The following is a 115,343-nucleotide window of genomic DNA, read 5'->3' on the forward strand; positions in this document are numbered from 1 at the left end:
TTATAGCTGTGCCCAAGGCGAGCGCCGAGTAACATGATGATGAACCAGCCAATATATAACGCGAGCTGAATGGGAAGATCGAGCTTGGCTGTGAATGAAAACGCCAATAATAGAAACAAGCCAAGCGAAACAATCACTTGCAGCAAGTTAGGTAAACGAGGAGTAATGTGCTTCATAAGAGCCTCATATCCGATTGAAATATTGTGAACACTACCGTGCTCATCAGGATGTGAGGTGTACTTTACAGTGCTTGGAATAATATATCGATAAATCCTCACTCTATTGTGATTGTCGTCTGTGTAAACGTTTGTATTTAGTTTATTGTTTTATTTTTGGTTAATATTAATAGTTTGAAATGTTTTGTAATGTAAAATTTATGTGTCACAGGTGGTTTTGAAGAGCTTAATGGTGAGTAAAAAGCGGATTCATCCTTGGAAATATCGACTTATTCGCCTTTCAAGCAAAATGGACAGGCAATAACTCGAAATTAGAAAGAAAAAGTTACGAGTTAGGGCATTTTTTGCTTGAGATTTTGTGTAGAAAATTGAAGTATGGAGGAAGTCGTTTTTTAAAGAATACACGGAGAGTAATGTGATGAGAGTAGGTTTAGTTGGTTGGCGCGGTATGGTTGGTTCCGTATTGATGCAACGTATGGTTGAAGAGAAAGACTTTGATCTTATCGAACCCGTATTTTACAGCACCTCTCAAGTAGGTATTCCTGCGCCTAGCCTTGGTAAAGATGCGGGTATGCTTCAAGATGCATTTGACATCGAAAGCTTAAAGCAGTTGGATGCTGTGATTACATGTCAGGGCGGTGGATACACTGAAAAAGTGTATCCAGCACTGCGCCAAGCTGGCTGGAAAGGTTACTGGATTGATGCAGCGTCAACACTTCGTATGGATAAAGACTCCATTATCACGCTTGACCCTGTTAACTTAGCGCAAATCCAACAAGGCATTCATTCCGGAACCAACACTTTCGTTGGTGGTAACTGTACAGTGAGCTTGATGCTGATGGCACTTGGCGGCCTATACGAAAAAGGTATGGTTGAGTGGATGAGTGCAATGACGTACCAAGCCGCATCGGGTGCAGGTGCGAAAAACATGCGTGAGCTTATCTCTCAGATGGGTGTTGTGAATGACTGTGTAAGCTCTGAGCTAGCTAATCCTGCAAGCTCTATCCTAGATATCGATAAAAAAGTTGCCGACACGATTCGTTCATCTTCTTTCCCAACCGATCAATTTGGTGCACCTCTAGCTGGTTCATTGATTCCTTGGATCGATGTGAAGCGTGAAAATGGCCAAAGCAAAGAAGAATGGAAAGCCGGCGTCGAAGCAAACAAAATTCTTGGTCTAGATGGTCAGCCTATTCCGATCGATGGTACATGTGTTCGAATTGGTGCAATGCGCTGTCACGCTCAAGCTCTCACCATTAAGCTGAAGCAGAATGTACCAATGGATGAGATCGAAGAGATCATCGCAACGCACAACGATTGGGTGAAAGTGATTCCGAACGATCGTGATATTACTGCTCAAGAGCTTACTCCAGCGAAAGTTACGGGCACTATGTCTGTACCAGTAGGGCGACTACGTAAGATGTCTATGGGTGATGACTTCCTCAATGCCTTTACTGTTGGTGACCAACTGCTATGGGGTGCTGCTGAACCACTGCGTCGTACGCTACGCATCATTTTGGCAGAAAAGCAGTAACTGCTAGTAAGAAAACTCTGAAAAGCGCCAAATAAGGCGCTTTTTTATATCCCGCCAATTTGTTGAACCGTATTCATATAACCTGTCGCTCTGTTATTAGGCGAGGTAGGTATGATGAAAGGTGAGTCGGGCTTTACTCTTATTGAATTGGTCGTTGTGATTGTGATTTTGGGTGTTTTGTCTGTGGTCGCGGCACCGAGGTTTCTTAACTTCAACCATGATGCAAAAGCCGCAGTCATAGAGGGTATGAAAGGGTCAGTTGATGCTGCCGCTCAACTTGCGTACTCACGTGCCGCGATAGACAACGAAGAAAATAATCCGAGTTATCACATTGAAGTGGGGGATAAAAGCGGCCACGTCGCCTTTGGTTACCCAACGGTAGAACGGGGTGGGATGGAAAACTTTCTCAATGCCGAAAGTGGTTACCATGACCTAGACGCAGAGTGGACTTGGGCGGCATACAATAGTGGTGGAAGCGTATCCGATCCAGACTATTGGCTGGTGACGCAATCGAAGTTTATTGCGAATTATACGGGCTCCGACTTTAACAGTGCGATTGAGGATAGTGGTTGCTATGTTAAGTACACCGCTTCGATGGAGCAAGGGGCGTCATTCGAAACTCAAGCATATACTGACGGTTGTTAGCCTTCATTAATTGACTATAAAGCGCTCCTTTAAGGAGCGTTTTGTGTTTCATCAACTGGGACGACTCTTTGATCGGGATCGGCCAGTTCACTACCGCAATGCTTACAAAAAGTGGCATCGGCTTCGTGCCCTGATTTCGAACAATTTGGGCATTTTACTAGCTGTCGATGAGAGTTCATCTCTTGGTTGAGTTCTGCGGTTATGATACCGGTGGGAACTGCAAGAATGGAGTAACCAAGAAGCATGGTCATAGAAGCGATTGCCTGACCAAATGGGGTCTTGGGTACCAAATCTCCGTAGCCTACAGTCGTAATTGTTACAATCGCCCAATAGATACTTTGAGGGATGCTAGTAAAGCCGTGCTCAGGCCCTTCAATCACATAAATAAGGGCGCCAAAAATGGTGACTAAAATCGCAACCGTGCTGAAGAAGATGAATATCTTGCGTCGCGCCATCAGTAATGAACGCAGTAAAATATTAGAGTCTTGTAGGTAACGCACCAACTTTAGGATTCGGAAGATACGCATTACACGTAGCAGACGGATCACACCCATAAACGAAGCGGATGGGAAGAAGAAGGCCAAATAAGTTGGCAAGATGGCCAACAGATCCACGACGCCATAAAAGCTTTTGGCGTAAGCCTTCGGTTTCGGTGAGCAATAAAGCCTCAGTATGTATTCGAGTGTGAAGAGTAACGTAAAAGAGTATTCGAAGTAGCGCAGTACCGATGCCCATTTCGGGCCAATGGATGGAATTGACTCAAGTACTAGCACCACCAGAGAGCTGATGATCGCGATGATCAAAGCGATGTCAAAAATCCGGCCCGCACGAGTGTGCGTTCCAAAAATAATGACGTATAAGTGATGCTTAAGGGAGTTTCTTGGCATGATAAAGCGACCTATTTGCTAAGTCGCCCTATCATACCAGAATGATTGATTACGCCAATCCTGGAAAGAGGTTGCGTAGGCCGTTAGCGATGAACTCAATCCCCAGGGCACCCAAAATTAGACCCATGATACGAGTAATCACGTTGATGCCTGTTTGTCCTAAGAAACGAACGATGAGTGGTGCCGAGCGAAATAGCAGCCAAGAGCACAAACAAAATAGGCTAACGGTCACGATAATTCCTACGGTATCCATCATGCTTGGGTAGCGCGCGCCATAGACTATTGTTGAACTTATCGCGCCTGGGCCGGCCATCAGGGGCATGGCTAGTGGCACCACACCGATTTGCTCTCGGCTGACGTATTCTGACTTTTCTTGCTTGTTCTGTTTATCCTCACCCAGCTTACCGCTCATCATTGAGAAAGCGATGCTAAGTAGCAATAAACCACCTGCGACTCGAAATGAGTCTAAGGAAATGCTGAACATATCGAGCAACATTTGCCCCGCAAGTAGAGAAATAATCAAAATGATGGCCACAGCGACATTCGCTGTAGTGGCTGTCTTTCGTTTCTCTTCTACGGTCATATGTCCAGTGAGTGATACGAATACTGGCATGATGCCAACTGGGTTTACCGCAGCGACTAAGCCAAGAAAGAACTGTAGAAAGATAGCTAACTCGAAGGTTTGCATAGCGTTGATCTCAAAAACATCACACAAGTGAAATTAATAAAAAGTAGCCTGATTGTTTCAAACTTCAAGTGGTTGAGAAAGAACCGCTGAGAGTGAAACATCGCTAATGTAAGCGAAAGGAATCAATAACTCGAATGAAAAAAACTAACTTGTTGAGTATTTCATTACTGAGAAAAACTAATCATTCACTCTCTTAGGAGCGATCCAGATACCAATTGTTACGTATTATGAGTAGAACAGATTCTAAGGATTGTATAACTGTTAACATTCGCACATTTCCCATAAAAACAATGAAGGGGTCTAGAGCAAAATGTCAGTTTGGATATACTCTCAGTAGCACAAGGATTGCGGACTACATGTAATTTTGTAGTCTAAAAATGAAACTTTTTTACAGATTATTGCTAATTCTAAAATTTAATAGTCTGACTGCGTCTTTTTTGTTCGAAGTGTAATTGTGACTTAAATTGTTATTTATCAGTGGTTTGTGGTGTATTTTGTGATTAACTTACCACTTATGGGGTAAATAATATTTGAGAACTGATCTGGGTCAATTTTTTTCACAGAATGAAATAATATACTCAGCCCTGAAAGCAATTTACTAAGACATCTGTTTTCAACGCACTAGAGCAACAGTGACCTTAATAAAAAGTTTTTAATATTTTATTATTTTTAGGAGATCCACTATGCCTGTAACTAATTTGGCTGAACTAGATGCACTAGTCGCACGCGTTCAAGCAGCTCAAGCTGAGTTTGCTACTTTTTCTCAAGAGAAAGTCGACGCAATCTTCCGCGCAGCTTCTCTAGCAGCTAACCAAGCTCGTATCCCGCTAGCTCAACAAGCGGTAGCAGAGTCTGGCATGGGTATTGTTGAAGATAAGGTAATCAAAAACCACTTCGCTTCAGAATTTATCTACAACAAGTACAAAGACGAAAAAACGTGTGGTGTTCTAGAAGAAGACGATAACCTAGGCACTATGACTATCGCAGAACCTGTAGGTATCATCTGTGGTATCGTACCAACGACTAACCCAACATCTACAGCAATCTTCAAATCTCTAATTTCTCTTAAAACTCGTAACGGCATCATCTTCTCGCCACACCCACGTGCGAAAAACTCTACTAACGATGCAGCGAAACTGGTTCTAGATGCAGCAGTAGCAGCGGGTGCACCAAAAGACATCATCGGTTGGATTGACCAACCATCTGTAGAGCTTTCTAATGCTCTTATGAAGCACGATGGCATTGCTCTTATCCTTGCAACTGGTGGTCCAGGCATGGTTAAAGCAGCATACTCTTCTGGTAAGCCAGCAATCGGTGTAGGTGCAGGTAACGTTCCTGTTGTTATCGATGAAACAGCTGACATCAAACGTGCAGTTGCTTCTATCCTAATGTCTAAGACTTTCGATAACGGTGTTGTATGTGCTTCTGAGCAAGCAGCAATCGTTGTTGATTCTGTGTACGATGAAGTGAAAGAGCGTTTTGCTTCTCACAAAGCTTACGTATTGAGCAAAGCTGAAGCAGAGAAAGTACGTAAAGTACTGCTAATCGACGGCAACCTAAACGCGAAAATCGTAGGTCAGCCAGCGCCAGCAATCGCTGAAATGGCAGGCGTTAAAGTTCCAGCTGATACTAAAGTTCTTGTTGGTGAAGGCATTGGTAAAGTGTCTTACGACGACGAATTTGCTCACGAGAAACTATCTCCAACTCTAGGTCTATTCCGCGCAGACGACTTCGAAGACGCAGTTGCTCAAGCGGTAACTATGGTTGAAATCGGTGGTATCGGTCACACATCTGGTCTTTACACTAACCAAGACGTAAACGCAGACCGTATCCGTTACTTCGGTGACAAGATGAAGACTGCACGTATTCTTGTAAACATCCCAACTACTCACGGTGGTATCGGTGACCTTTACAACTTCAACGTAGCTCCTTCTCTAACTCTAGGTTGTGGTTCATGGGGTGGTAACTCTATCTCTGAGAACGTAGGTCCTAAGCACCTTATCAACAAGAAAACTGTAGCTAAGCGAGCTGAAAACATGTTGTGGCACAAACTACCTAAGTCTATCTACTTCCGTCGTGGTAGCCTTCCAATCGCAATGAGCGACCTAGAAGGTAAGAAACGCGCATTCCTAGTAACTGACCGTTTCCTATTCAACAACGGTTACGCTGATGAAGTAGTTAAACTGCTGAAAGAGCAAGGCATCGAAGTTCAAACATTCTTCGACGTAGAAGCGGATCCAACACTGTCTGTTGTTGAGAAAGGTGCAGAAGCAATGAAGAGCTTCCAACCTGACGTAATCCTTGCTCTAGGTGGTGGTTCACCAATGGACGCTGCGAAGATCATGTGGGTAATGTACGAGCACCCAGACACTCACTTCGAAGAACTAGCAATGCGCTTTATGGACATCCGTAAACGTATCTACAAGTTCCCTAAAATGGGTAAGAAAGCTGAGCTTGTATGTATCACTACCACTTCAGGTACTGGTTCAGAAGTTACTCCATTCGCGGTTGTTACTGACGACAAGACTGGTGCTAAATACCCACTAGCTGACTACGAAATCACGCCAAACATGGCTATCGTCGATGCTAACCTAGTAATGAACATGCCTAAGTCTCTAACAGCATTCGGTGGTTACGATGCAGTAACTCACGCTCTAGAAGCATACGTGTCTGTTCTTGCTAACGAGTACTCTGACGGTCAAGCTCTACAAGCACTTAAGATGCTTAAAGAGTACCTACCTTCAAGCTACGCGAACGGTGCAAATGACCCAATCGCTCGTGAGAAAGTACACAACGCCGCAACTATCGCTGGTATCGCGTTTGCGAACGCATTCCTAGGTGTTTGTCACTCTATGGCGCACAAGATTGGTGCTGAGTTCCACTTACCACACGGTTTGGCGAACGCACTACTAATCTCTAACGTTGTACGTTACAACGCGAACGATAACCCAACTAAGCAGACTGCATTCTCTCAATACGACCGTCCACAAGCACGTCGTCGTTACGCTGAGGTTGCTGACCACCTAGGCCTAAGCCAAGAAGGTGACCGCACTGCTCAGAAGATTGAGCGTCTACTAGCATGGTTGGACGAGCTGAAAGGCGACCTAGACATTCCTAAGTCAATCAAAGAAGCAGGTGTTTCTGAAGCTGACTTTGTAGCGAAACTAGATGAGCTAGCGGTAGAAGCGTTTGATGACCAATGTACTGGTGCGAACCCTCGTTACCCTCTAATCACTGAGCTGAAAGAAGTACTACTAGCTTCTTACTACGGTAAAGCATTCGTTGAAGGTGAAACTTTCGAAGGCACGACTGTAATCAAGAAGAAAGCAGACCAAAAGCCAGCTGAAGCGCCTAAAAAGGCAAAAAAAGAGAAAGCTGAAGCGTAATAGTAAGGTTTAGTTTGAGATAGATTTTCGCTAGCACGAACAATCTACATCGGGAAATATGACAAGCCCCAGCCGAAAGGTTGGGGCTTTTTTTATTTGGAATAAGGGATATTCCACAAAACCCCGATATCATTGATAGTTTAGTCAGAACTTATTCTTTCTCTTACTTAGTTTGGTTCTGCGATATGAAAAAATACACTGCAATTGCACTGACACTTCTTTTGGCTACTCCAGCACATGCGAAGCTCATCATTGATAAGCAAGGTGTCGATGAAAAAGACTATATTTACGACATGCATCAATGCGAGGAGTTAGCGAACCAGGTTGAAAAAGATAGCCGCTCTCGAGGTGCAGTAGGCGGTGCGGTCAAAGGTGCTGCGATTGGTTCGGCTGGTAAAGCAATTGCAGGTGGTTCGGGCTCTGAAGGTGCAAAACAGGGCGCAGCAGTTGGCTTAGCCGCGGGAGTGGTAGGTGGCAGCAGAGACCGCAGAAAAAACACTGAAAATTATGAACAGGAAAGACAAACAGTGCTTAGAAACTGTATGACTAATCGAGGGTATCAAGTTCTTAACTAGAATCTATAAAGCAATAAAAAGGGGCGTGTATACGCCCCTTTTTTGTAGGCATCACAGGTTGCAGTGCTCAATTTACATCACTGAATAACCAGCAAACCATAATGTACGGGAGTCGATAAATAAATTAATTACGTCTATACCTATAGATGAACTGCATTGCATAAAAATAACAATGGTTGGCAAGGACATCGCGATGAAATTTAAAAACATCCCATTGAGATTCAAACTAGCGTTAGGGACAGGGACGCCGATGCTATTGCTAGTGTTTCTGGCGTTCATAGCCATCACAAGTTCGCGCTCGCAAGTGCAGACCAATGCTATGGTCGACCATACCCACAAAGTGATTCAACAGGCTAAACAAATCGAAGCGGCTGCAGTGGATATGGAAACCGGTATGCGTGGCTTTTTACTCGCGGGTAAAGAGGATTTCCTAGAGCCATATATTCAAGGGCAACAAAGATTCTCAGTATTAGTCTCTGAGCTAAAAACAACCGTCAGTGACAATCCGACGCAGGTTAAAAGGCTTGGTGAAATAGAGCAAACGATAAATGACTGGTTAGCTAACGTTACGGAGCCCGTTATCCAATTACGGAGAGAGATTGGCCATGCTAAGACGATGGATGATGTATCAGACTTAATTGCAGAGGCTCGTGGCAAAGTGTTTTTCGATAAATTCCGAAGCCAAATTACTTTGTTTACGGAGCGAGAAGAAAAATTACTCGCAGAGAGGCAGGCGGTCAATCGTAGTAAGTTTGACGACAGCGTACTGACGTTGGTCACTCTCAATGAGCAGGGGTATTTAGATAAGCCGGATAGCGAAGCACTTATGAACTCATTCTCTGAGCTCAGCAGCGCCACGGATTGGGTTAACCACACCTACAAGGTCATGGCATCGGCACAGGATGTGTTAGCTGCTGCAGTCGACATGGAAACTGGTATGAGAGGGTATCTACTGGCTGGTAGGGAAGAGTTTTTAGAGCCTTATCGTCATGGTAGCAGCCGATTCAAACAATTGGTGGCAGAGCTTAAGCAAACTGTGGGCGATAACCCGCAACAAGTCACACTACTAGAGGAAATGAATACCACCATCTCATCCTGGCAAGCGGATGTTGTGGATCCTATGCTCACGCTCCGCCGCGAAATCGGTGATTCTAAAACGATGAACGATATGGCGAAGCTTGTAGGTGAAGCTCGCGGTAAAGTTTACTTTGACAGGTTCCGAGGTCAAATATCTGAGTTTGTTGCAATGGAAGATGAGCTGATGGTCGAAAGGCAAGCTGCGGCGGTTGGAGCTGCGAAAACGGCTGAAACGACCATCATGTTGGGAACGTTGCTCGCCATTGCACTTGGAGTCGGCATATCTTGGGTAGTACTAAGAGCAATCACTGAACCTGTTAAACAGGTAGCTATCGGCTTGGAAAGCTTAGCTAAGGGCGACTTAACTAATACATTGGATATTGATTCCAAGGATGAGCTTGGTGCGATGGCCGCGAGTTATAACCAAGCAGTTGAAAAAACCAATAGAGCAATTCTGGAGGTACTTCAGACAACCGATGAAGTTGTCGATGGTTCGATGGCCATCAGTCAGGCAAACACTCATATGTCTCAAGAGCTTGGAGTGCAATCTGAGAAGATTGCCCAAATATCTTCATCGATAGAGCAGATGAGCCATAGTATTCAGGAAGTTGCCGCTAAATCGTCAGAAGCGACTGCGAACGCGCAAGAAGCTGGTGTCACGGCAAACTCGGGAGGGAAAGTTGTACAAAACACTATTGAAGGGATGAACTCGATTAATGAAGCAGTAACGGCGTCGTCCAATAGTGTCTCGGAGCTGGGTAAACGTGGGGCAGAAATTGGTGAGATTATTAATGTGATCAAAGAAATCGCCGAGCAAACTAACCTGCTTGCATTGAACGCTGCTATTGAAGCCGCAAGAGCCGGTGAAGCTGGGCGAGGGTTTGCAGTAGTGGCTGATGAGGTAAGAGCACTAGCAGATAGAACAACTACTGCCACAGAGGAGATCGGGCAGTCTATCGTGGCTATTCAAAATGAAACGACGCAAGCAGTGGAACGTATGAAGGTAGGGGCGGAACAAGTTTCAGAAGGTTTGGCGTTAGTGAAAAAGGCGGGAGTGAGCCTAGATGAGATTGTAGACGGCGCACAAAATGTCGCGAATATGATCGACAGTATTGCGGCCGCAGCGGAAGAGCAGTCGGTAGCCAGTGGCGAAGTATCGAAAAATGTCGAAAGCGTTTCTGAGGTATCGATGCTTGCAAATGAACAAGCCAACTTAGCGGCTAATTCAGCGAAAACACTCGAGCACAAAGCGGATGCGTTGAAGCGTTTAGTCAATCAATTCAAGGTGTGAACCCAGCTACCGAAGTGGGGTTGAGCTGTAAGTGGAAAGGAATAAAAAAAGGGCTTGAATCCAATTGGATTCAAGCCCTTTGAATATGGTTTCCGTTAAGCTAATACGTCAGTTGCGACTTTGTAGCTTGGGTCTTCTTTTACGTTGATTTCGACTAGGCTACCTGCTTTATCAAGCAACTTACGGCAGTCTGGACTTAGATGTCGAAGGTGAAGGGTTTTCCCTTGAGCCGAGTAGCGCTCTGCGAGAGTTTCAATAGCTTCGATTGCTGAATGGTCGGTAACACGAGAGTCCGCAAAGTCGACGATAACATCGCTTGGATCTTCATGTGCGTCGAAGATCTCTAGGAAGTTGGCAACCGAGCCAAAAAAGACTGGGCCGTGAATTTTGTATTCCTTTGAGCCTTCCTCATTGATGTTAGTGTCTGCGTAGATGTGCTTGGCATGTTGCCACGCGAACATCAATGCTGACGCGATAACACCGACGAAAACTGCGATAGCAAGGTCGGTTAGTACAGTGACTACCGTCACCAACACAATCACAAAGAAGTCTTGTTTAGGTACGCGGCGTGCCAGCTTGAACGTCGCCCATTCAAATGTACCGATGACCACCATAAACATAACACCCACAAGTGCGGCTAGTGGGATCATTTCAATCAGTGAAGACGCAAACAAGATGAACATCAGTAGCGCGATCGCTGCAACAATGCCTGAAAGGCGACCACGGCCACCAGAGTTTACGTTGATCATAGATTGGCCAATCATCGCACAACCACCCATTGCACCAAACACTGAACAAGTCATGTTCGCCATACCTTGCCCCACACATTCGCGGTTAGATTGACCACGAGTGTTTGTCATTTCGTCAAGTACAGTTAGTGTTAGCAGTGATTCTATCAGACCGATTGCAGCAAGAATAATCGCGTACGGTAGGATGATTTGCAGAGTTTCCAGCGTAAATGGTACTGATGGGATTGAGAATGTCGGTAGAGAGCCAGCAAGAGTAGCGGCTTCGTCACCAGACATTGTGCGTAGGAAATCAACAACAGTGCGAGTTTCAAGGTCCAAACCAACTACTAATCCGGTGACGGTCACTATTGCTACTAGTGATGAAGGTACGGCAGTCGTGAACTTAGGCAAGAAATGAATGATCGCCATAGTTAGACCAACTAAGCCTAGCATCAGTGCCATTTGATCGGTTGGTAGCCAGGTTAGAGCACCCGTTAAATCTGGCGCTTTAAACTGACCGAGCTGTGCAAGGAAAATAACAATCGCGAGTCCGTTAACGAAACCAATCATAACGGGGTGAGGAACGATACGAATGAACTTACCTAGCTTGAATAGGCCAGCTGCAACCTGAAGGATACCTGCCAACATAATAGCTGCAAATAGATACTGAACCCCGTGAGTCGCGACGAGTGATACCATAACAACAGCCATTGCGCCTGTTGCGCCGGAGATCATACCTGGACGACCGCCGAAAATGGAAGTAATGAGGCCAACGATAAAGGCTGCATAAAGGCCAACCATCGGGTCGACGCCAGCGACGAACGCGAATGCAACGGCTTCAGGTACCAGAGCGAGCGCTACTGTTAAACCTGACAGCACGTCATTTTTTACAGAGTGCTTAGAAAATTGTGGGAATTCAAACATGTTTGCTCAGTATTAGCGGATGTTAGTTTTATTCTAGATGATGATTTCAACAAGCTGAGCAAAATGCATTGTAAAAGAGCAGCGTATAGAATCTCATCATTTAGAGCGAGTCGGCGAATGCTACCGAAAAGTGTGATTAAGTTCAATAATGAACCGGGGCTTGAACAATATTTGTGAGCAATATTTTTGTTGGTGATATAAAAAGGGCCGCTAAATAGCAGCCCTTTCGTTACATTGTTAGTTATGTACAACTAACAGGAATTTTAATAACCAACAGGTTTGGCCATTGCTGCGCCTGCTTGGCTGCGAGCCACTTGACTACCAGCACCTTTTGGCTGGTAACGCTCAGCGCGGAAAGGTGCAGCAACAACAGCGATCTCTTTCAGTTCCTGCGGTCCAGGTGCTTTTGCCATTGGAGCAGACGCTTGAGATTTAATTGCTTTTGGCAAACTAATCTCAGATGCTACAACGTTCGTCGGCTTGCTCTCTGGGGCAGTTTCAACAGGTGTTTTTGCTGCCGCTACTGGTTCTTGTGGTGCTTCAACCACAGGAGCTTGTTCAGTAGTCGTTACTTGTTCAACTGCTGGCGCTTCGCTTTTCACTTCTACCGATTCAACAACGGCAACGTCACGGCGAATAATCACTTTACCCATTGCCATTTCTGGACAAGCAAAGCCGCCTAGAGTTGCTACAGAAGCTACAGTTTCTACTGATTTCTCAGTGGATTGCTCCTCACGCTTTGGTTTTTGATTCGGCTTCGCTAAATCATAACGAGGGATCACTTTACCCATCGCCATTTCTGGTGAAGCAACCCCACCTTTGCGTAGACGGAATGGGTTAGGGCGACGATCGCGACCACGACGGCGACGCTGACCACTTGCACGAAGGTGGCGTGGAGAGCGACGGTTACGACGCTGCTTCGGCTCTTCCTTTTCACCAGCCTCTGCTGACGGTTGAGCTGCAACCTCTTGTGCAACTTGTTCAGCTTTCGCTACATTTGCTTCTTCGCTTGCCTTTTGATCTTTCACTCGAACTTGCTTGTTCAGCTTACGGCGTTGGCGACGCTCTTTCACTTTAACCGCTTTCTCTTCTGGTTGAGACTCAGCTTTAGTGTTTTGAGCTTCAGCTGCTAGCTGCTGGCCTTGTTCTGCCAACTGGTTCGCTTTAGCATCATCACGCTTATTACGGCGATCTTGCTTAGGCTTACGGTTTTGCTGTCTGCGTTCTTGCTTGTTCTCTGAACTTTCTGCAACTTGCTCATCGCGAGGGTTTTTACGCTTGTTACCACGCTCGTTGCGCTCGTTGCGCTCATTACGATTGTCGCGGTCATTGCGGTTACCACGATTGTTGCGGCGGCGTTGATCATTGCGATTACGGCGTTGGCGATTGTTTCGATTTGATTTAGGCTTTTCTTCAGGTTGTTCTTCTTTCTTCGGTTCTTCTGGTGAACCGAATAGGAAGCTACCTATTGCCTTGAACAGTCGACTAATCACACCAGGCTGATTCTCTTCAGCTTTTGATGCTTCCGGTTCCGCCGCTTTAGGCGCTGGAGTTGGCGCTGGCGTCGGAGCTGATTGAGCCGGTGCAGCAAAACCTTTGAGCGCAGGTTCTTCTAGCTTGCGAGGCTTAGCTTCAACTTCAACTGGCTCACGACCTTCCGCTTCTTTCATTGCTTCCAGTTTGTTTGGAAGAAGGTAAGACAACAAGTCAAACTCTTCACCTTCACGAACACGGATAACCTCGAAATGCGGAGTTTCCATATCTGAGTTAGGAACAACAGTGATCTTAACTTCTTGAATACGCTCGATGTGGTTTACAGAGCGACGTTTTTCGTTCAATAGGTAAGAGGCAATCGGCACTGGTACTACAGCCAGTACTTGAGACGTATTGTCTTTTAGTGCTTCTTCTTCAATTAAGCGAAGAACAGATAGAGCCAATGATTCGTTATCACGTACAACACCAGTGCCCGTACAACGAGGACAAATATGGTGGCTTGCCTCTGCTAGAGATGGGCTCAGGCGTTGGCGAGACATTTCTAGTAGACCAAAACGCGAGATTCGACCGATCTGAACACGTGCTCTATCTAGGCGCACAGCATCACGTAAGCGGTTTTCCACTTCACGTTGGTGGCGTACCGGCGTCATATCGATAAAGTCGATAACAACTAAACCACCTAGGTCACGTAGTCGCAATTGACGAGCAATCTCGTCGGCAGCTTCTAGGTTGGTGTTTAGTGCTGTTTCTTCGATATCTCCACCTTTCGTTGCGCGAGCAGAGTTGATATCGATAGAAGTCAGTGCTTCTGTTGGGTCAATAACAATTGAGCCGCCTGATGGTAAGCGAACTTCACGTTGGAAGGCTGACTCGATCTGGCTTTCAATTTGGTAGTGACTGAAAAGAGGCACTTCGCCATCGTACTTCTTAACTCGGTTAACAAAATCTGGACGTACCAAGCGGATGTGCTCAAGTGCGCGTTCATAGATAGTGTTACTATCGATAAGAATTTCACCAATGTCGCGACGTAAGTAATCACGAATTGCGCGAACAATTACGTTACTTTCTTGGTGAATTAGGAAAGGTGCTGGGTTGGAATCAGACGCTTGCTTAATTGCACCCCAGTGGTTGAGTAGAACATTTAAATCCCACTCCAACTCTTCTGCGCTTTTACCTACTCCTGCAGTGCGGACAATCAGGCCCATACCTTGTGGTAGCTCTAAAGTGCTAAGAGCTGCTTTCAGCTGAGTACGCTCGTCACCTTCAATACGACGAGAAATACCGCCCGCGCGTGGGTTATTTGGCATTAATACCAAGTAACTTCCTGCAAGCGAAATAAATGTCGTTAATGCTGCCCCTTTGCTGCCACGCTCTTCTTTCTCAACTTGTACAATGACTTCCTGACCTTCGGTTAGGACTTCTTTGATACTTGGTCGACCTTGGTAGGTATAACCTTCTGGGAAATATTCGCGAGCAATTTCTTTTAGGGGAAGGAAACCGTGTCGTTCTGCTCCGTAATCAACGAAAGCAGCTTCTAGACTTGGTTCAATGCGAGTGATACGTCCTTTGTAGATATTCGCTTTTTTAGATTCGTGACCTGGACTTTCGATATCTAAATCGAACAGTCGCTGGCCATCGACCAAAGCGACACGCAACTCTTCTTTTTGAGTTGCGTTGATTAACATTCTTTTCATTTAAAAAATCTCGTTATCTTTTCTTTTGTTTTAATTTCTCTTGTTGCTTTTAGTCGTCATCACGGTGTCAGATCCCATGGCTAAATCGGTGCAGCCTCCCGGCTGGAGGGGATGCTCTATGGACACTTCAGTCTTCACAAACGCAGTTTTCAAAGGAAAACGATACTGGGCTTGTGCTCCGCAAGCTGGCGGAGAATACTCAACATGAACAGACGATGAGTAGAGCAACAAGATGACTCAGCTCGACAATGTCTTACGCCGTTTGCGGCATCGCGATACTAAGTGGTCTACTCATTATTTTTTGCTCCATCGCATTTAATGTTGGCTAAATATCAGCCAAAATGCGCATTGCAGCTGTGAACTATAGCAGTGCATTGAAATATCAGCAATCTGCTTTGTTATAAACAGAATAAAAAAAACGAACCAAGTTATGCGGTGTGAGTTCTATCTATCTGTTTTTTCGATTGAATTCTTAGTGTTCGATAGTCGGCGGTCGTTTTTTATCCACAGCATTTTATCGTGGAGATAAAAATAATTATTTAAATGAGAAAAAGGGAAATATGTTGCGAAGAAAATGTGAATTAGAGCGAGTTTGAGTGATACAATAACGAAATGAGTGAAATAAGAACAAAAGTCCAGTTTGTCGAGATTGATGCCGACATGGCTGGGCAGCGTATTGATAACTTTCTACGCAATCAATTAAAAAACCTACCTAAGAGTATGATTTATCGAATTGTACGCAAGGGAGAGGTGCGCGTTAATAAAAAGCGTATTAAGGCAGAATATAAGCTAAAAGCAGGCGACTTAGTTCGAATTCCTCCAGTGACAATGGAAGAAACGGCGGATGAGCCTGTGGTGAGTACTAAACTGAACAAAGTAGCAGAACTCGAACAGCACATTATTTTTGAAGACGAACACATGCTCATTCTCAATAAGCCATCTGGAACCGCAGTTCATGGCGGCAGTGGTCTTAAGTTTGGTGCAATTGAGGCGTTACGTGCGCTGCGCCCTCAAGCGAGGTTTCTGGAACTGGTTCATCGTATCGACCGAGATACGTCTGGAATTCTTCTTGTGGCCAAAAAGCGTTCAGCGCTACGCCATTTGCAAGCCCAATTTAGAGAAAAAACCGTCAAGAAGTTCTATTTTGCGTTGGTTATGGGTCAATGGAAGTCGAGCTGCAAAGTGGTTAATGCTCCGCTTTTAAAGAATGAAGTGAATAGCATCGTTCGAGTGAATCCGAATGGTAAAGCGTCAGAAACACGTTTTAAGATTCTTGAGAAGTTTGAACAAGCCACATTAATCCAAGCCAGCCCAATTACTGGTCGCACTCATCAAATTCGCGTGCATACTCAATATACGGGTCACCCGATTGCCTGGGATGATCGATATGGAGACAGACGTTTTGACGCCTACACTGGAAAAGTGGGCCTCGATAGACTTTTCTTACATGCGGCTAACATCAAGTTTCAACATCCAGCGAATGATGAGTGGATGGAAATTAATGCACCAATGGAAGCTAGGCTTGAAAAGGCGCTGAGTGGATTACGGAAGATGACGTCTTAGGAATGTCACTAAATTTGCGAAGGGCTGATGCTTAGGACATCGGCCCTTTTTATTTCTCCTAAAGAACATCGAAGCCTTGGGCTTGTAAGATGTCGATAAGTTCGATCAGAGGTAAACCAATAAGCGTATTAGGATCTTTGCCTTCAAGTTTTTCGAATAGAGCGATACCAAGCCCTTCGCTTTTAAAGCTACCGGCACAGAAATAGGGCTCTTCTTTGTCCACATAGTTTTCGATTTGCTTGAGTGTCAAACTTCTAAAGTGGACGGTAAAGGTATCGACGGTCACGTCTACTATATTAGTTTGATTGTTATACACGGCAAGCCCAGTAAAAAACTGAATAGATTGCCCGCTTTGGCGGCTAAGCTGCTCAATGGCTTTGTCGCGAGTATGTGGCTTACCTATGATCTCACCATCAATTACGCAGACCTGGTCGCTCCCAATGATGAGCGCTGGATTATCATTGACGCAAGATCGAGCTTTGCTCTCCGCTAATCGCTTTACAAGCGCTATAGGACTCTCACCAGCCATAGGGCTCTCATCGCAATCTGGCTTCATGCAAGTAAAGGGTACGGCTAACTTTGCCAAGATTTGTTGACGATAGGGAGACGTTGAGGCGAGAATAAGCTGGTAGTTTGTCATAGCACAAGCCGCATGAGTTGGGATTTAAGCGCAGGATAACTCAAGAGATAATTCTGTTCACCCGATATAGAAACTGAAAGGCAAAAAAGTACAACTTTTTTTGCTTTTTCTTTGACTAAATTTGATTTGGAAGATAATATTCGCGCCCTATGCAAAAGGTAAAAATACCGCGAACGGTTGATCCGGCGAAAGCGGCTCAGAAAAGATTAGATTACGATGGCATCATCCAAGTTAGTCTTTTCAAGCGCTTAGAGGAATCAGTCGAAGGCGTAAAACGCGACGCACAAGTCTCAGTGTCATTTGGGCTTGATGAGCAGCGACTCGTTGTTATCTCTGGTAAAGCTAACATCGAAGTCGACTTAGAGTGTCAACGTTGTAATGAGGTTTTCGCACACGAATGCGAAGTCCAATTCACTTATACTCCTTATTATAATGAGAAAAGTGAAGAGGAAGCACCGGAAGAGTACGATTTGGTAGATCTGAACGAGTACGGTGAGTTAGACCTAATACAATTAGTTGAAGACGAGTTCATCTTAAACTTGCCTCAAATTGCAATGCATGACGAAGCGGATTGTAGCGTTAAATCAGACAATTTGGTGTTTGGTGAAATTCCAGAAGAAATTGTGGAAGATAAGCCGAATCCATTCGATGTTTTAAAAAGCTTAAAGAAGTAACTTATTAGTAAGTATCTTTAAGAAATAACATAGGAGTAGGGTCAATGGCCGTACAAAAGAGCAAGAAATCACGTTCAATGCGTGGCATGCGTCGTTCACACGATGCCCTAACTACAGCAGCACTTTCTGTAGACGCAACTTCAGGTGAAACTCACCTGCGCCACAACGTAACTGCTGAAGGTTACTACCGTGGCAAAAAGGTTATCAACAAGTAAGGTTGACCTTTGCAAAATATAACCGTTGCACTTGATGCAATGGGCGGGGATTTCGGTCCTCGCGTCACAGTGCCTGCCGCCGTGCAGGCACTGTCGCATTTCCCAGAGCTAAAAGTGATCCTCGTTGGTGATCGCAACTTGATCACACCTCATTTATCTCAGCTTGGTTATCAAAATGATGCTCGATTGAGTATTGAACACTGTGACCGAGTGATCTCAAATTCAGAAAAACCTTCTCTAGCACTTCGCAATAGCTCAGGTAGTTCGATGGGAACTGCTATTGATCTTGTTGCAAATAATGCTGCAGGTGCATGTGTAAGTGGCGGTAATACCGGTGCTCTCATGGCACTTTCCCGTTTTCGCCTTAAGTTATTACCTGGTATTGAAAGGCCTGCGCTTATTTCTGCACTTCCGACAGCCTCTGGCGGGAAAACATGGATGCTTGATTTAGGCGCGAATGTATCCAGCGACGCGGATTCTTTGTTTCAGTTCGCTGTAATGGGCAGTGCACTGGCAGAGCAGTATTTAGAAAGGCCTGCACGTGTAGCAATTTTGAATATAGGCGCTGAAGAAATAAAAGGTAACGACCTCGTCAAGCGCTGTGCAGAAATGCTATCTCAGACTCAATCAGTGCACTTTTCTGGCTATATTGAAGGTAATCAACTGCTTCATGACTCTGCGGATGTGGTTGTGTGCGATGGCTTTGTAGGAAATATTTGCCTCAAGGCGTGTGAAGGTACAGCGCAGCTATTTATTGATAAGTTAAAATCCCACATGATGAGCTCATCTATAAAGGGCTGGATCGCTAGAAAGTTGTTTTCTGGATTATTTACTGAACTAAAAACCCTGAACCCCGACCAGTATAACGGTGCAAGTTTGCTAGGATTGCGCGGCATTGTCATTAAAAGTCACGGAAGTGCTGATGTACCGGCAGTCGTCAACGCGATTGGAGAAGCGGTACACGAGGTCAAACGACAAGTACCCAGCCGTATAAGCGATCGTTTGGAAGCGGTTTTACTCGAGAGGCATTATTAGTCTTCATGTATAGCAAAATTTTAGGTACTGGCAGCTACCTGCCATCTCAAGTGCGCACGAATGCCGACTTAGAGAAAATGGTAGATACCAGCGATGAGTGGATCGTAGCTCGAACAGGCATTAAAGAGCGTCGAATCTCAGCAGAAAATGAAACTGTTGCGGATATGGCTTTTTATGCAGCTGAAAACGCTATTGAAATGGCGGGCATTGATAAGAACGACATCGATCTCATCATCGTTGCAACGACGAGTAGCAGTCATACATTCCCATCTTCTGCATGTCAGGTTCAAGGTAAGCTAGGCATTAAAGGTTGTCCTGCGTTTGATATCGCGGCAGCGTGTTCTGGTTTTGTATACGGGCTGTCTGTTGCCGACCAGCACATCAAATCTGGCATGTGTAAAAACGTTTTAGTTATTGGCTCAGACGCATTATCTAAGACGTGTGATCCAACTGACCGCTCAACCATCATCCTCTTTGGCGACGGCGCAGGTGCCGTAGTTGTGGGTGCGAGTGAAGAACCTGGCATTTTATCTACACATATCTACTCTGATGGACAATTCGGCGAATTACTTAGCCTAGAAGTTCCTGAGCGTGGTGGTGATGCGGATAAGTGGCTTCACATGGCGGGCAATGAAGTCTTTAAAGTTGCTGTCACTCAGCTTTCTAAGCTAGTGAAGGATACTCTCGCTGCTAACGATATGCACAAATCAGAACTTGATTGGCTAGTACCTCATCAAGCTAACTATCGAATTATTTCGGCGACCGCGAAAAAACTGTCTATGTCTCTTGACCAAGTCGTGGTGACACTAGATAAGCACGGTAATACTTCAGCTGCGACTGTACCAACAGCGTTAGATGAAGCGGTACGTGATGGAAGAATTAAGCGTGGTCAAATGCTACTACTCGAAGCATTTGGTGGCGGTTTTACTTGGGGCTCGGCACTCGTCAAGTTCTAAGCACAACACATAATCAAATTTAAGATGCCGGTAGCGGCATCTTTTCTTTCTTACTTTGTTTTAAGGAAAAGAAAATGAGCAAGTTTGCTATCGTATTTCCAGGCCAAGGTTCTCAAGCTGTAGGTATGCTTGCTGAGCTTGGCGAACAGTATGAAGTAGTTAAAAACACATTTGCTGAAGCGTCTGAAGCTTTGGGCTACGATCTGTGGGCTTTGGTTCAAAATGGCCCAGCGGAAGATCTTAATCAGACTCACCGCACACAGCCTGCATTGCTAGCGTCTTCTGTTGCTATCTGGCGTGTTTGGCAAGAGCAAGGCCTAGAGCAGCCAGCTAACTTAGCTGGTCATAGCTTAGGTGAATACTCAGCGTTAGTTTGTGCTGGCGTTATCGATTTTAAACAAGCTATTAAGCTAGTTGAGTTGCGCGGCCAATTGATGCAAGAAGCGGTACCGGCTGGTACAGGTGCAATGTACGCGATTATCGGCCTTGATGATGAGTCGATTGCAAAAGCATGTGAAGAAGCTGCACAAGGTGAAGTTGTTTCTCCAGTCAACTTTAACTCTCCAGGTCAAGTTGTTATCGCGGGTAGTAAAGCTGCAGTAGAACGTGCGGGTGCACTTTGTAAAGAAGCGGGCGCTAAGCGTGCACTACCTCTTCCTGTCTCTGTACCATCCCACTGCGCATTGATGAAGCCTGCAGCAGATAAGCTTGCGGTAGCGCTTGAGGACATCGAGTTTAACGCACCTCAACTTCCTGTGATCAATAACGTTGATGTTGTTGCAGAAACTGATCCAGCGAAAATTAAGAATGCTCTTGTTCGTCAGCTATACAGCCCAGTTCGTTGGACGGAAAGCGTTCAGCTAATGAGCGAGCAAGGTGTAGAGAAATTGCTAGAGCTTGGTCCAGGCAAAGTACTTACTGGCCTGACGAAGCGAATTGTTAAGACACTAAGTGGCGCAGCAGTCAATGATACTGCTTCTCTAGACGCTGCTAAGTAATTACCAAACAAAGGAATAACGAACATGATGAACCTAGAAGGCAAAGTTGCTCTAGTTACTGGTGCGAGCCGTGGTATTGGCCGTGCAATTGCCGAGCTGCTTGTTGAACGTGGTGCAACAGTTATTGGTACTGCAACTTCTGAAGGCGGCGCGGCTGCTATCAGCGAGTACCTTGGTGACAATGGTAAAGGTTTAGCACTCAATGTAACTAACGTTGAGTCTATCGAAGCAACGCTAAAAACGATCAACGATGAGTTTGGTGCCATTGATATCCTAGTGAACAATGCTGGTATCACTCGTGATAACCTGCTTATGCGTATGAAAGACTCAGAGTGGGATGACATCATCGACACTAACTTGACGCCAATTTTCCGCATGTCAAAAGCGGTACTGCGTGGCATGATGAAAAAGCGTGCTGGTCGTATCATCAACGTTGGTTCGGTCGTTGGTACTATGGGTAACGCTGGTCAAGCTAACTACGCTGCAGCAAAAGCAGGGGTTATCGGCTTCACTAAATCAATGGCACGTGAAGTAGCGTCACGTGGTGTAACAGTGAACACTGTTGCTCCAGGTTTCATTGAAACTGATATGACTAAGGCGCTAAATGACGAGCAACGTGCAGCAACGTTATCGAACGTTCCAGCTGGCCGTCTTGGTGATCCGAAAGAAATCGCATCTGCAGTTGTGTTCTTAGCTTCTCCTGAAGCGGCATACATTACAGGTGAAACTTTGCATGTTAATGGCGGCATGTATATGGTTTAATGCAAATGTTTGCACTAAAGTGCTCGATTGTTTGTAATTTAGAGCACTTTTAGTGATAAACTTTGCACTAACATGCGCAAGATTTGTGCATGATTTAAGTCAAAAATGTACTGAATTTCGGTTAAATTCGCGAAAATTGTGGTTTGACCAGCAAGGACCCCCTTGCAACTTTCAATAGTTCTAATAAACTACGGAATCATCGCATTAGGCGAAATCTGTAAAGGAAAAGAAAAATGAGCAACATCGAAGAACGCGTAAAGAAAATCATTGTTGAACAGCTAGGTGTAGACGAAGCAGAAGTTAAAAATGAAGCTTCTTTCGTTGACGATCTAGGTGCTGATTCTCTAGATACAGTTGAGCTAGTTATGGCTCTAGAAGAAGAATTCGACACTGAGATTCCAGATGAAGAAGCTGAGAAGATCACTACTGTTCAAGCTGCAATCGACTACGTAAACAGCGCTCAGTAATATCTCTCTCCCAGGCGGCCTTCTGGCCGCCTGTGTTTTTTATTGTCTTCTTTTTATCCCTCATTAAATCATTTCAATTCCGGAGAATAAGATCGTGTCCAAGCGTCGTGTAGTTGTCACTGGCATGGGTATGTTGTCACCGGTAGGCAACACTGTAGAATCTTCTTGGAAAGCCCTGCTAGCTGGTCAAAGTGGCATCGTTAATATCGAGCATTTTGATACAACCAATTTCTCAACTCGTTTTGCAGGTTTAGTTAAAGACTTTAACTGCGAAGAGTATATGTCTAAAAAAGATGCACGTAAGATGGATTTGTTTATCCAATACGGCATCGCTGCTGGTGTTCAAGCACTGGATGATTCAGGCCTAACCGTAACTGAAGAAAACGCTGCACGTGTTGGTGTTGCGATCGGTTCTGGTATCGGTGGTCTAGGTCTAATTGAAACAGGTCATCAAGCACTTGTTGAAAAAGGCCCACGTAAGATCAGCCCATTCTTTGTACCGTCTACAATCGTGAATATGATTGCAGGTCACATGTCTATTCTACGTGGCTTACGTGGTCCAAATATCGCTATTTCTACAGCTTGTACTACAGGTCTTCACAATATTGGCCATGCAGCACGTATGATCGCATACGGTGATGCGGATGCAATGGTAGCTGGTGGTGCTGAAAAAGCGTCAACCCCGCTAGGCATGGGTGGCTTTGGTGCTGCGAAAGCGCTATCGACTCGTAACGAAGAACCGCAAAAAGCTTCTCGTCCATGGGATAAAGGCCGTGATGGTTTCGTTCTTGGTGATGGTGCAGGCATGATGGTTCTTGAAGAGTATGAACATGCGAAAGCTCGTGGTGCGAAAATTTACTGTGAGCTGGTTGGCTTCGGTATGTCCGGCGATGCTTATCACATGACCTCTCCAAGTGAAGACGGTTCTGGCGGTGCGCTAGCAATGGAAGCAGCGATGCGTGATGCAGGTATCTCTGGCGAACAGGTTGGTTACGTGAATGCTCACGGTACTTCAACTCCTGCAGGTGATGTGGCTGAAGTCAAAGGCATTAAACGTGCTCTTGGTGAAGCTGGCTCAAAGCAAGTTCTAGTATCTTCGACTAAGTCGATGACGGGTCACCTATTAGGTGCTGCAGGTTCTGTTGAAGCGATTATCACTGCGATGTCTCTTGTTGACCAAGTTGTTCCACCAACGATCAACCTAGACGATCCAGAAGAAGGCTTAGATATCGATCTTGTACCGCACACTAAGCGTGAAGTATCGATGGAATACGCAGCATGTAACTCATTTGGCTTTGGTGGTACTAACGGTTGTTTGATCTTTAAGAAGATCTAAACAAACGACACCAAACGTTAATTTGACTTGTTTTGAAACGGCTTGATGCTTAGCATTGAGCCGTTTCTTTTTGTATCTGCCCGCTTATTATTTCGTGTTAGGGAGTTCTAATGTTCTGGTTAAATGGTATTGAGTCTGAACACATTTCACCGACAGACCGATCATTTCAATATGGTGATGGGTGTTTTACTACCATGCTTGTCAAAGAGCGAGTTATAGAACATTGGCCATTACACCTACGCCGAATGAAAAAGGCGCTGGCGGTATTAGACATACAAGAACCTGACTGGGAGCAAGTACAACAGTGGTTGGCGATGGCTATGCGACCAGAAAGCACTTCTGGACTTAAGCTGCATATTTCCAGAGGAGAAGGAGGCAGAGGCTATAGCCCCGCGCAAGTTTCGTCACCAAATGTTACTATAAGCGACTTTGCATTCCCGAGTAATTATGAACAATTAGCTCGAGATGGTTTGGCTCTAGGAGTGTGCAATCAGAGGCTAGGTATTAATCCTATGCTCGCTGGTCTTAAGCACAACAACCGCTTAGAGCAAGTTTTACTAAAGGCTGAGTCTGAGCAATTAGGATATACAGATTCTGTGGTACTTGATGTCACTGGCAATGTCATCGAAACGACGATGGCGAATCTGTTTTGGAGTGATGGTAGTACATTATTCACCCCGAGCCTATTGAACTCTGGAGTCGCAGGGGTTATGCGACAAGTAGTGATTGACCAAGCAAAGGCGGTGGGTTTAGTTGTCGCTGATGAGGACTACGACCTAGATACCTTACTCAGTGCGAAAGAGGTGTTTGTGACTAACTCGATCCTTGGCATTGCCCCTGTAGTACAAGTAGCCGACCATCATTATTCAATTGGAACCTTAACACGACGACTTCAGGAGAACCTCGGCTCGTGATAAAAAAAATAGCAACGTTATTTATTGTTTTGGCTATGGTCGCGATTGGCGGCTTTTTCTATGTGACAAACCAAATTAACAGTTATCTTGACCAACCTGTAAAGATAACTGAACCAGAGATCATCACTATTTCTTCGGGCACTAGTTTGAATGGAGTTCTCAACCAGCTTGCTCAAAATGAATGGATTGAGACTAGTGAATATTCGCGATTATTGCGCCGCGTTCACCCTGAGCTGGTACACATCAAAGCCGGTACTTTTCAAATAGAGCCTCAACAAACGCTTGAGCAAGCACTATTATTCTTGAATGAGGGTCGCGAACACCAATTTGCGATTACCTTTGTTGAAGGTAGCCGTTTTAGTGAGTGGATCGAAGCGTTATCTCAAGCACCATACTTAGAGCATGAGTTGAAAGGCTTGTCTGAAGAACAAGTTGCTGTTGAACTAGGTATCGAGCAAAGCAAGCTTGAAGGTCTATTTCTCGCAGAAACTTACCACTACACAGTGGGTACATCGGATGCCGATATTTTGAAGCGAGCGCATCAAAAGTTAAACGATGTGCTAGACAGTAAGTGGCAGGAAAAACAGGCTAATCTGCCGCTTAAAACGCCTTATGAAGCATTGATTCTTGCGTCCATCATTGAAAAAGAAACCGCTGTTGAATCCGAACGAGAGCGCGTGGCTTCGGTATTCGTAAACCGTTTAAACAAGCGCATGCGTTTACAAACCGATCCGACGGTTATCTATGGTATGGGCGATAATTATGACGGCAATATTCGAAAGAAAGACTTACGTACTCCAACGCCATACAATACATATGTGATCAATGGCTTACCGCCAACACCAATCGCAATGCCAGGTAGGGCTTCGATAGAAGCGGCTTTAAACCCTGAAGACAGTAACTACCTATACTTTGTTGCCAGCGGCAAAGGTGGGCATGTGTTCTCTAAAAACTTAGCCGATCATAACCGTGCGGTACGGGCTTATCTAAAACAATTAAGAAGTAACAAATGAACTCAGCAAAATTTATCGTCGTCGAAGGACTAGAAGGTGCCGGCAAAAGCACAGCTATCAATGCTATTTTGGAAACTTTGCAGCAAGCGGGCGTTGCTTCTATCCGTAATACCCGGGAGCCAGGCGGTACAGTGTTGGCCGAGAAGATGCGTGCTTTGGTAAAAGAAGAGCACGAAGGTGAGAAACTGCAAGATATGACCGAGCTGCTACTGATGTATGCTGCGCGTGTCCAACTGGTTGAAAATGTAATTAAACCAGCGCTAGCGTCCGGAACTTGGGTCGTTGGTGACAGACACGATATGTCTTCTCAAGCTTACCAAGGTGGTGGCCGCCAGATCTCTTCTAATACTATGAAAGCGTTAAGAGACACGACTTTGGGCGAGTTCAAGCCGGACTTGACTCTTTACCTTGATCTTGACCCTCGCGTTGGCCTAGAACGTGCGAGGGGAAGGGGAGAGCTCGACCGCATTGAAAAAATGGACATCAGTTTCTTTGACCGCACTCGAGAGCGCTACCTAGAGTTGGCCGAGCAAGACGACTCTGTAGTAGTAATTAACGCAGAGCAAGCGATTCCTCAGGTTGCGGGTGACATCTCTAAAGCATTAACAAACTGGTTAGAAAGCCAATAATGCAGCCGTTGTATCCTTGGTTGTCACCAGTTTGGCAACAGTGGAAAGATAACTTAGACCAGAAGCGTTTTTCGAATGCCACCTTAGTGTGCGCACCAAACGGTTTAGGGGTAGGTGAACTTGTTGGCAAAGTATGCTCAGCACTCATGTGCCAGAACTATGAGTCTGAGCCTTGTGGTTTTTGCCATAGCTGTGAGCTGATGAATTCGGGAAGTCATCCCGATTTCCATAAGGTCTCCCCAGAAAAAGAAGGCAAAGCGATTACTGTTGATCAGATACGTACTTGTAATCGTATGGCGCAAGAATCATCTCAGCTTGGTGGCTTTCGTGTGATTGTCATAGAACCGGCTCAAGCGATGAACGAGTCTGCGGCCAATGCTTTGCTAAAAACGCTCGAAACGCCTTCGTCTAACTGTATCTTCATTCTTGTGGCACCTAGAGCCAGTATGTTACTACCAACAATTGTTAGTCGCTGCCAGCAGTGGGTAGTCGCTACTCCTACCTCGGAAAGTGTTTCGGCTTGGCTCTCTGAGCACACAAGCAAAGCGGTTCCAGCATATGCAGCCCATATCCATGGTAATGCGCCGCTAACAGCGCTTTCATTTATTGAAGATAAGGGCGATGAACTATACAGCAAAGTAGAGTCACAGCTACTTAGTGTTGCACGCAACGACTGGACGCAGCGTATCGAGTTAAGTCAGTTGCTTGCCTCTCAAGACGATGAATGTTTATCTTGGGTTTGGTACCTGCTGGTCGATGCACAAAAATATCATTTTGGTTTAAATGAAGCGTGCTTTACTCCTGGCGCACAAGCGCTGAGCGAATTGCTAAGCTACGATATACTGTACAAGCAAGCGAACTCATTAAGAGCGCTACAAGAGCAGTTACGCACGCATTCTGGGCTTAACCGTGAATTATTACTGATGAACTGGCTCATTGAGCTAAGTGGAGAAACATGTTCATAGATTCTCATTGTCATTTAGACAAACTGGATTACGAGCAACTGCACAATGGCATCGACGATGTTATTGAGAAAGCACGCCAAGCGAACGTTAACGAGCTGCTGTCTGTTGGGGTTACGCTAGATTCATTTCCCAATATGTTGGAAATGATCAAACCTTACGATAATGTGCACGCCTCGTGTGGTGTTCACCCTCTTGATGTAGAAAGCGACTTTGCCCTTGATGTGCTGCATGAATACGCTAAGCACCCTAAGGTAGTTGCCATTGGTGAAACAGGCCTTGATTACCATTATCAGCCTGAGACAGCCCAATTACAGCAACTCCGTTTTGAGCAACAAACTGAGCTTGCGGTGGAGCTCAATAAACCACTTATCATACATACTCGTAATGCACGTGAGGATACTCTTAGCATACTTCGTAACGGAGATGCGCAGCGGTGTGGTGGCGTGATTCATTGTTTCACTGAAGATTTACCTTTTGCTGAAGCTGCAATGGAACTCGGGTTCTATATTTCTATTTCTGGAATTGTGACGTTTAAGCAAGCTACAGAACTTAAAGAAGTCGTGAAAGCTTTGCCATTGGAGCGCCTTCTAATTGAGACGGATTCACCTTACTTAGCGCCAATTCCACATCGTGGAAAACAGAATCAACCAGCCTATGTTGTAGAGGTTGCCGCTTACGTTGCTCAGTTGAAAGGCGTTTCTTTGAGTGAGGTTGGCCAAAAAACCAGCAAAAACTTCCAAAATCTTTTTTTGCGATAGAAAATCTAATTTGAATAAAAAGGGAGCATAAGCTCCCTTTTTTTTGTGCCGTATATCACTTAATGGGTAAGTTTTTTTCTTGTTTACGAAATATGTTGAAGATGAGAGCTGAAATAGTTTGAATGTAATTTTGTTACATGAAATAACAATTGTCTTTATTTTATTTACCCATCAAAATTAATCGGAAATGTCATTATTTATAATAAAAACAATAAGATGTGTATTGTGTAAAGCATTGCAGAACGAAGATTTGATTGTGATCTGTATATTACTTTGAAACTAAATTTCGTAACTGGCTAGAAAGTTTGAGGGGCATCAAGATATATTTAGAGCCGGAAAATATAATGCAACACATGGTTACATTTTCACTGGGTGCTAACATTTAGGCTACGGGGGTGTGCCGTTAGAACCCAAGAAATACTAATAACTTTATCAGGAGCATAAACATGTTTAAGAACCTTTTTGCTAACCTGCAAAAAGTCGGTAAGTCTTTGATGCTACCAGTATCAGTTCTTCCGGTTGCGGGTATCCTACTGGGTGTAGGTGCGGCCGATCTAAGCTTTATCCCAGACATCGTTTCTAACTTAATGGAACAAGCTGGTGGTTCAGTCTTCGGTCAAATGGCACTACTATTTGCAGTTGGTGTGGCACTTGGCTTTACAAATAACGACGGTGTAGCAGGTCTTGCTGCGATCGTTGGTTACGGCATCATGACGGCAACACTAGGCGTAATGGCTGGTGTGATGGGTGTTGATAAGATCGATACTGGCGTACTAGGTGGTATCCTAGTCGGTGGTGTTGCTGCTTGGGCATTCAACCGCTTCTTCAAGATTCAGCTTCCAGAGTACCTTGGCTTCTTCGCTGGTAAGCGTGCTGTGCCTATCATTACTGGTTTCGTTGCAATCGCTCTAGCAATCGTACTTTCTGTTGTATGGCCACCAATTGGCGGTGCTATCGCGTCTTTCTCTGATTGGGCTGCACACCAAAACCCACAACTTGCATTCGGTATCTACGGTATCGTTGAACGTTCTCTAATTCCATTCGGTCTACACCACGTATGGAACGTACCATTCTTCTTCGAAGCGGGTACTTGTGTGAACGCTGCTGGTGAAACTCAAAATGGCGTACTAACTTGTTACCTAGTTGCTGACGAAGCATCTCGTGCTGCAGGTAATGGCTTCGGTCAGCTAGCAGGCGGCTACATGTTCAAGATGTTCGGTCTACCAGCTGCTGCTATTGCTATCGCTCACTCTGCTAAGCCAGAAAACCGTGCGAAAGTAATGGGTATCATGGCATCTGCTGCACTGACTTCATTCCTAACTGGTATCACTGAGCCAATCGAATTCTCATTCCTATTCGTTGCTCCTGTACTTTACGGTATTCACGCTCTACTAGCGGGTTCTGCATACGTTGTTGCTAACACTCTAGGCTTTGTACACGGTACTTCTTTCTCACACGGTCTAATCGACTTCCTAGTTCTATCTGGTAACGCACAGAAGATGGGTCTAATGGTTGTTGTTGGTCTAGTTTACGCAGCGATTTACTACGCGGTATTCCGCACAGTAATTAAAGCGCTAGATCTTAAGACTCCAGGTCGTGAAGACGAATCTGACGATGCTGCAAACACAGTGGCTGGTTCAGAAATGGCTGGTGAACTTGTTGCTGCGTTCGGCGGTAAAGCAAACATCACTGGTCTAGATGCGTGTATCACACGTCTACGTGTTTCTGTTGCTGATACTGAAGTTGTTGACCAAGACAAACTAAAACAACTTGGCGCTGCTGGCGTAGTAGTTGTTGCTGGTGGTGTTCAAGCCATCTTCGGTACTAAGTCTGATAACTTAAAAACAGATATGGACGAGTGGATCCGTAACAACGGTTAATCCAAACGTTCCGTGAAAAGGAGGCTTCGGCCTCCTTTTTTATTGTTTGTTACAAATGTCAGTAAGCATTTAATGCTAACTGACGAGTGTCTGACATATAGGGGTAATCTAACGGCTATAAAATGAGCAGAGATTTGATGTGGACGAGATCATGAAAAAATTTGTTTATTGTTGTGCGGCGTTAGCCTGTTTTTCTGCCTACGCGAATGAGTCGTCTGAGACAGACCTTGCTGTTGGTATGGCAGTCGATCAACAGCTGAGTGTTGTTATCGAGATTAACGATCAGTATCGAGCGATAATCGGTAATGAAGGAGCAGCATTCGACTACATTTTTGCCAACGGCTCTTTTGATGACTCCAATAATCCATTAACTTGGTATGTAGGAGCGGGCGCATGGGGTGAGTGGGATCATGACTTTGGTATGCGTGTGCCACTTGGCTTAAATGTTGATTTGAGCAAGGGGTGGGATTTGTATGGTCAAATTCATCCAGAACTGAACTTATACAAAGGTCCTGAGCTTCAAATTGGTGCGGCTCTTGGTATTAAGTACAGCTTTTAGTGTTATGTGAATCTAAAAAAACAAAAGGGTAAGCAAGTGCTTACCCTTTTGTTTTCAGCGTCTAAGAACAACCGTCCCTAAAAACTTATCACTAGGCCGATATTGGCAGAAAATTGGTTCATCCAATCGGTTTTAAATCGTATGGTACAGGCCTCAGAAGAGGGGAGGTTACACACACTGGTTGTCTCGTTGTCAACTACGGTTCCTAACCAACGTAATTGCCCATTAATTGCCATATTGTCACTCAGGTTATACTCCATTCCACCAAACAAGCTGGCTGAAAATCCGTATTTGTCGTCAGCCCAGTCCACATCGGTATAGGAGCCTCCTAAACCGACTCCGACGTAAGTAGAAAAGTTTTTCTCCACAGGGTAGTAAATGCTACTTTGCAAGTGGAGGTAATGGATCGCACTGTCTTCGTTGACTTGATCGATACTGCTGTTTTGAGTGGCGTAGTAAAGGCCGATACGACCCTGTTCAAGTGTGGCTTCGACCGCTAAGGCAAAGCTTTCAGATGCTTTTAAGTCGTACTCGTTATCATCCTGATCGACAACTTCTCCGCCTAAGGTATACCCAACCCAAGGGGTGATATAAATATCAGCCTGTGTGCTCTGGCTGATGATCGCTGACGTGAATAGCAAAGAGGCGATGATCGGCTTCATGTGAGATCCTTGTTCCAATTGAACACTATATAAGACTTATTGTGATGGTAACTCCATAATTGTGCACGAAAAAACGCCATTTATTGAACATGTTTCACAGTGCTGTTATTACTTTGTTACATACTTGGAGGTGTTTATGGAATCAGAGCTAAAGTTTGCTTTAATCATTACTGCATCTATCTTTGCGGTTCTTATTAGTTACGGACTGGTTGCTATTACACATTAGCCATGGGTGATATGTTCAATTATGGCTGTGTAACTAACCTTTCGACGCAGGTCAATTTTGACCAGCTAGCGAAGTACACTGGCGGTAAGCACGCTTTGGTTGCTCAAGGTGGTGGCCAGCGCGGAATTTTTACTTCCGGTGTGCTCGATTCATTTCTTTTATCTAACTTTGACCCTTTCCATGAGTTTTATGGCACGTCCGCTGGTGCGCTAAATCTGTGTGCCTTTCTTTGTCGACAGCACGGACTAGGCCGTACTTTCGTCACAGAGCTCACGACAGACCCTGAATTCTTCCATTTATTCCACTACATCCGTCGCAAGCGATATTTAGGCTTAGAATGGGCATTGGATCGGATTTGTGAGTACCCATACAAACTCGATGTTGATATGGGCCGCTCAGTATTAGGGAAGCGTAAAGCGTATGCCGCAGTGACGGATTCGATTACGCTTCACGACCATTACCTACCAATGCTCGGTGATGATTGGTACAAGGTTATGCTTGCGACATGCGCAATCCCACGACTCTATCCAAATGAAGTGACTTTTAATACCCAATCTTTTGTTGATGGTGGTGTTTCAGCATCGATTCCGGTTCAAGAGGCGTGGCGCAAAGAGGCGCGTTTTATTGCTGTGATTCGCACAGAAGGGAGTGATTTAGACACTTCCGATATTGTTCCATCGATTGAGCGTAATGAAGTTGAATGGTTTAGAGAATCCTTTAACTCTATTCAAGAGCAGTGGCAGCAAAAACTTGAGCAGTGGAAGTCGGACTGGAACGGCTTTTTTCAGCAGCAGATTGCTAAGTCCAAGCTGCAAAAGCTTGAACACTCCCATTTAGAATCCATGAATGGTGGACGCTGGTTGTTCGGTGCCGATGACATTTACCGCTTAAGTCACCTCATCGGTGACAAGTTTGACTCTGGTTTGGCTGATATGCTGATGGTCCATTATCAAACTTACTCGCTAACTCAAGACTTTTTGAATAACCCTCCGGATGATTGCTTTATTGTTCAGATCAAACCTGATAGCCCATTAAAGTCTACCTCTCTAATGAGCAACAAAGAAGACTTGCTACATGACTATGATTTGGGAGTGCAAGCGGGGTTAAGGTTCATAGAAACCTATTCAACGATTAAAAGTTAGCGTTGAAGTTTGCGGTATTCATAAAAATGGTAATTGGTAGAACAACAAAAGGCTCGCTATAGCGAGCCTTTTCCGTTTCTTTTACTCTCAAAGAACAATGAGCTTTAGGTGACAGGCAGGATTCTCATGCAGTTAGTGGAGCCTGCTACGTCCATAATATCGCCCTGAGTGATGATCAATATATCGCCAAACTCAACCAATTTTCTCTCTTTCAACGACTTCAATGCTTCTACAGCGACATCAAATCCAGAACCTACGTCTGTGTCGAAATAGAGTGGTGTCACACCGCGATATAAGCTGCATCGGTTCAGGGTGCTTTCATTGCGAGATAGCGCAAAGAGAGGTAACCCCGAACTTAAGCGAGACATCATCAAAGCGGTGCGACCGGACTCTGTGAGCGCAACCATGCCTTTGATGCCTTCCATATGGTTAGCAGAGTATATGGTTGCCATAGAAACAGTTTCTTCAGCCGTCGCAAAAGTACGGTCGATACGATAACTGGAAGCGCTTTCCAATGCTTTCTTCTCGGCACCAACACATACTTCAGCCATCGACTTAACCGTTTCGACAGGATAAGCGCCTGCAGCGGTTTCACCTGACAGCATGACGGCATCTGTACCATCTAGTACAGCATTGGCCACATCCATGACCTCTGCACGTGTTGGCATTGGTGCGGTGATCATCGATTCCATCATTTGTGTAGCCGTAATAACCGTGCGGTTAAGCGCTCTGGCACGCTGAATAAGCTGTTTTTGTACCCCAACAAGTTCTGGGTCGCCAATCTCGACACCAAGGTCCCCACGCGCCACCATGACGGTATCTGACGCCATGATGATGTCATCGATGTTTTCTTCTGTTGCGACCGTTTCAGCCCGCTCAACTTTCGCGACCAAGTTGGCCTCTAGCCCTGCATCTCTGGCCAGCCTTCTCGCGTATTTCATATCCTCACCGTTACGTGGGAAGGACACAGCTAAATAATCCACTTTGAGTTCAGCTGCTAGTTGGATATCGCGCTTGTCTTTTTCTGTAAGAGCATCAGCTGATAAGCCGCCGCCTTTTTTGTTGATGCCTTTGTTGTTGGAAAGTGGGCCACCAATAGTGACTGTGGTGTGAACTTTATTGCCATCGACTGCGACGACTTTAAGCTGAACACGACCATCGTCGAGCAGTAAGATATCATTTGGAGACACGTCGTTAGGTAGCTCTTTGTAGTCGAGTCCTACGGCCTCTTGATCACCTTCACCCGGGCTAAGGTCACTGTCTAGGGTAAACTTGTCGCCTGGTGTGAGTTGGATTTTTCCATCTTTAAAGGTTGAAACCCGAATCTTAGGACCCTGCAAATCACCAAGAATCGCGACATGAGTTCTGTATTTGGCGGCAATGGCTCGAACTTTGGCAGTTCGCTGACGGTGGTCGTCTGCCGTGCCGTGTGAAAAGTTCATTCTGACTACGTTAACACCCGCTTTAATGATGGCTTCAAGATTGTCACCTTTATCAGTAGAAGGGCCTAATGTGGCGACTATTTTTGTTCTGCGTTGGGTAGAGGTCATTCTTCACTCCTGTGTCGGACCTAGATTCATTTAGTATATACACAAGATCCAAGGTTCTGCCGGATTGGGAGTCACGTAACTGGCTTTACTTCAAGGAAAAATGCCTAGGCGTGACGTCTTTCTCAGAGTAAGAATTTGTATCGACAAGGTTACTGGTTAGGGGAATAAATTGAGCTTTATTTGTTACGCAGGTTAAGATCATAATTGACCAGAAATATTTCGCACAGAATCTCAATAACTCGTCAGTATTTGACTAATTCCGCAAAGATCTATGTTTATACGTGATGCTTGTCACGGTGATATGTCAAAGCGCTTCACAATTACTTCGCAAAGTAAAAAAATTGCCAGGTTGTTGATTTTTGGAGTGCGCAATGTACATGGCCCAACCCGGTCACATTGACCATATTAAGCAGGTCAATGCTGGTCGAGTCTATAAACTCATAGACCAAAAAGGTCCGATTTCTCGGATCGATCTCTCTAAAGAGAGTGCGCTTGCGCCTGCCAGTATCACTAAGATTACTCGTGAATTAATCGAGTCTCACCTTATTCATGAAACCACGGTGCAAGAGGCGACAACTCGTGGTCGCCCAGCGGTTGGTTTGCAAGTGGACAACCAAGGTTGGCAATTTTTGTCAATGCGTCTGGGAAGAGGTTATCTGACCATCGCTCTTCATGAGCTTGGTGGTGATGTTCTGATCGATACAAAAATCGACATTCATGAAATTGACCAAGACGATGTGCTCGCTAGGTTGCTACATGAAATAGAAGAGTTTTTTCAAACCTATTCAGAGCAGCTGGATAGGGTGACAAGCATCGCGATCACCCTGCCAGGTTTAGTGAATTCTGAAGACGGTATTGTGTTGCAAATGCCGCATTACAACGTTGAAAATCTCGCACTTGGTCCTGAAATCTATAAAGCGACTGGCTTGCCCGTTTTCGTTGCCAACGACACTCGTGCTTGGGCGCTAGCGGAAAAGTTGTTTGGCCATTCGCAAGATAACGACAATTCTGTGCTGATTTCTATTCACCACGGTTTGGGCGCTGGTATTGTCCTCGATGGCCGCGTTTTGCAAGGCCGTCATGGCAATATTGGTGAGCTAGGCCATATCCAGATCGATCCCAATGGTAAGACATGTCACTGCGGCAATATTGGTTGCCTTGAAACCGTAGCGAGTTCTCAAGCCATTCGTGAAGAGGTTGAACAACGTATTGCGAATGGTGAAGAGTCAATCCTAGCTCAGAATGACTCTATGACTATTGAGTGTATTTGTGCAGCCGCCGCCAACGGTGACCCGTTAGCAGTTGATGTGATTGAGAAACTCGGTCGTTACTTAGGGTCTGCGATTGCGATCGTTATCAACCTATTTAACCCAGAGAAAATCCTAATCGGCGGGGTAATCAACCAAGCAAAAGAGATTTTGTACCCTGCGATTCAAACTTGTATCGAAGAGCAAAGCTTACCTGTTTATCACCAAGATCTTGAGCTGGTGGAGTCTCGTTTTTACAAACAGGCAACGATGCCGGGTGCGGCACTGATTAAACAAGCTTTGTATGATGGCCTCCTTCTTATGAAAGTAATCGAAGGCTAATTCGACTTCCCTCACTAGTCAGAATCTTTTTTATCGTGAAACCAGCTAACATTGTGGTAACTTTTTAATCTGTCCATTGCGGTTTATGGTGTCTTAGTTTCGCGCTATAGACTATGTTAGTTATAGACAAATATTTTTGAGAGTGAGTATGTCTGGAGTCCTCAATTCGGTTGACCAACGTACGAATCTAGTCGGAGAAAACCGCCTAGAGTTGTTGCTATTTAGTCTTAACAGCCGCCAAATCTTCGCAATCAACGTTTTTAAAGTCAAAGAGGTGCTGAAGGTACCTGTTCTGACCAAAATGCCTGGTTCTCATTACAACATTACGGGTGTTGCTTCGTTACGTGGGGAATCGGTTCCTGTCATTGATTTGCGTTCTGCGATTGGTTTCCCACCATCTCGACTTGAAGAGCAAGAACAAAATCTGATCATCACTGAATACAACCGTTCGGTTCAGGGGTTTCTCGTAGGGCAAGTGCGTAATATCGTTAATACCGCTTGGACTGAGATTCAGCCGCCGCCTAAGACCGCTGGCCGAGCTAATTACCTGACTGCAATCACTCAAATCCAAGATGATGATGTGAGCCACATTGTTGAAATTATCGATGTAGAGAAAGTCCTAGCTGAAATTATCGATTATGACATCACTATTTCTGAAGGCGTACTTGATGACGAGTTAGCTGCACAGATGGTAGGGCGTAATGTTCTTGTCGTAGATGATTCATCGACTGCGCGTACTCAGGTTAAAGGAACGCTTTCACAATTAGGCCTCAACATTATTGAGTGTAGCGATGGCTTAGAGGCATTGAACTTACTCAAGTCATGGTGTGATGAAGGTAAGAATGTTGCAAGTGAGCTGCTTTTGATGATCACCGATGCTGAAATGCCAGAAATGGATGGCTATAAGCTGACGCATGAGGTGCGAAGTGACCCGCGTATGAAAGATCTGTTTGTGACTCTGAATACTTCACTGAGTGGCAGCTTTAATGAAGCTATGGTTGAAAAAGTAGGTTGCGATCGCTTTATTTCTAAGTTCCAACCAGACTTGTTGGTTGAAGTGGCACAAGATAGGTTGAGAAGTTTACTTTCATAACTGCTTTATATGTTATTGCGTACTTTATAGCGGTCGGGTGAATTTTAAGCTACAATGGTTTTACTTTTTCGGAATACGAAATAAGTGACACTATCAAACGTTCTTTTTATCCAAATTTTAAGGTAGTTGTAATTCGATGATATGGTTGACGTCTAAGGTCGTGATGACTTTAAGCCTTTTACTGTATAAGGAATTCAAGAAAAGACGTATGGAAGCGCAAGTTGAGGCGAAGTAACTCAACGCTCAATTTAAAAGGGAGGGTAACCTCCCTTTTGTATTTCTAGGCTCTCTCGGTTCAGGCTTAATGGAAATCCCTTGAGCGACTCTTTAGCCCTTCTAGTTTATTGGTTAAGTCGATCAACCTGCCTGCAATAACATGCGTGACTTCCCCCTCTCGTTCTAATATCCCTTTTACCATCAATACCTTCGCAGTGAGATAAGCTTGCTTTTGAGCTTGTGCGGTTGCTTTCCAGACCACCACATTAATGTTTCCTGTATCGTCCTCGAGGGTGAAAAAGGTTACGCCAGCAGCGGTTCCGGGTGATTGTTTACCTGTCACTACGCCAACCACAGTGACGAGGGACTGATGCTTGGTATGCTGCAGCATTTGCATACGGGTGAAGCGTCCAAGTTGATTGGCTTCATCGAGTAAGGTGATCGGATGCTTGTTAAGAGAGAGCCCTGTGGAGGCATAGTCCTCTAAAAGTGTCTGCATATCGTTAGGTTGGGTGATATGGGTATCTAGCCTTGCTACATGATCTTTAAACAGCGGTAGATCAGAGCAAGAGTCCATCATCGCCCAGCGAGTAGAGTAGCGGTTGTGGGCAAATTCATGCATGGCATTCGCTGAGGCGAGTAATTCGACATCTCGGCTACTTAGCCCAATATGTTTGAGCTGGCTAGGGTGCTGATAACCAGAGTGAGGGCGTGCTTTAATAAGTTGTTTAACGCCATCCAAGCTTAAGCCTTTCACTTGTCTAAGCCCTAATCTAACAGCAAGCTTTCCATTTTGGTTTACCACTCGGTGGTCATAGTGCGAATGATTGACGCAAATCGGTAGGATGCTTAAGTTGTGTCGTTTGGCATCTTGAATCAGTTGAGAGGCGCTGTAAAAACCCATCGGCATACTATTGAGTAGCGCGGTATAGAAAGCCTCTGGATAATAGAATTTGAGCCATGCAGAGCAATAGGCTAATACCGCGAACGACGCTGAATGACTTTCAGGAAAGCCATATTCACCAAAGCCGCAGATTTGGTCGAAAATCCGATTAGCAAACTCCAATTCGTAACCACGGCTGAGCATACCGTCAATCAGTTTGGTTTTAAACTTAGCTAGGTCACCACTTTTTTTCCAAGCCGCCATCGCTCGGCGTAATTGGTCGGCTTCACCTCCACTAAAGCCTGCTGCAACCATAGCAATTTTGATCACTTGCTCTTGGAAAATAGGAACACCCATAGTGCGAGAAAGCACCTCACGTACCTCTTCTGACGGATACTCCACCGGCTCGGTGCCGTTTCGCCGCTTGAGAAATGGGTGCACCATATCACCTTGGATCGGGCCAGGCCGAACAATAGCAATTTGTATCACAAGATCGTAATAACAGGCAGGCTTTAAACGAGGTAGCATGCTCATCTGTGCACGTGACTCGATTTGGAACACTCCGACCGTATCGGCTCGCTGAATCATGCCATAGACATTAGGGTCATCCTGCTGGCGAGTAATATCGGCGATCGACAGTTTTCGCCCCTCTAATTGCTCAACCAAGGTGAAGCACTTACGAATCGCCGTTAGCATCCCTAGTGCCAGCACATCGACTTTCAGTAGGCCTAGGCTCTCTAGATCATCCTTATCCCATTGGATTAAGGTTCTATCATTCATTGACGCATTTTCAACCGGAACCAGCTCATACAAAGGCCCTGATGAAATCACAAACCCGCCAACATGTTGGGATAAGTGACGAGGAAACCCCATAATTTCGTTGACCAATTGAATGAATTGCTCGCCTTTCAAGGAATCAGGCTTTAACCCCAGCTCGACAATTTGAGCTTGCCAACCTGTAGAGCGATCACGGCGATTGACATTCTTAATGAAGTAGTCGAGTTGGGTTTCATTAATACCTAACGCTTTACCTACATCGCGAATGGCACTCTTAAAGCGATAGGAAATCACTGTCGCAGCCAGTGCAGCTCGCTCGCGACCATATTTTTGGTAGATATACTGAATGACTTCTTCACGTCTTTCATGCTCGAAGTCAACGTCAATATCAGGTGGCTCGTTGCGCTCTTTACTGATAAATCGCTCGAACAGCACGGAGACTTGTCTTGGGTCGACGGCGGTGATTTCTAGGCAGTAACATACAATAGAGTTGGCAGCAGAGCCTCGGCCTTGATACAGGATCCCTTGGTGTTTGGCGAACATCACAATGTCGTGAATGGTCAGGAAGAAAAACGGATAGTTAAGTTCTTCAATTAGGTCGAGTTCTTTATCGATCACCGCACTGACTTGTTCAGGAACCCCAGATGGAAAGCGTATTCGTTTGCCGTTTTCGACTAACTGACGTAAGTGGATCATTGGAGTGAGCCCGTCGGGAATCAGCTCACTTGGGTATTCATAGCAAAGCTCTTTTAAATGAAATTCGCAGCGACTTGCGATGTGGTCTGTTTCAGCTAGCCATGCAGGTTTGAACAGCTTACTGAGTTTTTCCTTACTACGGAGCGTCCGCTCTGTGTTGGACAACATGTGTTGACCAATAGCATCAACCGACTTTCCTTGCTTGATGGCGGTCAGCGTATGCTGAAGAGGCAATCGAGTCGCGGTATGCATTAGCACACCACCACACGCTGTGATTGGTATTGAATACTCTAGTGAAAGGCTTTCACAGTGCTGAGTGTATTCTTTATCGTCTGCATTCAGGTGACGTTGCAGGCCAATCCAAAGACGATGTGCGTGATGCTGAGAAAGCCAGTTACCCCAGTGTTGGTCATGGCTTGTGTGACTAGGTAGCCATAGCACTAAGCAGTGCTTAATTGACATTAAATCCCATTCTGAAAGCTGATATTCCCCTTTCGGTGAACGTCTACGGGCGTTAGTGATAATACGGCACAGTTCAGCATAGGCTTGGCGGTTCGGACACAGTAATACCACTTGGCATTCGTCATTGAGCCAAAACATACTGCCGACAATCAGTTTGATGGCCAACTGGTGATCTTTGATGGCGGTGTATGCGCGCACGACTCCGGCAACTGAGCACTCATCGGTAATCGCTAGGGCCGAATAGCGAAGAAAGTCGGCTTGGAGTATGAGTTCCTCTGCGTGGGAAGCGCCAGTGAGAAAAGAAAAATTACTTTGGCAAAAGAGTTCAGCGTATTTCATGGGGAACGGGGCCTTTGCCTAGCTAAATTGACCGTGTAGAAACCACTGTTTGTCTTGGTTTCTAAATATCCATAACCAGCGCCCTTCTTGGCTACGAGCAATGAAATAATCACGAGTCATGTCATCACCGTCCCACCATCCTGTGACGACTCGTTCTGGGCCTTGCATTAGGCTGACTTTTTCACACAGTAGCTCTGGTTCTGGCAGCATGATACTAGGGCGAAGCCGGTTTTTTAGCTCGGGTAAAACAGCGGCTTCTGCTGGATCGTATAGACGAGTGGCTTTGTCTGGGCGAGGGTCGGGTGTCATACAGACTTTGCGAACCTGTTTTTTTCCTAGTTTTGCTTGTAATAGGGAGACGAGCTCTAACTCACTTTGCTGACCTTTTTTACCTTCAAAGATATCGTCTGCATGCGCTTGCTGTTCACCATAGCGCTTGATGGTCAGAGTTAGGCCTTGAACTGGGCCCTCAAGAGTGAGGGACTCCATACTAAGTTGACATAAACGTGTCCATTGAACGGCACTGTAATCGCCAATCGCAGACGTAAATGTAATGCTTTGTTCGACTTTATCGCGCTGGTGAAGGGTTAACTCCAGCTCATAAGCGACCTGATTACGCAGTGTTAGAAACAGCTCAAGTTTTTTTAGCAGCTTGCCTAGTGGCTTTTCTAGCCATTGTACGTTTTCAATATCGAATAGCAGTTCCATATAGCTGTGAAACGCTTCTGGTGGGTGGTAGAAGGTAATAGGGTGCTTAAAACGCCCTGTTAGCCGTCCAACATAGTTAACGAGATCAATATTAAAGCGTTGTGCCAACTCTTGCAGCGGTAGTTCTAGCAACTCCTGAAGAGTTTGAATACCAACGCGGCTGAGCTGCTCTAATTGCTTTTTATCGAGCTCTGTGGAGGCTATTGGGTGCTGTTGGATATTATTTAAGATGGTTTCTTTGTCTAAAGTGATGCTATTGATGTGCGACTTTGCTAGTAAAATCGCCGAAAATGGAGAAAAACCGGTCGAATATGAATAATTCAATGCCAGCGTGTTTAAGTGTTGGCTGAGGGTATGCCAGTAGTTATCCAGCCCTTGGTATAAAGACAGCATATCGGTGACTTTGAGCAATACTCCTTGTGGGGGAAATAGGGCAATATCCGATGTGATTAAGTACAACCACTGAGCAATGTCGGTCAGTGTTTGCTGTTCGATGCGAGCATCATACGGGTGCACCTGTAGGTCGGCACATAAAGTGGCAGCGCTTCCTAGGCCTAGGCCTGCCTTGATCCCTTGCTCTTGTGCGGCAGAGTTGCACTGCACAATTTGGTGCTTCTTTCCTTCGACAATAGCTAACGGCTGTTCATTCTGCTGAGCAAAGAGGGCATCAAGCTGAAGAGTTGGGAAGTGCAAGTACAACCAGAGCTGCATACCTACCCCTGCTTCATGAGCGGGAATGGGATAACAACCGGTGTTTCCGGCATTAAGGTTAGGCTAGGCCAAAGCTGACTCATATTGAGGACAAAACTGCCTTGTGGCCACCCGCCTTTGCGCTTGGTAATCGTGATTTCAAGCCCTTCAGGATTAGGGCGCAGCGTCATACTTAAGCTCACGGGTAATGAGAAAACATTATTAACTTGAGCGAGCTGATACTGGGTTTTGAATAAGAAACTTAAGCAATCACCAGCTTCACTGGCGACTTGTAAGCGTCTTACGTGGTGCACTTCAAGATCATCTATCCATAGACACACATTGCTGCACGCCCCACTCTTAAGGCATTGCTCTGCCGCCCATAACGCTTCTTTAGCGTTATTAGGATAAAGCAATAAGACCTTATTACTATCGATACCCGCATGATGAAGTTGTTCAGCGCAGAGGTAGCCGGGTGGTTGGATAAACACAGATAACTGATCGCTACGGTTGTGCTTAATGTGTGGGAGCAGCAGCCTAAGTTCACCAATGCCACTGATGGATTGCAGTTCAACAACACCGCACTTAGGAAAGCCACCTTCAAGCTTTTGATCCAGTAACTCAAAACCAGTTGGAAGATAATCATTGTGGTATTGGGTTTGAGAGCCTTGCCAGACAAGCTGTTTCAGTTTCAGCTTTTCGATTAATTCATACATAAATACTTTATCGCTCACATACAAAATAACTGTATATATATACAGTATAAATTAAGCGGGTATCGCTGCAAGAAAAAGATTAATAAATTTTATTTCTAGACAATAAAAAATGCCTTGCGGTCAACGCAAGGCATTCAATGTATTGGGGTTCTTTGATAAACCTATTTTTTCGGCTGGGCATCGATGCACTGGCCACGGACATCTTTTCCTTCAGGGGCCATCAAGTATAAATACAGTGGAATGATATCTTTTGGTGTTTTGAGTAAACCACTGTCTTCTGCTGGGAATGCCTTAGCTCGCATACCTGTACGGGTACCACCAGGGTTGATTGCATTGACTTTAATTGGCGTATCCGACAGTTCGTCTGCCAATACTTGCATCATGCCTTCTGTTGCAAACTTCGACATAGCGTAAGTCCCCCAGAACGCACGACCAACGTGGCCCACAGTTGAGGAGGTAAATACAATACGTGCATCGTCAGATTTACGCAGCAACGGCAACGCCGCTTGGGTCAATAGAAATTGTGACTTCACATTCACCTGCATGACATCATCGTAAGTGTCTTCGCCGATTTGGTCGAATGGGCTGATAACGCCTAAGATACTGGCGTTGTGTAGCAAGCCATCAAGGCGGCCAAACTGACCTTCAATGGTTTCAATCATGTCGACGTAATTTTGTTTGCTTGCGCCTTTCATATCCAAAGGAATGATCGCAGGCTGAGGGTACCCAGCCGCTTCAATTTCGTCGTAAGTTTGTTCGAGTTTTTTCACTGTACGGCCAAGTAATATGACGGTCGCACCGTGTTGAGCAAAACTAAGGGCAGCCTGCTTACCTATGCCATCACCGGCACCAGTAACCAAAATCACTTTATCTTTTAGGGCATCTGCAGAAACGGAATAATCCACCATGTGCTTCCTTATTGTTATGTTCTACTTTAAGTCTTCGTGACAAGGCGGTTACAATACACCAATTCGCACATTTGGGGATATGACATTGGAATTTTTGTTGGACTACGGCCTCTTTTTGGCCAAGATTGCGACTGTCGTCGTCGCGATTATTGCGATTTTAGTGATTGCGAAAGCAGTCAGTGGGAAAAGTGGCGCAGCGAAGGGTGAACTGGAAATCACCAATTTGACTGAGCAGCATAAGCAAGCCGTAGAGCAGCTTGAGCACCATTTACACGATGAAGCTTTCATTAAAGCTCGTGATAAAGCCGAAAAGAAAAGCGAGAAAGAGCAGTCGAAATCTCGTGAGAAAGAGATCAAGAAAGCAGCGAAAGACGGTGACCTAGACTCGAAGCGTGAGCCGCACTTATTTGTTCTCGACTTTAATGGCAGCATCGATGCGAAAGAAGTGGCTTCATTACGTGAAGAAGTTACTGCGATTCTTGCGGTTGCGCGTGAAGGTGATGAAGTGCTACTGCGCCTTGAAACCGGTGGCGGTATGGTTCACGGCTACGGGTTAGCATCTTCTCAACTTGATCGCATTAAAGCAGCAGGATTACCTCTGACTATTTCTGTTGATAAAGTAGCAGCAAGCGGTGGCTACATGATGGCATGTATCGCCGATAAAATTGTATCTGCGCCGTTTGCGATTGTTGGTTCTATTGGCGTTATAGCCCAATTGCCAAACTTCAATAAACTATTGAAAAAGCACGATATCGAATTTGAACAACTGACTGCGGGTGAGTACAAGCGCACTCTAACCATGTTTGGCGAGAACAGCGACAAAGCGCGTGAGAAATTTAAGCAAGAGCTTGAAGAGACTCATGGTCTGTTTAAAGACTTTATTCGTGATCATCGCCCTGCGTTGGACTTAGATAAAGTCGCGACAGGTGAACACTGGTTTGGTACTCAAGCGAAAGAGCTTGGTTTAGTGGATGAGATTAAAACCTCTGATGATCTGGTTGTTGAAGCGTGTAAAGATAAAACCGTATTGTCGATTCATTATGTGCAGAAGAAAAAGCTCACTGACAAGCTAGCAGGGGTTGCGGGTGACGCAGCAGATAACGTGTTAATGAAACTGATTAGCCGCGGCCAGCGTCCAATTGTTTAAATGACGTGATGCTTTAACTTAAGACTAGTCAGTTATGGACGCCCATCTTACGATGGGCGTTTTTTTTGTTGGTGAAAGTGTTCAAGCAGCGCCAATGCAAACCCGCCTAAAGAGCCTGATAAATGGGCTTCGATGGCGACCTTGGCGTTGATCATTGCACTGGTGGACTCTGAAGCACCGATAAGGTGTTCCCACAACACTTTGGCAATAAGGCCTGCAACCAAAAGTAGGCTACCTTTTCTTCCCTGTAAAACTTCTTGTAGGGCAAAGTAGCCAAACAAGCCATGCAGGACGCCGGAAAGGCCGACGTAGGTGGTCATGTCGGTAAAGATGTTGCCAACACCAACAAAGAGAGAAAGAATCACCAGAGCAAACAATAATGTTTTTGCGCTCGGTTTAAAGAGATAGCAGATCACCCAGAGACCGGCTAAGTTCATTCCTAAATGGGCAAAGTTGGTATGAGTGAAATTTCCTGTTAGGATTCGCCACCATTGGCCATCGGCTATGCTGTGTATATTCCACGCAGCGTAGGCTTGCATTGGCTCGAATTGTAATGCTAAGCAGATAAGGCTAGTTGCCAATAACAGGAAGGTCAGTTTCACTTTATGTCTCGATATTGTTTGCAGTGTGGCAAGTCACAAAAAGCGTGTATTTGTCAGTGGATTCAAAGCCTATCATCGAATGTTGAGTTGATCATCCTTCAACATCCCACGGAAGAACATCGGCCAATGGGAACGGCAAGGATTTTGAGCTTATCATTGCCAAACAGTTATCTTTTTGTCGGTGAAGACTTTTCTACACATGATGAACTGAATCATCTCTTAGCCCAAAGTGATGTCGAGCATTACATTTTATATCCAAGCGATCATTCGCGTTCTGCTGATGAGCTAATCGCTAAGGCGAACACCGACAAAGTTCGTGTCATATTACTGGATGGCACATGGAAGAAAGCCTACAAAATGTGGCAAGTATCTACCAACCTGCAATCGCTGCCATGCCTTCATTTACCCAAAGGGCTTAAAGGGAACTACCGCATTCGCAAAGCCCCAAGTGAGAACAGCTTATCGACTGTGGAAGCGGGCTACCACATTCTTTCATTACTTCAACCTGAGCAGGATTTTTCGCCACTTTTGGCTGCATTTGACCACATGATCCAGTTTCAAATTGATCAAATGCCACCTGGGGTTTTTGAGCGAAACTACTTAAAGTAGCTTAATGATGTGAAGAGAACAGCTGTTGATGCAAGCGCTGCGCGTGGCCATCCGTCATAGATGAAATATAGTCTGCAATGACTCGCATTTGAGCCTCTTCACCATTTGCATTTAACCAGTTTTGGCGTGTTTGCTGAGTGAGTAGCCGCTCTGGGTCGGCGCTTAGAGCCTCAAATAAATCCATAATGATTTGTTGGCCTTTGTATTCGACGATCTGAACTTGGGGGATCTGGATGACATACTGGCTAACGAAAGACTTTAATACTTCAAGGGCTTGAGCCATTTCAGGTTCTAAATAGGCGTTAAACGCCAGCAATTCACTTTCAAATGGTGCGTCTACGGGTTTGATAGCGATACTCGTGAGCAGTGCATTGACCATACCACCAATGGCATCTTTACGTTGATGGTGTTTCCCAGTGAAAAGCATTTCGCTGATGGAAGCTATATGGGTCTCAAACCAGCTGGCTCCACACTCGGCGAGTTGACTGGCAGCAGCCTCTTGCCATTGATTTCTCGTCACCATGCCTAAAGCAATAGCATCTTCTAAATCATGGACACCGTAGGCAATGTCATCAGCAAGCTCCATGATGGAGCAATCTAAAGACTTAAAGCGAGTTTTGTTATGCTGGTTATCCGCAACGCTTCCTCGCATCTGGCTAAACAAGGCCTTATCGGCATCGGACAGTGGTGCTAATACCCAGTCGAATAATACTTGGTCGCAGTCGTATAGGCCTTTGGCTGGAGCCCAATCTTTTGCTTTAAGCTTACGCTGGTGGCTGGCGGGCTCTGGCTTAAGTTTTCTTCGAGTTTCACTCAGCAGGGCTGGATATTTGATTAAGCCAAGCAGAGTACGGCGAGACAGGTTCATACCAAAGTGCTCAGTATAAGGTTCCAGTTGAGTCACGATACGAAAAGTTTGAGCGTTACCTTCGAATCCACCGTGGTCTCGCATCATATAGTTCAGCGCGACCTCTCCACCGTGCCCATAGGGTGGGTGACCAATATCGTGAGCGAGGCATAACGAATCAATCAAGCTGTCGGAAGGTAGCAGCTCTCGAAATTCTGGTTGTTTCTTTTTTATTTGAGCAACAATCCCCGTGCCTAATTGAGCTGCTTCGAGTGAGTGGGTAAGGCGAGTTCGGTGGAAGTCATCAATACTGTTGCCGTGTACTTGTGTTTTGGCTTGCAAGCGGCGAAATGCCGCAGAGTGAAGAATGCGTGCTCGGTCTCTTTGGTAGGGGCTGCGATGGTCATCACGTCGAATTTTATGTTCGTCATCGTGTCGATGCTGCCACAAAGGGCTAATTTCAACTTTCATATTCTATCCTTGCCGAGTTTTGCTTATGGAACTCGACCAGTTGTTCTATTTGGATTGGCTTAGAGAACAAATACCCTTGACCTAAGTTACATTGGTATTGGTGCAATCTTTGGTGCTGTTCTGGCGATTCAATCCCTTCTGCCACCACTTTAAGTGAATGCGATTTTCCGATCGCCACAATGGCTTTGATTAGCCCGTCACTTTGTTGGTTTGAAAGCATTTTATCCACAAAGCTGCGGTCGATTTTAATCTCAGTGATCGGCAGGTTACATAAATAACTGAGCGATGAGAAGCCGGTACCAAAATCATCCAGAGCGATAGCAAAACCTTGCTCACGGACCTTCTTAAGGATAGGTGTAACCAACTCAATGTCGTTGATCAATACATTCTCGGTAATTTCGATGGTGATTCGGCGATGGTCGATACCATACTCATCAACAATAGCAGTGAGTGTTTCCGCGAAATCTCCTTCAAGAAGCTGATTTGGAGATACATTGATCGAAAGGGTGATGGCTTCAGGGTGATTAGGGAAATTGTAAATTAGTTGCTCACACGAACGGCGAATAACAAATTCGCCGACTTTACTGATCAAGCCTATTTCTTCTGCTTTGCGGATAAGCTCAACCGGTGAGACTTGCCCTAGTCGAGGGCTGTTCCAACGAATCAGAGCCTCGACGCTGACTAAGCGTTCGCTATTTAAATGGATCTGAGGTTGATAGAGCATATACAGTTCTTCACGCTCTAGTGCTCCGCGTAGCTCATTTTCTAGTGCAAGTTCGTATTGCACTTGTTTATTAATCGACTCGTCGTAGAACAGCACGTGCCCTTTTTTGAGAGCCTTTGAGGTATAAAGAGCGGTATCGGCTTTTGCAATTAAGTCTTCAGCATTGCTCGCATCTTGCGGGAAAATGGACACGCCAATACTACAAGTGGAATTGACGACTTTATTGTTAATCTGAAAGACATCAGAAAAAGCGTTGCAAATCTCAAGGCCTTTTTGTTCTGCTTCCAAGACAGAATCAATCTCGGAGAAGCAGAATACAAACTCATCACCACCAAAGCGCGCCACGATACTGTGATCATCGAGTAAGGTTTGGAATCGCTCACTGACCATGGCAAGAAGTTGGTCACCAATTGAGTGTCCAAAGGCATCGTTTACCTTTTTAAAGTCATCAATATCAACAAACATCACCGCAAGGGATTTGCCGGAAAATAAACTTTTAGTTTTTGCCTGATCAATAAAGTCGAGTAGATAGGTTCGATTTGGTAGTGCAGTAAGCTCATCATGCAGCGCTTGATACTGGAGTTTGTCTTTAGTCGCCTTAAGCTCATCAAAATCAGCATTAATCTGTTTTTGAAAGCGGACGAAACGTTGCCCAACTAAGTGGCCAATGAAAAGAGAAATTACCGCTAAAAGAATGGACGCTGTTAAGCCAACCCCGATAATTTTAGATAGTTCGTTGGTATTCTTTTGCTCTAGATTAGCTTGCCTTTCATTGAGGAAAGCTTCTACACGTTGGGTGTAGATCCCTGTACCAATGATCCAATCCCAAGCGGGAATATATGAAACATAGCTGAGTTTATCTGCTTGGCTGATGCCGTTTGGGGTATAGGATGCTTGGTACTCAACATAACCGCCGCCTGATTTGGCAGTCTCGATGATCTCTTGGACATAGAAAGTACCATTGTTATCACGCATGTTCAGCCGCTCAGTATTCACCATGGTAGAACTAGGGTGGGAGAGCAGTGTGCCTTGGCCATTCAAAACATAGACATAGCCGCCTTCACCGTACTTGTAGTCAGAGATGCGTTCAATAAGCCGTTCTTGAATGTCTTGCTCTACGTCAACGACATATTCACCTGTGCCAATAAACCAGCCTAACGGTTTAAACAGCGCTACGTAGCCGATCTTATCAAACTCTTGTTCAAGCTTTTCAGGCTTACTCCACCACCAACGATGAAATGCTTGGCCTTGTGCCTGGGCCAGGTTAGATAGGTCGCGAATGACGTAAGACCCGCGAACGTCGGTTAAGTCCCACAAAGAGGTGCCTTGGATGTGGGGCAAAATCGGATGCATAACATTGGTACCATCCAACTTATAAATGAAGAAGTAGCCTCGGCCGTTATTGAAGCGCACATCACGAAGCGCATCGATGATCATTTTGGTGAGTGAGGCTTCATCGAGAGAAGGGTTCTGCTGATAGATGCTGTATGCGACGGATAGGGCATCGCCGACTCGTTCTTGAATATTATTTTTGAGAATCGACTCGGTGCTTTGTTTTTCAAATTCAATCTGTTGAAGGATATTACTTATGCGATATTGCAGCAGCTCTTTTTGATCGTGGTAAAACGTAGAGCGTAGGGTGCTAATACTGTCTTTGAGTGAGTGTCTGTTTTCATTCAGTACGACAGAGATAATCACGGTAACAAAAAGCCCAATGATCATCATTGGTAAGTATTTAATTAAACGTAGTAACTTTTCGTCGCTTGTAAGACTCACTGGCCAACCATTTTATTTTTATAATTTGTAAGCCAATTGTAGTATGGTTTGTTAATAAAACCAGAGGCTTAGCTTATTTCATCGAGCGATAACTCAAAGCTTGGAGCAAAAGTGTTGAGAAAGTAATCCATCTCGGGGGTTCGGCGCTCTTTCAGGGTGATATCTAGGCGCTTTTTAGCCAGTGCATACTCATGGTTGCCCGCACTGAGCTCTTCCAAACACTTTAGATATGCGCAGATAGTATCAGCTTGCTTTACGATGGCAGCGTCCTCTGGGTGGGCTGATTGTGTGATCAAATAAGGGGCAAAGTCATCGCGAAACTCTTCCGGTAACATGGAAAGCAGTTTTTGTTCTGCAGCCGCTTCTATTTTTTTGTATTCCTTGGCTATTTCTGGATTGTAATACTTAACCGGCGTTGGCATATCACCCGTTAGAACTTCACTGGTATCGTGGTACATGCCAAGAATGGCTATGCGTTCTGGATTTAACTGGCCGTCAAACTTCTTGTTTTTAATCACCGCGAGAGCGTGGGCGACAAAAGCGACTTGTAGGCTATGTTCAGAAATGTTTTCGGTTGAGATAGATCGCATGAGAGGCCAGCGCTGGATAAGCTTCATCCGAGCTAAGTGGGCGAAAAAGTGGCTTTCCTTATGCGTATCGGCTGACATTCTGACTCCCTATGCAATCGAGCTATGAGTAAAAATAAAAAAGGGCACTCAATAGAGCACCCTTTAAGCATATGAAAGATCAGTGTTAAATACTACTGACTGTATGTCGAAAGGAAACGTTCGAATCGACCAATTGCGGTTTCTAGATCTTCAATATGCGGTAAAGTCACAATACGGAAGTGGTCGGGCTTAGGCCAGTTAAAACCAGTGCCTTGCACTAGTAGAACTTTTTCCTGAATGAGGAAGTCTAGCACCATTTTTTGGTCGTCTTTGATGTTGTACATCTTAGTATCAATTTTAGGGAACAAGTACATGGCACCTTTTGGCTTCACGCAGGATACGCCTGGTATTTGGTTGATCAGTTCCCATGCTTTATCACGTTGTTCTAATAGTCGGCCGCCGGGCAGGATCAGCTCATTGATACTTTGATACCCCCCTAACGCTGTTTGGATAGCATGTTGCATCGGTACATTGGCGCACAAGCGCATAGAAGCGAGCATTTCGAGTCCATTGATGTAGCCTTGCGCTAGGTGTTTTGGCCCGGTCATAAACATCCAGCCACCACGGAAACCACAGACACGGTAAGCTTTTGACAAACCGTTGAATGTAACAACCAAGACGTCTTCAGTTAATGTGGCGACAGAGGTATGGGTTGCTCCATCGTAAAGAACTTTATCGTAGATTTCGTCAGCAAAAATAATTAGTTTATGCTGGCGAGCAATTTCAATCACTTCAAGTAGGAAATCACGGCTATACACAGCACCCGTTGGGTTGTTCGGGTTGATCAAGACAATCCCACGTGTTTTAGGGCCGATCTTGCTTTTAATGTCGTCTAAATCTGGGTACCAATCGGCTTCTTCGTCACACATGTAATGAACCGCTTTACCGCCAGACAAAGCCACGGATGCTGTCCAAAGTGGGTAGTCTGGAGCAGGCACTAGCATTTCATCGCCATTGTTTAGTAAAGCTTGCATCGACATAACGATGAGCTCTGATGCGCCGTTACCAATGTAGACATCTTCTACATCTAAGCTATGAATGCCTTTCTTTTGGTAGTGCTGAACAACAGCTTTACGTGCAGAGTAGATACCTTTCGAGTCACAGTAACCTTGAGACGTTGGCAAATTACGAATTACATCAACGAGAATTTCATCCGGGGCGTCGAAACCAAATGGGGCGGGATTTCCGATATTCAATTTAAGAATTTTATGCCCTTCTTCCTCCATGCGCTTAGCATGTTTGAGCACTGGCCCCCTAATGTCGTAGCAGACACTATCGAGTTTGGATGATATCCCGATATTTTGCATTGTATAATTCCTAAAAAACGATTAATTACTTTATTAAAGTACATCAAATCTTTGTTTGATAGAATTAAAATCTGTTAAATATTAGCCTAATGGATAAGGTTTGTTCGTTTCTTATCACAGGATTATGTAAAAGAATCGATGCATCCTTGATTTGAGTAAGGTCTATTAATAGAGTAGCCTGCTAATATCATCCAAGCTCATATGTCTACGAGGTTGATTTGTCATATTTTCATCAAGCGGTTACTGAACTCATTGAACGCGTTAAGGATGCGGAAGACGAAACGATACGTCTAGTTCAAGTTCTTGAAGAAAAACCAAATTTTGCGTTTATCGATTGGTTAGAAGCGCAACCTATCTTTCCCAAATTCTATTGGCAATCTCGTGATACTCGTGAAGAAGTCGTAGCCTTAGGGCAACTACATACTTTTTCCGAATTGGCTCCAGCGTATGCGATCCTAGGCGAAGACCAACGTATATGGGGTGGTCGTTCTTTTGATGGCAGTACTGAAAAGAATCGACGCTGTATGTCGTCGTTTTTCTTCCTCCCTCAAATTGAGTTGATTCGTTTCGATGATCGTTGGTCTATAGCAGTCAATCTCAGCAACGAAAAACATCGTACTCTGGCATCACTTAACAAGCTTCAATATGAAGTGTCTCCATTGCTACCGATTAGCTCTCATATCAACCATGTGAGTCATGTTCCTGAACAGCAGGAGTGGCACCGCTTGGTAAATAAAGTGCTGGATGGTATTGATGCCAATGCATTTAAAAAAGTGGTGCTCGCACGCAAAACAACGGTCCAGCTTGATAAACCATTGTGCGCGGCTCAATTACTCAAAGCGAGCTATCAGCAAAATCACCATAGCTTTCACTTTTTAATGTCTCTCGATCAACGCCATAGCTTTATGGGCTCGACTCCAGAACGCCTGTATTCGCGCCAAGGTTCAGAGTTACATACAGAAGCACTGGCGGGAACCATTGGGCGAGGTCGAAATGCTAGCCAAGATATGGAACTTGCAAATTGGCTCTCTCAAGACAGCAAGAATCTTAACGAAAACCAATACGTGGTGGATGACATCATTGATCGGTTAACGCCTCATTCTCAAGAAGTGCACGTTGAACAAGAAGCCCGTTTGGTGCGTTTGCGTAAAGTGCAGCATTTGAAGCGAAGCATTCATGCTCAGCTCAACAAAGGTATTAACGGTGTCCAACTGCTCGATGCTCTGCAGCCAACCGCGGCCGTTGCTGGCCTACCTCGCAAGGAATCAATGGATTTCATTAACCAAAATGAATCGTTTGCCAGAGGTTGGTATGCGGGTTCTGTTGGTTATGTGAGTCAACAAAAAGCGGAGTTTTGTGTTGCGATTCGAAGTGCACTGATTGTAAACGACCAAGTGCAGCTGTTTGCTGGCGCAGGTATTGTACCGGGATCCATTGCCGAGCATGAGTGGCAAGAACTGGATAAAAAAATGTCGACGTTACTAACGCTCATTTCAGACAATCCGCCATTAGGAGTTGCCTCATGATTCAAGATCAAGCGATCGTGAATCGAGTCTGGAGCGAAGTTTTACTGGAAGAGTTAACTCGATTTGGTGTTACAGAAGTCTGCATTGCACCGGGTTCTCGTTCTACCCCTCTAACTCTCGAAGCTGAAGCGAACTCGAAGCTAAACATTCACACCCATTTTGATGAACGCGGCTTAGGGTTTCTCGCGTTGGGTTTAGCAAAAGCTAGCCAAAAACCGGTTGCGATTATCGTTACCTCGGGGACGGCGGTAGCAAATTTACTTCCCGCTATTGCTGAATCGAAACTGACCGGCGAAAAGCTGGTGGTGTTAACCGCTGATCGTCCAGCAGAGCTTGTTGGTTGCGGTGCAAATCAAGCCATCAACCAGCTGGGTATCTTTTCTTCTCATGTGACCGACAGTTTGAATCTGTCAAGTCCTACCATGAACATCAGTTTGGGCTGGCTACTTTCTAGTGTAGATAACACGCTATTTCAACAGGAGACAAGTGGCGGCGCGGTCCATATCAACTGCCCTTACCCAGAACCGCTATACACCAAGCAAGATAAAAGCTGCGCCGAAGGTTATCTGAATACAGTGAAAGCATGGAAAGAGTCGCAAACAATCTACGCTACTCGTATTCAGTCTAAGACCATCGCTCCCGAGAATTCTATCGACTTCTATGGCCAAAAAGGGATTGTACTCATTGGCAGTTTGCCGTTAGAGCAAGCCCAGCAAGCCACGCGCTTTGCACAGCAGTTAGGGTGGCCTGTTTTGTGCGATGTGCAATCTGGAGTTACCAGTGATTGGTCACATTACGATGTGTGGCTACAAAATGTGAGATTGCAGAGCCAATTAATAGAGTGTGATTGTGTGGTTCAGTTCGGGGCTCGGTTTGTATCGAAGCGCTTAAATCAATGGCTGAAAAATCATGTAGTGAGTCGGCAATGTACTTATGTCTACATTTCAGATTCTGACCAACGTGACAACCAAAACCACTTAAGTCAGCAACATATAGTGACTGATATTGCAGAGTGGGTGGAAGCACATTTATCGCCAACCAAACTTAGCAAGCATGCAGGTTGGGCCGATGAATTAAAAGCTTACAGCCAACAAGTTGACATGCTGCTTAGCCAATTTTCAGCGCAAAGTGACTCGTTATCGGAACTTGCGTTGGCTTGCCTAATTGAACAACACACCCAGTATGCCGATGTATTTTTAGGTAACAGCCTGTTTGTTCGACTTGTTGATATGTTTGGTCGTATTGATGAGTCCGCCATTTACACTAACCGCGGCGCATCGGGCATCGATGGAATAGTGGCTACGGCTGCAGGGGTATACCGAGCGCAAACTCGCCCACTGATCTTGTTTATTGGTGATACTTCGTTGCTTTATGATCTTAACTCTTTGGCACTGCTCACTCATTGTCAAATTCCGATTGTTGTAGCGGTAACGAATAATGATGGTGGGGCCATTTTTGACTTGCTACCAGTACCAGAGCAGCAGCGTGAGACTTTGTATCAAATGCCCCATGGCTATGACTTTCAATACGCTGCGAAGCAGTTTGGATTGAAGTACCAAAATGTTGCGTCGCAGGAAAACTTCAATACCGTGGTATCAGAGCACCTTACTACAGGGCAAGGTGCTCTCATTGTGGAAGTGCAGACGCCGGCCAATCAAGCTTCTACACAACTGAAGCAGTTCATGAATCGCGTACATGCTCTATAGTCAAAAACAACGCCACAGCAGTAATGAACAGGAACCAACATTGGTTTTTATTCATGGCTTGCTGGGTACTGGTTTAGATTGGCAAGCTTGCAGTGTGCATTTAACTCAGTTTCCTTTCATTTCTATCGACCTGCCTGGTCATGGAAACAGTGCCGGAATCTCATGTCTCAATAGTGATCATTGTTGCAAGATGATTACTAGCACATTATTAGCCCAACTCGATCCCGAATCTCCTCTGATACTGATAGGCTATTCACTTGGCGCACGCATTATTATGCAAGGCTTAGCTAATAGTTTGTTTAGTGGGCTGAACATAAAGGGAGCATTGATAGAGGGAGGCAACTTCGGCCTCGAATGTGAATTAGATAAGAGTGCGCGCCTTGCCAACGATGAAGCTTGGGCTAAGCGATTTCGATATGAACCAATCGCACAAGTATTGGCCGATTGGTACCAACAACCCGTGTTTTCTTCGCTAAAAGATGAGCAAAGACAAGCTTTAATATCAAAACGAAGTGCTAATCTAGGTCCATCAGTGGCAGACATGCTTGAAGCCACATCATTGGCAAAGCAAGATTACTTACTAGATAGATTGAAACTATGCGGCGTACCATTGCATTACATTTGTGGAGAGTATGATCGCAAGTTTAGTCAAATGGCAGTAGAGAGTTCTCTGTCATTTACTCAAATTAAACAGGCTGGTCATAACGTTCATCAAGAGCAGCCTTTGGCTTTTGCGCAAGCCACGCTTGAACAAATTCAGTTATTTGCGCAGAAAGAAAATTCTACCCATCGCTAGAGTCACAAGGCTCTGGCAGGCTTAACGAGAACAATGGGAATCACCATGGCAAAAACAGTAGGCATCACCGAAGAAGAACTATACGCTCCAGTGGATTGGAAAGACTGTAGCGGCGAGTATCAAGATATCTCCTATCACAAATCAGAAGATGGCATCGCCAAGATTACGATTTGTCGTCCTCAGGTACACAATGCGTTTCGTCCTCAAACCGTAAAGGAAATGATCAACGCTTTGGCTGACGCTCGTTACGATGAGAAAGTCGGCGCGATAATCTTGACCGGGCTAGGTGAGAAAGCGTTTTGTTCTGGTGGCGATCAAAGTATTCGTGGTGATTACGGTGGCTATCAAGATGATTCAGGTACTCACCACCTGAATGTTCTGGACTTCCAGCGTCAAATTCGCACTTGCCCTAAACCAGTGATCGCTTCGGTAGCAGGCTGGGCTGTGGGTGGCGGTCATGTACTGCATATGATGTGTGACTTAACCATTGCGGCAGACAACGCACAATTTGGTCAAACTGGACCAAAAGTGGGCTCGTTCGATGGTGGCTGGGGCGCTTCATATATGGCTCGTATCGTAGGCCAGAAAAAAGCCCGCGAGATTTGGTTCTTATGCCGATTCTACAATGCGCAAGAAGCACTGGATATGGGGCTGGTTAATACCGTGGTTCCACTTGAAGAGCTGGAGAAGGAAACGGTTCGTTGGTGTCGTGAAACACTGCAGCATAGCCCAATGGCTCTTCGTTGTTTGAAGGCAGCTCTAAACGCTGACTGTGACGGTCAAGCTGGCTTACAGGAACTGGCTGGTAATGCGACAATGATGTTCTACATGACCGATGAAGGCCAAGAAGGCCGAAATGCGTTTAACGAAAAACGTCGCCCTGATTTCGATAAATTCCCTCGTAACCCATAAAGCACAAAATTAGCCAAGAACTTCTGCTTTCTTGGCTGTCTAATCAAAGATAAAGGCAGATAGGAGCTGCCTTTATCTGAGTCGTGCTAATAAAATTTGGGAAATGATGGAATGAGAAAGGCTAAGTTATACCGCTACTGTTTGCCAATGGACAGTGGTGTCATCCTTCGAGAGAACAAATTAACCGAGCGACATGGATTGGTCGTCGAACTTACCGAAGGAAATAAAAGCGTTTATGGTGAAATTGCACCGCTTCCGGGGTTTAGTGTGGAGTCTGTTGAAGAGGCTTTATCACAAACTCAGCAACAATTGGCTCTTTGGTTGCAAGGGGAGTCTCTAGATTATAACGAACTTTATCCTTCGGTAGCGTTTGGTTTATCAATGGCTGAACTCGAACTTACTGGTGCACTGCCAGTAGGCGGTAACTACCAAGCAGCCCCGTTGTGCACGGGAGACCCGGACGAATTGATCCCAGTTCTCAATGACATGCCTGGACAAAAAGTCGCTAAGGTGAAGGTTGGTTTGTATGAGCCAATTCGTGATGGAATGCTGGTGAGTTTGTTTTTGGAGTCGATACCTGATCTTACGTTACGTCTTGATGCAAACCGAGCATGGACTCCTGAAAAAGCGCAGCAATTTGCCAAGTACATTTCTCCGTCATTACGTCAGCGCATTACTTTTCTAGAAGAACCGTGTCAGCAACCAAACGATAGTTTGTCGTTTGCGATTGATTCGGGTATTGCGATTGCGTGGGATGAAAGCCTACAACACGCAATCAGGCGTGACGACTTTAAATTGGAAGACCTAATAGGTGGAAAAGCGATCATCATTAAGCCAACCTTGATTGGTTCAGTCTCTCGCTGTATCGGATTGATTGAAAAAGCGCAAAGTTTGGGTATCAAAGCTGTCATCAGTTCGAGCATTGAATCGAGCTTAGGCTTAAACCAACTTGCTCGCTTGGCTAAGTGGCAATTGCCTGACGAAGTACCTGGCCTCGATACGATTGGCCTTTTCAAAGCTCAATTAGAAAATGGATGGCCGGGAAGTGATTTACCAATTCAGGCTCTCAGCGAACAAACTCTAGAATGGCAATCTGAATGAAGGGTATGTCAGTAACTCAGCAACATGCGTTATGGAAAAAATGGGCTCAACAGAGCCCATTGTCGTCTGCGCTCTTGTATAACGGCCAGTCATACCATTGGATGCAGCTCAGCGAGTTGATTAATGCTGCAGTTCACCAACTTAAAGCTCACGGTGTTAAAAGCGGTAATGTTGTGACTTTAGTCGGCAAAAACCACGTGGAAACGGTCGTTCTGTACCTCGCGTGTCTTGAGGTTGGCGCAATTTGTGCGATTACTATGCCTCAGCCACTGGAATCCTTATTTAGCAAGCTTACGACTTTGTATCCTGAGTCAGCTAAACGTTATGTATGGTTGTCGCCGTCGGCTGGCTTTGATGATCAATCGATTGATGCTATTAAGCAATCATGCGTTATGGTTGCGTATCGATGGTGTGAAAAGGCTTCAGAAGAGTCGAAATTTGAACCAAGTACATCAGAATTAGAAGTATCACACTATAACGAGCGCAACGCGGCATCCATTATCTTTACTTCGGGATCAACCGGATCACCTAAAGCGGTAATACATACGTCAGCTCAACACCTTGCCTCTGCTCGCGGGCTATTGGAGCAGTTTCACTTCAGGCATACAGATACTTGGTTACTGAGCCTGCCGTTATACCATGTGTCGGGTCTTGCCATTATCTATCGGTGGTTGCAGGCTGGAGGGTGTCTGAAAGTAGGTAATGGAAGCTTGAGTCAAGATATCCAAGATGTGTCTCATGCGTCTTTGGTCGCGACCCAACTCAAAAGGCTACTTGATAACGGTCAACCACTTACTCTCACACATGTACTGCTAGGGGGAAGCCATATTCCCTTAACGCTTAGTCAGCAAGCCCAAAGCATGGGAATTGAAACTTGGCTGGGCTATGGCATGACAGAGGCTGCGTCTACAGTCACGGCGAAAAAAGTAGATGGCACATCTACAGCTGGGGCGTTATTAAATAATCGCAAGCTCAAGTTAGAACAACAGCGGATATTCATTGGCGGTGAAACTCTTGCCAGCGGATACTATGTACGTGGTGAGCTTCTACCAATTGTTGACAACGAAGGGTGGTTCGACAGCAAAGATCTCGGTGAGTGGCTGGGGAGTGAGCTTAGAATTATCGGTCGAGCCGACAACCAGTTCATTTCGGGTGGTGAAAATGTCCATTGTGAAGAAGTTGAAGCGGCGTTAAATCAGTTTCCTCTGGTAAGCCAATCAGTGGTGATTCCTGTGCAAGATGCCGAGTTTGGTCAGCGTTCTGTTGCTTTTATTCAAAGCTCTGTCGATCTCACAGTTAGTGAGATGGAAGCACATCTAAGCAGTAAATTAGAAAAGTTTAAGTGGCCTGTTCAGTTTTATCCTATACCACCTGAGGCCGTTGGAAGTGGGATAAAAATCTCACGACACTCGCTAAAGCAGTGGCTTAATACCAACACGTTATTTAAAGCCTGTTGATCTGCAGTTTTGAAATAAAAAGAAGTGCAGAATCGGTGACTAAGCGTTTCTGCACTTCAGGGGGCGTGGTGAAGGTGAGTCACCACAAACTTTTATATTTGATTAGCTAGCTAGCGCTTTTTTCATTTGCTCGGCAACTTTGTCGACTTTTCCTAGGCCGATGATGACTTGTAGACCACCTTTGCCAACCGGAACAACACCTGCTGCGCCAAGCTGTTTCAATTTGTCGCTATCTGCAACACCTGCTGCGCCAAGCTGTTTCAATTTGTCGCTATCTGCAACACCTGAATCTTTTACTGTTAGACGTAGTCGAGTAATACAGTTGTCCACTTCCAGGATGTTATCTGCACCGCCGACTGCTTCAATGTAGTTGTTTGCTAGTTCGCTTAGACCCTCTGGAGATGCTGTTTCTTTTTCAGCTTCTAAGTCTTCACCACGGCCTGGAGTGCGTAGGTTGAATTTGATGATTACGAAGCGGAATACCGTGTAGTAAATCACGCCAAATACTAGGCCTTGAACAATCAGCATGTACCACTGTGTCGCCAGTGGGTTTTGGCTAGACAAGACGAAGTCTACAAAACCTGCAGAGAAACCAAAGCCTGCCATCCATTCCATGCTCGCTGCAATGTATAGAGAGATACCTGTTAGGATTGCATGCAATAGGTACAGAAGCGGAGCTAAGAACATGAAGCTGAACTCTAGCGGTTCTGTGATACCGGTGAAGAATGAAGCCATTGCAGCAGCTAGCATGATTGCGAACACTTGGTTCTTGTTTTTAGCGTCAGAACAGTGGTACATAGCCAGAGCAGCTGCTGGTAGGCCGAACATCATGATAGGGAAGAATCCTGCTTGATACATACCAGTTTTGCCCGGGATACCTGTACCGTTGGCGATAGATTGTGCGCCGCCAAGGAAGTTAGGGATATCGTTAATGCCAACAACATCGAACCAGAAAACTGGGTACAGTGCGTGGTGCATACCAACAGATAGGAATAGACGGTTAAAGAAGCCGAATAGGCCAGCACCGACAGCGCCCATGCTTTCAAGCTTGATACCGAACTGGATAAGCGCATCGTAGACTGCAGGCCATACGTAAAGCAATACGAAAGACAGTGCCATACCAGCAACAGACGTTAGGATTGGTACAAGACGTTTGCCACTGAAGAAAGCCAGTGCTTGTGGCAGTTCAACTGTAGAGTAACGGTTGTAGATCTCAGCAGAAATAATACCAATAATGATACCGATGAATTGGTTACTGATCTTACCGAATGCTGGTGGTACTTCGCTCGCATCAACACCAATCAACTGAGCAACTGAGCCCGGTGCAAGTAGGGTGGTAACTACCAGGAACATAACAAAACCAGATAAGGCTGCTGAACCGTTCTTATCTCGGCTCAAACCAAATGCAACACCTACTGCAAACAACACAGCCATGTTGTCGATAATTGCGCCGCCAGATTTAATCAAAAATGCCGCAAGAATGTTTTCTGAGCCCCAACCAACAGGATCGAGCCAGTAACCTATACCCATAAGAATGGCAGCCGCAGGTAATGTTGCGACTGGTACCATCAGCGCTTTACCTACTTTCTGCATGTAGCCAAGTATGTTCATGTATACCCCTAATTAATTTTTTTAATACATAGCTCAACGTAAGTCATTAATTGAGCCAGTTAACACTTTATGTTACTGGGTATATTAGAAGCTTATTTATCGATGCAAACAAACGAATCGGGTAGTACTATGGATTAAAAATTTTAATTCATAGGGTGTCTTATGGCGAACCAACAACTGTTGTTGAGAAACTTACATACTTTCCATGTTGCGGCGAAAACCCTGAGTTTTACGCTTGCAGGTAAAGAGCTTCATCTTACTCAGGGAGCGGTGAGCCATCGTATTAAAGTCTTGGAAAGTGAGTTGGGTTTTAACCTGTTTGTGAGAGGAACACGCAAGCTTGAGCTCACAGAAGAAGGACACCGTTTTCACGGGACGTTATCCAAGTCACTGCACAACATCTTTTCCGAAATCGACGACATTAATACCACAGACATGGTCGGTGAGATCAACATCGCCACCTCAACGGGTTTCGCCAATGGCTGGCTGTTACCTAGGCTGCATGATTTCAAAGCAAAGTATCCTAAATTCAACCTCAATGTGTTCGGTCATGAAGAACAGCAAAGCTTTCATGAGAACAATATTGAAGTGGCCATTTACTATGACTCAGAAGGGTTTACCGATGTCTATCGTCAGCGCTTGTTTGGCGACAAATACATTCCTGTATGTACACCTCAATACGCCAAGCAGCATAGGTTATATGAAGATGGCCTAGAATCACTTAAACGGATTAATTTCATTCATGCATTAGGTTCAGACGTATGGCAACGCTGGATGAAGTACATGAAGCTAGATGTGGACTATTTTGAGCAGTTCTACTGTGTGAGTCACCGGGAAATGGGTTTTTTAAGCGCACAGCATCATTTAGGGGTTGCGATGGGGCGCTATCAGTTTGTGAAAGATATGATTGAGTCTGGAGAACTTGTTACCCCGTACCCGAGCATGAGTACGGATAAGGGGTATGACTTACTCTGCCCATTAGGTACAGAGAACCGGCCTAAAATTCGAACTTTTATCAACTGGGTGGAAGGACAGTTAGATTAGTTGAAGCGGTGTTCTTGAAGGTATATTTAATTTAGCAATTAAATAGTCCAAAACTGAATTTAGTATCTATATAACTCCAGTTCATAATAAAGTCTGTAATCCAAAGGAATATGAATAAAGGCTGGTTCATGAAGATACTATTGGCCGCTGCGGTGCTCCTTCAAATTGTTGTTGCGGTACAAACAGAAGGGCTGACGCGGGCGTTGGCTGAGCTTTCAGCATTTTTACTGGTACTGGCAATTGTGTTTAGTATCCGTAGCAGTAAAAAAGTCGCCGCAAAAATTGAAGCAGAAGAGCTGTAAAAGCATCTACTGCTTAATCTATGTTTCAGCTTAACGTTAACCACGCTAGCGATGTCGTTGATATAAGCACCCACATACTCACTCCAAATAACAGAGGCTTAGGCCCTGCAGCTTTGAGTTTCTCTACCGAAATCCCACATCCGATTAAGAATAAGCAAATCACCAGTGCTTTTTTAGCAACAGAAAAAATGCCTTGATAGATCATTTCAAATTGTGGCAATAAATCACTAACACCAATCGCAATACAGTAAAACAAAATGAAATAAGGGATAGTAAGTTTCTTCGACTGACTACGGAAGATAACAGCACTCACCAGTGCGATTGGTATGATCCACAATGCGCGTGCTAGTTTCAGTGTCGTCGCGGTAGTTAGTGCTTCCTCACCATAAGCTGAAGCCGCGCCTACCACGGAGGAAGTATCATGGATTGCAATCGCGGCCCAAGTCCCGAAAGTGTGCTGATCCAGTTCAAGAGCATGACCGATGACGGGGAAAACGAACAGTGCGACCGAGTTAAGCACGAATACTGTGGCTAACGCCAATCCGATTTGTTCGTCGTCGGCATTAATAGCCGGAGCTACCGCAGCAATAGCGCTGCCACCACAAATTGCGGTACCAGAAGAAATCAAATAGCCGGTTTGTTTGTTTAGTCCGATGGCTTTTGCCGCAAACCAGCCAATGATAAGCGTGCCGACGATGGTGGCAATGATTAAACCAATACCATTGCTTGTCACTGCGAGTGCTTGTTGAAATTGAATGCCAAAACCAAGGCCCACAATGGAATACGCGAGCAGCTTTTTAGTGACTTTGGACAGTGCAAACTCTTGAGGCACCAGTCCAAAACTAGCCAGTAAAAAGCCTATGACCAAGGCCGTAGGGGAGGTAACAAAAGGGGTTAAACAAGCTATTGCAGCCATCCAAAATGGCAGCTGCTTCTTAAAAGAGGTCATAGTTTTTATTTGTATTCAAAGAGAACGCCATATTACATAATTTAATATGGTCAATAAGTCTTAATGTTTTGAACGCCTGTTCAGGATACCTGAACAGGCGTTCACTTATTTCCAGTTGCCACGCAACTCCTTGACTTTGTCACGCATGATTGCGGTCGTCGCTTGCTCTGATGGAACTGGCTCTCCTGCTTCAATCTCGAGCTTAGACCAGAACCGAGAAGGAAGTCCTTTACAAGCACTGCCTTTATAACGGCTAAAGTAGCTGCCCCATAGTCCTTTTAATGCCACCGGAATCACAGGGACAGGACTGCGTTTGATGATGATGTCCATACCACGCATGAAATCGTTAATTTCACCGTCAGAAGTGAGCTGACCTTCTGGGAAAATACAGACTATATGACCTTCATTTAGAGCCTTTTCCACCTCACCAAACGCATTGCGAATTGAACGTCGATTGGTTGCAGAGATAGGAATCACACCAGCGCGTTTTAAGAAGCGGCGTAAAGGTGGAAGGTTGGCATAGTCTTCTTCCATCACAAATCGAATCAAGCGTGGGCATACGGCGCTAAGCAGCAGTGCGTCCATATAGCTGACATGATTACATACTATCAATGCACCGCCGGTTTTCGGCAGGTGGTGTAAGTTCTTGTGGGTGACTCGATACATGGTATGGGTAAGAATCCACACCAAGAAACGAACCACGAATATAGGAACTTGGAGAAACAGGTATACCGCGATTAAAAAGTTACCTACAGCGAGTAGTACGAACAATTGCGGGATAGTCAGTTCTAACACCGATAGGCAAACAATACCCAGCACCGCGCTTCCCACCATAAATAGTGAGTTATAAATATTAAGTGCAGCAACCACTTGCGCTCGTTCTTTGACTTTGGCTCGGCTTTGCATCAAAGCATATAAAGGGACAATAAAGATACCGCCAGATACGCCGAGCATGAGCAAGTAAGCAAACAGTGGCCACAGTTCCCTTTGTTGAATGAATTCACCAAAAGTTTCCAACGCAGGAATGTTGTCTGGTACCGATGTGGCCATCAACCAACCAAAAACAGTGATCCCGAAGCTGCCGAGAGGGACGATGCCTACCTCAATACGATGCCCTGATAACTTGTCACAAGCTAACGAGCCAATCGCGATACCAATAGAAAAGAGCGCCAGTAAAAACGATACGGCACTTTCACTACCGTTTAAGTAGATCTTGGTGAAGTTCGGGAATTGAGTCAGGTAAGCTGCGCCTAAAAACCAAAACCAGCTGATAGCCATAATGGCTTGGAAAATCACGCGGTCTGATTTGGCAATCGCAATGGTGTTTTTGGTCTGCTTTATTGGCTGCCAGCGGAACTTAAGTTCTGGCGCGCTGGCTGGTGCAACTGGAATGGAGCGGCTAGAAAGGTAACCAAACAATGCAAATGCTACCACACTGATTGCCGCAATATATTTAGCGTTTTCGGCAGAAGCAATCACACCCGCGACTAAGGTGCCGATAAGAATGGCGAGGAAAGTACCGGTCTCGACGAGAGTGTTGCCAGGTACCAGTTCATCTGACTTCAATTGCTGTGGGAGTAGGGCGTATTTAACCGGGCCAAAGAATGCCGATTGTGTTCCCATTAAAAACAGCAGCAATAACAAAATGCCATAGCTTTCGGTAATGAAACCGATAGCGCCTAAACACATAATGCCAACTTCGGCCAACTTCACCTTACGGATAAACCAAGACTTTTCGTATTTGTCGGCGAGAACACCTGCTGACGCCGAGAAAAGGAAAAAAGGTAGAATGAAAAGGCCGGCTGCTAAGTTAATGAATAAGTTACTAGAGATAGGTAAAACACCCGCCCCAGCAAAGGCGACAAACAGCAACAGTACGTTTTTAAAAATGTTGTCGTTAAAGGCGCCAAAAAACTGGGTAATAAAATAGGGGAGAAAGCGCCTTTGCCTCAACAGCGAAGATTGGTTGTCGGATGCCATTGCATGTCCTTATGCTTACCAGTTGGCAAGGTAATTAGAAAGAAGGTTTTCGATAAGCTCTTTGCCATCAATAGGCTCTGCGGAGAAAAATTTGTCGTCGACACTCAATAAAGTAATGCCGTGAACGCCAGACCACAATACTCGGCTAGCTTGGAGAACTTCGGAATCAGTTCGTTGAGGAGCTTGTACCTTAAGTAACCCTTCCAGCATGCCTGTCATGTTATCGATGCGCTCAGCCTGCCACTCAGGCAAGGTTTCACCATTCATATTATGTTCGAAAATCAGCTGCCAACGGTGCGGGTATTTCTGAGCAAAGTCGTGGTAGCAGTAGGCTAGTTCGTACAGTGCAGATTGAGGGTCGCTACATTGTTCAACAACGGTACGGGCCTCAGTTGCCAATTCGTCCAGTGTTTGTGCCACGGCGTGGAGGAGAAGTAGGTTATAATTACCAAAGACGTTGACTAACGTGCTTGGTACATAGCCGATCAGATTCGCTACTTTGCGTAAGCTTAACTCATGATGGGAATGTTCGCTTAGGAACTCTTTTACGGTATTTAGGGTTAGAGCAACAAGCTCTTCACGAGTGTGATCGTTTCTACGGGCCATGGTTAGTTTTCTAAAATGAACAACGTTCAATATTTTAAAGACGCACTGTCACAGCGTCAATGTGATTGCCACTATTTTGCAATATTCTGATACATAGATTAGTGGTTTAGATATTTTAATAGTAATAGTTAGTCGTTACTATTAACCTGTCTCTTAAATATAACCCTAAGGAAGAGCATGAAACGTATTTTTTCTCTTGTAGCGCTGTTAATGGTTTCAGTAGCTATAACCCCTATTGCGGAAGCGAAAAAATTTGGTGGTGGTAAGTCTTTTGGCAAAAGCTTTAAAACTGCGCCTGCGCCAAAGCAGCAAAAGCAAAACACAAATTCAATCGGCAAGGAACAAGCTGGTAAAGCTCAAAGCTCTAAGAAAGGGCTAATGGGTGGTCTATTAGGAGGTCTGCTCGCTGGTGGCCTATTAGCGGCCTTCTTCGGCGGCGCATTCGAAGGTATCCAATTCATGGATATTCTTATCATGGGCTTGATCGCGTTCCTGATCTTCAAGTTCATGCGCGGTATGTTAGGTGCTAAGCAAGGCAGTATGAACCAGCATCAGCAACAACCAGCTTTTGGTGGAAATAACCAAAAATTCGAACAGCCAAATGTACATAACTTTGAGCAACAGCCTCAAGGTACAACTGGCGGAAATGGTGGTTTTGGCTTTGGTTCACAAACTGATGTTCCTCACAACTACCCACCGGGTTTTGATCAGGCAGCATTTGTGAACGGCTCTCGTGAGCACTACCGTATTCTACAAGGTGCTTGGAACCACAATCAGCTTGAAACGATTGAAGAGTACGTATCACCAAGTTTGTTTGAAGACCTAAAAGCCGAGCGTGCGAAGCTAGAAGGTGAGCAACATACTGATGTTATGTACGTGGATGCTGAAATTGTACGTGCGGATTACGACGCCGAAAAAGCTCAGCTTAGCCTACAGTTCAGTGGTCGTTACCGCGACTCAGCAGAAGGTGTGGAAGAAGACATTGAAGATGTTTGGCACCTAGAGCGCGACCTGACTGTGCCTAATGCACCATGGTTAATCGTAGGTATTCAAGGCTAGTACCCTGCCTTCAATTTAGTCGAATTTGAAAGCCCTAAGCCGTTGCTTAGGGCTTTTTTGTTTCTTAAAGCATTAGATAATGCAGTTTGAGCTAAGCAAGTGTTACGGTATATTGAAGCGATAACAATAATCGCTCACTCAGAAGGAAAGTAAAGTGGCTGAATTCAAATACAAAAACCTGTCGCAAGAAGAACAAGATAAGTTAGACGCTGCAGTATTTCGTAGGCTATTAGCGCATTTAGATAACAACAAAGATGTGCAGAATATTGATTTAATGATTCTGGCTGGCTTTTGCCGTAACTGCTTTAGCAAATGGTATAACGCCGAGGCGCAGCAACAAGGGTTAGAGTTAGATATCGATGACGCAAGAGAGCGTGTCTACGGCATGACTTACGACGAGTGGAAATCCAACCACCAGTTGCCAGCGACACCAGAGCAACTTGCTGCGTTTGAAGCCAAACAGAAAAAGTAACGGTCTGAATGAAGCCCAGCAGTAAGCTGGGCTTTTTATTTTTAATCTTGGCTACTTCCGGCGATCGCTTTATAGGCTAATGCCCCTATAACGGCCCCAATAATTGGCGCTACCCAAAACAACCACAGTTGCGATGTGGCCCAGTCACCCACATACAGTGCAACCCCTGTACTTCTAGCTGGGTTTACCGATGTGTTCGTTACTGGGATACTAATTAGGTGAATCAAAGTTAATCCCAATCCAATAGCAATAGGTGCAAAGCCTTGCGGTGCTCGGTTATCGGTTGCTCCCATAATGATCAGTAAGAACATCATTGTCATGACGACTTCGGTAATAAGCGCGGATGTCATGGAGTATTTACCAGGAGAGTGTTCACCATATCCGTTAGAGGCAAAGCCCGATGCTGCGACATCAAATCCAGGCTGACCTGTCGCGATAAGGTAAAGTACTCCACCAGCAATTAGGCCGCCGAGTACTTGTGCAACAATGTAAGGTACAACGTCTTTCGCTTCAAAACGTCCGCCGACCCACAAACCAATAGTCACTGCTGGGTTTAAATGACAGCCAGAAATATGGCCAATTGCATAGGCCATTGTCAGTACAGTCAAACCAAATGCGAAAGAGACACCTAATAAACCAATCCCCACGTCTGGGAAGCCCGCAGCCAAAACGGCACTACCACAGCCGCCAAGTACCAGCCAGAAAGTACCAAAGGTTTCTGCTAAATAACGATTCATGAAATTTCCTATCTAATTACGGGGTGAATTTGTGCAGAAGATAGTAGAGAAATGTCAGCGCAGTGTAGCTAGATTAGCATTTGAACCGATATTCGGCTTTTGAGTAGGCGTTGTCTTGTATATGAGACGCTTTTTACAAGCGGTGCGTAAGAATTGAAGAAGTAAAGACAGATAATTCTGATGGCTGAAAAACAAAAAAGGCACACTAAGTATTCTCCCTAATACAAAGTGCGCCAGGACAGTTATTATGCGATTAACGTGATTAGAAACGGTAATCTAGAGAGATAGTGAACTCGCTGCTGTTTGGTACAGATACCTTAGTGTTGAAGCCGGTATCGAATGACTCTGAATATGATTCAAACATATAACGGTACTGTAGGTCAGCAGATATAGAGTCGGTCAACTTATACTGAACACCTGCTTGCAAACCGTAAAGAAAGTCGGTTTCACTGCGACTTTCGTCGAATAGCGTCTCACCAAAAGAACTGACATTACCGGACAATTCGTTTTTAACCATACCTGCGGTAGCACCGCCAAAAATAGATAAGTTAGAACCAACAGCATGAATGTAGTCGTAAGACACTAAATATTCTGTTTGAGCTAATTCTAGTGTCCCCGTAGCAAAGTTACCTGCCTCTTTGAATAGCTCATGGTCACCCGAGAAGTTAATCGTAGCTGTAACACGGTGGTTTTCGGCGATATAAGCACCACCACGGATACTGAATGCAGCGCCAGAAGCGGTCTCTTTGGCATTAAATTCATCATCATTGATTTTAAGTGTTGCAGAGTGGTAGCCCAAACCACCACCAATAAAGAATTCAGTTGCCATTGCTGCAGGAGCAGTTAGAGATGCGATTGTTAACGCTAATAGTGCTTTTTTCATGATTGTTTCCACTGTGTTGGGAGAAAGTGGATGCATTATGAACAGTGTGCAGTTTGTCGGCTAATGACTAGTTGGAATGATGATGTTAACCAGTAGTTATGACTTGGTTTTACGAAAAACTATTGGATCGTGATGCTTTCTAATTCGGTAATGTTCGCTAATGCTTGTTGGTCGGTTGAGCCGCAAACATCAGGGCATGGCTGAAATTGTCCGCAGACCTTAGGGCGTTCAGGCTGACCAAACAATTTGCACAAGTTGTCGTCATTGAGCTGAACACACCGTGTTCCTGCTGGCTTACCATTTGGCATGCCTGGGATAGATGAAGATATGCTTGGCGCAATACAGCAGGCACCACAACCTAAACGACAATCCATTTTAACATCTCTCAACTAAGACAAAGGCGCGCATGGTATCAGAAAAGGCTATGTGAAGCAGCTCAAACTTTGCGCTTGAAATTTGCAGAGCTGAACGGTATAAAACGCATCCAATTCCATCGATAAAGAAAACTGCTATGAGCCTTCCATTTTGGCAATCTAAACCTCTAGAGCAAATGACCGAACAAGAGTGGGAATCTCTTTGTGATGGGTGCGGTAAGTGCTGTCTGCATAAACTGATGGATGAAGATAGCGATGAGGTGTACTACACCAACGTTGCTTGCAGCTGGCTCAATAGCAAAACTTGCTCATGCAAAGATTATCCAAATCGATTTGAATCTGGTGAAGAATGCTTAAAGCTGACGCGAGACAAAATCAGTGAGTTCAACTGGCTGCCTGAAACTTGCGCATATCGCTTATTAGCCAATAACGAGCCTTTGCCAGAGTGGCACCCGTTGATTACTGGCTCTAAAGCAGCCATGCATGCAGCTGGGGAAAGCGTTCGTAATAAAGTTGTATACGAAATTGATGTTGTTGACTGGGAAGACCACATCATTAATCACCCTAGTCGATAACCACGACTAACCGCATAAAAAAAGGCTCACCATTGGTGAGCCTTTGTCTTAGTTTAGGAGAAAGGTGGTGACAGCTAAACTCCTTGTCTGAATTACGCCGTTGCAGCGTTATTCGAAACAATCTGATTGAACTCTGCTCTTGCGGCTTGAGCTTGTTCTGACAACTCTAACTTGCTATCTCGCGCCTTCGCTGCCGCATCAAGCAGCGTTTGTAGCTCTTCCTGCATTCCCTGTGGGAGATGATGATCGGCAAAGTCTTCGTCACCATCATGCTCCAAGGCGAACTGACGGATGCGCTTTTTCATTTTGATGACTTCAGCTAACGCCGCACGCTCTAGTTCCGCGGCTTCTTGCGCGGCATCACGGCTACGTTCAAATCTTGCGAGTGCCATACCTTCAGACGACCAAGGGTCCATGTCCGGTAAGTCTTCAATGTTAATCGTTGGTTCAACATAGTCTTCTTGATGTTTGAGGTCCAAAGATGTTGCTTTGACAGCTGAAATCATCAACATGATTGAGATACCTAGTAGCGGTAATCCACCTACAATAGCGGCTGTCTGTAGTGTGCTTAGTCCCCCCATGAACATTAACACCGTAGGTAAAAATGATAGGGTGAAAGCCCAGAACATGCGGTTCCAGCGCATTGGTTCTTCAGTAACATTGTTTTGAACCACTGAAGCCAAAATGTAGGAGATGGAATCAAAGGTCGTCGCGGTGAAAATAATGCACAATAAGGTGAACGTTGCGATGACGACAGTGCTCATTGGCAACTGTTCGAGCATAGAGAAAATGGCTGTCGTCGCTCCCTCGGTATTGAGGATGCCAACCACATCGAGTTCACCGGAGAGCTGCAGCGATAAACCATAATTTCCGAGGATCATGAAAAACAGAAAGCAGCCCAATGAGCCAAAGAATATCGACCCAGAGACCATTTGCTTAATTGTACGCCCGCGGGAAATTCGAGCGACGAACAAGCCCATACTTGGCGCGAATACCAGCCACCACGCCCAGTAGAAAATGGTCCAGTCTTGCGGGAAATGGGTATTATCGAATGTGCCGTATCCACCGAATGGTTCTGCCCATGTTGCCATCACAAAGAAATTGGACAGCATACGCCCGATGGAGTCGAGGCCTGTTTCAAGCATAAATATGGTAGGCCCAACCGCGAGCACAAACGCGAGAAGTCCCATTGCGCCCCAAAAGTTGATGTTGCTGAGCACTTTGATGCCTTTTTCCATTCCGGCGTATGAGGAGTACGCAAATATGGCGGTACAAACCAAAAGCACGGCAATCTGGCTAAGTGTCGTTTGAGGGATACCAAATAAGAAGCTTAAACCTTCGCCTATCAAAGGAGCGGCAAGGCCGAGTGTTGTTGCAGCTCCCCCGAGTAAACCAAAGATAAATAGCACATCAACCACTTTACCAGCAGTGCCTTTGGTACGCTCTTCTCCCAGTACTGGCATTAACGCACTGGACACCTTTAGAACCGGTTGTTTGCGAACGTAAAAGAAGTAAGCAATAAGTAGAGCAGGTATCAAATAAATAGCCCAAGCGATTGGCCCCCAGTGAAACAGACCATAAGTTGCCGCCCATCGAACGGCTTCTTCACTACCAGGTTCTAGTTGGAATGGTGGTGATTGATAATAGTATGCCCACTCAATGCATCCCCAATAGAGTATGCTTGCGCCAATGCCACCACAGAAAAGCATGGCTGCCCATGAGGCGGTGCCAAATTCAGGTTTTTCATCAGCGGTGCCGAGCTTGATTTGCCCCATATCACTGAACACGACATAAATCATGAAAACGAATGCACTCAGTCCAAGCGCAAGGTACAAGAAGCCGAGCTTATCGGTCATGAAGGTTTTGGCAATCGCGATCCACTCTGCGCCTTGTTCAGGGAACACTATCAAAGGGATAACAATAGAAAGTAACAGCGCAATGGCGCCAAAAAAGGTGGGCTTATCAATAAGCGAAAAGGAGTTTTTCACGCGTTAGTTTTCCACAATCAAATGAGCTTTGATTATGGAGTGGGGAACAACGACCAACAAACGCAGATCATTGTCGACAAGATAGAAGATTTTTTTAATTAAAATCCTAAAGTACAGCTAAAAGAATGCCACCAATGGTTGCCGCAGCGGAAAGATATTGCCCCGCTGAGTACGAATCATCATCCACTTCTTCGACTTTATCTGGGTGATCAATCCCTAGCGCACCATGAGCAAACGATTCGACCTTATCGCCAACCGTCTTTGACTCTTTTTCTGCTGCTTTAGATTCTTTCTCGATATCTTGCAATGCGGCAAGCAACGCTTTCCCTTCGTCGGAAAGAGTCACTTTATTTTGTTCTACCTTCAGCGGTGCTGCACTTTGCTCTACTGTTGGTGTGTTTGCCTGAGGCTTGACCTGTTGGGGCTGCTTTACTGGCTCCATCCCAATTGGTGTCATAACGTTCTCCTTACTCGCCCTCAGATACTATATCGGCAGTGGCGTAAAAAACTTGTGAGGAATATTTACGAAATCTATGGGGAGACATCAAGCAAGAAGTGAGCCTATATTATTTACTTCACTTCTTGCTTGGTGAGATATTGAGGGAAATTAGATATGTGTCGGCTATTTGCAGAGGAGGTCGTCGTTTCGCTTAGAGAGCTTTTTGTATGCTTTCATACGGTTTTCTTGCTGAATAAACCGAGTAGGCGGTTCAATAACGTGAAGCTGATAATCTGTTGAGTCCGAAACAACTTCTCCCACCGGTGTGACGACAACGACCTTTAAGTCAGGGTTACGTTGCAAAATGGAACGCTTGGTCCCTAAACCACCTTCGGTGTGAAACTTCCCAGCAACATGGATGACTTGTTTGTCAGGGTGCTGTGCTATGTATTGAACAATACTTTCCGCCATCGTTTCATCCCATGTCACCTGCGCGGCAAATTGCTTTTCAGTTTGCTCTGGTTTGCCATGGTGCATAGACGCCATGAACTTTTCTTTGTAAGGCGAGGCTGAAGTATCAATAGATTGTGCTAGCAATACACGTTCGTTTTCATCCAACTTCTCTACATAATCTAGCCCTTGCCTGCCTATACACCGAACGATGGGCTTAGGTGCATTAGCGGCGATGATGTCTACATCATTGGCCTTTGCGAGTTCAACGAGTGGCCTGTAATCGCTTTCGTAATTTGGCCAAGCTTTTCCTTGGCTGATCAACGGCTGTTCACCAATGTCTCCGGCTAGGTATTGGTCGACCAGCGACTGACTTTCGCGTGAAAACTGTTCCATCGACAACGTGACAGGATGGCCTGATTGAATGAACGATTGTAATAGGTCTGTCTGAAAACGGTGAATGCCTGCATGAGTGTGCCACTCGCCAACAAGAATAACGTCTGCTTCAAGCAAGGTGTGATCCAATTGAGCGACACTCAGGGCTTTACCTTGAGGTGTGGCTAATTGATAGTCGTAAAACGAGGTAACTGGTTGATGAGATAAAGAAGAGCAACCAGCCAGGGCTGATACTGCAGCGAGTGAGAAAAGTAATTTGCGCATCGAATGCCTCCAAAAATAACTCAGGGATCTTAATGGAGGCACATACGTTAATCAATAGAAATGAGAATCATTATTAAATATGATTAAGCATTCTTTTTGTAAACTCTTAATACGAAGTCAGCCTCACACTTGAATATAGCAGGTGACTGCAGTTGCTTTCTTAGGCTGTCACTAGCTTTCCAAGCAAAAGGTGTCATTTGCAGTAGATCGAAACCGAAGCCGTTATCCAGCTCCATCATATAGCTAAGCTTCTCTTGATGAGCGAGCACAAAGCCTTCAATGACCTCAGGTTCTTCGCTATGTAGCCGGACATCGGAATAAATTTGCTCTCTTAGTTGATATAAATGGCGGTTCCCTGGTGTCACAGTGACCACTATGCCGTCAGGTGTTGTTACTCTTGCTAATTCCTGTGCATTGCACGGAGCGTAAATGCGTAGCACGGCATCGAGGCTGTGGTCGGCAAACGGCAAACGGTGGCTTGAAGCAACGCTGAAGTTACAGTTCTGGTAACGCTTAGCGGCGTAGCGAATCGCGACCTTTGAAATATCTAGACCATAAGTTTGCGCTGCTGAACATTGCTGAGTTAATAATTCGGCCACTTCTGTAGTGTAATAGCCTTCGCCACAGCCGATGTCTAGCAAACGATGTGGTGTTTGGGCTAGATATTCTGCGCAGGTTTCAGCAACGCGTTGCTTTAGGGGCTGATAGTAATCTTGTTCCAAAAATCGGCGACGAGCCTGCATCATTTCTTTGTTATCACCTGGATCTTTCGAGCGCTTATGCTGAACAGGCATCAGGTTGATGTAGCCTTCTTTAGCAAGATCGAATGCGTGGTTATTCTCACAACGAAAAGTGCGTTCAGATTGGATCAGTGATTGGTGGCACAAAGGGCAGGTGTAAGACATAGTTTGCTCTCGATGGAGACAGCTGTTAACTAAGGTAACAGAGCTTAATGAAAACTTGCCTGCGAGTTTAGCAGGAAGACGTTAGCGACACTAGGTAAAGAGGGGAAGCCCTGAGAGAACAAACTCGTAGGCGGGTTGACCTACGAGTTTATGGCTATATGGGATAAACGGTCAACAGACCCTAACTACTTAGTTGAAATAACCGTGATCAACGAGTGACTTTCACCTGGCTGCAGCATTTTACCTTGTTCGATAGAAGGTGCGTGCAGGGTGGATTCGACACAAAGGAAGGTCTTATAACCGTCGTCTTGCATATCGCCCATGCCTTGTGCGCCTTCGGCCCATGGATTCCATAGCACAGCAGAGTTATGACCTTGATTCTCAACAACCAATGCGCGGTTTAGTACCGGGTCTTGAACTGTGATTTGCGCACTAGGTTGAGTGTAAACGCGATCGATCGTGTCGGTTAATTGTAGCGTCTCGCCGCCTTGGCAAATCTCACCACCTTTTAGGCTGTCGATGTATTCTGGGCCCATACCTGTAGTCTTGGTTTGCTCAATGTCTCCAACAGTTAGATATGTGTGCAGAGCACCAGAGAATGTCCAAGGCTGATTATCGGTATTGGTTACATCTAGCGTAACTTTTAGTTCATCGCCAATCTCTACTAAAAGGTGAGCTTGGAACTGGTGAGGCCAAACTGCAAGTGTTGATTCGGACGGCAATAAACCCAGTTCAATGATAACACCGTTTTCATTCTCACGATGTTCAAGCAAAGCCCATTCACTGTTACGTGCAAAGCCATGTGCTGGAGCGGCAATACGACCAAACCATGGCCAGCAAATTGGAATACCGCCGCGCAGGGCCGCTTTACCATCAAAGACAGCTTGCTTGCTCATCCAGATAAGGTCTTCTTGGCCTTGCGGCTTATAAGAGACGACATGTCCACCATGAAGGGCAATACCAGCGGTTGCTTTTTCATGTATTACACGGACGACCTTCACTTGATCGATTTCTACGATTGTTACGTTATCAGAGAGAACAGTAAGGGCTGGGAGGGTGGTTAAATCCATGTTCTGTTTCCTAGTTCAGATAGAGACTCAAAATTCAGATACAAAAAAGGCGACTCGAGAGCCGCCTTTTACAAGATTCTGCGCTAAACGCTGATCTTTAAGTAATGATTACTTAGAGATGTGTGCGATTAGGTCTAGAACTTTGTTTGAGTAACCGATTTCGTTGTCGTACCAAGATACAACTTTAACGAAGTTATCAGTTAGTGCGATACCAGCTTTAGCATCGAATACTGAAGTTTGAACTTCACCGATGAAGTCTTGAGAAACAACTTGGTCTTCAGTGTAACCTAGAACACCTTTTAGAGCGCCTTCAGATGCTGCTTTCATAGCTGCACAGATAGCTTCGTAAGATGCACCGTTCTTAAGGTTAACAGTTAGGTCAACTACAGAAACGTTAGCAGTTGGTACGCGGAAAGCCATACCAGTTAGTTTGCCGTTTAGTTCTGGAAGAACAACGCCTACAGCTTTAGCAGCACCAGTTGAAGATGGGATGATGTTTTGAGAAGCACCACGACCACCGCGCCAGTCTTTAGCAGAAGGACCGTCTACAGTTTTTTGAGTTGCTGTAGTAGCGTGAACTGTAGTCATAAGACCAGATTCGATACCGAACTCGTCGTTAAGAACTTTAGCGATAGGCGCTAGACAGTTAGTAGTACAAGAAGCGTTAGAAACGATGTCTTGACCAGCGTAAGTGTCTTGGTTAACACCCATTACGAACATTGGAGTAGCGTCTTTTGAAGGACCAGTTAGAACAACTTTCTTCGCGCCAGCAGTGATGTGCTTACGAGCAGTCTCGTCTGTTAGGAAAAGACCAGTTGCTTCAGCTACAACGTCAACGTCGATAGCATCCCATTTTAGGTCTTCTGGGTTACGCTCAGCAGTAACACGTACAGTCTTACCGTTAACGATTAGGTTACCACCTTCAACTTCAACAGTACCGTTGAAACGGCCGTGAGTTGAGTCGTACTTAAGCATGTATGCCATGTACTCTACGTCGATAAGGTCGTTAATACCTACAACTTCGATGTCGTTACGCTCTTGCGCTGCACGGAAAACGAAACGGCCGATACGGCCAAAACCGTTAATACCTACTTTGATAGTCATTATAGTTGCTCCACAACTTAATTTCTGATTAAAGATAACTGGTAGTAAAATTACAAAATCCAGTCTTCATCTGCAACAGATAATCGGACTTAACTTGTTTAAAGTCAAAAAAAAGTGACGCTTTTTTTCACAATCCGTCGCAAATGGTCGTTTTTTAAGCTCCAAATTGGTTTAACTCCATCCTAGTTGGCGTAAAATAACTTAGAGCTCTAAAGCATTTCACAATACATCTCACTATATTGTTATGGAGAGAAAGTATGTGCTACAAGTGTTATGCTTATCAAGTTTTTCGCAAAAAAAGTTATTATAAGAATTGAGAATTAAGGAATTTAATTCAGTGAATCAAAATGAAAAAAAGGTAGTGAAGTCCGATGAAGACTGGCGTGAGCAGCTTTCCGAACAGGAATACCATGTCTGCCGCCAACAAGGTACTGAAGCTCCATTTACCGGTAAACTGCTCCACAATAAGGAGACAGGTGAATACCACTGTACATGCTGCCAAGCCCCTTTATTTAGTTCTGTAAACAAATATGATTCTGGCTGTGGGTGGCCGAGTTTCGATGCCCCTATCAACGATAAGGCCATTCGTTATTTGGATGATCTAAGTCACGGAATGAAGCGTGTCGAGATACGGTGTTCCACCTGTGATAGCCACTTAGGGCATGTTTTTCCTGATGGTCCGAAAACCACAGGGGAAAGATTCTGTGTTAATTCAGTGTCGTTAATTTTCAACAAAAATGAAAAAAGCGGTGATTGATTCACCGCTTTTTTGTTTTATCCTTTCAGCTATTTTATCTGGCCAGGAATCATACTTCTCTTAAACGAGCCAGACTTCACTGCGTCCTCAATATTATCTGCTATCTTCTCCAGCTTGGCGTAATGACTTTCACTGAACCCGTAAAGCAACTGTATTTCTTGCTCTGAAGCGATTGGCACATTGAAGCTTTTGGCTACCATTGCCCATATATAAGCGCGTTCTTTATTGTTTAATCGATAGTGGGTACTGGCCAGAGTTTTGAAGATCTCGGTATTGATTTGGCCTTGGCGTGAAAGTTCAAGTGCGTTATTAAGTAAGTTGATGGTTTTGTCTTGGTCGCGGCTGGTATAGAAGGTCGCTAATGCATACTGCATGTCTGCGGTATTAAGCTTTGGCGTGCCTTCTAGTTGGAGAAATTCTCGTCTCGCGGTTTCGTCACCGGTTTGGCTCCATAAGAAATACAGCGTTTCAGGAGATTTAGAGCTTCGTAGGTGCTCTACAATTCGTTCTTGCTCTTCGCCAGTATGCATCAGTGCGTTGAAGCGACGCTCTTTTACGTTGGTCTGATCTAATGGCTGGATCTGAGAAGCTAATTCTAGACATTTACGATAAACGCTGACTAAGCGATATTCTTCAATGACATTAACGTCGCTTGGGTTCTTAAGCACTTCGAATCGGTGCCAAATGAGGTCAGTTCTAGGGATACGACATTGGCCATCATTGATATTAAGCTTTTCGCAGCGAAGCTCAGGGTTACTACTGCAGAGTTGGTCGGTGTTCTTATTTGCTTCGAAGCAGCCTGACAATGAGGCAACTGCGATGGCTAAAATGCTAAGTCTTGTTATGTTCATAAATTTGCTTGTGATCAATTACACTTATTCTTTTTACTAACCTTGACTGATTGTGTCAGCAATATATGTTCTGTTGCGAGCCTGTAAACTGTGCTTGTTTAATTTAAGGATACAACATGAATGCAGAACAACTATTAGACGCCATAACTCCAGAAGTCTATGAGCGCTTAACATATGCTGTAGAAACAGGTAGATGGCCTGAAGGTACAACACTTTCCCAAGAACAGCGAGATTCATGTATGCAAGCTGTGATGTTGTATCAATCTAAGCATAATGTAGAAGCTGAACATATGACAGTTGCGGCCGGTGGCGAGATAAGCTTTAAGTCGAAAGCTGAACTCAAAAAACAGTTCCAAGAAGATCAACAAGATATCATGCGAGTTAATCCAAACGAGGTGTAACCTCTAGTTGCTGAAGACAAATAAAAGAACCCCGCTATTTAATAGCGGGGTTCTTGTTTATCGATTAGATGTTAATGCTACAAGCTCATTTCACCACGAAGGACTTGTTGCATCTTGTCTTTTACTTCTTCGTAAGACAAATCTTGGCTGAGTAGATAATGCAGTTTGGCTAGTGCAGCTTCAGGAGTCATGTCAAAGCCACTGATTACACCCGCTTCAGCTAGGGCACAGCCTGTCGCGTAGCCCCCCATGTTTACTTTACCGGCTAAACACTGAGTTAAATTGACTACAATCACCCCGCGCTCTGAAGCTTCTTTCAAGTGACCGAGTAGCTCTGGGTTTTGAGGTGCGTTCCCCACACCGAACGTCAATAGAATCATAGCATTGACGGGCTGAAGCAGGGTGTTACGGATTACCTCATGAGAAATACCAGGGTACATCGTAATCACGCCAATTGGTTGTGGAGTAATATTGTGTACTTTGAACTCACCTTCAGGTGTCTTACCCACCTCAACGCCATTACTGACCTTGATGCTAATCCCAGCTTCTAGTAGCGGTGATAGGTTAGGTGATGTGAAGGCATTAAAACCATCTGCATGTGATTTCGTGCTTCGGTTGCCACGCATTAATTGATTGTTGAAAAACAGAGTGACTTCGTTAATTGGGTAATTGGCCGCAATGTGTAGAGCGTTCAGCAGGTTCGCTTGTCCGTCAGAGCGAAGTTCAGCTAGAGGGATTTGTGAGCCTGTCACGATGACTGGTTTACCTAAGTTCTCAAGCATGAAAGACAACGCTGAAGCAGTGTAAGCCATTGTATCGGTGCCGTGTAGAATCACGAACCCATCGTATTTATCGTAGTTATCACGAATGTCATCCGCGATCTGCTGCCAATCCATCGGAGTCATATCTGATGAATCGATCAATGGATCGTACTCGTGAATGGTGAACTCCGGCATTTCTGGTCGATGGAACTCAGGCATGCTGGCAAGTTGCTTCTCCATAAACCCGGCAACAGGAATGTAGCCGTGATCGGATTTTTGCATACCAATGGTGCCGCCAGTGTAGGCGATGTATATATGTTTTCTTGCCATGGTGAGAAGTCACTTTGTTAAACAGGGAACAGGCGGGCGATTATAGCGAATTCCAATGCAATAAAAAGGGGCATCTCGCACAGAGATCCCCCCTTTTTTATTTATAGGTGAATGCAGATTTCTACTGAACTTGGCAGTTCAAACAGAATGCATATTGGCCTTTAGGATCGTTGAAGCTTTGCAGTAGCTGTGCATCGCTCATTACTTGCTGCGCTGCCGGTTGAATTGAGGCCGGTAACCAAGTGGAAATATCAAAACCTAAGCTGACTTTGACTTGCTTCATCAGGTCTTGGAAGAACTGTTGCGCAGGAGAGAGTGGCTCTTCTACCCAATAGGTGTTGTAGCTCTCAAGTTCGGCAAGCTCGGCTGCTAGCGCGACAGCATCGTCAAAATCACCCATTTGGTCAACTAAGCCTAGCTTCATTGCATCTTGACCTGTCCACACTCGTCCTTCCGCAATGTTTTCCATCTGATTAAGCTCAATATTTCGATTCTCACTCACCAAGCCAATAAAGCGTTGGTATCCGTGTTCAATACCCATTTGGAACGCATCGGCAGCAGGTTTTGTAAGGCCAGTTGTTAAGCCAACTCCCGAGAACGGCGAGGTGCCCACACCGTCAGTATAAACACCGATGTTGTTCAAACCTTTCTCGAATGTGGTGATGACACTGAAAATACCAATAGAACCAGTTAATGTGGTCGGCTGAGCAACAATCTTGTCTGCGCTCATCGAGATCCAGTAGCCACCTGACGCCGCTAAGCTAGACATGGAGACTACGACTGGCTTACCCGCTTCTTTCAACACCTGGATTTCATTGCGAATGACTTCAGAAGCAAAGGCGCTACCGCCTGGGCTGTCAACGCGTAACACCACGGCTTTGACTTTGTCATCGTTGCGCGCTTGGCGAAGTAGGGAAGCCGTAGTGTCGCCGCCAACCGTACCACGAGGCTGAGAGCCATCCATGATGGCGCCGCTTGCAACGACGATTGCCACGTCATCTGATTCGACATCAAATGTTGGAGTCATAGTGGTTAAGTATTCGTAATAACCCATTGCGTTGTAGCTATCTTCACCATCACTGCCAAATACTTCTGCTAGCTCTTTACGCACTTCTTGGCGAGTGGCCAGTTTGTCGACTAAGCCTAACTCCAATGAAAGGGCGGCAATATCCCCGTTCACCGCTTTTAGCTGAGCCAAGAATTCATCCATAGTTGGGTTGAGCGTCGAAGCTTCGATTTGGCGATTGGTAGCCACGTCATCCACGTATGCGCCCCAAAGTTGGCTCAACCAGCGAGAAGCCGAATCTTTGGCTTCATCAGACATATCGTCACGCACGAATGGTTCAATTGCCGATTTATAGGTGCCAACGCGGAATACGTGAGTATTGACGTCCAGTTTCTCTAGCAAGGTTTTGTAGTAGAGAGAATATGCGCTGTAGCCTTTGATCAGCACGCCACCGTCTGGCGCTAGGTAGACGGTATCCGCATAGCTGGCTAAGTAATACTGACTCTGGTTGTAGAAGTCACCTACTGCATAAATTGGTTTTCCAGAAGCTTTGAACTCATTCAGTGCTTTCGCAATGTAACGTAACTTAGTGAGGTTGGTTTCTGGCATATCACGCAGTGCCAAGACTAAACCGGTAATCTTGTCGTCGTCTTTGGCGTGACGGATTGCATCCACCAAGTCAAATAACACATTCTCTTTCGGTAGTTCGTTACCCAATAGCGAGCCCGTAAAAGAGTCCATTGGTGTGGTATAGCTACCTTGTTCGACGATTGGTCCAGAAATATTCAGCACTAACGCGGATTTCTTATCAACTTGTGGGACAGTGGAGTCGGCACTTGTAAATATGAAATAGATAGCGGCCAAAGATGCCAAGAAAATGAGATTGGTCAAAGCAAGACGGATAAAAGAGATTAGTTTCCAAATCCCTTTAAAAATCAATCCGATAAATTTAAAGATTTTTTTCATTGTGTCCCCACTGTGGTTGCCCATCAGCGCATTATGTTCATCACAAGAATACGTTGTTAGAAGGCCTAAAACGACGCGATAGATGAATAATATTAGATAGTTACATCCTACGTTATCTAGTATAGCCAAACAACAGCGATGGTTTTGCTAAGCGTTAGCATTTGATAACTAAACCACAGTAATGGTTCCTTTCAACTTTGAGACAGCCAATAAGATGATCGTTGTTACAAAAATGTAAACGCTTGTTTGATTTTTTTGTTGGCTCAGAATATCGTGGTCAGACCACAAGGATAAAAATATAAGTGATGTCTGCCATGTACCCAAACCTATTACAACCGCTTGACCTAGGATTTACACAGCTACGTAACCGCGTGCTGATGGGATCAATGCATACAGGGTTAGAAGAAGATAAAAAAGGTCTGCATAAGCTCGCTGCGTTCTATGAAGAGCGCGCAAAAGGAGGCGTCGGGCTTATTGTAACGGGAGGTTTCTCTCCAAACCTTCGTGGCCGTTTACACCCATTTTCTGCAGAATTTAGCAAGCCAAAACATGCCAATGCCCATAAAGTGGTGACGGAAGCAGTACATCGACAAGGTGGAAAGATCGCCCTGCAACTTTTGCATGCCGGTCGCTATGCCATGCACCCGTTTGCGCTCAGTGCGTCTGGAATCAAAGCGCCTATTGCGAAATTTGCTCCGAGTGAAATGAGTTCGCGTCAGATCCGAAAAACCATTGATGCATTCGCAAACAGTGCTGCTCTGGCCCAGTTAGCAGGCTACGATGGTGTAGAGGTGATGGGATCGGAAGGTTACCTTCTAAATCAGTTTATTTGTAAACGTACCAATATGCGTTACGACGAGTGGGGTGGCAGCTACGAAAATCGTATGCGATTCCCGTTAGAAGTGGTTAAGGCTATCCGTAAAGCCGTTGGCGAAGAGTTCATTATCATTTTTCGCTTATCGATGTTGGATTTGGTTGAAGAAGGCAGCACCTTTGAAGAAGTGCTAGCGCTAGCAAAAGCGCTAGAAGAAGCTGGCGTAACAATCATGAACACGGGTATCGGTTGGCATGAAGCACGTATCCCAACAATTGCTACACAAGTTCCTCGCTCTGCATTTGCTTGGGTGACGGAAAAAATCAAACCTCATTTATCTATTCCGGTTATCACCTGTAACCGTATTAATACGCCAGAAGAAGGCGAGAAAATTATCCGTTCTGGTCAAGCCGATATGATTTCAATGGCGCGTCCATTCCTGGCAGATCCTGAATTTGTAAATAAAGCTGCGGAAGATAAAGCGCAGTTCATTAACACCTGCATTGGTTGCAATCAGGCGTGTTTGGACAATGTATTCAAAGGCAAACGTGCGAGTTGCTTAGTGAACCCTCGAGCTTGTTACGAAACTGAGATAGTGGTTCAACCCGCAGAGACCAAAAAGAAAGTCGCGGTGATTGGTGCGGGTCCAGCAGGACTGTCTTGTGCGACAACGCTTTCTGAGCGTGGGCATCAGGTTGACTTGTATGAACGTAACGATCGTATTGGTGGTCAATTCCGTTTAGCAATGCAGATTCCGGGTAAAGAAGAGTTCCGCGAAACGATTCGTTACTTTGCCAACCGTATCGACACCACAGGAGTGAATCTACAACTTAGCACCGAAGCGACCTTCGATATGCTAAATGAATACGATGAAGTTGTGATGGCATCAGGTGTCGAACCACGTAAAGTTGCTATTGAGGGTATCGACAATCCAGAGAAAGTAGTGGATTACCAAACCTTGATTAAAGAGAAAACTCCAGTGGGTGAAAAGATTGCGATTGTTGGCGCGGGCGGTATCGGCGTTGATGTCGCAACTATGCTCACAGAGCCAAATGGACACAACCTTGATGACTGGTTACACGAGTGGGGGATCGATAAGAAGATTGAACACCCTGGCGGCCTGTACCCGTATCCTGACTCACTAAGCGATAAAACGGTTTGGGTATTACAACGCCGTGCTGGCCGAGTCGGTAAAGGCCCAGGTAAAACCACTGGTTGGATTCATAAACGGACGTTAGAAAAACGCGGTGTGAACCTGATGGGCGGAGTGAATTACGACAAGATCGATGAACAAGGCCTACACATTACCTTTAAAGGCAAAGAGCAGTTACTTGAAGCAGACAAAGTTGTTATTTGTGCAGGGCAAGAGTCTGTACGACCATTCGAGGACAAATGGCACGATCTGGGGGAAAAGCTTCATGTGATTGGCGGTGCTGATCATGCGGGTGAGTTGGATGCAGTGCGTGCGATTCGTCAAGGAGTCGAGCTGGCAGTGAAGCTTTGATTCGGGGCTAGTAGGAAAAGAAAAAGCCGCTGATGTCAGCGGCTTTTTTGTGTTAGAACACTAAGGTTAAGCTGGGTTACAAAATAACCGTCTTATTTCCGTAAACAAATACGTGGTCATTCAGTACTTTATTAAGTGCTTTGCTGAGCACGTTCTTTTCGACGTCGCGGCCAGCTTGTGCCATATCTTTAGCGCTGAAGTTATGGTCCACAGGGATAACATCTTGCTTAATGATTGGCCCTTCATCTAAGTCATTGGTGACGAAGTGCGCTGTTGCACCGATGATCTTCACACCGCGCTCATAAGCTTGCTGATATGGCTTTGCTCCGATGAAGGCAGGTAAGAAACTGTGGTGAATGTTGATGATCTTATGGTGGTACTTTTCAACAAAGCCTGGAGTAAGTACACGCATATATTTCGCCAGCACCAAATAGTCAGCATCGTATTGGTCGATCACTTCAAGCATTTTCTGCTCGTGTTCTTCACGGTTTAATCCCTCGTGGGATACACAGTGATAAGGAATATCGAAGCGTTCGGTTAAGCTTTGTAGTGTGTCGTAGTTACCTACTACCGCGGCGATCTCTACGTCGAGGCTGCCGTCGTAGTTTTTCATTAAGATATCACCTAAGCAGTGTGCCTCTTTAGTAACCAGAATAACAACACGCTTACGGCTCGAGCTAATGAGTTTACGCTTTGCACCTTCAGGTAAGGCTTGGTCTAAATCTGCGAGAAACGTTTGGTCGTTGAAGTAGCCCTCAAGCTCAGTACGCATGAAGAAGTGACCGCTTGTGTTATCCACGAACTCATTGTTGTGGACGATGTTCAGCTGGTGCTTATAACAGATGTTGGTGATTTTCGAGATGAGACCCGGTGCATCGGTACAATGCGTTAGCAGTGTTTTCTTTTCCATTTTGGTCATACTTCCATGAATTATTTTTTTCGATCTTTGAAATTATCTTGGGCTGTCGAACGGTGAACTAGGCCGCAATATAGGAGCTATAATTAATCTATTATCAAGTTGGTTTCAACAAAATATCTTGGCTAATCGATTGGCTCGCTTATTTTGTTGTGATTTCTACTCTCACGATGTCTTAAGGTGGTACGTATGGATAGAGAACTACTCGCGCGAAAATTGTATTTGGAAAGAGTTAGCGCACTTGTAGGTGATCACGAAATCGACGAGGAAGTTCTAACAGAAATGTGGCAAAACAAAGCTTCGCCTTCAGAAGCAGCCAAAGCCATTTTGAGCGACGACAACAGCTTCGAAGGGCCAGCGTGGCTTTCACGCTACCTAAATCGTCGTTAACCTAGTTATTCAACATACGGCGTCCGCCGTTAATAACCGAACACACCTCCGGTGCGGATCATTTTCTGATTCGCGCCGGCTCACTAAACCTGACATAATCCCTCTAATTTCCTCTTCATTTTTGAGCCGATGATCTCTAAAACTTTTTCCGCCGATGGCGCACTTGGCAAAGTCATTCCTGGCTTTCAGCCAAGACAACCGCAATTGGATATGGCTGAAGCTGTCTCTCAGGCGATTAAAAACCAATCCCAGCTGGTGGTAGAGGCTGGAACTGGTACCGGCAAAACCTTCGCTTACTTAGTGCCAGCCTTGTTGAGTGGCAAGAAAACCATTATCAGTACTGGTTCGAAGAACTTACAAGAGCAGTTGTTCCACCGAGATCTCCCGTTGATGACTGAAGCGTTGGGCTTCTTTGGGCAAGTGGCGCTGCTAAAAGGTCGCTCTAACTACCTGTGTTTAGACCGTCTGAGCAGGCAGATGCTAGAGAGCCACAATCATCAAGCCGATCCCACTTTACTTAGCCAATTGGTTAAAGTGCGTAGTTGGTCATCGGAAACCAAAACTGGGGACTTAGGTGATTGCGATGCGATTGCTGAAGATAGCCCTGTGATCCCAACGATCACCTCGACCAATGACAACTGTCTTGGCAAAGAGTGTCCGAGCTACACTGATTGTTTTGTGCTAAAAGCGCGTAAAAAAGCGATGGATGCTGATGTCGTTGTCGTGAACCATCACTTGTTTCTCGCCGACTTGGCAATCAAAGAAACCGGCTTTGGAGAACTAATTCCAGAAGCGGATGTATTCATCTTTGATGAAGCCCATCAGCTCCCTGACATTGCCAGCCAGTATTTTGGTCAATCGGTCTCAAGTCGGCAGATTCAAGAATTGGCAAAGGACATTGAAATTGGTTATCGCACAGAAGCGAAAGACATGCGTCAGTTGCAGAAAGTTGGTGATAGCCTTGTTCAATCTGCAATGGATTTGCGCATTGGGTTAGGTGAACCTGGCCTACGAGGTAACTGGAGAGAAGCGATTGCTTCTACACATATTGTGCGCGATCTACAGCGATTACGTGATGCTATCGATTTTGCCATTGACGTGTTGAAGCTTGCGTTGGGGCGTAGCCAATTATTGGATGCCGCTTTTGAACGAGCAAACGTGATAAAAGGGAGAATTGATCGTGTGTGCGATGTGTCGATTACCGGCTACTCATACTGGTTCGATACAACACCGAGACATTTTGCACTGCACATTACCCCACTTTCTGTGGCTGACAAGTTCCATGAGCAGATTGAAATGAAGCAAGGCAGTTGGATCTTTACGTCCGCGACCTTAGCGGTGAACGATGATTTTGGCCACTTCACTTCTCGACTCGGCTTACGCCCAGCACAGCAATTTTCTCTGCCTAGCCCGTTTGATTATCATCAGCAGGCTAAATTGTGTGTTCCTCGCTACTTGCCTGAACCAAACAGCCCTGGCTTGGCAGATAAGCTAGTGAGAATGTTAGCGCCAGTTATTGAGCAAAACCAAGGACGTTGTTTCTTCCTATGTACTTCCCACAGTATGATGCGTGAGTTAGGAGAAAGGTTTCGTGAAACATTGACGTTACCGGTGCTGCTACAAGGTGAAACAACCAAACAAAAAACCTTGGCAGAATTTATGGAGCTGGGGAATGCTTTACTAGTCGCGACCGGTGCTTTTTGGGAAGGGATTGATGTTAGAGGAGACACACTAAGCTGTGTTATCATCGACAAATTGCCATTTACCGCCCCCGATGACCCGCTGCTCAAAGCACGGATTGAAGATTGTCGATTGAAAGGCGGTGACCCATTTGCACAGGTTCAGCTGCCAGATGCAGTGATCACATTAAAGCAGGGTGTCGGGCGTTTAATTCGAGACAAGAAAGACAAAGGGACATTGATCATTTGTGATAACCGTTTGGTTACTCGTGATTATGGCGGCATTTTCCTTGCGAGCCTCCCTCCCATTCCAAGAACCCGAGACTTGGCGGTGGTAAAAGACTTTCTTGCCCAGATTTCCAAAACAACAGATTAAATTTAGAGAGTTCAATGAGCGCAAAAATTCTTGCCTTAGATACTGCAACAGAAAACTGTTCCGTTGCGCTGATGGTTGGCGACAAGCTGTATGTTCGTAGCGAGGTTGCCCCTCGTGACCACACCAAAAAAGTATTGCCAATGGTCGACGAAGTCTTGAAAGAAGCGGGTGTAACCCTAGCGGATTTAGATGCACTGGCCTTTGGTCGTGGGCCAGGTAGTTTTACAGGTGTGCGCATTGGCATTGGAATTGCACAAGGTTTAGCGTTCGGTGCAGACTTACCCATGATTGGTGTATCGACACTTGCTGCGATGGCTCAAGGTTCTTACCGCCAGCATGGCGCAAGTCACGTTGCTTGTGCGATAGACGCACGAATGAGCGAAGTGTACTGGGGACGTTTTAGCCGTCAAGAAGATGGCAGTTGGAGCGAAGTCGATGCAGAATGCGTGATTCCACCACAAGTGCTTGCTGAACAACTCAGTCGTGATGAACTGGCTTGGAAGGCAGCAGGAACAGGTTGGGATGCTTATTCTGAAGCGCTGGCTGAACTTACGATCGAGTGTGAAAAAGGGGACGTATTGTTCCCAGACGCTCAAGATATTGTGTACCTTGCGCAGTTTGAATTGGCGAAAGGGAATACGGTTGACGCTGAACATGCAAGCCCAGTTTATCTGCGTGATAATGTGGCATGGAAAAAACTGCCAGGCCGTGAGTAACAGCGGTAGGTCAGTGCCAATCAATTGAAGTTGATAGAGAGCTAGAGTCTGTAAACTTTAGCTCTTGTTCGCCACACACTTTGCAGTATTTATGGCGCTGCTTAATGAGTGGTAAATGACGCTGAGAATTTTTGGGGAGACGAATGGCTTCGATAAATGGTTTACCTCCTTCGTTGGTACCGAATACGACTAGAACGAACAAGTCGAATAAAGCCAACAAGAAAAACGAGGTCAAAAAAGGCCAAGCCAGTACATCGGTCGCTCAGCCGACGAAAGTCGCTGATGCGGTTTCTCATTCCATTCGTCACGTTCAAGAATCCGATATTCACCGAGCTCAAATCCAATATGATCTTCCTGAAGGTCAGGCACGTAAAGCCATGCAAGAATATTTAGGGGTTATGAATCAAGCTAAACGCGATGAACTTGCCCAACTCCTTGGTGTCGATATCTACATATAATCCATTTTCCGGCTCATTTGGCATTCTTGTTTCGCTGTGTAGCCGCCTTTTTAGAGGCTCCCATGAATCCATTCTTTCAATTCAAAAAAGTGCTGATCCTTGTTTCTGTCTTATTAGTGAGCGCTTGTTCCTCGTTACCTCAAAACCTTGAATCAGAGAGCCCGAACCTCATTTCTGATTATCAGCAGTGGTTGGACTCTGATTCTAGTAATACGCTCGATGTTCGCCTTGGCGGTATCATCGCTAAAGTAACCAATTTGGATGACAAAACGCGTTTAGAAGTGGTGAATATGCCGATCAGCTCGGCAGGTAAACCTGATTTGGGCACGGAGCCTAATGGCCGTTTTGTCGCGTATGTTGATGGGTTTCTTGACCCAGTTGCTTATGCGGAAGGGCGTTTGATCACTGTGCTGGGAACGAGTAATGGCACCGAACAAGCGAAAGTTGGTGAGTTCGAGCATCAATTTCCCGTGATGAATGCGCGTGGTGTGCATTTGTGGCGCATCCAAGAGCGAGTCATTGTGAATGATGTGGGCAGCTATTATTTCCCATGCCGCGGGCTCTACTGTCGTCAAACGATGGCTTTCCCTAGTGAGGGACGAGTGATCCAAGAAGTGAAATAATGCTAAAAGAAACTCGCATCAAGGTCGCACATGGTGACATCGCGACCTTAGAGTTGGGCGATCGACGCTCTTCCTCTATCCAATTGGTTTTCATTCATGGCTGGCTTGATAATGCTGGTTCCTTTCAAACATTACTACCCCTGCTGAAAGAGCGCATTCCCAATGGGTATTTTTGCGCAATCGATTTACCCGGTCATGGCCATTCTAGCCATAAACCCGATGGCCATTTCTACCCATTTCATGACTATATAGACGACATTCACCAGCTTTTGGCTGAATTATCACCAAACAAGCTAGTGCTGGTGGGACATTCTCTTGGTGCATTGATTGCAAGTTGCTATAGTGCCGCCTTTCCAGAGCAAGTTGCTGGATTGGTACAAATCGAAGGGTTCGGCCCTCTTGCTGAGCTCCCTCAAAACAGTGTCCATCGATTACGTCAAGGCGTCAAAAGCCGGCAACAAATTCGACGTAAGCCGGTGAGGTCCCTAGCGTCCATCGAACAAGCGATTGAAAAGCGCGCCCAAGTGAATCAATTAGATCCGCAGCAGATAGCGCCAATTGTCGAGCGGGGCATAGTGAATAGAGAGGGCGGATGGTATTGGCGCCACGATTCCAAGCTACAAAGCGACTCTCTGTATCGAATGTCCGCTAAGAACGCAAAAGCCATCATCGATGCGATTACGTGTCCGCAACTTGTCATTCTTGGTCAACAAGGGTTTGAACACCTCTCTCAAGTTGAACAGCAAGTGGTAAAGCCAGATATTGACGTTGTCACCGTAGACGGTGGTCATCATTGTCACTTACAAGATAATGATAGAGTTATTGATCTAATTTCTGGCTTAGTTAACAAAATTTAAACAAGTGTTTGAGTGTTACGTGCTCAAGCGTCTTGGCTGTGCTGTAATGGTTTGATAATAAAAATTGCCCGTTAAAGCGCCGTCAAATAATAGGAGTATAACCGTGGATAAACCTTGGCTATCACGCTATCCAAGCGATGTACCGGAAAACATTAACCCTGACCAATATCCATCTCTTGTTGAGATGTTTGAGCAGTCGGTACAGAAGTACGCCGATCAACCAGCCTTTATGAACATGGGGTCAGTAATGACCTTCCGTAAGCTGGAAGAACGTAGCCGAGCGTTTGCTGCTTATCTTCAAAATGAGCTGAAGCTGAAAAAAGGCGACCGAGTTGCGCTTATGATGCCAAACTTGCTGCAATACCCAGTTGCACTGTTTGGTGTGCTGCGTGCGGGGATGATCGCGGTAAACGTAAACCCTTTGTATACGCCTCGTGAGCTAGAACATCAGTTAAACGACGCTGACGCAAAAGCGATTGTGATCGTATCTAATTTTGCCAACACTTTAGAGCAGGTTGTCGACAATACGCCAGTTAAGCACGTGGTACTGACAAGCCTTGGCCAAATGCTACCAAGAGCGAAAGGAACCGTGGTTGATTTCGTAGTGAAATACGTGAAAGGCATGGTACCTAAGTACAATCTGCCTGGGGCTATTTCAATGCGTAAAGCTCTGCACAAAGGCCGCCGTCTTCAATACGTAAAACCATTTATGTCGGGTGATGATATTGCTTTCTTACAGTATACGGGCGGTACGACTGGTGTAGCAAAAGGTGCAATACTGACGCACCGCAATATGATTGCCAACGTGATGCAGGCAAAAGGGGCATATGGTCCAGTGTTGTCTGAAGGCCGAGAGTTGGTGGTGACAGCTCTTCCGCTTTACCATGTATTTGCGTTAACAGTTAACTGTTTGCTGTTCGTAGAAATGGGTGGCAGTAACCTGTTGATTACCAACCCACGAGATATTCCGGGCTTTATTAAAGAACTACAAAAATACCAATTCACCGCCATTACGGGTGTGAATACGCTGTTTAATGCATTAGTGAATAACGAAGACTTCCATGAACTCGACTTTAGTAACCTTCGCCTTGCTGTAGGTGGTGGTATGGCTGTTCAACGCGCCGTCGCTGAGCAATGGAAGAAGTCGACGGGTTGTTATCTGTTAGAAGGCTACGGACTCACCGAGTGTTCTCCGCTGGTGGCGGCTTACCCTCACGATCTGGTTGATTATAATGGGTCGATTGGTTTGCCTGTTCCATCTACGGAAGTACGTATTGTGGACGAAGAAGGTAATGCCCTTGCTAATACTGAAGTAGGTGAGCTACAGGTTCGTGGTCCTCAAGTTATGCAAGGCTACTGGCAGAGACCTGAAGCGACGAAAGAAGTCATCAACGGTGAAGGCTGGTTGTCGACGGGTGATATCGTTAAATTCGATGATGAAGGCTTCCTGCATATCGTTGATCGTAAGAAAGACATGATTCTAGTATCGGGCTTCAATGTGTATCCAAACGAGATCGAAGATGTGGTTGCACTCCATGGCAAAGTGCTGGAAGTTGCAGCGATTGGTCAGCCGCATGAAGTATCGGGTGAGATCGTTAAGATCTACGTGGTGAAGCGTGATCCTAGCTTAACTAAAGACGAAGTTATCGCACACTGTCGTCAGCACCTTACGGGTTATAAAGTGCCGAAGTTGGTGGAGTTCAAAGAAGAGCTACCGAAAACTAACGTCGGCAAGATTTTACGCCGTGTGCTGCGAGAAGAAAATGACGCCCAACTCGCGCAGCGCGAGAGTGCGTAAAGCATAACGTAACAAACAGTGCTAGAATGCCGACTAATACAGTCGGCATTTTTTATTGTCCCCCCAATATTATCTACAGTGAGAGATTCGTGAATTATCAAATAATTACCCAACCAGACGATTTGAAAAGGGTTTGTGAACAAGCAAGAGAAGCGGATGCAGTCATGCTCGACACCGAGTTTGTGCGTATTCGTACCTTCTATCCGCAATTGGGCTTGATTCAGTTATTTGATGGTGAAGCATTGTCGCTTATCGACCCAACGACCTTTGAAGACATGACACCGTTTGTTGAACTGTTGCGTGATACATCGGTACTGAAAGTGCTGCACGCATGTGGCGAAGATTTAGAAGTGTTCCAGAATGCATTTGGCTGCACTCCTTTCCCTATGGTTGATACTCAAATCATGGCAGCCTTCCTTGGACATGGACTCTCTACTGGTTTTGCCTCTTTAGTGAGTGAATACGTGGGCGTTGAGTTGGATAAGAGTGAGTCTCGAACTGATTGGATGGCGCGCCCTTTAACCGTTAAGCAGCTGGAATATGCGGCAGCCGATGTATTCTATCTGCAGCCTTTGTACGACACTTTACTAGAAAAAATCATCCAAGCAGGCTGGTGGGAAGCAGCGCAAGTTGAGTCTGACTTACTGGTCACCAAACGTATTAAATCTGTCGATGCCGATAACGTGTACCTCGACATTAAGGGAGCATGGCAGCTAAGGCCAAAAGAACTAGCCGTGCTTAAACCTCTTGCTACTTGGCGTTACAAAGAGGCGCTTAAGCGTGATTTAGCATTAAACTTTGTGTTTAAAGAGAACGATTTACTTTCCGTTGCTCGATTTGGCATCAAGAGCGCGAAGCAAATGGAAGAGCAGGGCATAGACCCACGCTCTGTGCGTCGCCACTCAGCTCGAATTATTTCCTTGGTAAAGGCGGCGGAACAAACACCGGCTGAGCAATACCCAGACCAAATTGAACGCCTGATGGACTACCCTGGCTACAAGCAGTTGTTTAAGAAGCTAAAAGACGAAGTAAAACGAGTGTCTCAAAGCTCGGGTTTAGCTACAGAGTTTTTGGCATCCAAGAAGCAGCTTAATCAGTTACTGAGTTGGGTTTGGAAAAAAGATCGCGATCCAGCTAAGTTGCCTGATGTGATGCAAGGTTGGCGACAGGAGCTGCTGGGTGAAAAGCTCAATAAGTTAGTGTAAAAGAATAAAAAAGAGAGCCATTTGGCTCTCTTTTTTTATTTCTCATCTTCAGGCAATTTAACGTTCAATTCCAATACTGAAATGTCATCGTCTTTGTGCTCAAAAGAGAGGTCGACCATTGAAGGGTCGACAGCAACATACTTGGCAATCACTGCTAGGATGTCTTCTTTTAACTGTGGTAGGTAAGACGGCGCTGGGTCATCTTGGCTACGGCGTTCCGCTACAATAATCTGTAAGCGCTCTTTAGCCAAGTTCGCTGATTTTTTCTTTTGTGGACGGAAAAACTCAAGTAATGACATGCTCTATTAGCCTCCAAACAGTCGTTTAAAGATTCCTTTCTTTTGCTCGGTTAGGAAGCGGAAATCCACTTGCTCACCCAACAGGCGTTCTACAGTGTCGTCATATGCCATACCTGCATCTGACTCTTCATCAAAGATAACAGGTACACCTTTGTTCGATGCATTCAGTACCGCTTGGCTTTCTGGAATAACGCCAAGCAGAGAAATATGAAGGATCTCCTCTACATCTTCAACGCTGAGCATCTCGCCTTGAGTCACACGTGCAGGGTTGTAGCGGGTCAGCAGTAAGTGCTGCTTCACAGGGGGTAACCCTTCTTCTGCTCGGCGAGACTTAGAATCTAAAATACCGAGGATACGGTCTGAATCGCGTACCGATGAAACCTCTGGGTTGGTCGTGACGATTGCTTCATCTGCAAAGTATAGTGCCATTAATGCACCTTGTTCGATACCTGCCGGAGAGTCACAAATCACAAAGTCGAAACCGAGTTCGTCTAGTTCATCAAGAATGCGACGAACACCGTCTTTGGTAAGTGCATCTTTATCACGGGTTTGAGAAGCCGGTAGAATAAATAAGTTGTCGTTACGCTTATCTTTGATAAGTGCTTGATTCAACGTTGCTTCACCGTTGATTACGTTAACGAAGTCATACACGACTCGACGCTCACAACCCATAATTAAATCAAGGTTTCGTAGGCCGATATCGAAATCAATAACGGCGGTTTTTTTACCTTTAATTGCAAGGCCGGATGCAATCGCTGCACTGGAAGTTGTTTTACCTACTCCACCCTTGCCTGACGTCACAACAATAATGCGTGCCATTGTTTTTCCTTTTTATAATTTAAACGGTGAGAACTTCTAGGTGTAATGCGTCATCGAGCATGCTCACCATGACTTTCTTCTGCCAGAACTCACCTTCAATTTGATCGCTCAGCCAGTAATTTCCTGCAATAGAAACCAGCTCAGCCTGTAAATCGTGACAAATAATTCGTGCATCTTGTTGACCACTTGCTCCGGCAATAGCACGGCCGCGCAATGTTCCATGGATATGGATTGACCCATCAGCGATCACCTCTGCGCCAGCGCTGACGTGGCTAAGGATAACGAGGTCACCATCTTTCGCGTAAATTTGTTGGCCAGATCGGATAGGTGTTCGAACCACTTTTGTTGGTGCCATCTTAGCGGGAGCCTGCGATGGAGACTTACTGGCCGACATAACGGCAAAGCCAGCTTCAGAGGCTTGATTCTGCGCGCGCTTATCTTTACAGCCTGTGACCCCAACGGGAATCATACCCGCTACAGAAATACCTTGTTTTAGCTGCTGGAAATCAATATCGCCAGATACTTTTTCGATATTGATGACAACCGGTGCCGAAGCGAAAAAAGCGGGTGCTTGCGCTACTTTTTCATTAATAAACTCAATCGCTGTTGAAACTTCATTGCCAGAAAGGTGCAAAACTGACAGAGTGAAGCTACTGCCTTTTAGGTCAGGGATATTCGACATTATTTACTTCATGCCTCAGTAGAAAGGACGTTGCCTGGAACTAGGGTTGTCATGTTATATTTCATGTATAAGTACAGCAAGTTATGTTGTCGTTAAACGGTTAAAATTAGCTAAAGTTTTACGTTTCGTATTAAAAGTAGTCAGTTTTCTCCAACTATCAGTTAAAAATCAATTTAAAAGGCAAGTTATGCTTTGTTCTATCTATAAAAGCTCTAAGAAAGAAGGCGCTTATCTCTACATTCCGAAGAAAGATGACTTTTCACAAGTTCCTGACACTTTGATGCAGATGTTCGGTAAACCTATTTTCGTTATGGTGATCAAGCTTGATGGTCGAAAACTGGCGCAAGTCGATGTTGAAAAAGTAAAAGCATCGATGGAAGAGGAAGGGTTTTTCCTACAGTTGCCACCACCACCAGAGAACTTGCTTGAAAAGTACAAAGAACAAAAGGCGCAGCAAAAATAAGCGCGATATTGCTCAAGGAGGGCAATGTGAAAAAATTATTGTCAGTTGTATTAGGTCTAGGTATTGCGGCTTCAGCGGTAGCAAATGAAGTCAGTTTTGAGCAATACGTAGAAGGAATGAAGCAAGAAGCCTTAAATAATGGTATTTCTCAGCAGATTGTTGATAAGGCATTTGAAAATGTCACTTTCAAACCTCGCGCTGTTACCGCTGATCGGAATCAGCCTGAGAAAAAGCTGACATTAGATGAATATATCCCACGCGCGGTGCCTGATTGGAAAGTCAAACAGGCGCGTGATCTGTATAAAAAACACTATGCTGAGCTCTCTAGAATCGGTGAAGAGTATGGTGTGCAGCCTAGGTTCATTGTCGCACTATGGGGCGTAGAGAGTAACTTTGGTAAGTTTACGGGTGGTTATAGTGTTATTGATGCATTATCGACACTTGCTTACGAAGGTCGACGTGAAGCGTTCTTTCGTAAAGAAGCGATGGCTGCTCTAACGATTCTCGAAGAAGGCCACATTAAGCCTGAAAACATGAAGGGCTCATGGGCTGGGGCGATGGGGCAGTGCCAGTTTATGCCTAGCTCGTTTTTGTCCTTCGCAGCGGATGGGAATGGCGATGGTAAGAAAGACATCTGGAATACCAAAGCCGACGTGTTTGCTTCGACAGCTAACTACTTAAGCCAATCTGGGTGGGATGATAAATACACTTGGGGTCGCCAAGTTAAAGTGCCACATGGTATTGATCCAAGTCTAGAAGGGCGCGGGGAAGAGAAAGGTAAGTATCTTCAGGAATGGTCGAAGCTGGGCATTACCAGATACGATGGTAAGCCGCTTCCTAAGCTCGATGAAGATATTAAAGCGTGGCTGATCATGCCTGATGATGAAAACGGGCGTACTTACTTGGTATACGACAACTACAATGTGCTAATGAAGTGGAACCGCTCTTACTACTTTGCGCTTGCCGTTAGCCACTTGGCTGATCGAATTAAGTACTAGTATGATTTTAAAGTAATAAAAAAAGGGGCTAAAAGCCCCTTTTTCTTTATAAAGATTTGATTACTTCTTAGTGTGGAACTGCTCACACGCAATCATGGTGTTTTCGATAAGGCTCGCAACAGTCATTGGGCCTACGCCACCAGGAACTGGCGTAATAAAGCTGGCATTTTCTTTGGCCACATCGTATTCCACGTCGCCTACCAACTTACCTGATTCCAAACGGTTGATGCCTACATCGACTACCACAGCACCTTTCTTGATCCAAGCACCTGGAATGAAGTTAGGCTTACCTACAGCGACAACCACTACATCTGCCTGGCGAACATGGCCTTCTAGGTCTTTTGTGAATCGATGACAAGTTGTGGTCGTGCAGCCTGCTAACAGTAACTCTAGCGTCATAGGGCGGCCTACGATGTTAGAAGCTCCTACAACAACGGCGTGTTTACCACGTAAATCTATGTTGTAGCGGTCTAGCAGGGTAATGATACCTTTTGGCGTACATGAACGTAGCTTAGGAATGCGTTGCGCTAAACGACCAACATTATATGGGTGGAAACCATCAACGTCTTTTTCTGGAGTGATACGCTCTAAAACATGTGTTGAGTCGATGCCTGCTGGAAGAGGCAGTTGAACTAAGATGCCGTCAATCTCAGGATCTTCGTTTAACGAATCTACTAGGTTAAGTAGCTCTTCTTCAGTCGCTGTCGCCGGTAAGTCAAAAGATTTAGAAACAAAGCCAACTTCCTCACATGCACGGCGCTTACTGCCGACATAAACTTGAGACGCTGGGTCTTCACCAACCAAAACGACCGCAAGGCCTGGTGCGCGTAGACCAGAGTTAACTCGAGCTTTCACGCGAGCGGCGACTTCTGAACGAACAGTTTGGGAAATAAGTGTTCCGTCGATATTTTGAGCAGTCATGACTATCCTTTATTCTGATGGTCTATATTTTTGAGCGCATTGTCGCAGAATTTGATATTAACATCCATAGGCAAACGTTTGCTTTGTTGTGATTTTGAGCATTTAACCAAAGCATGGCTCTTTTTTAGGCATTCAATTCAGAAAGTTAGATAAAGCCGTTGATTTACCCGTTTCAACTCGTATAATCCTTTCCCTGTAGCGCGCCCTTAGCTCAGCTGGATAGAGCACGTCCCTTCTAAGGATGTGGTCGTAGGTTCGAATCCTACAGGGCGTGCCATTTATTTTAAGAGCCCCGATAACTCCTAGAGTTATCGGGGCTTTTTCGTTCTTGTTAGTTCCGTATCAGTGTCAACTTCAAGGTAAGCTTTATACTTTGATTTTACGGCACTAATTGGCAACGTGGTGCATACAAAAAAGCCGCTGATGACAGCGGCTTTTCGATGATTTAAGCGTGGCTTAATTTACGATATTGTAGCTCGGTTTTCATTCCCATCATCAAGCTAATGAGCATCAGCAGTAGGATGAAAGTAAATGGCAGAGCCATTGAAACAGTACCGGCTTGCAGAGCTTGGATGGATTCTGTGCCACCAACCCACAGCAATACCGCTGCGATCGCACCACCAATAGCTGCCCAGAATACGCGCTGTGGTACAGGCGCATCTACTTTACCCCCAGACGTGATACTGTCGATCACTAACGATCCTGAATCGGACGAAGTAACGAAGAACACCATGATCAAGACAATAGATACGACAGAGAGTAGAGTGCTCATTGGTAGAGCTTCAAACATGTGGAATAGAGACAAAGTAATGTCTTTCAATCCATTCGCACCTAATTCACCAACTTGGTTCGTGATTTGGTCAATCGCTAGACCGCCAAATACTGACATCCAAATGACGATCACTGATGTTGGCACAAGCAGTACCGCAACGAGGAATTCGCGAATTGTGCGACCTTTCGAGATGCGCGCAATGAACATACCGACGAATGGCGACCAAGAGACCCACCAAGCCCAGTAGAATACTGTCCAACCATGAACCCATGCTTCATCTTCACGGCCATGAGGATTACTCAGTGGGATGATGTTCTCGATGTAAGCCATCAAGCCTGTTGGAATTGAATTCAGAGCTACTGTACCGCCTGCGATAATCACAAACAGTAGTAAGCCAAAGGCAACCACCATGTTGATGTTGCTGAGGATTTTTACACCACCGTTCATGCCACGCATGACGGAAATAACCGCTAGGCCAGTTACAAATGCAACGACGCCCAATTGCATACCGATGCCACCATTGGTACCGAATACATGATTAATACCACTTGCAGCTTGTTGAGCGCCTAAACCGAGTGATGTTGCTAAACCAAAGAGTGTCGCGAGTACAGCCACGATGTCGACTACGTGTCCAACCCAGCCCCATGCACGGTCGCCGAGCAATGGATAAAAGATAGAACGCATCGAAAGTGGCAAGCCCTTGTTAAAAGAAAAGAACGCCAGTGCTAGTGCAACAACCCCGTATATTGCCCAACCGTGGAATCCCCAGTGGAAAATCGTTGCGCCTAGAGCCAGCTTGGCTGCTTCTGGTGAGTAGGCTTCGACATTGAGCGGAGTTTCAAACCATCCGGTGAAGAATGCAGCTGGTTCAGCAACGCCCCAAAACATGAGCCCAATCCCCATACCTGCTGCGAATAGCATCGACATCCACGAGAGTAGGGAATACTCAGATTTGGCGTTGTCGCCGCCGATTCGGATTGAGCCGAAAGGTGTGAGAATAAGAGCAAAACAGAAAATAACGAAGATATTAGCTGACCACATGAAGAGTGTGTCGAATGATCCAATGACCTGCCATTTAACGCCATCGAGTGCAGCTTTGGCGCTGTCTGCATCGGATGCGAGTAATGCAATTAAAAAAACGATGATAAGGCCGGCACTGATACCGAATACAGGGTTATGAACGTCAAATCCCCACTTTTGAATATTGTCCTGACCCACCGTGTAGTCAGTGTTTTCAATACTATACTTGTCCGTAGTACGACTCATGAATCCTCATTAATGTTTAGAGTTCAAAATAAATTTTCAGCGAAGTCTACCAGATGTGAGTGCGCATAAGTAGTGAAATCCACTATTTGATGCTGTCATTGGTAGTTTATTAGACTTATAAATTTCAGTGTACTAACTAATTTTATGGGATGGGGTGTTTAATGTTGGGCTGCTTAACGCGAGGTGATGTCCACAAAAGGTGTACGATAGGAGAGTGAAAATTTGTGATGCTTTCCACGCTTAGGCGGCTTAAAAAATGGGCGCTGTCATAAAAATTTAATCTTGGTATGTATTGAGAACTTAAAGAAATTTCATCATATTGTAATGACAGCGTAACAATACCAATGGAGAGCCTATGCAGCATCAAGAAATGATTCAACCTTCGCACTTTGGAGTAATCGGTCGCACCAGTCTATTTTCACTGGTAGCAATAGTGAGTGTCTTCACTCTACTGTAATTACTCAGTCTGATTAGAGGGCGGTTTTAGTTGTCTCGTTAGATAATAAGGCGCTCCTCTAACTTAACCAACTCACTCCCTATTATTTCCCAAACTCACCTTAGATAATTTTTACGTGACGACTTCTTTTTGAGTCCACTCGTAAATCTTCTGCTTAATTAACTCTCTATTTACTGGCTTGGTTAAAAAGTCATTCATTCCTGCAATCAAACACTCTTCTTTGTCTTTCGCCATCGCATTGGCCGTCATAGCGATGATAACAATGTCACTTCGATGCTCTCCGGCTTCGCCTGAACGGATTCGTTGAGTCGCTTCAAAGCCGTCCATTTCCGGCATTTGGCAGTCCATCAATATGAAATCAAACTTCCGCTCTGACTTCAGTGCTTCAAGTGCGGCTTTACCGTGTTCGGCAACGTGGGTTTCAATGTTGAATTGATTAAGGATCCCTCGCATAACAATTTGGTTAACGCGATTGTCTTCTACAACTAGCGCTGTTAGGCCATCAGGGAGTATGACTTCTCTTTCACTGACATTGCGCTCAAAGCTCGAAAGGTAGTGATGCGTAATAAGAGGGTCGGTGTTATTAAAGCTTTCGTCGGCAATCACATTAAGTGCGTTGAATAGATCGGAGGTGGTCGCTGGTTTGGTGAAATAACCACTAAAGCCCAGTTCCTTATACATGTTTTGGTCAGCGACGGCGTCCATTGAAGTCATCATAACCAAGTGTATAGATTGATATTCAGAGTTTGACTTGATGGCTTTACATAAATCCAAGCCATCGTTTTCTGGCATTTGCATATCAAGGAAAGCGATATCGAATATGTTTTGGCCGCAACTTAGAATATCTTGGCAGCGGTCTAACGCTTGTGTATAGCTGTCGGCTTCAGTGACGGATGCTCCCCAATGTTCAAGTTGTTTAGTGAGCACTTCACGATTAACGGCGTTGTCATCCACAACGAGGATGTTGAGTTTACTGATATCAGCTTGAGGTAGTACTTGGGCTGATTGGTGGGATTTTCCAACCAGAATTTCAAAGGTGAATTTACTGCCCTGGCCGACTTTGCTTTGCACTTTTATATCGCCACCCATCAGCACGCAAAGGCGTTTGACAATCGCCAAGCCTAGCCCTGTACCACCATATTTGCGTGTGGTTGACGCATCGACTTGGCTGAATTTATCAAACAGCGTACTCACTTGGTCTGCCGGAATGCCAATACCTGTATCTGAAACCGATGCCAGTATTCGCCACTGGTCGTCGTTGGCTTCTTCAAGTTTAGCTTCGACGACAATATTGCCTTTTTCGGTAAACTTAGTCGCGTTTCCGACCAAGTTTGCGAATATTTGTCGCACGCGAGTACTGTCGCCCACAATCAAGGATTCATTCACTTCGATTGTGTTGAGAATGATTTCGAGGTTGTCGTTGTTTGAGTTCGCCGACATCGACTCACAAAAGTCTCCAAGCAGGCGTCTGAGATCGAAATGGTGCTGCTCTAACTCTAACTTATCCGCTTCAATTTTGGAGAAGTCGAGAATGTCGTTGATCAAATGCAGTAACGCGACTGCACTGTTATGAGCAAGATAAGCTTGATGAGTTTGGGTTTTATTGAGTTCATTATCCATGAGCAACTCGAGCATACCGATCACACCATTCATCGGCGTGCGTATCTCATGGCTCATTACTGCTAAGAATTCACTCTTGAGCTTAGCCGCTTCTTCGGCTTGGTTTTTGGCGCTAATCAGCGCGGTTTCCGCACTTTTTACAGTGGTGATGTCTTTGATAAAGCCGGAGAAAATGATGCCGTTATCCGTTTCAATTCGAGCAACGGACAGTGAAATCGGAAATAACTCTCCATCCTTTTTGCGGGCCGTGAGTTCGCGGCCAGTGAAGCCTTTGCTGTCACGATACTCAATCACTCTCGAGTCACCAGTATTGAGGTAACGGTCTATATAGCTCTGATGTTTAATCGCTTGGGCATCGTCCATCAGCATTTCGATAGGGCTGCCAACCAACTCGTGCTCTTTGTAGCCAAAAATCAGTTGGGTAGCGGGGTTTATAGACAGGATTCTTCCCTTAACATCGATGGTAACAATGCCGTCTGCCGCAGTATCAAGAATTGAGCTGAGCCTCTGGCTGGTCAGTTGTTGTTTCGCCATGATTTGCTCTTTGTGAGCAATGGCTTCATCCAACAGCGACATTGATGTCGTGGTCTTTTCCAAGCGAGAGCTGAGTTCATTAACAGCATCCGCAATAGCGGAATATTCACGACTATTTTGCCCCGGAATGCGGTAGCTCAAACCTTGAGTGGTAATCTGTTTGATATGGCCAATCAGTTCAGAGATTGGTGTAATCACTAAATATCTCAGTGAGGCAAATAATCCGAGTGCAAGCAGCCCCGTACCTATTACTAGAATGTAGGCAATGTTATCGCGGATCTTACTAGCGGCTTGCAGTGAGTCACTTTCGTTGAATGCGACTTTTAAAATATATGGGCTGTCGCCGATCGATAAGACTTTTTCGGATTCTAGCGATGCGGTCTTGGGGTTGGCGAGGCCAACGGATACTTGATGGGGAACCTCACCGTCACTGTTTAGGCTGAGTAGTTGAATTGGGTAATAGGCTTGCTGCAGTTTTTGCAGCGAACGGTCTAACAGGCCTTGGTAACTGGCCACCCAGTTAGTTGAAATAATAACCCAGCCGACTAGCTTATTACGTTGGCGAATTGGGCTTGAAATCCATTGTGATGCGTTTTGAGCTTCAGATAAAAAAGGATCGGTAGCCGGCGCACTGATGTGTGAATGATCGCGAAGGACTTGCTTGAACGCGGGGTAATCTTCAATGTTTTCCAGTAATAGGTCTTCGCCAAAGAATTTTCCATTCCTGCTATTGGTGGTTGATGAAGAGAAGACATAACCTTCGTAATCCACAACCAGCAGATAGTTGATGTGGTCATAGGACTTCGCGGTGTCATTCAGTGCTTGAGCGATGCCTCGGTTGATGCCCAGATCTAGGGTCTTTTTTAAACTTCGGTTTCGTGCGGTGATTTCAACAATCGAAAGCAAGTATTGATTGTGTTCTTCCACCAAGTCAGAAACTAACTCCAATGTCCCATTAAGCGGTTGGTGAGTGTTTTTTTCGATAGCCCCTTGGGAAATAGAGAACGCAATAACGCCCATGCCAAGCATGGCGCTAACCGTCAGGCCAACAACGGCCAATAGTAGTTTTTGAATCAGTCCCATGCGGTTACTCGTTCAAATACCATTGGTACCTATTCAAACCGTCGTCGGCAACGTTCAAACCGATGAGACTGGCACTCTGTTTGTTGATCATAAATATGGGTTGTTTCTGTAGTGTGGATTCTAGGTGGCTAGGTTCGATACCGTTTTGCAGAATATCAGCAGCGCGATAACCCGAGAGTTTGCCTAGTTCGTATAGATCAGCCACGGGACCAAATGTAGAGCCTTTTTGAATGCCGGACTTATTGGAGCTCAGGATTGGAACCTTGTACTCAAGCGAGACGTCAACAAGAGCTTCTTCGCCGCCATTTTGTAACAGAGTGTCGGTGGTGGTGATGAACAGATCGACCGCGTTAGCGTGTTGGGTAGCTTGAGCGACTAAGTCGTCGATGTTGGTGGCTTCAATATCCAACACTTCAATCTTCTTCCGTTTCAATAAGCGAATTAGATTAGTGGTTTGGATCTTGGAATTTGGTTCACCTTTACGATGAAATATGGCCACTTTCTTGGTGCTTGGAACCAGTTCTGTAATTAATGAAATATAGTGTTGCAGTGGTACATAGTTGCTGGTGCCCACAAGGTTGTTGCCCGAATACTCAAACGATTCAATTAACCCTGAATCCGCTGGATAAGTCACAATCGAAAATACGATAGGCATATCTTCGGGGAAGGTTTCTTTTACGATTACAGTGCCAGGGGTGGTGAGTGAGTAGACTAAGTCGATACGCTGAGCTTTCATACTTTCAGCAGATTGCTTCTGAGTATCTTTGTTGCTAGAAATTGCACCCTGTACAAACTCGACATCACTTGCTGGGTCGATGCCTTTTTCAGCCAGCCCATCTTTGAACCCTTGCAGGTTATCGGGGTAGCCAGTCCAAAGCGCGAGTCCAATCTTATAGGGCTTCTCTGCGGCAAAGGTGATGCTCGAAAACAACAACAGTGAAATCAGCGTTGTGGTATATCCAATCAAATGACGTACTAAGAATCTTATGCGCGCACCTATCCCTTTGAATAAGGTCATATCCTAGCCCCAATCTTTATTGTTGTTATTGTGTACTACCCAATCGCAGCGCAAGCTCGCTTTATATGCATAAATGTGTAGATGATAAATAGAGTGTAGACAGGATCTTTTTTTGTGCCACTTCAACAAGGTATCTATATTTCGCTAAAACTGAAGCCAGCTAGAACAAGTTCAGCGAAATATGCTATTTTGATCTAAATCAATTTTGGTGTGTGGTTATGTCTTCTAAAGTTCAATTTTCTCATCGTTTTGCCGAGCTTCCTCAAGCGTTCTATACACCCGTGGAGCCGCAACCACTGGATAACCTCAAGTTGGTCGTTTGGAATGACGATCTAGCCGAGCAATTTGTGTTTTCCACAACCAGTCAAATGACAGAAGAAAACATTGCAGCTTGGTTTGGGATGGGAGAAAACGAAAACTTCCAGCCTCTGGCGATGAAATACGCAGGCCACCAGTTTGGTGCATATAACCCAGACTTAGGCGATGGGCGAGGGCTATTGCTCTGTGAGGCAACCAATACGGAAGGGGAAGTGTTTGATATTCACCTCAAAGGTGCCGGCTTAACTCCGTATTCTCGCATGGGGGACGGCAGAGCCGTGTTGCGTTCGAGTATTCGCGAGTACTTGTGTAGCGAAGCACTGGCAGGGCTAGGTATTCCTACTACTCGTGCTTTGGGTTTGGTCGACAGCGAGACGCCCGTGTACCGAGAACAAGTCGAAAGCGGTGCGATGTTGCTGCGCTTGGCTCAAACCCATATTCGATTTGGCCACTTTGAGCACTTCTTCTATACCAATCAGATGGCGGAATTGAAACTTCTCGCCGACAAGGTGATTGAGTGGCATTTCCCTCATGTGGTCTCGGAAACCAACCCTTATGCCGCATTCTTTAATTGTGTTGTTGATCAAACTGCGGAAATGATTGCCTACTGGCAGGCTTATGGCTTTGCGCATGGTGTGATGAATACCGACAATATGTCGATTATTGGACAGACGTTCGACTTTGGCCCATTTGGTTTCCTAGACGACTACGAACCGGGTTATATCTGTAACCACTCCGATTATCAGGGACGATACGCTTATGATCAGCAGCCGAGAGTGGCCCTTTGGAACTTGTCTGCGTTAGCTCACTCGCTTTCTCCACTGATTGATAAATCTCTACTGGAAGCTGCACTCGGACAATTTGAGACTCAATATAGTCATTACTTTAGCCAGCTGATGCGAGAAAAAGTGGGCTTACAGAGTAAGCAAGACGGTGATAGCGAACTGTTCAACGACATGTTCGATTTACTCAAGGCGAATCGAGTGGACTTCACCCGTTTCTTCCGCCAACTTTCGGAGTTAGACAAACTAGGCCGTGAGCCTGTCGTTGATTTGGTGCTTGATCGAGAGTCGGCGTCGGCTTGGCTCGAGCGTTATCAATTGCGATGCCAAACAGAGTTCAATGACAGTGGCGAGGCTAAGTCCGATTTAGAACGATGCGCCGCAATGCGCAAAGTGAACCCTAAATATATTCTCAGAAACTACCTCGCTCAGCAGGCAATAGAAAAAGCCCAGCAAGGTGATTACGGTATGGTGCGAGAGCTTGCCGAATTACTAAAGCACCCATTTGATGATCAGCCGGATAAAGAAGCTTATGCCAAGCTGCCACCAGAGTGGGGCAAAAAGATGGAGATCAGCTGCTCTTCATAGTGAAAAGTGGGAGTGCACGTGACAATTGTGATCCTGACCAAGACTGAGCTCAAACTTTATAGAAATATCAATAAATGTAAATTCACCTGATCTATACAATATGTAAATCAGTTGTAAATGGACAGGGACGACCAATGCAGTCAAAGACGCAGATCTTAGTGGTCGATGATGATTTAGAAATTCGCGAATTGCTTGAAGAGTACCTAAGTAAATCGGGGTTTGGTGTTTCCACTGTTGAAGATGGTGAGCACTTGCATCGTCATTTGGATGAGCAGGGTTACCCTGATCTCATTCTGTTGGATGTCATGCTACCCGGTGATGACGGTTTTAGCTTGTGCCAGCAAATTCGTAAGCATTCCAACGTTCCTATCATAATGTTAACTGCGGTATCTGACGAAACTGACCAAATCATTGGCTTGGAAATTGGAGCAGACGACTACGTTGCCAAGCCTTTTAGTCCACGCCAGCTCTCGGCACGAATCAAAGCCTTACTTCGCCGAGTGCAAGTTCAAGAAGATAAAGCACCGGACGCATTGCCAAAAAGCATCACATTTGGTGATTGGGTATTAGACACGCTTGCGCATCGAATTATTCATTTGGAGAATGAAGAGCAGCATGATTTGTCCGGAAGTGACTTTTCCTTGTTAATGCTGTTCCTTTCTCGCCCTAATGAAGTGCTGGACAGAGACACAATTTCTTTTGCGACCAAAGGCCGTGAAGCGTTGCCATTCGAGCGTGGTATAGATGTTCAGTTAAGCCGGTTACGTAACCGCTTAGGTGACAGCGGTAAATATCCGCAATACATCAAAACCATGCGCGGCAACGGTTATATTCTAGCTGTGCCAGTTAGCTATGAGCATTAATTATGAGCTGGTGGCATAGGCTAAAACCCAACTCGTTGGTCGCTCGTACTTTATTGCTGACTTTGTTAGCGGTATTGATTGCGCAGGGGATTGCGACCTCTATCTGGTATACCGAGTCGAAACATAAGGAACTGTCTGGGATTCGCTCGGCGTCGGAAAGTATGGCGACCATGTTTGCATCGACGGTGACTTTTTTCCAATCATTACCCGTACGTTATCGGCATATTGTGCTCGACCAGATCCGCAACATGGGCGGTACGCGCTTTTTCGTCTCGTTTAATAAAGAGAAGTTGATTGTCGAACCGATTCCAGATACTCAACTTAAAGTGGCGTCGGTTAACGCTGTTACACAAGTGCTTCATCAAAAGCTCAATAATGTCGAGTCGGTCTCTGTAGATTTTTCCCGACCTGAGCACCTTCGTTTACTCAAAAACGACATTTACTTAAGCGATTTGCCGAAGTCTTGGGCGCATCATACCTTGACGCTCGAACCTATCGACCCTCCTATTCTAGTGGTACAGATAGAGTTGGGTGATAGCGAGTGGGTTTATATTGCTGCTTTACTTCCCGCCCCATATGTCACGTTGGACGATACGATTTTGGGGCGTGAACAGGTTATCTTTCTATTCTTTTCCACCAGTATATTGTTAGTACTCACTTACTTTTTGATCCGTAAGCAAGTGAAACCGTTGCGCCGTTTGGCTCGAGCTGCGAATGAGATGAGTATGGACATTGATCAGCCACCACTCACCGAAGAAGGGGCAACAGAGTTAGTCACGGCGACCCGAGCGTTCAACCGAATGCAGCAACGTATTCGCCGCTACGTATCGGATAGAGAGCACCTCTTTTCTGCCATATCTCATGACCTCAAAACCCCAATCACTCGGTTGCGTTTGAGAGCGGAGCTGTTGGAGAGTGATGTTAAGCGAGATAAGTTCAATAAAGATCTCGATGAACTAGAGATGATGGTGAAAGGCGCACTGCAATGTGTACGTGATACTGACCTGCATGAGAACAATGCGTATGTTGATCTCAGTGAAATGATTGAGTCAGTGATCGAAACACACAATCAATACCAGCCTAAGGTTTCGTTTACGCCTCAGATTCTAGACCCCATTGTCGCTAAGCCACTGGCCATCAAGCGTGTGCTAACGAATCTAATTGATAATGCAGTGAAATATGGCCATCAAGCTGAAGTTATGCTCGAAGAAGATCAAGAATATGTCACCGTTACGATTACTGACCAAGGCAAAGGGATTCCTGAAGACAAGCTAGAGGCCGTGTTCGAGCCTTATTATCGTATCGCTACTGATGATTCAGGCCATGGTTTGGGCTTAGGTATTTGCCGCAATATCTTGCACGGACATGGTGGAGATCTCATTATTCGCAATCACCCTAAAGGTGGTTTAGTAGCACGAATCTTTATCCCGCTTAGCTTAGAAGTGTAATGTAACAATGTTGTTGCGTTGTGGTTACGGTTTGTTTCAATCTATTTTTTTCAGTTATATAGACTCCGTATTGACCTAGTAAAAATGGTTGACCGGGCAAGATAGCCCTTACGTGTCTAATCCAATACATGGAAGATAACAATGAAAATGACGAAAACCCTACTTACTCTATCTCTCTTATCTGCTGCTTCAATGACTCAAGCTGGTGAAGTTGAAGTTCTTCACTGGTGGACTGCTGGTGGCGAGGCAAAATCAGCGGCAGTATTAAAGGACATGCTTGAACAGCAAGGCCATAGCTGGAAAGACTTTGCAGTTGCTGGTGGTGGTGGTGAAAGTGCGATGACAGTACTGAAGACTCGCGCGGTATCAGGCAACCCTCCTTCAGCGGCACAAATCAAAGGCCACGATATTCAAGAGTGGGGTGGATTAGGTTTCTTAACCACTTTAGATAAAACGGCGCAACAGGAAAAGTGGGACGATATCCTGCCTTCTGTTGTTACCAAAGTAATGAAGTTCGACAACGAATATGTTGCGGTTCCAGTCAACGTACACCGCGTTAACTGGCTGTGGGCAAACCCAGAAGTACTTAAAAAATCTGGTGTAGAAGTTCCTGCAACATTAGATGATTTCTTTGTTGCCGCAGAGAAAATCAAAGCAGCCGGTTACATTCCTCTGGCCCACGGTGGTCAACCATGGCAAGACGCGACAGTGTTCGAAGCGGTGGCTCTAGATGTTCTAGGCAGTGAAGACTACAACAAAGCGTTTGTAGAACTTGATATGAGCGTGTTGTCCGGCGACAAGATGGTTGAAGTGTTCACCAAGTTTAAGAAGATGCGTGATTACATCGATTCTAACTCTCCAGGCCGTGACTGGAACGTAGCGACGTCTATGGTGATCAATGGTGAAGCTGCAATGCAAATCATGGGTGACTGGGCGAAAGGCGAATTCACAGCCGCTGGAAAAGTACCGGGTAAAGACTATGTATGTGCACCTGCACCAGGTACCAATGGACAGTTTACTTTTAACATCGATAGTTTCGCGTTCTTCGAGCTAAGTGAATCCGGTAACCAAAAAGCTCAGCAAGATCTCGCGCGTACCATTCTGACCAAAGATTTCCAAGAGGTGTTCAACCTCAATAAAGGTTCTATCCCAGTGCGTTTAGACATGGATATGTCAGCGTTTGACCAATGTGCGCTTGACTCAATGTCAACGTTTAAAGCGAGTGCGAAAACGGGTGACTTAGTACCAAGTATGGCGCACGGCCTGTCGACAACGAGTTATGCGCAAGGCGCGATCTATGATGTTGTCACCAACTTCTTTAACGATCCTAAAGCCGATCCAAACGAAGCGGCGAACAAGCTAGCGAAAGCTGTGAAGGCTGCAATCTAAGTCAACGTAGATTGATTTGATTGTCACCTATTCACGTTAATAGAGAGTAGGTAGGTTCGTGGGGAGCCTGCTTACTCCTTCCCACCGCTTCGCTTGTTTATTGGTTGGAGTGGTGGTTTTCTCAACAAGGAATCGTTATGGAGCATGTTTTGACTCAGTCAACGCAAAAGTCTGCGCCTAAGCCGAGCTTTGCCGATAGACTACAAAATTGGCTGCCAAAGATAGTACTTGCCCCGACTATGCTAGTCACTGTGGTGTGTATTTACGGCTATATTTTTTGGACAGCAGCCCTCTCTTTCACCAACTCTCGTTTTTTACCAAGCTTTAAGTTTGTTGGTTTTACCCAATACGAAAAGTTAATGGACAACGATCGTTGGATCACTTCAATTACTAATTTGGGCTTGTTTGGCGGGCTATTTATGCTGGTCGCCATTGTGCTGGGTGTAGGTCTCGCCGTGTTACTTGACCAAAACATCCGCCAAGAAGGCGCGATTCGCACTATTTACCTCTACCCAATGGCGCTGTCGTTCATAGTGACAGGTACAGCTTGGAAATGGATTCTTAACCCAGGTTTAGGCATCGAGAAACTAATGCACGACTGGGGTTTTACTGGCTTTGAATTCAACTGGTTAGTGAACTCGGAGATGTCGGTCTATACCTTGGTCATCGCTGCGGTATGGCAATCTTCAGGCTTTGTAATGGCCATGTTTTTGGCCGGCTTGCGTGGCATCGATTCTTCTATCATCAAGGCGGCGCAAATTGATGGAGCCAATCTTCCGACCATCTACTGGAAGATAATTCTACCTTGCTTACGCCCGGTGTTTTTCAGTGCAGTGATCATCACTTCGCATATCGCGATTAAGAGCTTCGACTTGGTGACGGCAATGACTGCCGGTGGCCCGGGCTACTCGTCGGATTTACCTGCTTTATTTATGTACGCACACTCCTTTACTCGTGGGCAGATTGGTCTTGGTGCGGCAAGTGCAATGATGATGCTTGCAGGCATTCTAGCGATTTTGGTGCCTTACCTTTACTCAGAACTTAGGGAGAAGAAATCATGAGCGGTAACATGAATTTTGCTCGCCTATTTATTTACTCGACACTGGTTTTCTTTTGCCTAGTGTATTTGATGCCACTGTTTGTGATGGTGATTACCTCATTCAAAACCCTACCTGATATCAAGGCTGGTAACTTAATGAGTTTGCCAAAGGAGTGGGTGTTTGATGCTTGGTACAAGGCTTGGGATAGCGCTTGTACTGGTGTGAAGTGTGAGGGCGTCAAAGGGTATTTCTGGAACTCATTCCAAATGGTGATTCCAGCAGTCGCAATTTCTACGCTGCTGGGGGCATTCAATGGTTACGTTGTGACCAAATGGCAGTTTAGAGGCTCAAACCTATTCTTCAGCCTATTGCTGTTTGGTTGCTTCATTCCATTCCAAGTCATTCTTCTACCTATGGCTGCCGTACTTGGCAAATTAGGTTTGGCGAACACTACCACTGGTCTAGTTATTGTGCATGTTATCTATGGCATGGCGTTTACAACGCTATTCTTCCGTAATTTCTACATCAGTATTCCAGATGAACTGGTGAAAGCAGCCAAGTTAGATGGAGCAGGGTTCTTTACGATTTTCTTTAAAATCTTACTGCCACTTTCGACTCCAATCATCATGGTCACCGTGATATGGCAGTTCACGGCGATATGGAACGACTTCTTATTTGGCGTGGTGTATTCCGGCTCGGAGACGCAGCCCATTACTGTCGCACTCAATAACTTAGTCAACACCAGCACCGGTGTTAAAGAATACAACGTAGACATGGCTGCCGCGATCATCGCCGCGCTGCCAACCTTATTAGTCTATGTATTAGCAGGAAAATATTTTGTTCGCGGCCTAACGGCGGGATCGGTAAAAGGATAATTACAATGGCAACACTAGAACTTAAACAGATCCGCAAAACGTACCCGAAAGCGGAACAAGAAACCCTTAAGGGGATTGATATCAGCATTGATTCGGGTGAGTTTCTGATTTTGGTAGGCCCATCTGGCTGTGGTAAATCGACGCTGATGAACACCATCGCAGGGCTAGAAAACATAAGCTCTGGCGAGATTGTGATTGATGGTAGCGATGTTGCGAGCGTAGAGCCGAAAGATCGAGATATTGCGATGGTATTCCAGTCGTATGCGCTTTACCCAAATATGACCGTGCGTGGCAATATCGCTTTTGGATTGAAGATCCGCAAGATGCCTGCCGACGAAATTGATGCAGAGGTCAACCGTGTCGCAGAGATGCTGCAAATTGACCACTTACTTGACCGTAAGCCATCGCAACTATCGGGTGGCCAACGCCAACGTGTAGCAATGGGGCGTGCATTGGCTCGTCGACCTAAGCTTTATTTGTTTGATGAGCCGTTGTCGAATCTTGATGCCAAACTGAGAGTCGAGATGCGCCATCAAATCAAACGTTTACACCAAAAACTGAATACCACAATTGTTTACGTTACCCATGATCAGATCGAAGCCATGACGCTGGCCGATCGTATTGCAGTAATGAAGGATGGTGAGCTACAGCAGCTTGGCACTCCGCAGGAGATCTACAACAAGCCAAACAACATGTTTGTGGCCGGCTTTATGGGCTCACCCTCAATGAACTTCATCAAAACTATGGTTGATCTTGATGCGGAAGATAAGCCCGTGATTAAGGTGAAAGGGGCCAATGAGCAAGAGCACCACATCAAGTTGCCTGCCTCAATGCGCGAGCAAGATGGTAAAGAAATTGTGATTGGTTTGCGCCCTGAGCACATCAGTGAGAAGCCAGGAGAAGATATGTCTGCGTCTACTCAGTTAGACATGAAACTTGAAGTGCTAGAGCCAACTGGCCCAGATACAATCGCGATGATAAAAGTCAACGACCAAGAGATCGCCTGCCGTCTGTCGCCAGAGTTTGAAGTGTCGGTAGGCCAGACCGCGCCACTTCATTTCGACTTGTCTAAAGCGGTGTTTTTCGATGCGAGCTCAGAGCATCGAATCGAGTTTTAGACATACAGTTTTAAAGCGCACTCTCTATTTGTGGAGGGCTCATTCCCCAATGAGTGCCGAGCAAAAATCACGGGGGAGAATCCAAGTAACGCTTGCTACTTGGGGGGAGTGCGCTTTATTCCTTTCTCACTAGGTAAATTCATTTCAAAGTAGGTTTACGTCAAGGTAGAGTGAGAAGCTCTACCTTTTACCACTTTTTCAAACGCTAACTTCTAAATTTGCAATAAAGCTTGCGAATACCTCGACTGCCCATGATCAAGCCGAAGGCCATAACCGCCTTTAGCAGTGCAGGGTAATTAATCATGTTAGAGCTGATCCAGAAACCGAAAAATGTCGCCAGCCCGGTGATGAGTAAGTACACGCCGATGAGAAAGCAACCAACGGTGACAATATGCTCGTCGCGTATGTCCATAGCTGTGCCCTCATCTGCTTCCTCCTTAAAAAGTTTAGCTGCAATACTGTCACTGAAATACCAAATGATACTGGAGAGCAACACCGGTAGAAACAAGTGCCCAACTATGCTAAGCAGCACAAGATTACTCGCTTGTTGCCAAAATGAAGAAAGAGCTAACGCTGGAACAAAGGCATAAATGGATGACAGTGTTACAAACAGAGCAACGGCGCGTACCAGCAGTATGGCGAGTCCTACCATAGTGATTATCCTAAATGAGAGGTTTGAAATTTAATGAGTATATTGTTCTGTTAATTGTGTTGCGTACGAGTTTTGTCAGAACTTCTCTATGTAATGTAACCACTTATTTCAACTCTGCCCATCTCAATAGCATAAATAACAAATGTATCATTAGCGTCTATACTTAAACGTGCGTACGAATGACGTGTTCATTGGTGTTAATAAGAACATTGGTGGTACGTGATGTAGTTATGGAGGAGAGGACAACCCTACGAACTCCTTCCCGCAAACTGTCCTCTCCTCACATATCCCTTTCTAAATATCTATGAGTGGCTTTCTACTCATATTTAAATTTGTATGTGTCATTTTCCACCCATTTAATTTCAGAGTATAAAGTCTTCTATGTCTTAGATATTAAATTAATCAACCCAAGATATTGATTTTAAATGACTTAATTTTATTTTTGTCAATTGGTATGCCTATTGCTCTTTAGTCATTACCAGCCCCCATAGAAGGGGCTGTTTAATACTAAGGAGAATTACAATGTTTAAACCTCTTACCCTACTGTCTGTATCCGCTCTGACACTCACAAGTTTTAACGCTGCTGCTAATTGTGATCCAGGTGAAATCGTTATTAAGTTCAGCCACGTAACCAATACAGATAAGCACCCGAAAGGAATTGCAGCTTCGTTGCTAGAAGAGCGTGTAAACACAGAGATGAACGGTAAAGCTTGTATGCAGGTTTTCCCTAACTCAACACTGTACGATGATAACAAGGTACTGGAAGCACTATTGAACGGCGATGTTCAACTGGCAGCTCCGTCACTGTCTAAATTCGAAAAATTCACTAAGAAATACCGCATTTTTGACCTTCCTTTCCTTTTCGAAGACGTTGACGCGGTAGACCGTTTCCAAAACTCTGAGTCAGGCGAAAAATTGAAAAATGCAATGCAACGCCGTGGTCTTCAAGGGCTTGCTTTTTGGCACAACGGTATGAAGCAGATGTCGGCTAACAAGCCTTTACTTAGCCCAGAAGATGCGAAAGGACTTAAGTTCCGTGTACAAGCATCAGATGTATTGGTTGCTCAGTTTGAACAGCTAGGCGCTAACCCACAGAAAATGTCGTTCAAAGAAGTGTATGGCGGCCTTCAGACCAAAGTTATCGATGGCCAAGAAAATACGTGGTCGAACATCTACGGTAAAAAGTTCTTCGAAGTACAAGATGGTGTGACGGAAACCAACCACGGTATTTTGGATTACCTAGTCGTGACATCGAACGATTTCTGGAAAGGTTTGCCAGAAGACACTCGTGAGCAGCTGAATACGATCATCCAAGAAGTAACGGCAACACGTAATGCGGAGTCTTCGAAGGTGAACCTAGCAAACAAAAACAACATCATCGAAGCGGGCGGCCAAGTGCGTTCTCTTTCTCCAGAACAGCGTCAGCAGTGGGTCACAGCTCTGCAACCAGTATGGAAGAAGTTTGAGAAAGACATTGGTTCAGACCTGATTGAAGCAGCTCTGGCTTCAAATAACTAATTCCCCTTTAAGTGCTCTTCGTATCGGGACGAGGAGCGCTTTTTTTATAATAAAAACTAGAGCGAAGTAGTTTATGGAACAGTCTATTTTAGCAAAGGTCGGGAGAGTGACTGACGCGATCGAGGAGACGTTGATTGCATTCTTCTTAGGAGGCATGACCTTACTTACATTTGCCAATGTCGTGTCGCGTTACGTGTTTAACGACAACATTCTTTGGGCATTGGAACTCACTGTGTTTATGTTTGCGTGGATGGTACTCGTCGGCGCATCTTATGGGGTGAAAAAGCACTTTCATATTGGTGTCGATGTTGTCATTAACATGGCTCCAGAACAGTTAAGAAAAATCTATGCACTCGCTGCAGCGGCATGCTGCTTAGCGTTCTCAATCTTTCTATTAGTCGGCTCATGGAATTATTGGTACCCATTTGTTACCGAGCGAGCATGGTATGAGACTGATGACATACCGATGCCAGAGGTGTTGCAGTTTTTAGCAGATTGGCTCAATGAAGGGGAGCGTTACGAAAAATTACCCCGCTTTATTCCTTACATGGCGCTACCTATTGGAATGGCAATGTTGACGTTTCGCTTTATGCAGGTCACCTATCAGATTGCGACGGGCAAACTTGATCGCTTAATTGCAGGTCACGAAGCGGAAGAAGATCTTGAAGCGTTAAAGGCTGAAATGGCGGACGCTGGTGATGCATTTGGCGAGGATGTGTCAAAACCTACTCAATCTGATAATGGCAGCAAGGAGCGCTAATCCATGGATATTCTGTTTCTTTTCCTAATGGTGATTGGCTTTATGCTTATTGGTGTGCCAATCGCAGTATCACTCGGTTTATCGAGCATTCTATTTTTGATGATGCACTCTGATGCATCACTCGCATCGGTAGCCCAAACTTTGTTTAATGCTTTTGCTGGCCACTACACTTTACTGGCTATTCCATTCTTTATACTCGCGTCGAGCTTTATGTCGACGGGCGGTGTAGCGAAACGAATTATCCGTTTTGCTATTGCGATGGTAGGTTGGTTTCGTGGCGGCTTGGCGATGGCGTCAGTTGTCGCTTGTATGATGTTTGCCGCGTTATCTGGCTCTTCACCTGCAACCGTTGTTGCTATCGGTAGTATCGTTATTGCTGGAATGGTCAAAAATGGTTACTCCAAAGAGTTCGCCTCTGGGGTGATTTGTAACGCAGGTACGCTAGGGATCTTAATCCCACCGTCCATTGTTATGGTGGTATATGCCGCTGCGACAGACGTTTCAGTAGGGCGTATGTTTCTTGGCGGTGTGATTCCAGGATTACTCGCTGGCGTGATGTTGATGATTGCTATCTACATCGCAGCAAGAGTGAAAAAGCTTCCAGCGCAGCCTTTTGTCGGTTGGGGTGAGGCATTCGCTGCCGCAAAAGATGCAAGTTGGGGATTACTGCTCATT

The 115,343-nt window shown here is 45.3% G+C and carries 103 protein-coding genes and 1 tRNA gene (2 of these 104 running past the window's edge); 62 read left to right on the forward strand and 42 right to left on the reverse strand.

The window, feature by feature from the left end; all coding sequences use genetic code 11:
• Positions 1-176, reverse strand: partial view of a Na+/H+ antiporter NhaC gene (gene nhaC, locus ACXABW_RS04425; RefSeq protein ID WP_457524211.1) — the beginning only. Its footprint begins 1,258 nt before the window's first position; the window shows 176 of its 1,434 coding nt (coding positions 1-176); the start codon lies at positions 174-176; its stop codon lies off the left edge, out of view.
• 418 nt (positions 177-594) lie between these two features.
• Here nhaC and asd point away from each other — a divergent pair, with 418 nt between their 5' ends.
• Together asd and ACXABW_RS04435 are read left to right on the forward strand one after the other, a co-directional pair.
• Positions 595-1,710, forward strand: coding sequence for an aspartate-semialdehyde dehydrogenase (asd, locus tag ACXABW_RS04430; protein ID WP_457524213.1), 1,116 nt, complete (start codon positions 595-597; stop codon positions 1,708-1,710).
• A gap of 111 nt (positions 1,711-1,821) precedes the next feature.
• The gene (locus tag ACXABW_RS04435) at positions 1,822-2,355 is read left to right on the forward strand and encodes a prepilin-type N-terminal cleavage/methylation domain-containing protein (protein ID WP_457524214.1); all 534 of its coding nucleotides are present in this window, start codon (positions 1,822-1,824) and stop codon (positions 2,353-2,355) included.
• 29 nt (positions 2,356-2,384) lie between these two features.
• On the opposite strand, the gene ACXABW_RS04440 is transcribed toward ACXABW_RS04435, so the two are convergent.
• On the reverse strand, positions 2,385-3,242 hold the full coding sequence (locus ACXABW_RS04440) for an ion transporter (protein WP_265688441.1): 858 nt from the start codon (positions 3,240-3,242) through the stop codon (positions 2,385-2,387).
• Positions 3,243-3,291: 49 nt separating this feature from the next.
• On the reverse strand, positions 3,292-3,930 hold the full coding sequence (locus tag ACXABW_RS04445; RefSeq protein ID WP_252030002.1) for a YchE family NAAT transporter: 639 nt from the start codon (positions 3,928-3,930) through the stop codon (positions 3,292-3,294).
• Positions 3,931-4,613: 683 nt separating this feature from the next.
• Here ACXABW_RS04445 and adhE point away from each other — a divergent pair.
• From adhE to ACXABW_RS04460, 3 genes are all read left to right on the forward strand, one after another.
• Positions 4,614-7,316 carry a bifunctional acetaldehyde-CoA/alcohol dehydrogenase gene (gene adhE / locus ACXABW_RS04450; protein WP_252030004.1) on the forward strand — a complete coding sequence of 901 codons (2,703 nt, stop codon included), beginning with the start codon at positions 4,614-4,616 and terminating at the stop codon, positions 7,314-7,316.
• 185 nt (positions 7,317-7,501) lie between these two features.
• On the forward strand, positions 7,502-7,891 hold the full coding sequence (locus ACXABW_RS04455) for a glycine zipper family protein (RefSeq protein ID WP_265688442.1): 390 nt from the start codon (positions 7,502-7,504) through the stop codon (positions 7,889-7,891).
• Positions 7,892-8,084: 193 nt separating this feature from the next.
• Positions 8,085-10,259, forward strand: a complete 2,175-nt coding sequence (locus ACXABW_RS04460; RefSeq protein ID WP_457524216.1) for a CHASE3 domain-containing protein — start codon at positions 8,085-8,087, stop codon at positions 10,257-10,259.
• A gap of 95 nt (positions 10,260-10,354) precedes the next feature.
• On the opposite strand, the gene ACXABW_RS04465 is transcribed toward ACXABW_RS04460, so the two are convergent.
• Together ACXABW_RS04465 and rne are read right to left on the reverse strand one after the other, a co-directional pair.
• Entirely contained in the window at positions 10,355-11,911 is a 1,557-nt protein-coding gene (locus ACXABW_RS04465; RefSeq protein WP_252030010.1) for a SulP family inorganic anion transporter, read from the reverse strand.
• Positions 11,912-12,174: 263 nt separating this feature from the next.
• Positions 12,175-15,099 (reverse strand): ribonuclease E, encoded by a 2,925-nt coding sequence (gene rne, locus ACXABW_RS04470; protein WP_457524217.1) that lies wholly within the window; start codon positions 15,097-15,099, stop codon positions 12,175-12,177.
• A 612-nt stretch (positions 15,100-15,711) separates the two neighbouring features.
• On the opposite strand from rne, the gene rluC reads away from it, so the two are divergent.
• Positions 15,712-16,662, forward strand: a complete 951-nt coding sequence (gene rluC, locus ACXABW_RS04475) for a 23S rRNA pseudouridine(955/2504/2580) synthase RluC (protein ID WP_457524219.1) — start codon at positions 15,712-15,714, stop codon at positions 16,660-16,662.
• A gap of 58 nt (positions 16,663-16,720) precedes the next feature.
• On the opposite strand, the gene ACXABW_RS04480 is transcribed toward rluC, so the two are convergent.
• Positions 16,721-17,302, reverse strand: a complete 582-nt coding sequence (locus tag ACXABW_RS04480) for a Maf family protein (RefSeq protein WP_457524221.1) — start codon at positions 17,300-17,302, stop codon at positions 16,721-16,723.
• Between the two features lie 149 nt (positions 17,303-17,451).
• Between ACXABW_RS04480 and yceD the strand changes: the two genes are divergently transcribed.
• From yceD to ACXABW_RS04555, 15 genes are all read left to right on the forward strand, one after another.
• On the forward strand, positions 17,452-17,976 hold the full coding sequence (gene yceD / locus ACXABW_RS04485; protein ID WP_252030014.1) for a 23S rRNA accumulation protein YceD: 525 nt from the start codon (positions 17,452-17,454) through the stop codon (positions 17,974-17,976).
• Positions 17,977-18,020: 44 nt separating this feature from the next.
• Positions 18,021-18,191, forward strand: a complete 171-nt coding sequence (rpmF, locus tag ACXABW_RS04490; protein WP_004414666.1) for a 50S ribosomal protein L32 — start codon at positions 18,021-18,023, stop codon at positions 18,189-18,191.
• Positions 18,192-18,200: 9 nt separating this feature from the next.
• On the forward strand, positions 18,201-19,226 hold the full coding sequence (gene plsX, locus ACXABW_RS04495; protein WP_457524224.1) for a phosphate acyltransferase PlsX: 1,026 nt from the start codon (positions 18,201-18,203) through the stop codon (positions 19,224-19,226).
• 5 nt (positions 19,227-19,231) lie between these two features.
• On the forward strand, positions 19,232-20,182 hold the full coding sequence (locus ACXABW_RS04500; RefSeq protein ID WP_265688064.1) for a beta-ketoacyl-ACP synthase III: 951 nt from the start codon (positions 19,232-19,234) through the stop codon (positions 20,180-20,182).
• Positions 20,183-20,256: 74 nt separating this feature from the next.
• The gene (gene fabD / locus ACXABW_RS04505; protein ID WP_457524226.1) at positions 20,257-21,180 is read left to right on the forward strand and encodes an ACP S-malonyltransferase; all 924 of its coding nucleotides are present in this window, start codon (positions 20,257-20,259) and stop codon (positions 21,178-21,180) included.
• Positions 21,181-21,207: 27 nt separating this feature from the next.
• Positions 21,208-21,942, forward strand: coding sequence for a 3-oxoacyl-ACP reductase FabG (fabG, locus tag ACXABW_RS04510; RefSeq protein ID WP_265688079.1), 735 nt, complete (start codon positions 21,208-21,210; stop codon positions 21,940-21,942).
• A gap of 233 nt (positions 21,943-22,175) precedes the next feature.
• Positions 22,176-22,409: an acyl carrier protein gene (gene acpP / locus ACXABW_RS04515; protein ID WP_004406112.1), complete on the forward strand. Its 234-nt coding sequence runs from the start codon at positions 22,176-22,178 to the stop codon at positions 22,407-22,409.
• Positions 22,410-22,503: 94 nt separating this feature from the next.
• Complete coding sequence (gene fabF, locus ACXABW_RS04520; RefSeq protein WP_457524228.1) at positions 22,504-23,745, forward strand: beta-ketoacyl-ACP synthase II; 1,242 nt, start codon at positions 22,504-22,506, stop codon at positions 23,743-23,745.
• A 110-nt stretch (positions 23,746-23,855) separates the two neighbouring features.
• A complete protein-coding gene (pabC, locus tag ACXABW_RS04525) occupies positions 23,856-24,659 on the forward strand; it encodes an aminodeoxychorismate lyase (RefSeq protein WP_457524230.1) in 804 nt (267 codons plus the stop codon).
• On the forward strand, positions 24,656-25,672 hold the full coding sequence (mltG, locus tag ACXABW_RS04530) for an endolytic transglycosylase MltG (RefSeq protein ID WP_457524231.1): 1,017 nt from the start codon (positions 24,656-24,658) through the stop codon (positions 25,670-25,672). Before pabC ends, mltG begins: the two co-directional genes overlap by 4 nt.
• Entirely contained in the window at positions 25,669-26,301 is a 633-nt protein-coding gene (gene tmk, locus ACXABW_RS04535; RefSeq protein WP_457524232.1) for a dTMP kinase, read from the forward strand. The genes mltG and tmk overlap by 4 nt, the downstream gene beginning before the upstream one ends.
• Complete coding sequence (gene holB, locus ACXABW_RS04540; RefSeq protein ID WP_457524234.1) at positions 26,301-27,266, forward strand: DNA polymerase III subunit delta'; 966 nt, start codon at positions 26,301-26,303, stop codon at positions 27,264-27,266. Before tmk ends, holB begins: the two co-directional genes overlap by 1 nt.
• A complete protein-coding gene (locus ACXABW_RS04545) occupies positions 27,257-28,024 on the forward strand; it encodes a TatD family hydrolase (RefSeq protein ID WP_457524235.1) in 768 nt (255 codons plus the stop codon). The genes holB and ACXABW_RS04545 overlap by 10 nt, the downstream gene beginning before the upstream one ends.
• Positions 28,025-28,470: 446 nt before the next feature.
• Positions 28,471-29,904 (forward strand): PTS glucose transporter subunit IIBC, encoded by a 1,434-nt coding sequence (gene ptsG / locus ACXABW_RS04550; protein WP_457524236.1) that lies wholly within the window; start codon positions 28,471-28,473, stop codon positions 29,902-29,904.
• A 151-nt stretch (positions 29,905-30,055) separates the two neighbouring features.
• The gene (locus ACXABW_RS04555) at positions 30,056-30,463 is read left to right on the forward strand and encodes a hypothetical protein (RefSeq protein WP_457524237.1); all 408 of its coding nucleotides are present in this window, start codon (positions 30,056-30,058) and stop codon (positions 30,461-30,463) included.
• Between the two features lie 77 nt (positions 30,464-30,540).
• Here the strand turns inward: ACXABW_RS04555 and ACXABW_RS04560 are convergent, their stop codons facing one another.
• Positions 30,541-31,125, reverse strand: coding sequence for an outer membrane protein (locus ACXABW_RS04560; protein WP_252030034.1), 585 nt, complete (start codon positions 31,123-31,125; stop codon positions 30,541-30,543).
• Between the two features lie 136 nt (positions 31,126-31,261).
• On the opposite strand from ACXABW_RS04560, the gene cydH reads away from it, so the two are divergent.
• Complete coding sequence (cydH, locus tag ACXABW_RS04565) at positions 31,262-31,351, forward strand: cytochrome bd-I oxidase subunit CydH (RefSeq protein WP_252030035.1); 90 nt, start codon at positions 31,262-31,264, stop codon at positions 31,349-31,351.
• 11 nt (positions 31,352-31,362) lie between these two features.
• Entirely contained in the window at positions 31,363-32,493 is a 1,131-nt protein-coding gene (locus ACXABW_RS04570) for a patatin-like phospholipase family protein (protein ID WP_252030037.1), read from the forward strand.
• Positions 32,494-32,597: 104 nt separating this feature from the next.
• Here the strand turns inward: ACXABW_RS04570 and pyk are convergent, their stop codons facing one another.
• The gene (gene pyk, locus ACXABW_RS04575) at positions 32,598-34,043 is read right to left on the reverse strand and encodes a pyruvate kinase (RefSeq protein WP_252030039.1); all 1,446 of its coding nucleotides are present in this window, start codon (positions 34,041-34,043) and stop codon (positions 32,598-32,600) included.
• A gap of 371 nt (positions 34,044-34,414) precedes the next feature.
• Here pyk and mlc point away from each other — a divergent pair, with 371 nt between their 5' ends.
• Both mlc and ACXABW_RS04585 read left to right on the forward strand, forming a co-directional pair.
• Positions 34,415-35,632 carry a sugar metabolism global transcriptional regulator Mlc gene (gene mlc, locus ACXABW_RS04580; RefSeq protein WP_252030041.1) on the forward strand — a complete coding sequence of 406 codons (1,218 nt, stop codon included), beginning with the start codon at positions 34,415-34,417 and terminating at the stop codon, positions 35,630-35,632.
• Between the two features lie 148 nt (positions 35,633-35,780).
• Positions 35,781-36,725 (forward strand): chemotaxis protein CheV, encoded by a 945-nt coding sequence (locus tag ACXABW_RS04585; RefSeq protein WP_252030043.1) that lies wholly within the window; start codon positions 35,781-35,783, stop codon positions 36,723-36,725.
• 301 nt (positions 36,726-37,026) lie between these two features.
• Here ACXABW_RS04585 and ACXABW_RS04590 read toward each other — a convergent pair whose 3' ends face one another.
• The 4 genes from ACXABW_RS04590 to ACXABW_RS04605 all read right to left on the reverse strand — a co-directional run bounded on the left by ACXABW_RS04590 (position 37,027) and on the right by ACXABW_RS04605 (position 43,117).
• Positions 37,027-40,098 (reverse strand): error-prone DNA polymerase, encoded by a 3,072-nt coding sequence (locus ACXABW_RS04590; protein ID WP_457524238.1) that lies wholly within the window; start codon positions 40,096-40,098, stop codon positions 37,027-37,029.
• Positions 40,099-40,116: 18 nt separating this feature from the next.
• Positions 40,117-41,517 carry a Y-family DNA polymerase gene (locus ACXABW_RS04595; protein ID WP_457524240.1) on the reverse strand — a complete coding sequence of 467 codons (1,401 nt, stop codon included), beginning with the start codon at positions 41,515-41,517 and terminating at the stop codon, positions 40,117-40,119.
• A gap of 2 nt (positions 41,518-41,519) precedes the next feature.
• Positions 41,520-42,212 carry a translesion DNA synthesis-associated protein ImuA gene (gene imuA / locus ACXABW_RS04600; RefSeq protein ID WP_457524242.1) on the reverse strand — a complete coding sequence of 231 codons (693 nt, stop codon included), beginning with the start codon at positions 42,210-42,212 and terminating at the stop codon, positions 41,520-41,522.
• 161 nt (positions 42,213-42,373) lie between these two features.
• On the reverse strand, positions 42,374-43,117 hold the full coding sequence (locus tag ACXABW_RS04605) for a YciK family oxidoreductase (protein ID WP_252030783.1): 744 nt from the start codon (positions 43,115-43,117) through the stop codon (positions 42,374-42,376).
• 88 nt (positions 43,118-43,205) lie between these two features.
• Between ACXABW_RS04605 and sohB the strand changes: the two genes are divergently transcribed.
• Complete coding sequence (gene sohB / locus ACXABW_RS04610; protein ID WP_457524243.1) at positions 43,206-44,267, forward strand: protease SohB; 1,062 nt, start codon at positions 43,206-43,208, stop codon at positions 44,265-44,267.
• A 47-nt stretch (positions 44,268-44,314) separates the two neighbouring features.
• Here sohB and rrtA read toward each other — a convergent pair whose 3' ends face one another.
• The gene (gene rrtA, locus ACXABW_RS04615) at positions 44,315-44,869 is read right to left on the reverse strand and encodes a rhombosortase (protein WP_457524244.1); all 555 of its coding nucleotides are present in this window, start codon (positions 44,867-44,869) and stop codon (positions 44,315-44,317) included.
• A 3-nt stretch (positions 44,870-44,872) separates the two neighbouring features.
• Between rrtA and ACXABW_RS04620 the strand changes: the two genes are divergently transcribed.
• Positions 44,873-45,478 carry a tRNA-uridine aminocarboxypropyltransferase gene (locus ACXABW_RS04620; protein WP_265688044.1) on the forward strand — a complete coding sequence of 202 codons (606 nt, stop codon included), beginning with the start codon at positions 44,873-44,875 and terminating at the stop codon, positions 45,476-45,478.
• A 1-nt stretch (position 45,479) separates the two neighbouring features.
• Here the strand turns inward: ACXABW_RS04620 and ACXABW_RS04625 are convergent, their stop codons facing one another.
• The 4 genes from ACXABW_RS04625 to ACXABW_RS04640 all read right to left on the reverse strand — a co-directional run bounded on the left by ACXABW_RS04625 (position 45,480) and on the right by ACXABW_RS04640 (position 51,271).
• Entirely contained in the window at positions 45,480-46,796 is a 1,317-nt protein-coding gene (locus ACXABW_RS04625) for an anti-phage deoxyguanosine triphosphatase (RefSeq protein WP_265688043.1), read from the reverse strand.
• Entirely contained in the window at positions 46,786-49,296 is a 2,511-nt protein-coding gene (locus ACXABW_RS04630) for a bifunctional diguanylate cyclase/phosphodiesterase (RefSeq protein WP_457524245.1), read from the reverse strand. Before ACXABW_RS04630 ends, ACXABW_RS04625 begins: the two co-directional genes overlap by 11 nt.
• 68 nt (positions 49,297-49,364) lie before the next feature.
• Complete coding sequence (gene yfbR / locus ACXABW_RS04635; protein ID WP_252030060.1) at positions 49,365-49,964, reverse strand: 5'-deoxynucleotidase; 600 nt, start codon at positions 49,962-49,964, stop codon at positions 49,365-49,367.
• Positions 49,965-50,056: 92 nt separating this feature from the next.
• Entirely contained in the window at positions 50,057-51,271 is a 1,215-nt protein-coding gene (locus ACXABW_RS04640) for a pyridoxal phosphate-dependent aminotransferase (protein ID WP_457524247.1), read from the reverse strand.
• A 218-nt stretch (positions 51,272-51,489) separates the two neighbouring features.
• Between ACXABW_RS04640 and ACXABW_RS04645 the strand changes: the two genes are divergently transcribed.
• The 6 genes from ACXABW_RS04645 (at position 51,490) to menE (ending at position 58,769) form a co-directional block, all read left to right on the forward strand.
• Positions 51,490-52,797 carry an isochorismate synthase gene (locus ACXABW_RS04645; RefSeq protein ID WP_457524248.1) on the forward strand — a complete coding sequence of 436 codons (1,308 nt, stop codon included), beginning with the start codon at positions 51,490-51,492 and terminating at the stop codon, positions 52,795-52,797.
• Positions 52,794-54,503, forward strand: coding sequence for a 2-succinyl-5-enolpyruvyl-6-hydroxy-3-cyclohexene-1-carboxylic-acid synthase (gene menD, locus ACXABW_RS04650; protein WP_457524250.1), 1,710 nt, complete (start codon positions 52,794-52,796; stop codon positions 54,501-54,503). The genes ACXABW_RS04645 and menD overlap by 4 nt, the downstream gene beginning before the upstream one ends.
• Positions 54,493-55,299, forward strand: a complete 807-nt coding sequence (gene menH / locus ACXABW_RS04655; protein ID WP_457524252.1) for a 2-succinyl-6-hydroxy-2,4-cyclohexadiene-1-carboxylate synthase — start codon at positions 54,493-54,495, stop codon at positions 55,297-55,299. The genes menD and menH overlap by 11 nt, the downstream gene beginning before the upstream one ends.
• Positions 55,300-55,344: 45 nt before the next feature.
• Positions 55,345-56,211, forward strand: a complete 867-nt coding sequence (gene menB / locus ACXABW_RS04660; protein WP_252030070.1) for a 1,4-dihydroxy-2-naphthoyl-CoA synthase — start codon at positions 55,345-55,347, stop codon at positions 56,209-56,211.
• A gap of 111 nt (positions 56,212-56,322) precedes the next feature.
• On the forward strand, positions 56,323-57,312 hold the full coding sequence (gene menC, locus ACXABW_RS04665; RefSeq protein WP_252030071.1) for an o-succinylbenzoate synthase: 990 nt from the start codon (positions 56,323-56,325) through the stop codon (positions 57,310-57,312).
• Positions 57,313-57,317: 5 nt separating this feature from the next.
• Entirely contained in the window at positions 57,318-58,769 is a 1,452-nt protein-coding gene (gene menE, locus ACXABW_RS04670; RefSeq protein WP_457524253.1) for an o-succinylbenzoate--CoA ligase, read from the forward strand.
• A gap of 102 nt (positions 58,770-58,871) precedes the next feature.
• Here the strand turns inward: menE and nagE are convergent, their stop codons facing one another.
• Complete coding sequence (nagE, locus tag ACXABW_RS04675) at positions 58,872-60,380, reverse strand: N-acetylglucosamine-specific PTS transporter subunit IIBC (protein ID WP_457524255.1); 1,509 nt, start codon at positions 60,378-60,380, stop codon at positions 58,872-58,874.
• A gap of 162 nt (positions 60,381-60,542) precedes the next feature.
• Here nagE and ACXABW_RS04680 point away from each other — a divergent pair, with 162 nt between their 5' ends.
• Complete coding sequence (locus tag ACXABW_RS04680) at positions 60,543-61,424, forward strand: LysR family transcriptional regulator (protein WP_252030077.1); 882 nt, start codon at positions 60,543-60,545, stop codon at positions 61,422-61,424.
• A gap of 128 nt (positions 61,425-61,552) precedes the next feature.
• Entirely contained in the window at positions 61,553-61,726 is a 174-nt protein-coding gene (locus tag ACXABW_RS04685) for a hypothetical protein (protein ID WP_265688035.1), read from the forward strand.
• Positions 61,727-61,751: 25 nt separating this feature from the next.
• Here ACXABW_RS04685 and ACXABW_RS04690 read toward each other — a convergent pair whose 3' ends face one another.
• From ACXABW_RS04690 to ACXABW_RS04700, 3 genes are all read right to left on the reverse strand, one after another.
• Positions 61,752-62,675, reverse strand: coding sequence for a YeiH family protein (locus ACXABW_RS04690; protein WP_457524256.1), 924 nt, complete (start codon positions 62,673-62,675; stop codon positions 61,752-61,754).
• A 105-nt stretch (positions 62,676-62,780) separates the two neighbouring features.
• Positions 62,781-64,655 carry an MFS transporter gene (locus ACXABW_RS04695; RefSeq protein ID WP_457524258.1) on the reverse strand — a complete coding sequence of 625 codons (1,875 nt, stop codon included), beginning with the start codon at positions 64,653-64,655 and terminating at the stop codon, positions 62,781-62,783.
• A 15-nt stretch (positions 64,656-64,670) separates the two neighbouring features.
• On the reverse strand, positions 64,671-65,261 hold the full coding sequence (locus tag ACXABW_RS04700; RefSeq protein ID WP_252030084.1) for a TetR/AcrR family transcriptional regulator: 591 nt from the start codon (positions 65,259-65,261) through the stop codon (positions 64,671-64,673).
• A gap of 177 nt (positions 65,262-65,438) precedes the next feature.
• Between ACXABW_RS04700 and ACXABW_RS04705 the strand changes: the two genes are divergently transcribed.
• Together ACXABW_RS04705 and ACXABW_RS04710 are read left to right on the forward strand one after the other, a co-directional pair.
• Positions 65,439-66,320: a Tim44 domain-containing protein gene (locus ACXABW_RS04705; RefSeq protein ID WP_252030086.1), complete on the forward strand. Its 882-nt coding sequence runs from the start codon at positions 65,439-65,441 to the stop codon at positions 66,318-66,320.
• 154 nt (positions 66,321-66,474) lie between these two features.
• Complete coding sequence (locus ACXABW_RS04710; RefSeq protein ID WP_457524259.1) at positions 66,475-66,792, forward strand: DUF1244 domain-containing protein; 318 nt, start codon at positions 66,475-66,477, stop codon at positions 66,790-66,792.
• A gap of 41 nt (positions 66,793-66,833) precedes the next feature.
• Here ACXABW_RS04710 and aqpZ read toward each other — a convergent pair whose 3' ends face one another.
• From aqpZ to ACXABW_RS04725, 3 genes are all read right to left on the reverse strand, one after another.
• Entirely contained in the window at positions 66,834-67,529 is a 696-nt protein-coding gene (gene aqpZ, locus ACXABW_RS04715; RefSeq protein ID WP_457524260.1) for an aquaporin Z, read from the reverse strand.
• 262 nt (positions 67,530-67,791) lie between these two features.
• Complete coding sequence (locus ACXABW_RS04720) at positions 67,792-68,412, reverse strand: outer membrane protein (RefSeq protein ID WP_457524262.1); 621 nt, start codon at positions 68,410-68,412, stop codon at positions 67,792-67,794.
• Between the two features lie 119 nt (positions 68,413-68,531).
• Entirely contained in the window at positions 68,532-68,786 is a 255-nt protein-coding gene (locus tag ACXABW_RS04725; RefSeq protein WP_457524264.1) for a YkgJ family cysteine cluster protein, read from the reverse strand.
• 137 nt (positions 68,787-68,923) lie between these two features.
• On the opposite strand from ACXABW_RS04725, the gene ACXABW_RS04730 reads away from it, so the two are divergent.
• The gene (locus ACXABW_RS04730) at positions 68,924-69,361 is read left to right on the forward strand and encodes a YcgN family cysteine cluster protein (RefSeq protein ID WP_457524266.1); all 438 of its coding nucleotides are present in this window, start codon (positions 68,924-68,926) and stop codon (positions 69,359-69,361) included.
• 92 nt (positions 69,362-69,453) lie between these two features.
• Here ACXABW_RS04730 and ACXABW_RS04735 read toward each other — a convergent pair whose 3' ends face one another.
• The 6 genes from ACXABW_RS04735 to gap all read right to left on the reverse strand — a co-directional run bounded on the left by ACXABW_RS04735 (position 69,454) and on the right by gap (position 75,977).
• Positions 69,454-71,349: a BCCT family transporter gene (locus ACXABW_RS04735; protein ID WP_457524267.1), complete on the reverse strand. Its 1,896-nt coding sequence runs from the start codon at positions 71,347-71,349 to the stop codon at positions 69,454-69,456.
• Between the two features lie 106 nt (positions 71,350-71,455).
• Positions 71,456-71,806 carry a hypothetical protein gene (locus ACXABW_RS04740; protein WP_457524268.1) on the reverse strand — a complete coding sequence of 117 codons (351 nt, stop codon included), beginning with the start codon at positions 71,804-71,806 and terminating at the stop codon, positions 71,456-71,458.
• A gap of 165 nt (positions 71,807-71,971) precedes the next feature.
• The gene (locus ACXABW_RS04745; RefSeq protein WP_457524269.1) at positions 71,972-72,898 is read right to left on the reverse strand and encodes a ChaN family lipoprotein; all 927 of its coding nucleotides are present in this window, start codon (positions 72,896-72,898) and stop codon (positions 71,972-71,974) included.
• Positions 72,899-72,981: 83 nt separating this feature from the next.
• On the reverse strand, positions 72,982-73,803 hold the full coding sequence (rlmA, locus tag ACXABW_RS04750; protein ID WP_457524270.1) for a 23S rRNA (guanine(745)-N(1))-methyltransferase: 822 nt from the start codon (positions 73,801-73,803) through the stop codon (positions 72,982-72,984).
• Positions 73,804-73,988: 185 nt separating this feature from the next.
• Positions 73,989-74,873, reverse strand: coding sequence for a D-hexose-6-phosphate mutarotase (locus tag ACXABW_RS04755; RefSeq protein WP_457524272.1), 885 nt, complete (start codon positions 74,871-74,873; stop codon positions 73,989-73,991).
• A gap of 108 nt (positions 74,874-74,981) precedes the next feature.
• Positions 74,982-75,977, reverse strand: a complete 996-nt coding sequence (gene gap, locus ACXABW_RS04760; protein WP_004748683.1) for a type I glyceraldehyde-3-phosphate dehydrogenase — start codon at positions 75,975-75,977, stop codon at positions 74,982-74,984.
• Between the two features lie 337 nt (positions 75,978-76,314).
• On the opposite strand from gap, the gene msrB reads away from it, so the two are divergent.
• Positions 76,315-76,734, forward strand: coding sequence for a peptide-methionine (R)-S-oxide reductase MsrB (gene msrB / locus ACXABW_RS04765; RefSeq protein WP_457524273.1), 420 nt, complete (start codon positions 76,315-76,317; stop codon positions 76,732-76,734).
• A 29-nt stretch (positions 76,735-76,763) separates the two neighbouring features.
• On the opposite strand, the gene ACXABW_RS04770 is transcribed toward msrB, so the two are convergent.
• On the reverse strand, positions 76,764-77,585 hold the full coding sequence (locus ACXABW_RS04770) for a DUF2989 domain-containing protein (protein ID WP_252030107.1): 822 nt from the start codon (positions 77,583-77,585) through the stop codon (positions 76,764-76,766).
• 116 nt (positions 77,586-77,701) lie between these two features.
• Between ACXABW_RS04770 and ACXABW_RS04775 the strand changes: the two genes are divergently transcribed.
• Positions 77,702-77,986: a YeaC family protein gene (locus ACXABW_RS04775; RefSeq protein WP_252030109.1), complete on the forward strand. Its 285-nt coding sequence runs from the start codon at positions 77,702-77,704 to the stop codon at positions 77,984-77,986.
• Positions 77,987-78,063: 77 nt separating this feature from the next.
• On the opposite strand, the gene ansA is transcribed toward ACXABW_RS04775, so the two are convergent.
• Together ansA and sppA are read right to left on the reverse strand one after the other, a co-directional pair.
• Positions 78,064-79,077 (reverse strand): asparaginase, encoded by a 1,014-nt coding sequence (ansA, locus tag ACXABW_RS04780; RefSeq protein ID WP_252030111.1) that lies wholly within the window; start codon positions 79,075-79,077, stop codon positions 78,064-78,066.
• Between the two features lie 121 nt (positions 79,078-79,198).
• The gene (sppA, locus tag ACXABW_RS04785; RefSeq protein ID WP_457524275.1) at positions 79,199-81,049 is read right to left on the reverse strand and encodes a signal peptide peptidase SppA; all 1,851 of its coding nucleotides are present in this window, start codon (positions 81,047-81,049) and stop codon (positions 79,199-79,201) included.
• 305 nt (positions 81,050-81,354) lie between these two features.
• Here sppA and ACXABW_RS04790 point away from each other — a divergent pair, with 305 nt between their 5' ends.
• Positions 81,355-83,367, forward strand: a complete 2,013-nt coding sequence (locus ACXABW_RS04790; RefSeq protein ID WP_457524276.1) for an FAD-dependent oxidoreductase — start codon at positions 81,355-81,357, stop codon at positions 83,365-83,367.
• A gap of 76 nt (positions 83,368-83,443) precedes the next feature.
• On the opposite strand, the gene purU is transcribed toward ACXABW_RS04790, so the two are convergent.
• Positions 83,444-84,277 carry a formyltetrahydrofolate deformylase gene (gene purU / locus ACXABW_RS04795; protein WP_252030117.1) on the reverse strand — a complete coding sequence of 278 codons (834 nt, stop codon included), beginning with the start codon at positions 84,275-84,277 and terminating at the stop codon, positions 83,444-83,446.
• 195 nt (positions 84,278-84,472) lie between these two features.
• Between purU and ACXABW_RS04800 the strand changes: the two genes are divergently transcribed.
• The 8 genes from ACXABW_RS04800 to rnd all read left to right on the forward strand — a co-directional run bounded on the left by ACXABW_RS04800 (position 84,473) and on the right by rnd (position 92,385).
• Positions 84,473-84,673: a hypothetical protein gene (locus ACXABW_RS04800; RefSeq protein ID WP_252030119.1), complete on the forward strand. Its 201-nt coding sequence runs from the start codon at positions 84,473-84,475 to the stop codon at positions 84,671-84,673.
• Between the two features lie 129 nt (positions 84,674-84,802).
• Positions 84,803-86,728: an ATP-dependent DNA helicase gene (locus ACXABW_RS04805; protein WP_265688367.1), complete on the forward strand. Its 1,926-nt coding sequence runs from the start codon at positions 84,803-84,805 to the stop codon at positions 86,726-86,728.
• A 14-nt stretch (positions 86,729-86,742) separates the two neighbouring features.
• A complete protein-coding gene (gene tsaB / locus ACXABW_RS04810; RefSeq protein WP_252030124.1) occupies positions 86,743-87,444 on the forward strand; it encodes a tRNA (adenosine(37)-N6)-threonylcarbamoyltransferase complex dimerization subunit type 1 TsaB in 702 nt (233 codons plus the stop codon).
• Positions 87,445-87,587: 143 nt separating this feature from the next.
• Positions 87,588-87,902 carry a chromosome partitioning protein ParA gene (locus ACXABW_RS04815; protein ID WP_252030126.1) on the forward strand — a complete coding sequence of 105 codons (315 nt, stop codon included), beginning with the start codon at positions 87,588-87,590 and terminating at the stop codon, positions 87,900-87,902.
• Positions 87,903-87,964: 62 nt separating this feature from the next.
• Positions 87,965-88,525 (forward strand): Slp family lipoprotein, encoded by a 561-nt coding sequence (locus ACXABW_RS04820; RefSeq protein WP_252030127.1) that lies wholly within the window; start codon positions 87,965-87,967, stop codon positions 88,523-88,525.
• On the forward strand, positions 88,525-89,382 hold the full coding sequence (locus ACXABW_RS04825) for an alpha/beta fold hydrolase (RefSeq protein ID WP_457524277.1): 858 nt from the start codon (positions 88,525-88,527) through the stop codon (positions 89,380-89,382). The genes ACXABW_RS04820 and ACXABW_RS04825 overlap by 1 nt, the downstream gene beginning before the upstream one ends.
• A 103-nt stretch (positions 89,383-89,485) precedes the next feature.
• A complete protein-coding gene (fadD, locus tag ACXABW_RS04830) occupies positions 89,486-91,180 on the forward strand; it encodes a long-chain-fatty-acid--CoA ligase FadD (RefSeq protein ID WP_252030131.1) in 1,695 nt (564 codons plus the stop codon).
• Between the two features lie 89 nt (positions 91,181-91,269).
• Positions 91,270-92,385 carry a ribonuclease D gene (rnd, locus tag ACXABW_RS04835; RefSeq protein WP_457524279.1) on the forward strand — a complete coding sequence of 372 codons (1,116 nt, stop codon included), beginning with the start codon at positions 91,270-91,272 and terminating at the stop codon, positions 92,383-92,385.
• A 35-nt stretch (positions 92,386-92,420) separates the two neighbouring features.
• Here the strand turns inward: rnd and minE are convergent, their stop codons facing one another.
• From minE to minC, 3 genes are read right to left on the reverse strand one after another with little or no spacing between them, the layout of a single operon-like run.
• Positions 92,421-92,684: a cell division topological specificity factor MinE gene (minE, locus tag ACXABW_RS04840; RefSeq protein WP_265688362.1), complete on the reverse strand. Its 264-nt coding sequence runs from the start codon at positions 92,682-92,684 to the stop codon at positions 92,421-92,423.
• A 6-nt stretch (positions 92,685-92,690) separates the two neighbouring features.
• Positions 92,691-93,503 carry a septum site-determining protein MinD gene (gene minD / locus ACXABW_RS04845; RefSeq protein ID WP_252030135.1) on the reverse strand — a complete coding sequence of 271 codons (813 nt, stop codon included), beginning with the start codon at positions 93,501-93,503 and terminating at the stop codon, positions 92,691-92,693.
• 19 nt (positions 93,504-93,522) lie between these two features.
• Positions 93,523-94,185, reverse strand: coding sequence for a septum site-determining protein MinC (minC, locus tag ACXABW_RS04850; protein WP_457524282.1), 663 nt, complete (start codon positions 94,183-94,185; stop codon positions 93,523-93,525).
• Between the two features lie 187 nt (positions 94,186-94,372).
• Here minC and ACXABW_RS04855 point away from each other — a divergent pair, with 187 nt between their 5' ends.
• Positions 94,373-94,648 carry a YcgL domain-containing protein gene (locus tag ACXABW_RS04855; protein WP_252030140.1) on the forward strand — a complete coding sequence of 92 codons (276 nt, stop codon included), beginning with the start codon at positions 94,373-94,375 and terminating at the stop codon, positions 94,646-94,648.
• A 26-nt stretch (positions 94,649-94,674) separates the two neighbouring features.
• Positions 94,675-95,646 (forward strand): lytic murein transglycosylase, encoded by a 972-nt coding sequence (locus ACXABW_RS04860; protein WP_457524283.1) that lies wholly within the window; start codon positions 94,675-94,677, stop codon positions 95,644-95,646.
• Between the two features lie 60 nt (positions 95,647-95,706).
• Here ACXABW_RS04860 and folD read toward each other — a convergent pair whose 3' ends face one another.
• The gene (gene folD / locus ACXABW_RS04865) at positions 95,707-96,567 is read right to left on the reverse strand and encodes a bifunctional methylenetetrahydrofolate dehydrogenase/methenyltetrahydrofolate cyclohydrolase FolD (protein ID WP_252030144.1); all 861 of its coding nucleotides are present in this window, start codon (positions 96,565-96,567) and stop codon (positions 95,707-95,709) included.
• Positions 96,568-96,767: 200 nt separating this feature from the next.
• Between folD and ACXABW_RS04870 the strand changes: the two genes are divergently transcribed.
• A tRNA-Arg gene (locus ACXABW_RS04870) sits at positions 96,768-96,844 on the forward strand.
• Between the two features lie 168 nt (positions 96,845-97,012).
• On the opposite strand, the gene ACXABW_RS04875 is transcribed toward ACXABW_RS04870, so the two are convergent.
• The 3 genes from ACXABW_RS04875 to ACXABW_RS04885 all read right to left on the reverse strand — a co-directional run bounded on the left by ACXABW_RS04875 (position 97,013) and on the right by ACXABW_RS04885 (position 103,317).
• Entirely contained in the window at positions 97,013-98,605 is a 1,593-nt protein-coding gene (locus ACXABW_RS04875; RefSeq protein ID WP_457524285.1) for a BCCT family transporter, read from the reverse strand.
• Positions 98,606-99,173: 568 nt separating this feature from the next.
• On the reverse strand, positions 99,174-102,299 hold the full coding sequence (locus ACXABW_RS04880) for a response regulator (protein ID WP_457524287.1): 3,126 nt from the start codon (positions 102,297-102,299) through the stop codon (positions 99,174-99,176).
• A gap of 4 nt (positions 102,300-102,303) precedes the next feature.
• Complete coding sequence (locus ACXABW_RS04885; protein WP_457524289.1) at positions 102,304-103,317, reverse strand: ABC transporter substrate-binding protein; 1,014 nt, start codon at positions 103,315-103,317, stop codon at positions 102,304-102,306.
• A gap of 218 nt (positions 103,318-103,535) precedes the next feature.
• On the opposite strand from ACXABW_RS04885, the gene ACXABW_RS04890 reads away from it, so the two are divergent.
• The 7 genes from ACXABW_RS04890 to ACXABW_RS04920 all read left to right on the forward strand — a co-directional run bounded on the left by ACXABW_RS04890 (position 103,536) and on the right by ACXABW_RS04920 (position 111,738).
• Positions 103,536-105,005 carry a protein adenylyltransferase SelO gene (locus ACXABW_RS04890; protein ID WP_457524290.1) on the forward strand — a complete coding sequence of 490 codons (1,470 nt, stop codon included), beginning with the start codon at positions 103,536-103,538 and terminating at the stop codon, positions 105,003-105,005.
• A gap of 134 nt (positions 105,006-105,139) precedes the next feature.
• The gene (locus tag ACXABW_RS04895) at positions 105,140-105,868 is read left to right on the forward strand and encodes a response regulator (protein WP_457524292.1); all 729 of its coding nucleotides are present in this window, start codon (positions 105,140-105,142) and stop codon (positions 105,866-105,868) included.
• Between the two features lie 2 nt (positions 105,869-105,870).
• Positions 105,871-107,316 carry an ATP-binding protein gene (locus ACXABW_RS04900; RefSeq protein WP_457524294.1) on the forward strand — a complete coding sequence of 482 codons (1,446 nt, stop codon included), beginning with the start codon at positions 105,871-105,873 and terminating at the stop codon, positions 107,314-107,316.
• Between the two features lie 141 nt (positions 107,317-107,457).
• Positions 107,458-108,705 carry an ABC transporter substrate-binding protein gene (locus ACXABW_RS04905; protein ID WP_252030158.1) on the forward strand — a complete coding sequence of 416 codons (1,248 nt, stop codon included), beginning with the start codon at positions 107,458-107,460 and terminating at the stop codon, positions 108,703-108,705.
• A 137-nt stretch (positions 108,706-108,842) separates the two neighbouring features.
• A complete protein-coding gene (locus ACXABW_RS04910; RefSeq protein ID WP_252030160.1) occupies positions 108,843-109,766 on the forward strand; it encodes a carbohydrate ABC transporter permease in 924 nt (307 codons plus the stop codon).
• Complete coding sequence (locus ACXABW_RS04915) at positions 109,763-110,620, forward strand: carbohydrate ABC transporter permease (RefSeq protein WP_457524295.1); 858 nt, start codon at positions 109,763-109,765, stop codon at positions 110,618-110,620. Before ACXABW_RS04910 ends, ACXABW_RS04915 begins: the two co-directional genes overlap by 4 nt.
• 5 nt (positions 110,621-110,625) lie before the next feature.
• A complete protein-coding gene (locus ACXABW_RS04920) occupies positions 110,626-111,738 on the forward strand; it encodes an ABC transporter ATP-binding protein (RefSeq protein WP_457524297.1) in 1,113 nt (370 codons plus the stop codon).
• Positions 111,739-111,943: 205 nt separating this feature from the next.
• Here ACXABW_RS04920 and ACXABW_RS04925 read toward each other — a convergent pair whose 3' ends face one another.
• A complete protein-coding gene (locus tag ACXABW_RS04925) occupies positions 111,944-112,390 on the reverse strand; it encodes a hypothetical protein (protein ID WP_457524299.1) in 447 nt (148 codons plus the stop codon).
• A 522-nt stretch (positions 112,391-112,912) separates the two neighbouring features.
• Between ACXABW_RS04925 and ACXABW_RS04930 the strand changes: the two genes are divergently transcribed.
• The 3 genes from ACXABW_RS04930 to ACXABW_RS04940 all read left to right on the forward strand — a co-directional run.
• On the forward strand, positions 112,913-113,908 hold the full coding sequence (locus ACXABW_RS04930) for a TRAP transporter substrate-binding protein (RefSeq protein WP_457524300.1): 996 nt from the start codon (positions 112,913-112,915) through the stop codon (positions 113,906-113,908).
• A gap of 73 nt (positions 113,909-113,981) precedes the next feature.
• On the forward strand, positions 113,982-114,668 hold the full coding sequence (locus ACXABW_RS04935; RefSeq protein WP_252030170.1) for a TRAP transporter small permease: 687 nt from the start codon (positions 113,982-113,984) through the stop codon (positions 114,666-114,668).
• Between the two features lie 3 nt (positions 114,669-114,671).
• Positions 114,672-115,343: the 5' end (the start) of a TRAP transporter large permease gene (locus tag ACXABW_RS04940; protein WP_457524302.1), read on the forward strand. The gene runs 690 nt beyond the window's last position; only the first 672 of its 1,362 coding nucleotides appear in the window; the start codon lies at positions 114,672-114,674; its stop codon lies beyond the right edge, outside the window.

The organism is Vibrio paucivorans (assembly GCF_054053395.1).

Excerpts from the sequence above, each read along its gene's own strand:
- asd (WP_457524213.1), top strand. The coding sequence starts at position 595 with ATGAGAGTAGGTTTAGTTGGTTGGCGCGGTATGGTTGGTTCCGTATTG.
- ACXABW_RS04435 (WP_457524214.1), top strand. The coding sequence starts at position 1,822 with ATGATGAAAGGTGAGTCGGGCTTTACTCTTATTGAATTGGTCGTTGTG.
- ACXABW_RS04440 (WP_265688441.1), bottom strand. The coding sequence starts at position 3,242 with ATGCCAAGAAACTCCCTTAAGCATCACTTATACGTCATTATTTTTGGA.
- ACXABW_RS04445 (WP_252030002.1), bottom strand. The coding sequence starts at position 3,930 with ATGCAAACCTTCGAGTTAGCTATCTTTCTACAGTTCTTTCTTGGCTTA.
- adhE (WP_252030004.1), top strand. The coding sequence starts at position 4,614 with ATGCCTGTAACTAATTTGGCTGAACTAGATGCACTAGTCGCACGCGTT.
- ACXABW_RS04455 (WP_265688442.1), top strand. The coding sequence starts at position 7,502 with ATGAAAAAATACACTGCAATTGCACTGACACTTCTTTTGGCTACTCCA.
- ACXABW_RS04460 (WP_457524216.1), top strand. The coding sequence starts at position 8,085 with ATGAAATTTAAAAACATCCCATTGAGATTCAAACTAGCGTTAGGGACA.
- ACXABW_RS04465 (WP_252030010.1), bottom strand. The coding sequence starts at position 11,911 with ATGTTTGAATTCCCACAATTTTCTAAGCACTCTGTAAAAAATGACGTG.
- rne (WP_457524217.1), bottom strand. The coding sequence starts at position 15,099 with ATGAAAAGAATGTTAATCAACGCAACTCAAAAAGAAGAGTTGCGTGTC.
- rluC (WP_457524219.1), top strand. The coding sequence starts at position 15,712 with ATGAGTGAAATAAGAACAAAAGTCCAGTTTGTCGAGATTGATGCCGAC.
- ACXABW_RS04480 (WP_457524221.1), bottom strand. The coding sequence starts at position 17,302 with ATGACAAACTACCAGCTTATTCTCGCCTCAACGTCTCCCTATCGTCAA.
- yceD (WP_252030014.1), top strand. The coding sequence starts at position 17,452 with ATGCAAAAGGTAAAAATACCGCGAACGGTTGATCCGGCGAAAGCGGCT.
- rpmF (WP_004414666.1), top strand. The coding sequence starts at position 18,021 with ATGGCCGTACAAAAGAGCAAGAAATCACGTTCAATGCGTGGCATGCGT.
- ACXABW_RS04500 (WP_265688064.1), top strand. The coding sequence starts at position 19,232 with ATGTATAGCAAAATTTTAGGTACTGGCAGCTACCTGCCATCTCAAGTG.
- fabD (WP_457524226.1), top strand. The coding sequence starts at position 20,257 with ATGAGCAAGTTTGCTATCGTATTTCCAGGCCAAGGTTCTCAAGCTGTA.
- fabG (WP_265688079.1), top strand. The coding sequence starts at position 21,208 with ATGAACCTAGAAGGCAAAGTTGCTCTAGTTACTGGTGCGAGCCGTGGT.
- acpP (WP_004406112.1), top strand. The coding sequence starts at position 22,176 with ATGAGCAACATCGAAGAACGCGTAAAGAAAATCATTGTTGAACAGCTA.
- pabC (WP_457524230.1), top strand. The coding sequence starts at position 23,856 with ATGTTCTGGTTAAATGGTATTGAGTCTGAACACATTTCACCGACAGAC.
- tmk (WP_457524232.1), top strand. The coding sequence starts at position 25,669 with ATGAACTCAGCAAAATTTATCGTCGTCGAAGGACTAGAAGGTGCCGGC.
- holB (WP_457524234.1), top strand. The coding sequence starts at position 26,301 with ATGCAGCCGTTGTATCCTTGGTTGTCACCAGTTTGGCAACAGTGGAAA.
- ACXABW_RS04545 (WP_457524235.1), top strand. The coding sequence starts at position 27,257 with ATGTTCATAGATTCTCATTGTCATTTAGACAAACTGGATTACGAGCAA.
- ptsG (WP_457524236.1), top strand. The coding sequence starts at position 28,471 with ATGTTTAAGAACCTTTTTGCTAACCTGCAAAAAGTCGGTAAGTCTTTG.
- ACXABW_RS04555 (WP_457524237.1), top strand. The coding sequence starts at position 30,056 with ATGAAAAAATTTGTTTATTGTTGTGCGGCGTTAGCCTGTTTTTCTGCC.
- ACXABW_RS04560 (WP_252030034.1), bottom strand. The coding sequence starts at position 31,125 with ATGAAGCCGATCATCGCCTCTTTGCTATTCACGTCAGCGATCATCAGC.
- cydH (WP_252030035.1), top strand. The coding sequence starts at position 31,262 with ATGGAATCAGAGCTAAAGTTTGCTTTAATCATTACTGCATCTATCTTT.
- ACXABW_RS04570 (WP_252030037.1), top strand. The coding sequence starts at position 31,363 with ATGTTCAATTATGGCTGTGTAACTAACCTTTCGACGCAGGTCAATTTT.
- pyk (WP_252030039.1), bottom strand. The coding sequence starts at position 34,043 with ATGACCTCTACCCAACGCAGAACAAAAATAGTCGCCACATTAGGCCCT.
- mlc (WP_252030041.1), top strand. The coding sequence starts at position 34,415 with ATGTACATGGCCCAACCCGGTCACATTGACCATATTAAGCAGGTCAAT.
- ACXABW_RS04585 (WP_252030043.1), top strand. The coding sequence starts at position 35,781 with ATGTCTGGAGTCCTCAATTCGGTTGACCAACGTACGAATCTAGTCGGA.
- ACXABW_RS04590 (WP_457524238.1), bottom strand. The coding sequence starts at position 40,098 with ATGAAATACGCTGAACTCTTTTGCCAAAGTAATTTTTCTTTTCTCACT.
- ACXABW_RS04595 (WP_457524240.1), bottom strand. The coding sequence starts at position 41,517 with ATGCAGCTCTGGTTGTACTTGCACTTCCCAACTCTTCAGCTTGATGCC.
- imuA (WP_457524242.1), bottom strand. The coding sequence starts at position 42,212 with ATGTATGAATTAATCGAAAAGCTGAAACTGAAACAGCTTGTCTGGCAA.
- ACXABW_RS04620 (WP_265688044.1), top strand. The coding sequence starts at position 44,873 with ATGTCTCGATATTGTTTGCAGTGTGGCAAGTCACAAAAAGCGTGTATT.
- ACXABW_RS04625 (WP_265688043.1), bottom strand. The coding sequence starts at position 46,796 with ATGAAAGTTGAAATTAGCCCTTTGTGGCAGCATCGACACGATGACGAA.
- yfbR (WP_252030060.1), bottom strand. The coding sequence starts at position 49,964 with ATGTCAGCCGATACGCATAAGGAAAGCCACTTTTTCGCCCACTTAGCT.
- ACXABW_RS04640 (WP_457524247.1), bottom strand. The coding sequence starts at position 51,271 with ATGCAAAATATCGGGATATCATCCAAACTCGATAGTGTCTGCTACGAC.
- menD (WP_457524250.1), top strand. The coding sequence starts at position 52,794 with ATGATTCAAGATCAAGCGATCGTGAATCGAGTCTGGAGCGAAGTTTTA.
- menH (WP_457524252.1), top strand. The coding sequence starts at position 54,493 with ATGCTCTATAGTCAAAAACAACGCCACAGCAGTAATGAACAGGAACCA.
- menB (WP_252030070.1), top strand. The coding sequence starts at position 55,345 with ATGGCAAAAACAGTAGGCATCACCGAAGAAGAACTATACGCTCCAGTG.
- menC (WP_252030071.1), top strand. The coding sequence starts at position 56,323 with ATGAGAAAGGCTAAGTTATACCGCTACTGTTTGCCAATGGACAGTGGT.
- menE (WP_457524253.1), top strand. The coding sequence starts at position 57,318 with ATGTCAGTAACTCAGCAACATGCGTTATGGAAAAAATGGGCTCAACAG.
- nagE (WP_457524255.1), bottom strand. The coding sequence starts at position 60,380 with ATGAACATACTTGGCTACATGCAGAAAGTAGGTAAAGCGCTGATGGTA.
- ACXABW_RS04680 (WP_252030077.1), top strand. The coding sequence starts at position 60,543 with ATGGCGAACCAACAACTGTTGTTGAGAAACTTACATACTTTCCATGTT.
- ACXABW_RS04685 (WP_265688035.1), top strand. The coding sequence starts at position 61,553 with ATGAAGATACTATTGGCCGCTGCGGTGCTCCTTCAAATTGTTGTTGCG.
- ACXABW_RS04690 (WP_457524256.1), bottom strand. The coding sequence starts at position 62,675 with ATGACCTCTTTTAAGAAGCAGCTGCCATTTTGGATGGCTGCAATAGCT.
- ACXABW_RS04695 (WP_457524258.1), bottom strand. The coding sequence starts at position 64,655 with ATGGCATCCGACAACCAATCTTCGCTGTTGAGGCAAAGGCGCTTTCTC.
- ACXABW_RS04700 (WP_252030084.1), bottom strand. The coding sequence starts at position 65,261 with ATGGCCCGTAGAAACGATCACACTCGTGAAGAGCTTGTTGCTCTAACC.
- ACXABW_RS04705 (WP_252030086.1), top strand. The coding sequence starts at position 65,439 with ATGAAACGTATTTTTTCTCTTGTAGCGCTGTTAATGGTTTCAGTAGCT.
- aqpZ (WP_457524260.1), bottom strand. The coding sequence starts at position 67,529 with ATGAATCGTTATTTAGCAGAAACCTTTGGTACTTTCTGGCTGGTACTT.
- ACXABW_RS04720 (WP_457524262.1), bottom strand. The coding sequence starts at position 68,412 with ATGAAAAAAGCACTATTAGCGTTAACAATCGCATCTCTAACTGCTCCT.
- ACXABW_RS04725 (WP_457524264.1), bottom strand. The coding sequence starts at position 68,786 with ATGGATTGTCGTTTAGGTTGTGGTGCCTGCTGTATTGCGCCAAGCATA.
- ACXABW_RS04730 (WP_457524266.1), top strand. The coding sequence starts at position 68,924 with ATGAGCCTTCCATTTTGGCAATCTAAACCTCTAGAGCAAATGACCGAA.
- ACXABW_RS04740 (WP_457524268.1), bottom strand. The coding sequence starts at position 71,806 with ATGACACCAATTGGGATGGAGCCAGTAAAGCAGCCCCAACAGGTCAAG.
- ACXABW_RS04745 (WP_457524269.1), bottom strand. The coding sequence starts at position 72,898 with ATGCGCAAATTACTTTTCTCACTCGCTGCAGTATCAGCCCTGGCTGGT.
- rlmA (WP_457524270.1), bottom strand. The coding sequence starts at position 73,803 with ATGTCTTACACCTGCCCTTTGTGCCACCAATCACTGATCCAATCTGAA.
- ACXABW_RS04755 (WP_457524272.1), bottom strand. The coding sequence starts at position 74,873 with ATGGATTTAACCACCCTCCCAGCCCTTACTGTTCTCTCTGATAACGTA.
- gap (WP_004748683.1), bottom strand. The coding sequence starts at position 75,977 with ATGACTATCAAAGTAGGTATTAACGGTTTTGGCCGTATCGGCCGTTTC.
- ACXABW_RS04770 (WP_252030107.1), bottom strand. The coding sequence starts at position 77,585 with ATGAACATAACAAGACTTAGCATTTTAGCCATCGCAGTTGCCTCATTG.
- ACXABW_RS04775 (WP_252030109.1), top strand. The coding sequence starts at position 77,702 with ATGAATGCAGAACAACTATTAGACGCCATAACTCCAGAAGTCTATGAG.
- ansA (WP_252030111.1), bottom strand. The coding sequence starts at position 79,077 with ATGGCAAGAAAACATATATACATCGCCTACACTGGCGGCACCATTGGT.
- sppA (WP_457524275.1), bottom strand. The coding sequence starts at position 81,049 with ATGAAAAAAATCTTTAAATTTATCGGATTGATTTTTAAAGGGATTTGG.
- ACXABW_RS04790 (WP_457524276.1), top strand. The coding sequence starts at position 81,355 with ATGTCTGCCATGTACCCAAACCTATTACAACCGCTTGACCTAGGATTT.
- purU (WP_252030117.1), bottom strand. The coding sequence starts at position 84,277 with ATGGAAAAGAAAACACTGCTAACGCATTGTACCGATGCACCGGGTCTC.
- ACXABW_RS04800 (WP_252030119.1), top strand. The coding sequence starts at position 84,473 with ATGGATAGAGAACTACTCGCGCGAAAATTGTATTTGGAAAGAGTTAGC.
- ACXABW_RS04805 (WP_265688367.1), top strand. The coding sequence starts at position 84,803 with ATGATCTCTAAAACTTTTTCCGCCGATGGCGCACTTGGCAAAGTCATT.
- tsaB (WP_252030124.1), top strand. The coding sequence starts at position 86,743 with ATGAGCGCAAAAATTCTTGCCTTAGATACTGCAACAGAAAACTGTTCC.
- ACXABW_RS04815 (WP_252030126.1), top strand. The coding sequence starts at position 87,588 with ATGGCTTCGATAAATGGTTTACCTCCTTCGTTGGTACCGAATACGACT.
- ACXABW_RS04820 (WP_252030127.1), top strand. The coding sequence starts at position 87,965 with ATGAATCCATTCTTTCAATTCAAAAAAGTGCTGATCCTTGTTTCTGTC.
- ACXABW_RS04825 (WP_457524277.1), top strand. The coding sequence starts at position 88,525 with ATGCTAAAAGAAACTCGCATCAAGGTCGCACATGGTGACATCGCGACC.
- minE (WP_265688362.1), bottom strand. The coding sequence starts at position 92,684 with ATGTCATTACTTGAGTTTTTCCGTCCACAAAAGAAAAAATCAGCGAAC.
- minD (WP_252030135.1), bottom strand. The coding sequence starts at position 93,503 with ATGGCACGCATTATTGTTGTGACGTCAGGCAAGGGTGGAGTAGGTAAA.
- minC (WP_457524282.1), bottom strand. The coding sequence starts at position 94,185 with ATGTCGAATATCCCTGACCTAAAAGGCAGTAGCTTCACTCTGTCAGTT.
- ACXABW_RS04855 (WP_252030140.1), top strand. The coding sequence starts at position 94,373 with ATGCTTTGTTCTATCTATAAAAGCTCTAAGAAAGAAGGCGCTTATCTC.
- folD (WP_252030144.1), bottom strand. The coding sequence starts at position 96,567 with ATGACTGCTCAAAATATCGACGGAACACTTATTTCCCAAACTGTTCGT.
- ACXABW_RS04875 (WP_457524285.1), bottom strand. The coding sequence starts at position 98,605 with ATGAGTCGTACTACGGACAAGTATAGTATTGAAAACACTGACTACACG.
- ACXABW_RS04880 (WP_457524287.1), bottom strand. The coding sequence starts at position 102,299 with ATGGGACTGATTCAAAAACTACTATTGGCCGTTGTTGGCCTGACGGTT.
- ACXABW_RS04885 (WP_457524289.1), bottom strand. The coding sequence starts at position 103,317 with ATGACCTTATTCAAAGGGATAGGTGCGCGCATAAGATTCTTAGTACGT.
- ACXABW_RS04890 (WP_457524290.1), top strand. The coding sequence starts at position 103,536 with ATGTCTTCTAAAGTTCAATTTTCTCATCGTTTTGCCGAGCTTCCTCAA.
- ACXABW_RS04895 (WP_457524292.1), top strand. The coding sequence starts at position 105,140 with ATGCAGTCAAAGACGCAGATCTTAGTGGTCGATGATGATTTAGAAATT.
- ACXABW_RS04900 (WP_457524294.1), top strand. The coding sequence starts at position 105,871 with ATGAGCTGGTGGCATAGGCTAAAACCCAACTCGTTGGTCGCTCGTACT.
- ACXABW_RS04905 (WP_252030158.1), top strand. The coding sequence starts at position 107,458 with ATGAAAATGACGAAAACCCTACTTACTCTATCTCTCTTATCTGCTGCT.
- ACXABW_RS04910 (WP_252030160.1), top strand. The coding sequence starts at position 108,843 with ATGGAGCATGTTTTGACTCAGTCAACGCAAAAGTCTGCGCCTAAGCCG.
- ACXABW_RS04915 (WP_457524295.1), top strand. The coding sequence starts at position 109,763 with ATGAGCGGTAACATGAATTTTGCTCGCCTATTTATTTACTCGACACTG.
- ACXABW_RS04920 (WP_457524297.1), top strand. The coding sequence starts at position 110,626 with ATGGCAACACTAGAACTTAAACAGATCCGCAAAACGTACCCGAAAGCG.
- ACXABW_RS04925 (WP_457524299.1), bottom strand. The coding sequence starts at position 112,390 with ATGGTAGGACTCGCCATACTGCTGGTACGCGCCGTTGCTCTGTTTGTA.
- ACXABW_RS04930 (WP_457524300.1), top strand. The coding sequence starts at position 112,913 with ATGTTTAAACCTCTTACCCTACTGTCTGTATCCGCTCTGACACTCACA.
- ACXABW_RS04935 (WP_252030170.1), top strand. The coding sequence starts at position 113,982 with ATGGAACAGTCTATTTTAGCAAAGGTCGGGAGAGTGACTGACGCGATC.